This window comes from Bradyrhizobium sp. BRP20, assembly GCF_020194215.1.
GTDB lineage: Bacteria > Pseudomonadota > Alphaproteobacteria > Rhizobiales > Xanthobacteraceae > Bradyrhizobium > Bradyrhizobium yuanmingense.
The window spans coordinates 729,353-844,695 of the sequence record NZ_JADYVY010000002.1 but is presented as its reverse complement, the minus strand read 5'-3'; the positions used below and the strand labels follow the sequence as shown (position 1 = coordinate 844,695).

96 protein-coding genes, 3 tRNA genes and 1 pseudogene (2 of these 100 running past the window's edge) are annotated in these 115,343 nt (G+C 64.6%); 28 read left to right on the top strand and 72 right to left on the bottom strand.

The annotated features are described in order from the left end of the window. On the bottom strand, positions 1-335 hold the 5' portion of the coding sequence (locus I6F33_RS08710; protein WP_225141949.1) for a sigma-54 dependent transcriptional regulator. Its footprint begins 1,036 nt before the window's first position; the window shows 335 of its 1,371 coding nt (coding positions 1-335); it begins with the start codon at positions 333-335; its stop codon lies off the left edge, out of view. Positions 336-352: 17 nt separating this feature from the next. Then, on the bottom strand, positions 353-2,761 hold the full coding sequence (locus tag I6F33_RS08705) for a PAS domain-containing sensor histidine kinase (protein ID WP_225140848.1): 2,409 nt from the start codon (positions 2,759-2,761) through the stop codon (positions 353-355). A gap of 173 nt (positions 2,762-2,934) precedes the next feature. Between I6F33_RS08705 and I6F33_RS08700 the strand changes: the two genes are divergently transcribed. After that, positions 2,935-3,081: a hypothetical protein gene (locus I6F33_RS08700; RefSeq protein ID WP_167361662.1), complete on the top strand. Its 147-nt coding sequence runs from the start codon at positions 2,935-2,937 to the stop codon at positions 3,079-3,081. Positions 3,082-3,270: 189 nt separating this feature from the next. Here the strand turns inward: I6F33_RS08700 and ntrC are convergent, their stop codons facing one another. The 3 genes from ntrC to dusB are packed head-to-tail and all read right to left on the bottom strand — an operon-like array spanning position 3,271 to position 6,896. Next, positions 3,271-4,713 carry a nitrogen regulation protein NR(I) gene (gene ntrC / locus I6F33_RS08695; RefSeq protein ID WP_035999368.1) on the bottom strand — a complete coding sequence of 481 codons (1,443 nt, stop codon included), beginning with the start codon at positions 4,711-4,713 and terminating at the stop codon, positions 3,271-3,273. A 9-nt stretch (positions 4,714-4,722) separates the two neighbouring features. Then, complete coding sequence (locus I6F33_RS08690; protein WP_035999469.1) at positions 4,723-5,898, bottom strand: nitrogen regulation protein NR(II); 1,176 nt, start codon at positions 5,896-5,898, stop codon at positions 4,723-4,725. Next, positions 5,895-6,896, bottom strand: a complete 1,002-nt coding sequence (gene dusB, locus I6F33_RS08685) for a tRNA dihydrouridine synthase DusB (RefSeq protein WP_085968735.1) — start codon at positions 6,894-6,896, stop codon at positions 5,895-5,897. The genes I6F33_RS08690 and dusB overlap by 4 nt, the downstream gene beginning before the upstream one ends. 277 nt (positions 6,897-7,173) lie before the next feature. Between dusB and I6F33_RS08680 the strand changes: the two genes are divergently transcribed. Both I6F33_RS08680 and I6F33_RS08675 read left to right on the top strand, forming a co-directional pair. Next, positions 7,174-8,355 (top strand): bifunctional 2-C-methyl-D-erythritol 4-phosphate cytidylyltransferase/2-C-methyl-D-erythritol 2,4-cyclodiphosphate synthase, encoded by a 1,182-nt coding sequence (locus I6F33_RS08680; RefSeq protein ID WP_225141946.1) that lies wholly within the window; start codon positions 7,174-7,176, stop codon positions 8,353-8,355. A 3-nt stretch (positions 8,356-8,358) separates the two neighbouring features. Next, a complete protein-coding gene (locus tag I6F33_RS08675; RefSeq protein WP_035999375.1) occupies positions 8,359-8,967 on the top strand; it encodes a CinA family protein in 609 nt (202 codons plus the stop codon). Between the two features lie 6 nt (positions 8,968-8,973). Here I6F33_RS08675 and I6F33_RS08670 read toward each other — a convergent pair whose 3' ends face one another. The 3 genes from I6F33_RS08670 to lipA all read right to left on the bottom strand — a co-directional run bounded on the left by I6F33_RS08670 (position 8,974) and on the right by lipA (position 11,412). Further along, positions 8,974-9,756 (bottom strand): mechanosensitive ion channel family protein, encoded by a 783-nt coding sequence (locus tag I6F33_RS08670; RefSeq protein ID WP_050996038.1) that lies wholly within the window; start codon positions 9,754-9,756, stop codon positions 8,974-8,976. 222 nt (positions 9,757-9,978) lie between these two features. Then, the gene (locus tag I6F33_RS08665; RefSeq protein ID WP_027542754.1) at positions 9,979-10,449 is read right to left on the bottom strand and encodes a type II toxin-antitoxin system RatA family toxin; all 471 of its coding nucleotides are present in this window, start codon (positions 10,447-10,449) and stop codon (positions 9,979-9,981) included. A 6-nt stretch (positions 10,450-10,455) separates the two neighbouring features. Then, a complete protein-coding gene (gene lipA, locus I6F33_RS08660) occupies positions 10,456-11,412 on the bottom strand; it encodes a lipoyl synthase (protein WP_036028026.1) in 957 nt (318 codons plus the stop codon). 130 nt (positions 11,413-11,542) lie between these two features. Here lipA and I6F33_RS08655 point away from each other — a divergent pair, with 130 nt between their 5' ends. Beyond that, positions 11,543-12,145, top strand: a complete 603-nt coding sequence (locus tag I6F33_RS08655) for a DNA-3-methyladenine glycosylase (protein ID WP_036028025.1) — start codon at positions 11,543-11,545, stop codon at positions 12,143-12,145. Positions 12,146-12,237: 92 nt separating this feature from the next. Here I6F33_RS08655 and I6F33_RS08650 read toward each other — a convergent pair whose 3' ends face one another. The 5 genes from I6F33_RS08650 to I6F33_RS08630 all read right to left on the bottom strand — a co-directional run bounded on the left by I6F33_RS08650 (position 12,238) and on the right by I6F33_RS08630 (position 18,910). After that, positions 12,238-15,114, bottom strand: a complete 2,877-nt coding sequence (locus tag I6F33_RS08650) for a valine--tRNA ligase (RefSeq protein ID WP_225141944.1) — start codon at positions 15,112-15,114, stop codon at positions 12,238-12,240. A 151-nt stretch (positions 15,115-15,265) separates the two neighbouring features. Continuing rightward, positions 15,266-16,030 carry a PopZ family protein gene (locus tag I6F33_RS08645; RefSeq protein WP_057029343.1) on the bottom strand — a complete coding sequence of 255 codons (765 nt, stop codon included), beginning with the start codon at positions 16,028-16,030 and terminating at the stop codon, positions 15,266-15,268. A 303-nt stretch (positions 16,031-16,333) separates the two neighbouring features. After that, positions 16,334-17,719, bottom strand: a complete 1,386-nt coding sequence (locus I6F33_RS08640; RefSeq protein WP_035999388.1) for a TolC family outer membrane protein — start codon at positions 17,717-17,719, stop codon at positions 16,334-16,336. Positions 17,720-17,923: 204 nt separating this feature from the next. After that, complete coding sequence (locus tag I6F33_RS08635; protein ID WP_225141942.1) at positions 17,924-18,586, bottom strand: protein-L-isoaspartate O-methyltransferase; 663 nt, start codon at positions 18,584-18,586, stop codon at positions 17,924-17,926. A 141-nt stretch (positions 18,587-18,727) separates the two neighbouring features. Next, entirely contained in the window at positions 18,728-18,910 is a 183-nt protein-coding gene (locus I6F33_RS08630) for a hypothetical protein (protein ID WP_225141940.1), read from the bottom strand. A 458-nt stretch (positions 18,911-19,368) separates the two neighbouring features. Between I6F33_RS08630 and I6F33_RS08625 the strand changes: the two genes are divergently transcribed. The 3 genes from I6F33_RS08625 to I6F33_RS08615 are packed head-to-tail and all read left to right on the top strand — an operon-like array spanning position 19,369 to position 21,142. Then, on the top strand, positions 19,369-20,016 hold the full coding sequence (locus I6F33_RS08625; RefSeq protein ID WP_035999395.1) for a CoA transferase subunit A: 648 nt from the start codon (positions 19,369-19,371) through the stop codon (positions 20,014-20,016). Between the two features lie 4 nt (positions 20,017-20,020). Further along, positions 20,021-20,671 carry a 3-oxoacid CoA-transferase subunit B gene (locus tag I6F33_RS08620; RefSeq protein ID WP_225141939.1) on the top strand — a complete coding sequence of 217 codons (651 nt, stop codon included), beginning with the start codon at positions 20,021-20,023 and terminating at the stop codon, positions 20,669-20,671. 12 nt (positions 20,672-20,683) lie between these two features. Then, positions 20,684-21,142 (top strand): MaoC family dehydratase, encoded by a 459-nt coding sequence (locus I6F33_RS08615; RefSeq protein ID WP_225141938.1) that lies wholly within the window; start codon positions 20,684-20,686, stop codon positions 21,140-21,142. Positions 21,143-21,338: 196 nt separating this feature from the next. Here the strand turns inward: I6F33_RS08615 and I6F33_RS08610 are convergent, their stop codons facing one another. Together I6F33_RS08610 and I6F33_RS08605 are read right to left on the bottom strand one after the other, a co-directional pair. Beyond that, the gene (locus I6F33_RS08610) at positions 21,339-22,223 is read right to left on the bottom strand and encodes an alpha/beta fold hydrolase (protein WP_109143791.1); all 885 of its coding nucleotides are present in this window, start codon (positions 22,221-22,223) and stop codon (positions 21,339-21,341) included. A gap of 9 nt (positions 22,224-22,232) precedes the next feature. Further along, entirely contained in the window at positions 22,233-24,740 is a 2,508-nt protein-coding gene (locus I6F33_RS08605) for an alpha/beta hydrolase (RefSeq protein ID WP_225141936.1), read from the bottom strand. Between the two features lie 132 nt (positions 24,741-24,872). On the opposite strand from I6F33_RS08605, the gene I6F33_RS08600 reads away from it, so the two are divergent. Both I6F33_RS08600 and I6F33_RS08595 read left to right on the top strand, forming a co-directional pair. Next, the gene (locus tag I6F33_RS08600) at positions 24,873-25,799 is read left to right on the top strand and encodes an alpha/beta fold hydrolase (RefSeq protein ID WP_225112858.1); all 927 of its coding nucleotides are present in this window, start codon (positions 24,873-24,875) and stop codon (positions 25,797-25,799) included. Beyond that, on the top strand, positions 25,796-26,395 hold the full coding sequence (locus I6F33_RS08595; protein WP_225140824.1) for a hypothetical protein: 600 nt from the start codon (positions 25,796-25,798) through the stop codon (positions 26,393-26,395). The genes I6F33_RS08600 and I6F33_RS08595 overlap by 4 nt, the downstream gene beginning before the upstream one ends. 18 nt (positions 26,396-26,413) lie before the next feature. On the opposite strand, the gene fabI is transcribed toward I6F33_RS08595, so the two are convergent. The 4 genes from fabI to I6F33_RS08575 are packed head-to-tail and all read right to left on the bottom strand — an operon-like array spanning position 26,414 to position 31,639. Further along, positions 26,414-27,202, bottom strand: a complete 789-nt coding sequence (fabI, locus tag I6F33_RS08590) for an enoyl-ACP reductase FabI (protein ID WP_225112856.1) — start codon at positions 27,200-27,202, stop codon at positions 26,414-26,416. After that, entirely contained in the window at positions 27,199-28,413 is a 1,215-nt protein-coding gene (locus I6F33_RS08585) for an acetate/propionate family kinase (protein ID WP_109145805.1), read from the bottom strand. The genes fabI and I6F33_RS08585 overlap by 4 nt, the downstream gene beginning before the upstream one ends. A gap of 5 nt (positions 28,414-28,418) precedes the next feature. Continuing rightward, positions 28,419-29,381 carry a phosphate acetyltransferase gene (locus tag I6F33_RS08580; protein ID WP_225141934.1) on the bottom strand — a complete coding sequence of 321 codons (963 nt, stop codon included), beginning with the start codon at positions 29,379-29,381 and terminating at the stop codon, positions 28,419-28,421. Positions 29,382-29,410: 29 nt separating this feature from the next. Continuing rightward, entirely contained in the window at positions 29,411-31,639 is a 2,229-nt protein-coding gene (locus I6F33_RS08575; protein WP_225141933.1) for a DUF3141 domain-containing protein, read from the bottom strand. Positions 31,640-31,793: 154 nt separating this feature from the next. On the opposite strand from I6F33_RS08575, the gene I6F33_RS08570 reads away from it, so the two are divergent. Next, positions 31,794-32,312 carry a GNAT family N-acetyltransferase gene (locus I6F33_RS08570; RefSeq protein WP_225141932.1) on the top strand — a complete coding sequence of 173 codons (519 nt, stop codon included), beginning with the start codon at positions 31,794-31,796 and terminating at the stop codon, positions 32,310-32,312. A gap of 22 nt (positions 32,313-32,334) precedes the next feature. On the opposite strand, the gene I6F33_RS08565 is transcribed toward I6F33_RS08570, so the two are convergent. The 7 genes from I6F33_RS08565 to I6F33_RS08535 all read right to left on the bottom strand — a co-directional run bounded on the left by I6F33_RS08565 (position 32,335) and on the right by I6F33_RS08535 (position 40,222). After that, entirely contained in the window at positions 32,335-32,769 is a 435-nt protein-coding gene (locus I6F33_RS08565) for a hypothetical protein (protein ID WP_306469113.1), read from the bottom strand. A gap of 7 nt (positions 32,770-32,776) precedes the next feature. Further along, positions 32,777-33,694: a DUF2950 domain-containing protein gene (locus I6F33_RS08560; RefSeq protein WP_225141931.1), complete on the bottom strand. Its 918-nt coding sequence runs from the start codon at positions 33,692-33,694 to the stop codon at positions 32,777-32,779. Continuing rightward, positions 33,691-35,391: a DUF3300 domain-containing protein gene (locus tag I6F33_RS08555; protein WP_225141930.1), complete on the bottom strand. Its 1,701-nt coding sequence runs from the start codon at positions 35,389-35,391 to the stop codon at positions 33,691-33,693. The genes I6F33_RS08560 and I6F33_RS08555 overlap by 4 nt, the downstream gene beginning before the upstream one ends. A gap of 112 nt (positions 35,392-35,503) precedes the next feature. Further along, complete coding sequence (locus I6F33_RS08550) at positions 35,504-36,484, bottom strand: ABC transporter substrate-binding protein (protein ID WP_225141929.1); 981 nt, start codon at positions 36,482-36,484, stop codon at positions 35,504-35,506. 92 nt (positions 36,485-36,576) lie between these two features. Next, entirely contained in the window at positions 36,577-38,418 is a 1,842-nt protein-coding gene (locus I6F33_RS08545; RefSeq protein WP_225141928.1) for a sensor histidine kinase, read from the bottom strand. A 150-nt stretch (positions 38,419-38,568) separates the two neighbouring features. Beyond that, a complete protein-coding gene (locus tag I6F33_RS08540) occupies positions 38,569-39,804 on the bottom strand; it encodes an HlyD family secretion protein (protein ID WP_036027994.1) in 1,236 nt (411 codons plus the stop codon). After that, on the bottom strand, positions 39,797-40,222 hold the full coding sequence (locus tag I6F33_RS08535; protein WP_035999432.1) for a hypothetical protein: 426 nt from the start codon (positions 40,220-40,222) through the stop codon (positions 39,797-39,799). Before I6F33_RS08535 ends, I6F33_RS08540 begins: the two co-directional genes overlap by 8 nt. A gap of 163 nt (positions 40,223-40,385) precedes the next feature. On the opposite strand from I6F33_RS08535, the gene I6F33_RS08530 reads away from it, so the two are divergent. After that, positions 40,386-40,838, top strand: coding sequence for a hypothetical protein (locus I6F33_RS08530; protein ID WP_035999435.1), 453 nt, complete (start codon positions 40,386-40,388; stop codon positions 40,836-40,838). A gap of 17 nt (positions 40,839-40,855) precedes the next feature. Further along, a complete protein-coding gene (gene ppk2 / locus I6F33_RS08525; RefSeq protein ID WP_109143802.1) occupies positions 40,856-41,656 on the top strand; it encodes a polyphosphate kinase 2 in 801 nt (266 codons plus the stop codon). Between the two features lie 163 nt (positions 41,657-41,819). Here the strand turns inward: ppk2 and I6F33_RS08520 are convergent, their stop codons facing one another. The 4 genes from I6F33_RS08520 to I6F33_RS08505 all read right to left on the bottom strand — a co-directional run bounded on the left by I6F33_RS08520 (position 41,820) and on the right by I6F33_RS08505 (position 47,601). Then, complete coding sequence (locus I6F33_RS08520) at positions 41,820-42,260, bottom strand: hypothetical protein (RefSeq protein WP_035999439.1); 441 nt, start codon at positions 42,258-42,260, stop codon at positions 41,820-41,822. A gap of 15 nt (positions 42,261-42,275) precedes the next feature. Continuing rightward, positions 42,276-43,976, bottom strand: coding sequence for an aspartate:alanine exchanger family transporter (locus tag I6F33_RS08515; RefSeq protein WP_109143803.1), 1,701 nt, complete (start codon positions 43,974-43,976; stop codon positions 42,276-42,278). A gap of 17 nt (positions 43,977-43,993) precedes the next feature. Further along, the gene (locus tag I6F33_RS08510) at positions 43,994-46,747 is read right to left on the bottom strand and encodes a decarboxylase (RefSeq protein WP_225140808.1); all 2,754 of its coding nucleotides are present in this window, start codon (positions 46,745-46,747) and stop codon (positions 43,994-43,996) included. A gap of 173 nt (positions 46,748-46,920) precedes the next feature. Then, positions 46,921-47,601, bottom strand: coding sequence for a YoaK family protein (locus I6F33_RS08505; RefSeq protein ID WP_035999481.1), 681 nt, complete (start codon positions 47,599-47,601; stop codon positions 46,921-46,923). 132 nt (positions 47,602-47,733) lie between these two features. On the opposite strand from I6F33_RS08505, the gene I6F33_RS08500 reads away from it, so the two are divergent. From I6F33_RS08500 to I6F33_RS08490, 3 genes are read left to right on the top strand one after another with little or no spacing between them, the layout of a single operon-like run. Continuing rightward, positions 47,734-49,422 carry an aspartate:alanine exchanger family transporter gene (locus tag I6F33_RS08500; RefSeq protein WP_225141927.1) on the top strand — a complete coding sequence of 563 codons (1,689 nt, stop codon included), beginning with the start codon at positions 47,734-47,736 and terminating at the stop codon, positions 49,420-49,422. 11 nt (positions 49,423-49,433) lie between these two features. Then, a complete protein-coding gene (locus I6F33_RS08495; protein WP_225141926.1) occupies positions 49,434-50,318 on the top strand; it encodes a S9 family peptidase in 885 nt (294 codons plus the stop codon). A gap of 23 nt (positions 50,319-50,341) precedes the next feature. Continuing rightward, on the top strand, positions 50,342-50,926 hold the full coding sequence (locus I6F33_RS08490) for an invasion associated locus B family protein (protein WP_225141925.1): 585 nt from the start codon (positions 50,342-50,344) through the stop codon (positions 50,924-50,926). Positions 50,927-50,940: 14 nt separating this feature from the next. Here I6F33_RS08490 and I6F33_RS08485 read toward each other — a convergent pair whose 3' ends face one another. Together I6F33_RS08485 and I6F33_RS08480 are read right to left on the bottom strand one after the other, a co-directional pair. Then, positions 50,941-51,309 (bottom strand): response regulator transcription factor, encoded by a 369-nt coding sequence (locus I6F33_RS08485; protein WP_035999451.1) that lies wholly within the window; start codon positions 51,307-51,309, stop codon positions 50,941-50,943. 169 nt (positions 51,310-51,478) lie between these two features. Next, the gene (locus tag I6F33_RS08480) at positions 51,479-52,102 is read right to left on the bottom strand and encodes a response regulator transcription factor (RefSeq protein ID WP_057029165.1); all 624 of its coding nucleotides are present in this window, start codon (positions 52,100-52,102) and stop codon (positions 51,479-51,481) included. 305 nt (positions 52,103-52,407) lie between these two features. On the opposite strand from I6F33_RS08480, the gene I6F33_RS08475 reads away from it, so the two are divergent. Next, positions 52,408-53,091, top strand: coding sequence for a helix-turn-helix domain-containing protein (locus I6F33_RS08475; RefSeq protein WP_225141923.1), 684 nt, complete (start codon positions 52,408-52,410; stop codon positions 53,089-53,091). Between the two features lie 49 nt (positions 53,092-53,140). Here the strand turns inward: I6F33_RS08475 and I6F33_RS08470 are convergent, their stop codons facing one another. The 13 genes and pseudogenes from I6F33_RS08470 to I6F33_RS08410 form a co-directional block, all read right to left on the bottom strand. Further along, entirely contained in the window at positions 53,141-53,596 is a 456-nt protein-coding gene (locus I6F33_RS08470) for a potassium channel family protein (protein ID WP_035999460.1), read from the bottom strand. Positions 53,597-53,622: 26 nt separating this feature from the next. Next, positions 53,623-54,747 carry an AI-2E family transporter gene (locus tag I6F33_RS08465; protein ID WP_225141921.1) on the bottom strand — a complete coding sequence of 375 codons (1,125 nt, stop codon included), beginning with the start codon at positions 54,745-54,747 and terminating at the stop codon, positions 53,623-53,625. 666 nt (positions 54,748-55,413) lie between these two features. Continuing rightward, positions 55,414-55,488: transfer RNA gene (locus I6F33_RS08460), tRNA-Asn, on the bottom strand. 221 nt (positions 55,489-55,709) lie between these two features. After that, positions 55,710-55,994: a hypothetical protein gene (locus I6F33_RS08455; protein ID WP_225141919.1), complete on the bottom strand. Its 285-nt coding sequence runs from the start codon at positions 55,992-55,994 to the stop codon at positions 55,710-55,712. A gap of 207 nt (positions 55,995-56,201) precedes the next feature. After that, a complete protein-coding gene (locus I6F33_RS08450) occupies positions 56,202-57,896 on the bottom strand; it encodes a flotillin family protein (protein WP_225141917.1) in 1,695 nt (564 codons plus the stop codon). A 23-nt stretch (positions 57,897-57,919) separates the two neighbouring features. Continuing rightward, complete coding sequence (locus I6F33_RS08445; RefSeq protein WP_109143809.1) at positions 57,920-58,579, bottom strand: OB-fold-containig protein; 660 nt, start codon at positions 58,577-58,579, stop codon at positions 57,920-57,922. A gap of 10 nt (positions 58,580-58,589) precedes the next feature. Next, positions 58,590-59,753, bottom strand: a complete 1,164-nt coding sequence (locus I6F33_RS08440; protein WP_109143810.1) for a PspA/IM30 family protein — start codon at positions 59,751-59,753, stop codon at positions 58,590-58,592. Between the two features lie 395 nt (positions 59,754-60,148). Continuing rightward, positions 60,149-60,532 (bottom strand): RidA family protein, encoded by a 384-nt coding sequence (locus I6F33_RS08435; RefSeq protein WP_035999503.1) that lies wholly within the window; start codon positions 60,530-60,532, stop codon positions 60,149-60,151. A gap of 13 nt (positions 60,533-60,545) precedes the next feature. Further along, a pseudogene (locus I6F33_RS08430) lies at positions 60,546-62,656 on the bottom strand (acetamidase/formamidase family protein). A 134-nt stretch (positions 62,657-62,790) separates the two neighbouring features. Next, positions 62,791-64,032 carry an acetamidase/formamidase family protein gene (locus I6F33_RS08425; protein WP_225125446.1) on the bottom strand — a complete coding sequence of 414 codons (1,242 nt, stop codon included), beginning with the start codon at positions 64,030-64,032 and terminating at the stop codon, positions 62,791-62,793. A gap of 43 nt (positions 64,033-64,075) precedes the next feature. Beyond that, positions 64,076-65,698: an amino acid ABC transporter permease/ATP-binding protein gene (locus tag I6F33_RS08420; protein WP_225141915.1), complete on the bottom strand. Its 1,623-nt coding sequence runs from the start codon at positions 65,696-65,698 to the stop codon at positions 64,076-64,078. A gap of 186 nt (positions 65,699-65,884) precedes the next feature. Beyond that, the gene (locus tag I6F33_RS08415) at positions 65,885-66,805 is read right to left on the bottom strand and encodes an ABC transporter substrate-binding protein (protein WP_225141913.1); all 921 of its coding nucleotides are present in this window, start codon (positions 66,803-66,805) and stop codon (positions 65,885-65,887) included. Positions 66,806-67,226: 421 nt separating this feature from the next. After that, complete coding sequence (locus I6F33_RS08410) at positions 67,227-67,487, bottom strand: hypothetical protein (RefSeq protein ID WP_025036239.1); 261 nt, start codon at positions 67,485-67,487, stop codon at positions 67,227-67,229. A gap of 263 nt (positions 67,488-67,750) precedes the next feature. Here I6F33_RS08410 and I6F33_RS08405 point away from each other — a divergent pair, with 263 nt between their 5' ends. Then, positions 67,751-67,957, top strand: a complete 207-nt coding sequence (locus tag I6F33_RS08405) for a hypothetical protein (RefSeq protein WP_225112836.1) — start codon at positions 67,751-67,753, stop codon at positions 67,955-67,957. 80 nt (positions 67,958-68,037) lie between these two features. Here the strand turns inward: I6F33_RS08405 and I6F33_RS08400 are convergent, their stop codons facing one another. From I6F33_RS08400 to I6F33_RS08370, 7 genes are all read right to left on the bottom strand, one after another. Beyond that, on the bottom strand, positions 68,038-68,184 hold the full coding sequence (locus I6F33_RS08400; protein WP_167361661.1) for a hypothetical protein: 147 nt from the start codon (positions 68,182-68,184) through the stop codon (positions 68,038-68,040). Between the two features lie 175 nt (positions 68,185-68,359). Next, positions 68,360-68,433, bottom strand: a tRNA-Cys gene (locus tag I6F33_RS08395). 84 nt (positions 68,434-68,517) lie between these two features. Then, positions 68,518-69,258, bottom strand: a complete 741-nt coding sequence (locus I6F33_RS08390; protein WP_225128772.1) for a tRNA-uridine aminocarboxypropyltransferase — start codon at positions 69,256-69,258, stop codon at positions 68,518-68,520. Positions 69,259-69,295: 37 nt separating this feature from the next. Continuing rightward, positions 69,296-72,397 (bottom strand): efflux RND transporter permease subunit, encoded by a 3,102-nt coding sequence (locus tag I6F33_RS08385; protein WP_225141911.1) that lies wholly within the window; start codon positions 72,395-72,397, stop codon positions 69,296-69,298. After that, on the bottom strand, positions 72,397-75,546 hold the full coding sequence (locus tag I6F33_RS08380) for an efflux RND transporter permease subunit (protein WP_225112833.1): 3,150 nt from the start codon (positions 75,544-75,546) through the stop codon (positions 72,397-72,399). The genes I6F33_RS08385 and I6F33_RS08380 overlap by 1 nt, the downstream gene beginning before the upstream one ends. 37 nt (positions 75,547-75,583) lie before the next feature. After that, positions 75,584-76,987 (bottom strand): efflux RND transporter periplasmic adaptor subunit, encoded by a 1,404-nt coding sequence (locus I6F33_RS08375; protein WP_225141909.1) that lies wholly within the window; start codon positions 76,985-76,987, stop codon positions 75,584-75,586. Further along, positions 76,977-78,461: an efflux transporter outer membrane subunit gene (locus I6F33_RS08370; RefSeq protein WP_225140792.1), complete on the bottom strand. Its 1,485-nt coding sequence runs from the start codon at positions 78,459-78,461 to the stop codon at positions 76,977-76,979. The genes I6F33_RS08375 and I6F33_RS08370 overlap by 11 nt, the downstream gene beginning before the upstream one ends. Positions 78,462-79,100: 639 nt before the next feature. Here I6F33_RS08370 and I6F33_RS08365 point away from each other — a divergent pair. Continuing rightward, positions 79,101-80,135 carry a cysteine synthase A gene (locus I6F33_RS08365; RefSeq protein WP_035999544.1) on the top strand — a complete coding sequence of 345 codons (1,035 nt, stop codon included), beginning with the start codon at positions 79,101-79,103 and terminating at the stop codon, positions 80,133-80,135. Between the two features lie 61 nt (positions 80,136-80,196). Here I6F33_RS08365 and I6F33_RS08360 read toward each other — a convergent pair whose 3' ends face one another. The 7 genes from I6F33_RS08360 to I6F33_RS08330 form a co-directional block, all read right to left on the bottom strand. Beyond that, on the bottom strand, positions 80,197-82,434 hold the full coding sequence (locus I6F33_RS08360) for a tetratricopeptide repeat protein (protein ID WP_225141907.1): 2,238 nt from the start codon (positions 82,432-82,434) through the stop codon (positions 80,197-80,199). 118 nt (positions 82,435-82,552) lie between these two features. Then, a complete protein-coding gene (locus I6F33_RS08355) occupies positions 82,553-84,826 on the bottom strand; it encodes a tetratricopeptide repeat protein (RefSeq protein ID WP_225141905.1) in 2,274 nt (757 codons plus the stop codon). A 112-nt stretch (positions 84,827-84,938) separates the two neighbouring features. Further along, positions 84,939-87,170: a tetratricopeptide repeat protein gene (locus I6F33_RS08350; protein ID WP_225141903.1), complete on the bottom strand. Its 2,232-nt coding sequence runs from the start codon at positions 87,168-87,170 to the stop codon at positions 84,939-84,941. A 92-nt stretch (positions 87,171-87,262) separates the two neighbouring features. Continuing rightward, positions 87,263-88,000, bottom strand: coding sequence for an amino acid ABC transporter ATP-binding protein (locus tag I6F33_RS08345; protein ID WP_035999552.1), 738 nt, complete (start codon positions 87,998-88,000; stop codon positions 87,263-87,265). Between the two features lie 11 nt (positions 88,001-88,011). Continuing rightward, complete coding sequence (locus I6F33_RS08340) at positions 88,012-89,532, bottom strand: amino acid ABC transporter permease (RefSeq protein WP_225141901.1); 1,521 nt, start codon at positions 89,530-89,532, stop codon at positions 88,012-88,014. Further along, the gene (locus I6F33_RS08335) at positions 89,529-90,734 is read right to left on the bottom strand and encodes an amino acid ABC transporter permease (protein WP_036027974.1); all 1,206 of its coding nucleotides are present in this window, start codon (positions 90,732-90,734) and stop codon (positions 89,529-89,531) included. The genes I6F33_RS08340 and I6F33_RS08335 overlap by 4 nt, the downstream gene beginning before the upstream one ends. Positions 90,735-90,759: 25 nt before the next feature. Then, on the bottom strand, positions 90,760-91,776 hold the full coding sequence (locus I6F33_RS08330) for an amino acid ABC transporter substrate-binding protein (protein ID WP_035999559.1): 1,017 nt from the start codon (positions 91,774-91,776) through the stop codon (positions 90,760-90,762). Between the two features lie 397 nt (positions 91,777-92,173). Here I6F33_RS08330 and metC point away from each other — a divergent pair, with 397 nt between their 5' ends. After that, complete coding sequence (gene metC, locus I6F33_RS08325; protein ID WP_225141899.1) at positions 92,174-93,358, top strand: cystathionine beta-lyase; 1,185 nt, start codon at positions 92,174-92,176, stop codon at positions 93,356-93,358. 65 nt (positions 93,359-93,423) lie between these two features. Here the strand turns inward: metC and I6F33_RS08320 are convergent, their stop codons facing one another. The 6 genes from I6F33_RS08320 to I6F33_RS08295 form a co-directional block, all read right to left on the bottom strand. Beyond that, positions 93,424-93,762 carry a lipid-A-disaccharide synthase N-terminal domain-containing protein gene (locus I6F33_RS08320; protein ID WP_025036223.1) on the bottom strand — a complete coding sequence of 113 codons (339 nt, stop codon included), beginning with the start codon at positions 93,760-93,762 and terminating at the stop codon, positions 93,424-93,426. After that, positions 93,759-94,496: a glycosyltransferase family 2 protein gene (locus tag I6F33_RS08315; RefSeq protein WP_225141897.1), complete on the bottom strand. Its 738-nt coding sequence runs from the start codon at positions 94,494-94,496 to the stop codon at positions 93,759-93,761. The genes I6F33_RS08320 and I6F33_RS08315 overlap by 4 nt, the downstream gene beginning before the upstream one ends. A gap of 64 nt (positions 94,497-94,560) precedes the next feature. Further along, the gene (locus I6F33_RS08310; protein WP_225141895.1) at positions 94,561-95,406 is read right to left on the bottom strand and encodes a phosphatase PAP2 family protein; all 846 of its coding nucleotides are present in this window, start codon (positions 95,404-95,406) and stop codon (positions 94,561-94,563) included. Position 95,407: 1 nt separating this feature from the next. After that, on the bottom strand, positions 95,408-97,150 hold the full coding sequence (locus tag I6F33_RS08305; protein ID WP_036027969.1) for a glycosyltransferase family 39 protein: 1,743 nt from the start codon (positions 97,148-97,150) through the stop codon (positions 95,408-95,410). Positions 97,151-97,200: 50 nt separating this feature from the next. Continuing rightward, positions 97,201-99,372 (bottom strand): penicillin-binding protein 1C, encoded by a 2,172-nt coding sequence (gene pbpC, locus I6F33_RS08300; RefSeq protein WP_225141893.1) that lies wholly within the window; start codon positions 99,370-99,372, stop codon positions 97,201-97,203. Positions 99,373-99,377: 5 nt separating this feature from the next. After that, entirely contained in the window at positions 99,378-104,573 is a 5,196-nt protein-coding gene (locus I6F33_RS08295; protein WP_225141891.1) for an alpha-2-macroglobulin, read from the bottom strand. Positions 104,574-104,989: 416 nt separating this feature from the next. Here I6F33_RS08295 and I6F33_RS08290 point away from each other — a divergent pair. Together I6F33_RS08290 and I6F33_RS08285 are read left to right on the top strand one after the other, a co-directional pair. Further along, positions 104,990-105,066 (top strand) — tRNA-Arg (locus I6F33_RS08290). Between the two features lie 140 nt (positions 105,067-105,206). Beyond that, entirely contained in the window at positions 105,207-105,425 is a 219-nt protein-coding gene (locus I6F33_RS08285; protein ID WP_225112821.1) for a hypothetical protein, read from the top strand. A 21-nt stretch (positions 105,426-105,446) separates the two neighbouring features. Here I6F33_RS08285 and I6F33_RS08280 read toward each other — a convergent pair whose 3' ends face one another. Continuing rightward, positions 105,447-106,730 (bottom strand): hypothetical protein, encoded by a 1,284-nt coding sequence (locus I6F33_RS08280; RefSeq protein WP_225141889.1) that lies wholly within the window; start codon positions 106,728-106,730, stop codon positions 105,447-105,449. 114 nt (positions 106,731-106,844) lie between these two features. Here I6F33_RS08280 and I6F33_RS08275 point away from each other — a divergent pair, with 114 nt between their 5' ends. Further along, the gene (locus I6F33_RS08275) at positions 106,845-107,072 is read left to right on the top strand and encodes a DUF2171 domain-containing protein (protein WP_025036201.1); all 228 of its coding nucleotides are present in this window, start codon (positions 106,845-106,847) and stop codon (positions 107,070-107,072) included. A gap of 282 nt (positions 107,073-107,354) precedes the next feature. Here the strand turns inward: I6F33_RS08275 and I6F33_RS08270 are convergent, their stop codons facing one another. Further along, positions 107,355-107,546 (bottom strand): hypothetical protein, encoded by a 192-nt coding sequence (locus I6F33_RS08270; RefSeq protein ID WP_074447952.1) that lies wholly within the window; start codon positions 107,544-107,546, stop codon positions 107,355-107,357. 163 nt (positions 107,547-107,709) lie between these two features. On the opposite strand from I6F33_RS08270, the gene I6F33_RS08265 reads away from it, so the two are divergent. Next, positions 107,710-107,871: a hypothetical protein gene (locus tag I6F33_RS08265; protein ID WP_035999590.1), complete on the top strand. Its 162-nt coding sequence runs from the start codon at positions 107,710-107,712 to the stop codon at positions 107,869-107,871. A 283-nt stretch (positions 107,872-108,154) separates the two neighbouring features. On the opposite strand, the gene I6F33_RS08260 is transcribed toward I6F33_RS08265, so the two are convergent. From I6F33_RS08260 to I6F33_RS08250, 3 genes are all read right to left on the bottom strand, one after another. Next, on the bottom strand, positions 108,155-108,913 hold the full coding sequence (locus I6F33_RS08260; RefSeq protein ID WP_225141888.1) for a hypothetical protein: 759 nt from the start codon (positions 108,911-108,913) through the stop codon (positions 108,155-108,157). A gap of 174 nt (positions 108,914-109,087) precedes the next feature. Further along, positions 109,088-109,324 (bottom strand): DUF2273 domain-containing protein, encoded by a 237-nt coding sequence (locus I6F33_RS08255; protein WP_146207736.1) that lies wholly within the window; start codon positions 109,322-109,324, stop codon positions 109,088-109,090. Positions 109,325-109,400: 76 nt separating this feature from the next. Next, positions 109,401-109,637, bottom strand: coding sequence for a hypothetical protein (locus I6F33_RS08250; RefSeq protein ID WP_035999592.1), 237 nt, complete (start codon positions 109,635-109,637; stop codon positions 109,401-109,403). A 264-nt stretch (positions 109,638-109,901) separates the two neighbouring features. On the opposite strand from I6F33_RS08250, the gene I6F33_RS08245 reads away from it, so the two are divergent. After that, positions 109,902-110,249, top strand: coding sequence for a DUF6481 family protein (locus tag I6F33_RS08245; RefSeq protein ID WP_225141887.1), 348 nt, complete (start codon positions 109,902-109,904; stop codon positions 110,247-110,249). Between the two features lie 120 nt (positions 110,250-110,369). On the opposite strand, the gene I6F33_RS08240 is transcribed toward I6F33_RS08245, so the two are convergent. After that, on the bottom strand, positions 110,370-110,615 hold the full coding sequence (locus tag I6F33_RS08240) for a pentapeptide MXKDX repeat protein (protein WP_035999609.1): 246 nt from the start codon (positions 110,613-110,615) through the stop codon (positions 110,370-110,372). Positions 110,616-110,942: 327 nt separating this feature from the next. On the opposite strand from I6F33_RS08240, the gene dctP reads away from it, so the two are divergent. From dctP to I6F33_RS08225, 3 genes are read left to right on the top strand one after another with little or no spacing between them, the layout of a single operon-like run. Then, entirely contained in the window at positions 110,943-111,965 is a 1,023-nt protein-coding gene (dctP, locus tag I6F33_RS08235) for a TRAP transporter substrate-binding protein DctP (RefSeq protein WP_225141886.1), read from the top strand. Then, positions 111,962-112,516 carry a TRAP transporter small permease gene (locus tag I6F33_RS08230; RefSeq protein WP_057029145.1) on the top strand — a complete coding sequence of 185 codons (555 nt, stop codon included), beginning with the start codon at positions 111,962-111,964 and terminating at the stop codon, positions 112,514-112,516. Before dctP ends, I6F33_RS08230 begins: the two co-directional genes overlap by 4 nt. Next, positions 112,513-113,871 (top strand): TRAP transporter large permease, encoded by a 1,359-nt coding sequence (locus I6F33_RS08225; RefSeq protein WP_225141885.1) that lies wholly within the window; start codon positions 112,513-112,515, stop codon positions 113,869-113,871. The genes I6F33_RS08230 and I6F33_RS08225 overlap by 4 nt, the downstream gene beginning before the upstream one ends. A 103-nt stretch (positions 113,872-113,974) precedes the next feature. On the opposite strand, the gene I6F33_RS08220 is transcribed toward I6F33_RS08225, so the two are convergent. Then, complete coding sequence (locus tag I6F33_RS08220) at positions 113,975-114,658, bottom strand: GntR family transcriptional regulator (RefSeq protein WP_225141884.1); 684 nt, start codon at positions 114,656-114,658, stop codon at positions 113,975-113,977. Between the two features lie 231 nt (positions 114,659-114,889). Here I6F33_RS08220 and I6F33_RS08215 point away from each other — a divergent pair, with 231 nt between their 5' ends. Beyond that, positions 114,890-115,343, top strand: partial view of a TRAP transporter small permease gene (locus I6F33_RS08215; RefSeq protein ID WP_035999731.1) — the 5' portion only. It continues 155 nt past the right edge of the window; the window shows 454 of its 609 coding nt (coding positions 1-454); it begins with the start codon at positions 114,890-114,892; its stop codon lies beyond the right edge, outside the window.

Genomic DNA, 115,343 nt, shown 5'->3' with positions numbered 1-115,343 from the left:
AGGCGGTCGGCCTTGAACGGCTTCTCGATGAAGTCGTAGGCGCCGCGCTTGATCGCGGCGACCGCGGTCTCGATGTTGCCGTGGCCGGAGATCATCACGACGGGCAGGTCGGCATTGTCCTTCTTGACCTGCTCCAGGAGCTGCAGGCCGTCGAGCTTGGAGCCTTGCAGCCAGATGTCGAGAAACACCAGATGCGGCCGACGATTGGCAATCTCGGCGAGCGCCGTGTCGCTGTCACGCGCGGTCCTGGTGACGAACCCCTCGTCTTCGAGAATGCCTGCAACGAGATCGCGAATATCGGCTTCGTCATCGACAATCAGAATTTCACTTGCCATGGATCGCGCCTGTCTTGTCAGCTGCCTGTTGAGGCTTCGATTTTGGTTGAATCATTGGTCTTTTCAGCCGGCTCTTTGGTTCCGGCGGCCGGCTCTTTTGTTGCCTGGGTCGCGACGGATTCCGTCGCCGTTTGCGTGATGTCGGGCTTGGAGGTTATCCCATTCGCACCGTTGACCGCCGGCCCTTGCTCCGTTGTCGCGGATTTCGCGGGTTGTCCTGACACGGCAAAGCGCATGCGCATCCAGGCACCGCGCTGGCCTGGACGGAAGTCGGAGGCGTCCTTCAGCTCGATCCGCCCGCCATGGTCTTCCAGCACGCGGCCGACGATGGCAAGGCCCAGCCCGGTGCCCTTGGCGCGCGTGGTGACGTAGGGCTCGAGCAGGCGCGAGCGCGCGACCTTGGGCAGGCCGATGCCGTTGTCGATGACGTCGATCAGCACGTCGTCGCCCTCGCGCGACACCACGACGTCGATACGCCCCTTGCCGAGCTCCTCGGGCGGGACCTGCTCGATCGCCTCGGTGGCGTTCTTGACGATGTTGGTGACCGCCTGCGAGATCAGGCGCCGATCGAACTGGGCGCGCAGCGGATCCTGCCTGAACTCGGCCTCGATGTCGATTTCGGGATGGGCGACCTTCATCAGGAACACGGCCTGGCGCACCGTGTCGGCGACGTCCTCGCCTTCCATCACGGGCTTCGGCATCCGCGCAAAGCGCGAGAACTCGTCGACCATGCGCCTGATGTCGTCGACCTGGCGGACGATGGTATCGGTGCACTGGTCGAAGATCTGCTTGTCCTTGGTCTCGGTGATGTCCTTGCCGAACTTGCGGCGGATGCGCTCGGCCGAGAGCTGGATCGGCGTCAGCGGGTTCTTGATCTCATGCGCGATGCGGCGCGCCACGTCGCCCCAGGCCGAGGTACGCTGCGCCGAGACCAGCTCGGTGATGTCGTCGAGCGTGATGATATAGCTGTCGTGCGGCTGGTTCTTCTCGGCGCTGACGCGGACCGACAGGTTGCGCTCGGTGCCGTCACGGGTGATCGTGATCTGGCCCTGCACCAGGCGCTGGGTGCCTTCCCGCGCCGTCTTCATCATCTCGTCGAGCTCGGGCAGCACGTCGGAGAGCGGATGGCCGAGCGTCTCGGCTTCGGAGTGCCCGATCAGTTTCTCTGCGGAGCGGTTGAGGATGCCGACGCTGCCGGACGCGTCGACGCCGATGATGCCGGCGCTCGCGGATGACAGCACCGCCTCGATGAAGCGGCGGCGGCTGTCGATGAGGTCGCTGGCATTGACCAGCTCGTCGCGCTGGCTGCGCAATTCCTGCGTCATCTTGTTGAAGGTCTCGCCCAGCTGGGCGAGATCGCCCTCCGACTGGTGCACGGGCACCTGGACGTGCAGGTCGCCGGTCGAAACTGTATGTGCCGCGTTCATCAGCCGCCGGATCGGCGAGACCAGCGAGTTGGCGAAGTTGAGACCGATCAGCACCGAAGCCATGAGAATGGTCAGCGCGATCACCGCGAACATCAGCGCGAAGGCGACCTGGATGCCGAGCCGGCGCGATTCGATCTGGGCGTATTCGGCGACGCTGACCTCGGTCTGCTTGAGCTGATTGACGACATTCGGATCAAGCGGCCTGGCGACATAGAGAAAGGTGTCGTTGAAGGCGCGCAGGCGGATCACCGCGGCAACGAAGCTCGCATCGGGAAGGACCGCGATCTCGGGCTCGTTCTCGTTGACGTTGCTGAGAAAGTCCGGCGCGGGCGGCGAATAAGCGAGCCGCATGCCGGTGTCGGCGGATTCCAGGATGTTGGTGTTCTTGTCGATGATCATCGCGCCCGGCAGGTTGCGCGACGCGGCGCTCGCCGTCAGCATCTCGCGGAACGAGCGGCGGTCCTGGTCGTAGAGCGGCCGGGCATGGGCGATGTCGTTGGCCATGCCGAGAATGTCGCCGCGGATCAGCTGGGCATGGTCCTGCATATAGGCCCGCGCGATCGTCAGCGAGTTCTGGATCACCTCCTTGGTCGGCCCGGAGAACAGCCGGTCGAGGCCGCGCTCGATGGTGACGTTGGCGACGACGGCGACCAGCACCGCCGGCAGCACCGCCACGATCGAGAACAGGCTGACGATCTGGACGTGGAGACGCGCCGCCGCCCTGCCCCGCCGCCGCGCCAGGATCAGCTGCCAGAGTTCCCGGATAATGATCCCGACCAGCAGCAGGATCGTGGCGGCATTGATCAGATAGAATGTGCGGACCACCCCGGGCGTCGGCTCGATCGTGCTCAGACCCGTCAGGACCAGGAAGGTCAGGAAGGCCGACAACAGCGCCAGCGCTACGGCAAAGGGTGCCAGCCAGCGTCGCACCGACCAACGCCGGGGCTCTTCCGCTGGGGCCGTGTCAAAGTGTGCGGCCGAGGTATCTGCGCTGGTCATTCCGGCAATGATGCTGAAAACGGGTCCGCGGACGCGCGGATACTGATGTATTCGTACCACATTGTTGCCGAATTGCGACAATTCCGCGGCGTGTTCGCCCTGGCGGACCCGCGCAATCCACAGGCACATGCCGCCTGGGCGGAACGGATTCCCGCCGTCCCGGCTTAATCCGCATGGATAGGATCTTTCTCGCGACGATGGTTTCGGCCGTTCTGCTGCTGATCGTGGCCGCCGACCTCCTGGTCAACGGCCTCGGCCTTCAGCAGCCGCCGCTGAATGTCGCGAGCGTGGTGCCAGCCTCCGGCGGACTGGTCAGATAGGCGCAATGGCCGCGCTGCGGCCGACGACCAATTTGAATGTGCGGGCGGAACATTAGAGTCCCGTCGGGACTTGTGCTCACCGCGTCAGCCACAACGGCCAGCGCGATCCGGACAGGCTCAGCTCTGCCTTGGTAGGGGGAGCTGAGCCACCGGTCCGCGCTAGCGCGTTTGGCGTTCGTCGCAAGAAAGTCAGCCCCCGCTCCGATACACCTGGATGTCGAGATCCCGGATCTTCTTCCGCAGCGTGTTGCGGTTGAGGCCGAGCAGGTCCGCGGCGCGGATCTGGTTGCCACGGGTGGCGGCGAGCGCGGCCGTGAGCAGCGGCACCTCGATCTCCTTGAGGATACGGTGATAGAGGCCAGGCGGCGGCACGCCGTTCGGGAAGCCCTGGAAGTGCGAGGACAGATACGCCTCCACGGCGCCGCCGAGATTGTCGACCCCCTGCTGGACCGCAGCCCCCGGGCTGACCGAGGGCGGCGCGAGTTCGCCGTCGATGACGGAGGACGTGATCACGTCCTGCGGATAGAGCGCGGCGAGCCGCCGGGCGAGGTTTTCCAACTCGCGCACGTTGCCGGGCCAGCGGTGCTGCTTCAGCCGCTCCAGCGCCAGCGTGTCGAGCTTCTTCGGCGGCAGACCGTCCTTCTCGGCCAGCGTGAAGAAGTGCCGCACGAGATCCGGCAGGTCCTCGATGCGCTCGCGCAAGGGCGGCAGCCGCAGCGGGACGACGTTGAGGCGGAAGAACAGGTCTTCGCGGAACAGGCCCTGCTGGATCAGCACGCGCAGGTCCTTGTTGGACGCCGCGACGATGCGCACGTCGGTCTTGATCGGAGTGCGGCCGCCAACCGTGGTGTATTCGCCCTGCTGCAATACACGCAGCAGGCGGGTCTGCGCCTCCATCGGCATGTCGCCGATCTCGTCGAGGAACAGCGTGCCGCCCTCGGCCTGCTCGAACCGGCCGGAGGCGCGGGTGTTGGCGCCGGTAAAGGCACCGCGCTCGTGGCCGAACAATTCGGACTCAATGAGATCGCGCGGGATCGCCGCCATGTTGACCGCGACAAAGGGGCCGTTGCGGCGCTTGCCGTAATCGTGCAGCGCTCGCGCCACCAGTTCCTTGCCGGTTCCGGACTCACCCGTGATCATCACGGTGAGATCGGTCTGCATCAGGCGCGCCAGCACCCGGTAGATTTCCTGCATCGCCGGCGAGCGGCCGACCAGCGGGATCGCCTCCATCTCGGCGTCCTCGTCCGGCGACGAGGTCCGCTCCTTCGGCTCGGCGAGCGCGCGGCCGACGATGGCGATCAGTTCCTTCAGGTCGAAGGGCTTTGGCAGATATTCGTAAGCCCCGCGCTCGGAGGCGCGGATCGCCGTCATGAAGGTGTTCTGCGCGCTCATGACGATGACGGGCAGGTTCGGCCGCATCTTCTTGATCCGCGGCAACAGGTCGAAGGCGTTTTCGTCCGGCATCACCACATCGGTGATGACGAGATCGCCCTCGCCCTGGCTGACCCAGCGCCACAGCGTTGCGGCATTGCCGGTCAGCCGCACTTCGTAACCGGCGCGGGACAGTGCCTGATTGAGAACGGTGCGGATGGCGGTATCGTCATCGGCTACGAGAATGCTACCTGCGGGCATCGTTGATCCTCATTTTGCCCCCTGTGACGCAGGCGACGACTTCCCGGCAGAGCCGTCGCGACTGCTTTGATCGGCGTGTTTGACCGATGTGGAATACATCGGCATCAGCACGCGGAAGGTGGTCTTGCGCGGCTGAGATTCGCATTCGATGATGCCCCCGTGATCGCCGACGATCTTGGCGACCAGCGCAAGGCCGAGACCCGAGCCGGTCTGCTTGGTGGTCACGAAGGGATCGAACAGGTTGGGCAGAAGATCGTCGGGCACGCCGGGTCCGTTGTCCTTCACGCAGAATTCGAGCGGAAGGGATACCCGCGATTTTTGACCGGGGACTGACAGGCGCACACCGGGTCGGAACGCGGTGGTGAGCTGAATCTCGGCATCGGGCACGTCGATCAGCGCTTCGGCGGCGTTCTTCACGAGATTGAGGAACACCTGGATCAGCTGGTCTTGGTTCGCCAGCACCGGCGGCAGCGAGGGATCGTAATCCTCGACGAAGCGGATGTTGCGGGCAAAGCCCGACTGCGCCAGCCGCTTGACGTGATCGAGCACCGAATGGATGTTGACGGGGCCGCGCACCACGGGGCGCTCGTCGCCGAACACCTCCATGCGGTCGACCAGCGTCACGATGCGGTCGGCCTCGTCGCAGATCAGCCGCGTCAGCATGCGGTCCTCGGACGAGGCCTGCTGCTCGAGCAGCTGCGCTGCGCCGCGAATGCCCGAAAGCGGATTCTTGATTTCATGCGCGAGCATTGCTGCTAGCGCTATCACCGAGCGCGCTGCGCTGCGATGGGTGAGCTGCCGATCCATCTTGTCGGCGATGGTGCGCTCCTGCAGCATCACGACGATATGGCCGGGCCGCTCGGTGAGCGGCGCAACATGCAGGTCGACCTGGCGGTCGCCGCCCATGCGCGGCGTGCCGAGATCGACCTTGTATTCGTTGACCGGCGCGTTCGAAGAGCGCACCTGGTCGATCAGCGCCAGCAACGGGCTGCCGAACGGGACCAGCTCCTTTAGCGACTGCCGCTTCAGGAATTGCGTGGAGATCTCGAAGAAGGCTTCGGTGGCGATGTTGGCGGCGACGATCTTGCCGTCGGGCCCGATCATGAGCACGGGGTTGGGCAAAGCATCCAGGATTGCGTCGCTGTCGGACTGAAGCGGCCGACGATGTTCAGCGGCTGAACTCATGCAGCAGCGCTCCATGCGAAGTCGTCGAAGGCGTCTTGCAGTGCATCGTGAACGAGGCGCGGATCCTCCGAGACCAGGATCTTCTGCCGCCAGGATTTCAGCTTCTCGGCCGGCGCACGGCTCGCCTGCGCTGCGACGTCGAGCGCCCAGCCCAGATGCTTGCGGGCGTGCCTCAGTCCGATGCGCAGGCCATAGAGCGCACAAACGCCGTCATAGAGCGTGCGGACATAATGCAGCTGCGTTTGGAGCGAGGGCACGGCTTCCTCGGCCCCGCCGTTCAGACGGCGGCCGATCTGGCCCGGCAGCCAGGGCTGGCCCTGCGCGCCGCGGCCGATCATCACGGCGTCGGCGCCCGAGGCGTCCAATGCCGCCAGCGCCTTCTCGTAGGAGGTGATGTCGCCGTTGACGACGAGCGGAAGGGAGGTGGCCTCGCGCACGGCGCGGATCGCATCCCAATCGGCCTCGCCCTTGTAGAACTGGCAGCGGGTGCGGCCGTGCACGGTGACGAGCTTGATTCCAGCGGCCTCGGCACGTCGCGCCAGCTCCGGCGCGTTGCGGCTGCGGTCGTCCCAACCGAGGCGCATCTTCAGCGTCACCGGCACCTTCACCGCCGCGATCGTCGCTTCGATCAGGCTGACGGCGTGGTCGAGGTCGCGCATCAAGGCCGAGCCGGACTGGCCGCCGGTGACGTGTCGGGCGGGACAGCCCATGTTGATGTCGATGATATCGGCGCCTTCCGCTTCGGCGATCCGGGCGCCTTCGGCCATCCAATGCATCTCGCAGCCGGCGAGCTGGACCACATGCGGGCCGATGCCAGTGGCTTCGCAGCGCAACCGGGACATCCGGTGGCCATTGGCGAGCTCATCGCTCGCGGTCATTTCAGACACAACGAGACCAGCCCCAAGCTCGGCGGCCAGCCGGCGGACGGGCGAGTCAGTCACACCCGACATCGGCGCCAGGAAGACCGGGGTGGCGACTTCAATATCGCCTATTTTCAACGGCTTAGAGCCTGATACTGCCGAGCCGGTCACAGGGGTCCCGTTGACTGGGCAGGGCCTCATCGCGCCTGCCATGATCTATCTTGCGCACAATTCTTGTGCAGTCAAGCGTCATGCCTACAGTTTAGACAGTTCTGCAGATCTTTCAAGTGCAGTGCAGCAAAATGCTGTTTCCCACAATCCGGGGAAACCCCCTTTTTTTGCGGGCCTGCCGTGCTAGAGGCATGCCGGCAAATCACCCCCTGCTCTTTCATTAGCAATTGAGTATTTGAGTCCTATGGCGAAATCACAGCGCACCGCGGTCGTCCTCGTCGCAGCCGGGCGTGGACTGCGCGCCGGCGCCGGCGGGCCGAAGCAATATCGCGAGATCGGCGGCGTGCCCGTGATCCGCCGCGCCATGGAAGCCTTCAGCGGTCACACTGAGGTGTTCGCGGTGCAGCCGGTGGTGAACCTCGACGACAGCGCCATGTTCACCGCAGCGGTCGCAGGGCTCAGGCACGAGCCACCGACCAATGGCGGCGCGACGCGGCAGGCTTCGGTGCTCGCCGGCCTCGAAGCGCTGGCCAAGCACAATCCGGACATCGTGCTGATCCACGACGCCGCGCGCCCCTTCGTCTCGGAAGGCGTGATCTCGCGCGCGATCGAGGCGGCGAGCCGCACCGGCGCTGCGATCCCCACCGTTGCCGTCACCGACACCATCAAGGTCACCGGCGAAAGCGGCAACGTCGAGGCCACGCCGGAGCGCGCTTCCTTGCGGATCGCACAGACGCCGCAATCCTTTCGTTTCGACGTCATCCTCGAGGCGCATCGTCGTGCGGCAAGGGATGGACGCTCGGATTTCACCGACGATGCCGCGATTGCCGAATGGGCGGGATTGACGGTTGCAACCTTTGAAGGCGATGTTGCCAACATGAAGCTCACAACTCCCGAGGATTTCGTGCGCGAGGAAGCGCGCCTGGCCGCCCAGCTCGGCGACATCAGGACCGGCACCGGCTACGACGTGCACGCCTTCGGCGAAGGCGACCATGTCATGATCTGCGGCGTGCGCGTGCCGCACACCAAGGGTTTCCTGGCTCATTCCGACGGCGATGTCGGCCTGCATGCGCTGGTCGACGCCATTCTCGGCGCTCTCGCCGACGGCGACATCGGCTCGCACTTCCCGCCGAGCGATGCGAAGTGGAAGGGCGCCTCCTCCGACCAGTTCCTGAAATATGCCATCGAGCGCGTCGCAGCGCGCGGCGGCCGCGTCGCCAATCTCGAGGTCACGCTGATCTGCGAGCGGCCGAAGATCGGCCCGTTGCGCGACACCATGCGCGCGCGCATCGCCGAGATCTCCGGCGTCGACATCTCGCGCATCGCAGTGAAGGCGACCACCAGCGAGCGGCTCGGCTTCACCGGCCGCGAGGAAGGCATCGCGGCGACCGCGAGCGCCACCATCCGCCTTCCCTGGGGCGTCTAGGCCATGGGCGGCAGCGACGCACGCGCCCTCTCCCGCTCGCTGCTCGATCTGTGCCGGATGCGCAAGCTGACGATCGCAACGGCCGAATCCTGCACCGGCGGTCTCGTCGCGGGCGCACTGACCGACATTCCCGGCTCGTCCGATGTCATCGACCGCGGCTTCGTCACCTATTCCAACGAGGCCAAGCGCGCGATGCTTGGCGTCGAGGCGAGCACGTTGGCCAATTTCGGCGCCGTAAGCAAGGAGACCGCGACCGCAATGGCAATCGGTGCGCTTGAGCGCGCCGATGTCGATCTCGCGGTCGCCATCACCGGCATCGCCGGCCCGGGCGGCGCCACGCCCGGCAAGCCGGTCGGTCTCGTGCACTTCGCCGCCGCCGCGCGCGACGGCCGCATCATCCACCGCGAGCACCGCTTCGGCGCCATCGGCCGCAGCGCGGTGCGCGCCCGTTCCGTTGTCGAGGCTTTGCGCATGCTGATGGATCTGGCCCGCGGCCCGCAAGTCGCGGCCAAGCCGCAGCGCACCGCCGCCAGCCGCCTGCGCCCGCGTGTGACGCGCTCACCGCGCCGGCATGTGGTCAAACGCAGGCCGCCACGTCCGCCGCGGGGATAAATCGTCTCAGGCGGCCGTGGCAAGCAGCGCGCTCGCATGATCGAGCACGCACTGCTTGACCGCGCCAGCTTCAGACGGTTTCGCCTTGGCGCTAACCGTCAATTCCAGGATCGGCGCGGCGGGATTGGCGACATCGAGGACCTTGCTGACGGAGACGGCAGGTTGCGCCTGATCGTCGATGCGGGAATCCTTGCGAAGCTCCTTCAGGATGCGATCGGCCAGCGCCGGAACGGCGCCGGCGGGGACCGGAAACGTCACCTTGATCTCGCCCGTGCCAGGATAGGCGCTGTGGTTGATGATGGCCGCGCCCCAGACCTGTCCATTCGGCAAAAGGATTTGCGTGTTGTCGGGCGCGACCAGCTCGGTCATGAACAGCGACAGCGACCTCACCTTGCCCGCCTTGCCGGCGACCTCGACATCATCGCCGATGTGAAATGGCCGGAACAAGAGCAGCATCACGCCGGCGGCGAGATTGGACAGCGTGCCCTGCAAGGCAAGACCAATGGCGAGCGAGGTCGCGCCCAGCACGGCAACGAGGCTCGCCGTCTGGATGCCGAACAGCTGCAGCACGGCGATGCCGACGACCGCGAGCACGCCATAGCGCGCAAGGCTGCCTACGAACAGCGTCACCAGCGGGTCGACGCGGTGCGTAACGCTGAGGACGCGCGTGACGAAGCGTTGCATCGCGCCGGACAGATACCAGCCGACCGCGAGCAGCAGGACCGCGTAGATCGCGTTCAGGCCATACAGGACAAGCGAAGCTTTCAGCGTGTCGAAATTGATGGTCATGGCGGCTCCAACCCGGTCAGTCGGTTGAGAACGCGCCGCGATGCGAAATGATCCCGGTGGATGCTGATGGGGAACACGGAGCGATGTTGGATTGGGAGGGCACGCCCGCCGCTCCATTGTCATTGCGAGCGCAGCGAAGCAATCTAGAATCCCTCCGCGGAGACGCCCTGGATTGCTTCGCTGCGCTCGCAATGACGGTGGAGAGAGCAGTGCTGATCGCGACTACGTCGACGCCAGCTTCGGCCGGCCGTAGATCGCGTCCGCCCGTTTCTCGAACGCCGTCGAGAACCGCGCGAAGGCGGCATCGAACATCGAGCCCATCAGCATCGCCAGCATGCGGCTCTTGAATTCGTAGGCGAGGAAGAAGCCGACGTCGCAGACGCCCTCGCCCTTGGGCTCGAACGTCCAACGGTTTTCCAGATTCCTGAACGGACCTTGCAGATATTCGACCAGGATCTTCAGATTGGCGCGGTCGAGCGTCACGCGGCTGGTGAAGGATTCCTTGACCAGCTTGAACGACACCGTCATGTCGGCGACCAGCACCTCGGTGCCGTCGGGTTTCGCCATGCGCTGGCGCACCTTCAGCGCGCTGCACAGCGGCACGAATTCCGGGTAGCGCTCGACATCGGCGACCAGATCAAACATCTCGGACGCGCTGTGGTTGACACGGTGCTTGCTCGAAACTCGATGCATGGTACGTCAGCGGGCGTGAGCTGCCCGCGCAGCCTTCAGTCTCGCGAAATCCTCGCCGGCATGATGCGACGAGCGGGTGAGCGGGCTTGCCGACACCATCAGGAAGCCCTTCGTGTAGGCGATCTTTTCGTAGGACGAGAACTCGTCCGGCGGCACGTAGCGCATCACCGCGTGATGCTTGCGGGTCGGTTGCAGATATTGTCCGATGGTCAGGAAGTCGACGTCGGCCGAGCGTAGATCGTCCATCACCTGCTGCACCTCGTGGCGCTCTTCGCCGAGGCCGACCATGATGCCGGATTTGGTGAAGATGGTGGGATCGAGCTCCTTGACCCGCTGCAGCAGCCGGATCGAATGGAAGTAGCGCGCGCCGGGCCGGACCGTGAGATAACGCGACGGCACCGTCTCGAGATTGTGGTTGAAGACATCGGGCTTCGCCGCGACGACGATTTCGAGCGCCCCCTCCTTGCGCAGGAAGTCGGGCGTCAGGATCTCGATCGTGGTCGAGGGACACGCGGCCCTGATCGCGCGGATAGTCCGAGCGAAATGCTCGGCACCGCCGTCAGTGAGGTCGTCGCGGTCGACCGAGGTGATGACGACGTGGGCCAGGCCGAGCTTGGCCACGGCCTCGGCAACGTGCTGCGGCTCGGCCGCGTCCAGTGCATTGGGCAGGCCGGTCTTGACGTTGCAGAAGGCGCAGGCCCGGGTGCAGGTGTCACCCATGATCATAAAGGTCGCGTGCTTCTTGTCCCAGCACTCGCCGATGTTCGGGCAGCCCGCTTCCTCGCACACCGTGTGCAGGCCGTTGGCGCGCACGATGTTGCGGGTATCGGCATAGCCGCGGGTGTTCGGCGCGCGCACGCGGATCCAGTCCGGCTTCGGCGGCGAAGCGGAATCGGGCCGATTCACCTTTTCGGGGTGGCGCGGGCGCAGCGGGTTCGAGATGGTATCGACAATAACGACCATGGGGTGTCCGGTCTGTTCAGGTCCTACCTAGTCGGTCTGGCCTGGCATCGCAACCCGGCTCGCCCCGCTTCAGGGAACATGGCAGATATGGGCAATATCTTGCTCTGTTCTCAGGCGATTCTCACCTCGAATGGCTCCAATCTCGAACGCTTCACCACCGCGGCTCGGCAAGCCCCTGAAGCGCGCCTTCTTCGGACGCAGCGTCCATGAGGTCGCGCCCGACCTGATCGGCGCCACCATGCTCGTCGACGGCGTCGGCGGGATCATCGTCGAGGTCGAGGCCTATCACCATACCGACCCGGCGGCGCACTCCTATCGCGGGCCGACGCAGCGGAACCAGGTCATGTTTGGCCCACCTGGCTTTGCCTATGTCTACCGCTCCTACGGCATTCATTGGTGCGTCAACTTCGTCTGCGAGGAGGAAGGCTCGGCCAGCGCCGTGTTGATCCGTGCGCTGGAGCCGACGCATGGCCTGGCTGCGATGCGCCGACGCCGGCATCTGCAGGAGGTGCGTGCGCTGTGCTCGGGCCCTGGCAAGCTGACCGAGGCGCTCGGCATCACCATCGCGCACAACGCCCTGCCGCTGGACCGGCCTCCCATCGCGCTGCATGCGCGAACCGAGGATGTCGAGGTCGCAACCGGCATCCGCATCGGCATCACCAAGGCGGTCGAGCTGCCCTGGCGCTACGGCGTCAGGGGCTCGAAGTTTTTGAGCAAGCCGTTTCCGAAATAAGCCTAAAGCGCGATGAATCATCATCGCGCTTTAGGTTATTGTTTGAGCATGATCTTTCCGGAAAACCGCTGCACACTTTTCCGGATCATGCTCTAAGACGCCTGCTTCAGCCGCTCCATTGCCTCAAGCAGCTTCGCCTTGCGCGCCAGCGCCGTCTCGCGCTTTTCGCGCTCCTCCTCGACGACCTCCTCGGCCGCGTTGGCGACGAACTTCTCGTTCGCCAGCTTCGACTCGGCGCGCTTGATGTCGGCCTCGGCCTTGCCGATCTCCTTGTCGAGACGCGTGCGCTCGGCGGCGACGTCGATCACGCCCTTGAGCGGCAGCGCGGCGACCTCGCCGCGCACCAGCAGCTGGACAGCGCCGTCGGGCGCGCGGTCGGCGAAGGAGATGTCCGACAGCCGCGCCATACGCTTGATGACATCGGCCCAGCGCGGCGCGCGCTCCTTGGTTTCGGCCGAAGCGCCTGCGAGCACCAGCGGCGTCAGCGTTGCCGGCGCGATATTCATCTCGGCGCGCACCGAGCGGATCTGCGTGACGAGGTCGATGACCCAGCCGATCTCGGCCTCGGCAGCCGGATCGGTGAAGTCGGCATGATCGAAGATCGGCAGCACCCAGGCCGGCGAGACGAGCGCATCGGTCGGTCCCGTGGTCGCCGCAAGCATCGCGAGCTGCTCCGGCGTCGGCTCGACCGGCTTCAGCGGCCACGGCGCCAATGCGAGCAGGCCGTCGCGTTTTGCCGTCACCTCCCACAGCTCTTCGGTGATGAAGGGCATGAAGGGATGCAGCAGCTTCAGGATCTCGTCGCGCGCCCAGGCGACCATGGCGCGGGTCTCGTCCTTGGCGGGGCCTTCCGGACCGAGCAGCACGGGCTTGGCGAGCTCGACATACCAGTCGCAGTAGACGTTCCAGACGAAGCGATAGATGCTGCCGGCTGCATCGTTGAAGCGATAAGCTTCGATCGCCTCGGTCACCTCGCGCGTGGTGTGGGCGGTCTCATGCGCGATCCACCGGTTCAGCGTCTCCTTTGCCTTCGCCGGCTCGAAACCATCAGGCACGGCGCAGTGGTTCATCTCCGCGAACCGGCACGCGTTCCAGAGCTTGGTCGCGAAATTGCGGTAGCCTTCGACGCGGCTGGTGGCGAGCTTGATGTCGCGCCCCTGCGCCGCCATCGCGGCCAGGGTGAAGCGCAGCGCGTCGGCGCCGTATTCGTCGATCAGGTGGAGGGGATCGATGACGTTGCCCTTCGACTTCGACATCTTGGCGCCCTTCTCGTCGCGGACGAGGGCGTGGATGTAGATGGTCGAGAACGGTACTTCCTTCATGAAGTGCAGGCCCATCATCATCATGCGGGCGACCCAGAAGAAGATGATGTCGAAGCCGGTCACCAGCGCATTGGTCGGATAATAGCGCTGCACCTCGGGCGTCTCGTCGGGCCAGCCGAGCGTCGAGAACGGCCACAGCGCCGAGGAGAACCAGGTGTCGAGCACGTCCTCATCGCGCGTGATGAAGCCTTCCCGCTTGTTGCGGTCGAGCGCCATCTCGCGGCCCTGCTCGGGCGTAATGACCTCCTGCTCGACGTAATAGCCGAGCGCGTGGCTGATGGCCTCCTCCTCGGTCTCGGCGACGAACACCTTGCCGTCAGGGCCGTACCAGGCCGGGATCTGATGGCCCCACCAGAGCTGACGCGAGATGCACCAGGGCTGGATGTTCTCCATCCACTCGTAATAGGTCTTTTCCCAGTTCTTCGGCACGAACGTCGTTTCGCCCGAACGCACCGCCGCGATCGCAGGTCTCGCCAGCGTCTTGGCGTCGACGTACCACTGGTCGGTCAGGTAGGGCTCGATCACGCTGTTGGAACGATCGCCGTGCGGCACCATGTGGGTGTGCGGCTCGATCCGTTCGACGAAGCCGAACGATTCCAGCCGCTCGACGATGCGCTTGCGCGCAGCGAAGCGGTCGACCTTGTGGAATTCCTCGGCGAATTGCGCAGCGCCTTCGGGCAGGTCGCGCAGATAATCCTCGTTGTCGAGGAGATCGAGACAGCCTTCCCTGTCGAGCACGCTGATCCGGCGCAGCCCGTGGCGATTGCCGACCTCGAAATCGTTGAAGTCGTGCGCCGGCGTCACCTTCACAGCGCCCGATCCCTTTTCGGGATCGGAATACTCGTCGGCGACGATTTTGATCTTGCGGCCGACCAGCGGCAGGACGACGTTCTTGCCGATCAGCTGCTGGTAGCGATCATCCTCCGGATGCACGGCCACGCCGGTATCGCCGAGCATGGTCTCGGGTCGCGTGGTGGCGACCACGATGAAGCTCGAGGGATCCTCGGGGTTGAACGTCTTGCCCTCGATCGGATAGCGCAGATACCAGAGGTGGCCCTTCACTTCCGTCTGCTGCACTTCGAGATCGGAGATCGCGGTGAGCAGCTTGGTGTCCCAGTTCACCAGCCGCTTGTCCTTGTAGATCAGGCCCTCACGGTGCAGCTCGACGAAGACCTTGACGACGGCCTTCGATAGGCCCTCGTCCATGGTGAAGCGCTCGCGCGACCAGTCGCAGGACGCACCGAGGCGCTTGAGCTGGTTGATGATGGTGTCGCCACTCTCGGCCTTCCACTGCCAGACCCGCTCCAGAAACTTTTCGCGGCCCATCTCGCGGCGACCGGGCTGCTGGCGCTCCATCAGCTGCCGCTCGACCACCATCTGGGTGGCGATGCCGGCATGGTCGGTGCCGGGCTGCCACAGCACGTCGCGACCCCGCATGCGCTCGAACCGGCAAAGGATGTCCTGCAGCGTGTTGTTGAGGGCGTGACCCATGTGCAGCGAGCCCGTCACGTTCGGCGGCGGGATCACGATGGTGAAGGGCACGGCATCACGGCGGTCGGGCCGGCCAGCCTTGAACGCAAGGCTGTCCTCCCACACCACGGACATGCGAGTTTCGATATCGGCGGGCTGGTAATTTTTCTCGATCATGGGGCTGCTAGAAAGCCGCGCGAGGGGGCCAAGTCAACGAAAAGTCAACGAAAAGGTCAGGGAAAACGAGGCGGCAACAGCGCTTTCCAGCCCGGTCCGGCGCCCGAATATGACGCCCAAGCCGGGCTTTATGAGGGCCCTTCGGCCACCCTCAGCGGCCCCCGCGCGAGACCCGCTCGATTTCGGCCTTCACGATGCGTTCAACCAGGCCGGGCAGGTTGTCGTCGAGCCAGGACTTCAGCATCGGCCGCAGCATCTCCTTGACCAGGTCCTCCAGCGTCCGCGCATTGCTGCTGAGCACCGTATGGGCCAGGGAGTTGAAGGCGGATTCGACCGCGGAGACCGTCGATTGCGCGAGGATCGGCTGCTGCGGGGGCAGCGGCGGCGCGTCGAAGTCCACCGGCGCGTAGGACGGCGGCGGGGCGGGACGCGGCGGCTCGGCGAATTCGAGATCGTCGCGTGGCTCGACCTTGCGGAAGGTCGGCGGCGGCGGAGGTGGCGTCGGGTCCATCGCCATGTCGTCGGTCAGTTCGAGCACGTCGGGCTCAGGCTCGGGCTCTGGCTCGGGCGCGCGGACCTCCGGCGTAGGTGTGGCCGCATCGAGACCCGCCAGCAACGCGTCGATATCGTCCTGGCTGTTGGATGCGTCCGCCGCGGGCGCCGGCGCAGGTGGCGGCGCCGGCTTTGCAGCCGGCGGCGGTGCCGGCTTCTCGGCGGCGGGTTTAGGCGGAGCGACCTTGGATGGCGGAATGTCGTTCATCGCCTGCGGCTTCGGCGGCGCGGCGGGCGCAGCAGCCTTCTCGGGCTTGGCGGCCTCAGCCGGCGGGGGCTTTGCCTCGTCGTCGGCAATGATGCGCCGGATCGAGGCCAGGATCTCCTCCATCGAGGGTTCTGTGACCTTTGCAGGCTGCGTCATCTCCGACTCCACATCATCAACGCCCTCGCATGCGTTGTTTTACACCAAGCACGGCAGGATTGGCCGGTTCCGCAACGATGGGTCCGCCATTTTCGTCGCCGCAGCCCGACTTGTCCCCAGATCACGGCTCGACGCGCAGCGGTGCGCCCCTGCCCCCGGCGCCGAAGCGTTACGCACACGACATCAACGCGGGCGAATCGACCCGCATCATCTTGGCAAGGCTATGTCAGGGATTTTGACGATTGCAAGCAAAGCACCGGTCGACCTCGGCTATTGGCGAGATCGACCGGATGATTACGGGAATCAGCGGCCGTCAGGCGTGCGCACACCCGCCCAGCTGTCCCGCACCTGATGATAGTGAACGCTGGGGTCGTAGGTCGTAGTCGCAAGGCCGAGGACCTGCGGCGATAGACGCCCGACCGCCGCGAGGACGTTATACGATGCGACCACGCGATCGTGCTGCGCGGTCACCAACGCAACGCGCGCGTTCACCAGCGCCTGCTGCGCATTGAGCACGTCCAGCGTGGTGCGCTGGCCGGCCTTGGCCTCCTCGCGGACGCCGTTCAGGGCGATCTCGGACGCCGTCACCTGCGCCTGAGCCGACTGCACCTGCGCCTTGGTGGCCTGCAGCGAGCCCCACCATTGCACAATGGTCGCGCGGGTCTGGTCGCGAGTCGTTTCGAGGTTGAGCCGCTGCTGCGCCAGGTTCTCCTTGGACTGGCGGATCAGCGAATATTCACCACCGCCATTATATATCGGCACGGTGAGCTGCGCGATCGCCGATGCGGTGTACGAACGCATCTGAATCAAGGATTGTTCGTCGGCCCGCTGGGCCGTTGCCTGAACCGAAAGTGTCGGCAGCAACGCTCCTTCATTGATCTTGACCTGCAGATAATTGACGTCGATGCCGTACATGGCGGCCGTCACGTTGGGGTGCTCGATCAGGCCGAGCTCGATGGCGGAAGCCAGCGTCTGAGGCAGAAACCGATCGACAGGCGAGCCGGGCGCAAGATTCGTGGGCTCGTTGCCGATGATGCGACGGTAGTTCGCGCGGGTCGTCGTCAGATTCGCTTCAGCGGTGAGCGCCTGGGTCCTCCCGGCCGCCAGTTGCGCTTCCGATTGGGCGACGTCGGTGCGGGTCACTTCGCCGACATTGAAGCGGTCGCGGGTCTGCTTCAGTGTCTGCTCGAGGACGCGCACGTTGCTGCGCTGGACTTCGAGCGTGGCGGCATCCCGCAAATAGTCCATGTAGGTCGTCGCGGCGCTCAGCAGTACGCTCTGATCCATACCGCGCAGCGCTTCACGCGTACCAGACACCTGGCTCTCCGCCGCGCGGGTCCGGTTGGCGGTCTGGTTGCCATTGTAGAGCGTCTGTGTCGCCGTCACGCCAATGCTGCGAGGCACCCTCGTTCCGTAGACTGAGTTGGTCCCCGGGGCACTCTGCAAATCTTGATATGAATAGCCACCGGTCGCTGTCAGATTGACCCTCGGGCGATAGCCCGACAAGGCCTGAGGCACGCCCTCGTCAGTCGAGCGCACCTGGGCACGCTGTGCGTTGAGCTGCGGGTTGTTCTGATAGGCGCGCACCAGCGCGCCCTCGATCGTATCCGCCAAGGCAGGTGTCGGCCCGGCAAGCGCCAGCAGCAGGACCGAAACCGCAGCTCCGGTGAAGAGCTTCACCCCATGCATCCGTGAAATTCCGTTCGTTCTAGCGCCCTGCTCGTGCCCGCGAGCCGGGGTACCGTACCAATGGAGTCGTTGCCCCGCCGCAACATAGGACGCGGTCAAGCGCGACGGAACTACCTGGGGGTGGTTCTCAGTGGAAACTCTTCGCGTGCAGCATCCCGGCCACACTTCTGATTCAGAACGGGATTTGGGGCGGCTTTGGGGCCGTCAGAAGACAAAGGCAGCCGCCCGTTCCAGCCCGGGAAGCACCGGGGCGGCGGCGTCGAACAGGGTCCGATGACCGAATTCGCCGTGGGTACGGGTCACGATCGTGGCGCGCGGCGGCCTCGATTCGGCCGACACCCCCACCAGGCGCCCACCCTCCTTCAGCTGCCCGAGCAGCGCTTCCGGCATCACCTCGGCCGCGCCGTTGAGGAGAATCACATCATAGGGGGCAGCAGCAGGGTCCCCCTCGGTGCAGGCCGCCGCCTTGCAGGCGACATTGGCAAGCCCCTGGGCGGCGAAGCCGTCGCTGGCCTTGGCCGCCAAAGCCGAATCGCACTCGGTCGCCGTGACCTGACGCGCGAGCTTGGCGGCCAGTGCGGCGAGATAGCCGGTGGCGCAGCCCACGACCAGCACGTTGTCATCCGCGCCGATCTCGGCGGCCTGGAGCAGCTTGCCGGTCAGCGCCGGCTTGATCAGGAACCGCTTGGCGGCGCCTTCGCTGACGTCGAGGTCGAGATCGAGGTAAGCCAGCGCCTGCCGGCCGGCCGGCACGAAGGCCTCGCGCGGCACCGTGAGCATGGCATCGAGAACACGACGGTCGGTGACGTCATTGGTGCGCACCTGGCCATCGACCATTTTTTGGCGCGCGGTCGAAAAACCGGACATTTGCGGACCCTGCAATGCGGACGATGCCGCGGAGAAAAATCGCGGCATCTTTTGGAGCATGCTCGGTCAAAACGCAACATAGCGGTTGGCGATGCGCGTTTCGCCCTCCGCAACCTCTCCTGATGGAGGGCCGGGCCGGCCCTATTCGATGGCGACTGCCAGGCGGCCAATGAGGCCAGCGACCTCGTCCAGCCGCGCCGAATCCGGCGCCTCGACTGCGCGCGCGAGACAAGCGAGGCATTCATCGTCGCTGAGCTCGGGGATGCCGGCCGGCAGAATCGAGGGGGCCAAATCAGAACGGTCGACCTTGTTGATGTCTGGCATGGGAATCAGCTCCGCGAGTGTCCGGCAGATCCACGCTCGACGTAAATTGAGTCGTTTTGGCGCCGTCCGAATGGCGGGACCTCGCCGACGCGCAGGTGTTCGAGCGCGATTCCGTGCTGCACCCCGGTGCTTCGCTCTAGATTTCAGGCAAAGCACATAGCACGCAGCATTAGGATGCAAGCGCAAGCTTTTGAATTTAATAAGATTCGGCTCTCCGGACTGCATCCGGTTTTGTTACGGAAGCGTCGGTTTCTCTTGAGCCTTTTAGCGCGCCTCAGCGTCGAGGTTCCCAAATCATTCCCAAGGCCTACCATGCGTTCACGTTGGAGAAGGGCGCGCTGACGGCGCGCAATGATCCAGAGGCCCTTGACCCATATCAAGGGAGCCCGTCGCCCGCCCGCCAACATCCACACATTACCGCCCTTCAGCCCATCGTCGGGCGACCGGGAGTTTCGATCATGAAGGCTGTTTCCGTCGAAGAAGCCGTTGCGATGATCCCGGCGGGCGCCAGCGTCATGGTTGGCGGCTTCATGGGAGTTGGAACGCCGGAGCGGCTGCTCGACGAAGTCGTGCGCCAGAGGAAGACGGGTCTGACCTTGATCTCGAATGACGCGGCCACGCCCGGCAAGGGCGTCGGCAAGCTGTTCGATCAGGCACTGGTGTCGAAGCTGACGGCAACGCATATCGGTCTCAATCCGAAGGCGCAGCAGCAGATGCTGGCGAACCAGATCGCGGTCGATCTCGTGCCGCAAGGCACCTTCGTCGAACGCATCCGCGCCGGCGGGTGCGGTCTCGGCGGGGTGCTGACGCCGACCGGGGTCGGAACGCTGGTGGCCGAAGGCAAGCGCCAGATCGAAGTCGACGGCAAGCCGTTCCTGCTGGAAACGGCGCTGCGGGCGCAATTCGCATTGGTGCACGCCTTCCTCGCCGACTACCTCGGCAACCTCGCCTACGCCCTCACCTCGCGCAATTTCAACCCGGTCATGGCGATGGCGGCCGACACCGTCATCGTGACGGCGGAGCATATCGTCCCGGTCGGCGTGATCGCGCCCGATCACGTCGTCACCCCCGCGCCGCTCGTCGACTATCTCATCACCAACGGGTGACATCATGGATCCCCAGATCATCATCGCCCGGCGTGTCGCCAAGGAGCTGAGGAGCGGCAACCTCGTCAATCTCGGGATCGGCATTCCGACCCTGGTCGCCAATTATGTGCCGGCGGACCTGAAGGTGTTCTTCCAGTCCGAGAATGGACTGATCGGCACCGGGCCGATCCCCGAGCAGGGCATGGCGCATCCGACGCTCACCGATGCCGGCGGACGCCCGATCAGCGCGCTGCCGGGCGCATCCACCTTCGACAGCGCGATGTCGTTCGGCTTGATCCGCGGCGGCCACGTCGATGTCACCGTGCTCGGCGGCCTCCAGGTCGATGCGCATGGCCATCTCGCGAACTGGATGATTCCGGGCAAGATGGTCCCGGGCATGGGCGGCGCAATGGACCTCGTCACCGGCGCCAAGCGCGTGATCGTCGCCATGCAGCACGCGGCCAAGGGCAAGTCGAAGATCGTGGTGAAATGCTCGCTGCCGCTGACCTCGGCACGCCCTGTCAACCTTGTCGTGACCGACATGGCCGTGATCGGTTTTCCCGATGGCAAGGCGACGCTGCTGGAAACAGCACCCGGCATGAGCATCGGCGAGGTCATGGCCTTGACGGAGGCCGAACTCGCCATTCCCGACAATGTTCCGGAAATGAAGCTCTGAACAGGTCAACCCATGCGAATATTCAGCGACTTCAACGAGATCAAATCCGCAATCGGCACCGAGATAGGCGCCAGCGACTGGATCGAGATCACGCAGGACCGCATCAACCAGTTCGCCGAGGCGACCTGCGACGAGCAGTGGATCCATGTCGACCAGGAGCGCGCCAAGCAGGAGATGCCGGGCGGCAAGACCATCGCCCATGGCCTGCTCTCGCTTGCCCTTGCCCCGCTGTTCATCCGCTCGGTCATCGGCCTGAAGGGGCTGCGCAATACGCTGAATTACGGTGCTGACCGCATCCGATATCTCGCGCCGGTTCCGGCGGGCTCGAAGTTACGCGGCCGGGTCACGATCACGGAAGCGGAGGACGTGCCGCCGGACGGGCTGCGCGTCAACTACCATCTCGTGATCGAGATCGAGGGCGGCAAGAGGCCGGCCTGTGTCGCCGAATTGATCGCTCTGCACTATCGCTGAGTCAAAGAGTCGAAAAACAACCCCATGCACAGTAGACATGGGGCTGATTTGACGGATGTTTCCTGTTCGCCCGGAACCGGTTGCTCCGTCGGGCAAAACACTGGCAATATGTCACCATCGATCATGGGTCCCGGACTGCTCAGCGCGTCAATCGACGATGTGGTGGCCGCCGTCGACGTCGAGGCCCCGCCGGGGATCAGCTTGGCGCCGTGGATGGTGACGCGGCACGTCCTCCGAACCAGGCGCCGAAATAGCCTGCATAAAGTGCCGGCGATTCGAGGTTCATCGAATGCCCTACGCCTGGCACGATGACCAGCCGGCAATCCGGCATCGCTTCGGCCATGGCACGGAGATCGGCCGGCGCGATCCAACCGTCCCGCTCGCCCCACAACACGAGGTGCGGATGCCGGATCTCGGACATACGGCGCTCCAGCTCACGGCTCTCCTTCTCCCGCGTCAGGTTCACCGGCGTGCCGATCCAGATCCCCTCCGATACGCCGAAGGTCTGCTCAATGATCCGATCGAACAGCGTCTGGATCTCTCCCAGCCCCTCGCGAAAGCGAGGGACCATGTTCGGCCCCATGCTCTCCGGGACGAACAGCGAAGAAGCGGCTGTAGCCATCACGGACCGCGTCAGCTCCTTGCTCGACATCATGGCCCTGAATAATCCGATCTGATCGGCATCGAAGGCCATGCCGAGCGGCGTTACCGGATCGAGCGCGAACACACGGCCGAAGCGCTGCGGCTGCTCGAGCAGCATTCTGGCGGCGATGATGCCGCCGGTGGAATGTGTCGCGAGATGGCAATAGCCGATCCCGAGCGTATCGAGCGCCGCCAGCATGTCCTCGGCGTGCTGCCGCATGGAGTAGTTGGAATAGTCGGCCGACGGCTTCGGCCGGTCGCTGTCGCCACAGCCGCGCCAATCGATTGCAACCACACGGAGCCCGATCGGAAACAATGGCGCGGCGAGCTCGATCCAGTCCTTGCTGGCGAGATTTCCGTGGATGAAGACGACGGTGACGTCGCCTCCTCCCCACTCCCGCCAGCCGAGTCGGAGTTCGCCCGCCTGCACCCTTGGCATCGCCGGGCCCTACTTGTTGAGGCCAGCCGTCGGAGCCGCTCCAGGCGGTGTCGGCGCCACTGGCAAGGCAGAGACGACGGCGCCCTTGATCATGCGATCGGTTCCGAGCGGCGATGATGTGTCCACCTCCCCGTTGGTCACGAAATCCACGACATCGGCAGCGTATTCCACTGGATTGTCGGTGTGGATGAAGTGTCCGGTCTCCGGATAGATCTTGAGCATCGGCCGGTTGCCGGCATTGGTCATACGCGTCATGAACGGCGTGATGACGTCGCGGCCGAGGTCCGTCAGGCCGTTGAACGCAGGCGTCGGAATGAACGGCTCCTTGTCGCCGAACGCCAGGAAGATCGGCGCTTTGATCTGGGTGACCCGCTCATAGAGGTTCTTCGGGTCATCCTGCTGGAGCTCAGCACCGATCGTGTAGATGTCGAAGATGAAGACGTTGCACCACTGATCGAGCTCCTTCGGGTTGCCCTTGGTAAGCCCGGCGCGTTGCTCGGTATGGAAACGGGCATATTCGCTGTCGTTGAAGAAGTATCCGCTCTTCGCAGCCGATACCACGCCGGTGTCCGGATCACGTTTCTTGAAGTAGAAGAAGTCGCGGACGTTCTGCTCGCTCCGCGCCTTTTCCGCAGCGAGAATACCGGTCTGGTCCCAGACCTGCTTCCACTTGTCGAAGTCTCGGCCGAGACCGTCGGCGAACAGAGGCGCCTTCTTGTCCTTGGCAATGGTGATCTCGCGCGGATATTCCTCGAGGCCGGACGGCGCCTCCAAGGCGAGGCCCTGCACCGCATCAGGCCAGGTCAGGGCGTAGCCCACGACGAACTGGCCGCCGAGCGAGTGGCCGAGATAGTACGCCTTCTTGACTCCGAGCTGGTTGACCACGAGGTCGTAGATCACCTCGCGCATGTCCTGCATGGTGCGAGCGGGATTCTTGTCGAGATTGCCGGGCCCCGACATGCCGTAATGCGGCAGGTCCGGCACGATCACGCGCAGGCCGCTGCGCAGCGCATACTGCATGATGTTGCCGTAATGGCCGCCGAACGCGCCCTTGCCGTGGATGATGACGAGCACCTTCGGATCCTTGTCGGTGCCGGCATACTCGTCCATGTAGCCGATTTCCCAGGAGTTGCCGCTCTTGTCCTTGGCACTGCGGAATTTGACCGGATAGGGATAGGTCACGTAGGCCTTCCAGAACGACTTCTTGGGATCAATCGTCTGGGCGACGCCGGGCACGCGGTAATTCTTGTCGACGAATTTCTGGGCGCGATCGAGGGCCGCCACGTCATCCATGAAGGCGACGAACTTCGGATCGTTCTTGCGCTGGTTGATGATCGGGAACACGCCGTAGTGCGCGACGGGGCTCTCCTGTGCGATAAGATCAGCGCCGGGCACGCGATCGACAGCCTTCTGCGCCAGCTTGAAGTTGAGCCAGAGGTCGTTGGTGATGTGCATCACCAGCGTGCGAGCCTGAATGCGACCGAGATAGGGATTGACGTTATGGGTCTCGCCGACCCGATTGCGCCAGACGAGATCGACGGCGTCGTAGAGCTTGGCGCGATTAATGACGTTGAGGCCGGCCTTCTCGTTCGGCGGATCCCAATAGAAAATCTCGGGCTGTACCGCCGCCCAGTTCTGGGTCGTGCGGAAGGAAAAGTCATAACCCGTCATGCCGAGGATCGACCAGCCGAAGGCCACGCCCGGCACCGGATGCTTTTCCTTCGGGAGCTTGTAATAGTCGCCCTCGGTCGCCTGCCAGACCGGATCGCCCTGGATCGCGGCTGTCATCATCTGGAAAGTCCAGTTGCCGACCGGGTCGTCGCCATCCGATTGCGTGGTGCCGCCGATCGGCATCAGGGCGCTGACATATTCCGGATGCATCACGCCCCAGACGTAGGTCTGCGTGCCACCCATGGAGACGCCGGTCACCAGCGCGACGCGCGCGACCTTCAGCTCGTCGCGCAGCAGGCGGTAGTTCGCCTGCACCATGTCGTAGTAGCTGTATTGCGGAAACTTGATGCCTAGGCCGTCGGATGGCTTGCTCGCGCCCCAAGTGCCGAGCGGATCGACCATGATGACATAGTAACGATCCGTATCGATCGGCCGGCCCGGACCAATGATGGGTACGCCACCCGACAACGCCGCACCCTTGACCCACTGTTCGTACATGTCGGTGGAATCGCCGGAATAATAGGAGTTGATCACGATGGCATTGGTGATCTCGCCCGCCGCGTTGCGCCTTGCGTTGCCGACGGCGATGTAAGCCGTGCGCAGCTTGCCGGCCCCGAGCGATTCCAGCGTGACGCCGCCCTCGCCGCCGTTCTCCCATTTGGAAGGGTCGGTCAGGTCGTACTTGCCGCCCAGGCGGAAGTTGGCGATCTCGTAGGTCTTCTTCAGCCCGTCATGCTGCACCTGCGACGAACGGCGCGTGAAAGGCTGTGCGGTTGCGATCGCCGTTCCGAGCAGCAGCACGATCAGGCTCAACAGGCAACGATTCAACGCATCTCGTCCGGCCATGATGCGATCCTCCCTGGAAGATTTTCCTGAAACGCTAGGCAGGGCGGCCGGGGAAGGTTTGATCTAGCTCAATGGAATCCGCTCGGAGGAATCGAGGATCGCGGGCATCAAAAGACCGGCGGTACCCTCGCGATGCCCTTCCTCAGCCACGGCTCATATCGGATCCGCTATGAGCTCGACGGGCCGGCGGGCGCACCGGCCTATGTTCTCGTGAACGGGCTGACGCAATATTCCGAGCTGTGGAGCGCCTATCGCGAGGCCTTGTCGGCGCGAGGCTTTCGCGTTGCGACCTTCGATCTTCTCGGCCAGGGCGCCTCCGACAAGCCGAGGCTCTTCATCAGCCAGGACGATCAAGTCGCTGCACTGCGCCTCCTCATCGACGAACTCGGGGACGGTCCGATCTTTCTGAGCGGGATCAGCTTTGGCGGCCTGATCGCGCTGCGATATGCGATCGAGCATGGCAAGCGGCTGGCCGGGCTGGTGCCGATGAGCTGCTTTGCGGAGCTGTCGCCGCAACTCTTGCTGCTTGGCAATGCGCTGCGGACCGGCCTGATCCTCGGTGGCACGAGTTACCTCCAGGATCTCCTGTTGCCCATGAACCTCTCGGACCAATGGCTGAAGCCACTGCTGGACAAGCTCGAGAGCGTGAAGCGGCAAGGTTGGCTGGTCAACGACGTCTACGCGCTGCAAAACCTGATGGAATCTTTCCTCGACTTCCAGCCGCTCACGCCGCGCCTGTCCGCGATCGCCGTTCCGACCATGATTCTCAACGGCGAGTTCGATTTCCTGACGCCGCGGGCTCTCCACGAAACATTGCGTGTCGAGATTCAGAACAGCTCATTGGTGATCATCCCCAGGGCCTATCACGCCTTCACGCTGGAGAAAGGGGCACTGACCGCCGATCTGCTGGCGCGCTTTGCCGAAGACGTGCTGGCCGGCCGCTGGCAGGGCAATCAAGCGGTCTGGGTGGCGCCGGACCAGCCCGGCGGCGAGCTCACGCCGTTTCCTGCCGGCTACGATCATCTGCGTGCCATCCCGGTCAAGCGAGCGCTGCCATGAGCGGCTTCCTCGGTCCCGTCGCGCCGGACGGTCGCATTCCACCGAACCAGCAGACGAAGGTCGCAGCATTCCTGATTTCGGCGCACGGCGCCCTGGCTCGGCAATTCGCTTTCATGCTGCCCGCGAGGCTCGACGCGGCATGGCAGACCGAATTGAATGCTCAATTTTATCGCGAGACCGAGATCGTCTCGCTGCTGCTGCGCGCCACGTCCTGGGTGCTGGATCCTTCCCTGGGTTACATGCTCGCCTCCTGGGAGTCCGCCTGGCTGCCTGCACCGGTCGAAGGGATCGCAGACCCTCGCCTTGCCCAAATGATTCACCTCGCAGCGCTTGCCCACGCCGTGCATGCCGGCATACGGCCGGCTGCGATCCTACCGATCGAGGCCAATGCGCAGGATCCTTTTGTTATGGCGCTACGCCGGATCGAATTTGAGAGTGGCCGGCTGTTGCAGGCCCAGATTCTGTTTCTGAAGAGCACAGACCTTGCGCCGCATCGCGACGCGGTCAGTGCGGCGCTCGCGCAGCGTCACGCCGACGTCCGCAAGCTCTGGCGCGAATTACTCGAGTGCATCGGCATCGGCGTACCGCCGGCATGACAACGCGCGATTGCGCGCTCAATCGATGATGTGATAGCCGCCGTCGATATAGAGCACGCCACCGGTGATCAGCTTGGCGCCGTCGAGCGCCAGGAACGCGGTGGCGTTGCCGACATCGTCGATGCTGACGAGGCAGCGCGAGGGCGCCTTGGATTGCGCCTTGTCCATTAGCTCGTCGAACTCCGGAATGCCCGAGGCCGCGCGGGTGGCGAGCGGCCCTGGCGAGATCGCGTGCACGCGGATGCCCTTCGGACCGAGCTCGGCAGCGGCATAGCGGACCGCGGCTTCGAGCGCCGCCTTGGCAACGCCCATGATGTTATAGTTCTCCACCACCATCTGGCTGCCGTAATAGGTCATGGTGAACATCGTGCCGCCGTTCTTCATCAGGGGTTCGGCTAAATGTGCCATCCGCAGGAACGACCAGCAGGAGACGTCCATGGTCTTCAGAAAGCCGTCGCGGCCGACGTCGACGACGCGGCCGTGCAATGCTTCCTTCGGCGAAAAGGCGATGGAATGAAGCAGGAAATCGAGCTGCCCCCACTCCGACTTGATCCGCTCGAATACCGCTTCAGTCTGGCCTTCGACCATGACGTCGAGCGGCAGGAAGATCGGCGCTTCGAGGGCCTGCGCCAACGGCTCGACGTGCTTCTTGGCGCGGTCGTTCAGATAGGTGACGGCGAGATCGGCTCCGAGCGCGCGAAACGCCCTGGCGCAGCCCCAGGCGATCGATTGGTCGTTGGCGATGCCGACGACGAGGCCCTTCTTCCCCTTTAGTGCGACCTTGCTGTCCGGAAATACTGGAATCATGACACCCTCTCTTGTCTGGGGTTGGGCGATTGGCCGTTCATCAACAGCGTCAGCGTGTGCTGCGCAATCATGAGCTCCTCGTCCGTCGGGACGACGTAGACCGGAACGAGACTCGTCTTTGCCGATATCAGCCGCGAATGGCGCGTGTTCTCGGCTGGGTCGAGTGCCACGCCAAGCCAGCCGAGCTGCTCCGCCACACGCGCGCGGATGCCGCTCGAGTTCTCGCCGATGCCGGCGGTGAAGACGAAGGCATCGATCCCCTGCAACGCCGCCGCCAGCATTCCGGCGTTGAGGCCGATGCGATAGACGAAATAGTCCACCGCCAGCTTCGCTTGCGGATCCGTGCTCGCCTCCAGCTCGCGCATGTCGTTGCTGAGCCCGGAAAGCCCCTTCAATCCGCAATCGCGATAGAGAAAATCCTGCACCTTCGACGGCGTCATCCCCTTCTCGGACAATAGGTACAGCACGACGCCCGGATCGAGCTGGCCCGGGCGCGTGCCCATCGGCAGCCCATCGAGCGCGGTGAATCCCATCGTGCTCTCGACGCTCAGCCCATTCTTCATCGCGCACATCGACGCGCCACTGCCGAGATGGGCGACAATCACCCGGCGCTTTGCGACCTCTGGCGCAATCTGGGGCAAGGTCCTGGAGATGTACTCATAGGAGAGCCCGTGAAAGCCGTAGCGTCGCACACCTTCGGCGTGAAGCTGGTAGGGGATGGCGTAATGATCGGCCAGCGGACCGTGCGTGCGGTGAAACGCGGTGTCGAAGCACGCGACCTGGGGTATCGTCGGGAAATTGGCCAGGATCGAGCGGATCGGCGCGAGATTGTGCGGCTGATGCAGCGGCGCTAACGTGACGAAGCGTTCTAGCCGTGCCACCACGCCATGATCGACGAGAATTGGCCGCTCATGATCCGGCCCGCCATGGACGACGCGATGCCCGACCGCCAATGGATGGATGCGCGCCTCGTTCCGCAGCCATTCCCCCGCGACTTGCATCGCCGCCGGCACGTCCGGAATGGCCTCGATCGGATAGGCCCGGTCCGCCATGGGATCATTGCCTGCCCTGCTCGCCCGCAAGCGCGGACGGCTGCCGATGCCGTCCACCTGCCCCTTGATCAGGCGGCGCAGAACGCCCTCACCCTCGACCGCAAAGACCTGGAACTTGACGCTCGATGAGCCGGCGTTGACGACGAGGATGCTGTCCATGGCGGTCACACCGCGACTGTCGGCGCCTTCTGGCGCCGCGCGTGAGCATAAAGTGCAGCAACCGCGCAGGACGCCATCCGCGCTCTTGGGCTGTCCGCACGCGAGGTCAGGACGACGGGGACGCGCGCGCCGAGCACAATGCCGGCGCCGTCGGCCTTGGCGAAATAGGCGAGGTTCTTGGCCAGCATGTTGCCCGCTTCGAGGTCGGGCACGACCAGGATCTGAGCACGGCCGGCCACCTCGGACTTGATGCCCTTGATCCGCGCGGATTCGAGGTCGATCGCGTTGTCGAACGCCAGCGGCCCGTCGATCACGCCGCCCGTGATCTGGCCGCGATCCGCCATTTTGCAGAGCGCCGCGGCCTCGATCGTGGATGGAATCTTCGATGTGACGGTTTCGACCGCGGAAAGGATGGCCACCCGCGGCGACTTGCCGAAGCCCGCCTGATTGTAGAGATCGATCGCGTTCTGAATGATGTCCCGCTTGGCGTCCAGATCGGGGAAGATGTTGATTGCGGCGTCAGTGACGAAGATCGTCTCGGCGTAGGCCGGCACATCCATGACGAAAACGTGGCTGATGCGCCGATCGGTGCGCAATCCCCCGACTTTGGCCGTGACGGCTCGCATCAGCTCGTCGGTGTGAAGGCTGCCCTTCATGAGCAGTTCGCCGCGCGCGGCATGGATCAATTCGACACCCCTCGCCGCGGCTTCGTCGCTGTGCGCGGCATCCACGATCTCATAACCCGAGATGTCCAGGCCGAACGTGCCAGCCGTATCCCGGATCTTCCGCTCCGGTCCGACCAGGAGCGGCCGGATGATGCCGGCAGACGCGCTGTCGACGGCGCCGCGCAAGGATGTCTCATCGCAGGGATGCACCACGACGGTCGGCGTCGGCGGGATTGCCCTGGCCGCCGCGATCAGGCGATCATACTTGCTGGGAGACTGCGTGGCCGTCGCATCTGCTGACATGATGTCGCTCCCGATCCTTGCAACTCGCGTTACGACGCCTTCGCCTTGGGATCGAAAGGGGCAACGTTCGACGCCCTTTCGGCACCTTCCGCGGTGTCGAGGCCAAACAGGCCGGCGATCTGCCGCAGCCGGTTGGCGCGCTCGCCGGTGACATCCGCACTGGCCGACAGCACCTGCTCGATCGCCTCGAATGCTGCGCGGCGAACGTTCATGTCGTCAGGCAGCAATTTCGGGATTGCAGCGAGCGCCCCTTCCCGGTCGAGCAGCAGCATGAAGAACTGCTCGCGTACCAGCATCTTGAACTCGGCAAGAGACATGCGTGCGCCGCCATGATCCCGGCGGACCCGGCGCAGAGCCACGATGCTGCGTTCGTCCACCATCCCCCGTGCCGAGCCGACATAGAGCAAAGCGCGCAACGCCGCTTCACGGAGGCCGCCCTCACCGATCCGCGACTTCAGCTCGGCAATGCGCTTCTCGAGCATGGTGCGATGCTCGGCGGACATCTCACGCCGACGCGACGGCGTGGACGTCGGATCGATCCCGACCGCCGCCTGGAGCGCCGGGGATCCGTAGACGCTGAGGAACATCGCTTCGCTGAGCGCCTCCTGTGAATCGCGCCAGCTGTCGAGGGCGTGAACGACCTGCTTCGAGATCTGCTCCTGGAACGCCAGGAACGGATTGTCCGCAGCGACCGGCTTGCGCTTCTCGGCGGCCTTCTCGGCCAATGATTTCACCGTCGCCATGAAAGGATTCTGGCTGCTGAACAGCTCGTATTGCAGCCGCAGCGGATGCATGTTGTGAGCCCATTCGGCCATCTGTGGCGTCACCATGCGCTTGAGCCATGGCTGGACGAATTTTCGATAGGCCGCCAGGTTGATTTCCGAGATTCGTTTGGCGGTGGCAAAGCGTCGCTCGTCCTCAGGCGAATTGCCGCCCATGGCGCGGATGTCGTCGAGCGTCCGCGCTTCGCAGCGCATCACCCACTGGCCGACGACCAGATCCGAACTTGCGGTTTCCTCATCCTTCGCCTCGAACGTCGCTTCATAGAGTCCGGGCGGCAGAACGTCGATGAGGTCGATGTTGCTGGAAAATTCCGCGTGCTCCTTCTTGGCGACGCCGCCGGAGACGAAGATGCCGAGATGGCCGATGTTCTGGTGCACGGTGTAGACGATGGTCTGGCCATAGGCCCTGATCTCGTCGACATCGGCATAGCAATCGAGGATCCAATGCAGCGCCTGCTGCGGCGGCGTGATGTTGTCGCCCTCCGAGCAGAACACCACGATCGGGGATCTGATGTTGCGAAGGTCGACCTTCCGGCCATCGGACATTTCGATGTTGCCGGCCGCGAGGTTGTTGCCGACGAACAGCTCATCGACGATGAATTGGATCTCCTCGGCGTTCAGGTTGACGTGGCCGCCCCACCAACGCTCGAACTCGAGGTAACGATCCGCCTCGGTGTCGACCTTGGAATAGACGTTGTATTGCTTGGTCCAGAGCGTATTCGACGGGTTCTGGTTCTCGAAGTTCTGCACCAGCCAAGCACCATCGAACTTGCCGGCGCCGAGATCGGAGGTCAGGGCCGTCAACCAGCTTCCGCCCAACAGCCCGCCCGAGTAGCGCATCGGATATTTTCCATGCACGCCGGCCCAATAGGCCAGCGGCGCGCCGGCGATGATCAGCGGGCCGAATAGCTCGGGACGTAGCGAGGCCAGGATCATGACGGCCCATCCGGCCTGACAATTGCCGATCACGCAGGGCTTGCCGTCGGCATCCGGGTGAAGGCTCATGACCTTTTCGATGAAGATGGCTTCGGCACGCGCGATGCGCTCGATGGTCTGACCGGGCATCGGGTCCGGCAGGAATCCGATGAAGTAGCAGGGATGGCCTGCTTTCATCGCCACCCCGATCTCGCTGTCGGCCTTGAAGCCGCCGATGCCGGGGCCGTGGCCCGCACGCGGATCGACCACGACGAACGGCCGCCGGTTCATGTCGATCTCGACGTTGGCGGGCGGAACGATGCGCACCAGCGCGTAATTGACGGGTTCGGCGAGCTGGCGCCCGTCGATGATCAACTCCGCCGCATATTGCAGAACATGCGGGGCGGTTTGCGCGAGGTGCTCCCTGTACTGGTCCCCGCGCCGGCGCATGATATCCAGGAACAGGATACTGCGCTGTCCCGCATCGACGAGGTATTCGACTGCCGAGGCGACCAGCCCCGACATGGGACCGCCCGGAATTTGCATCTTGTGCATGGACATGTTCTCGACCTCTCCGTCGCCTCGGCCAATTGACGGCTTGCAGCGAGGACGAACGTTGATCTAGGTCAAGATGATCTGCACGCTTCGGAGGCGTCTATCCTGCATTATAGGGCATGAGACCCGGCCGGCCGGTTTTGAAAGAGCGACATCGGCAATGTCCCAAGCTGCAACTTACAGCGTGCAAACCGTGCTGAAGGACAGCACCCCGATCCAGGTCCGCGCGCTTCGCGCCAGCGACGAGGCGGACATGCTCGCCGCCGTCGCGCGTACCGGACCGCAGTCGCTGCAGAACCGGTTCTTCGTTTTGAAACGGCATTTCTCGGAGAAGGAGCGTGCCTTCTTCATGGACGTGGATTTCAGCAATCACGTTGCGCTGGCCGCTCTCGCCGAGGAACAGGGTCGATACGCCATTATCGGCGGCGGCCGGTACGTCATCGTCGAGCCCGGTCGGGCCGAGATGGCCTTCGTCGTGGTGGATGCCTGGCAAGGTCGCGGGGTGGGCTCCTTATTGCTGAGGCACCTGACAGAGATCGCGCGCGAACAAGGCGTAAGAGAGCTCATCGCGGAAGTTCTGTCCGACAACGGGGCCATGCGAAGCGTGTTTGCGAAGGCGGGCTTCAAGCCTGCGCGGAGCGACGATCCGAGAACGGTGCGGCTGTCGCTCACGCTTTGATCCCGCGCGCCCGGACTGAGCCTTACCTCAAAGCAATCGTGATCCGACTGATGTTGGCCGCCAGCTCGAGCCCCGCCTTCGGGCCTTGCAGCACCATCGTGACGCCCTTTTCGTTGCGGAGGTGCACACCGTTGGCACCGCCGACCAGCGCAAAGCCGCCGCCGACGGAGCTGTAGTTGCCGGCAAAATCTCTGACCTCCCTAATGCCGGATGCCCAGCCGTCGAGGCGACCGACACTTGCACCGACCGTGATGCCCAAGCTCACGCCGCTGACGCTGAAGGGATAGGTCTTGCCCCGGTACGTCAACACGCCGCTGCCGGCGCCACCGCCGGCCAGGAGGCCCGCCTTGACGATCTTCACTCTGACCTGACCGGTGGCCTGCGCGAAGGACGGCGCCGCCGGCAGGGTCAGCCCGAGCGCGAGCAGGAGCAGCGCGACCAGGCGAAATGCGCGCATGCGCGGCTCAGGGTTTTGCGGCATCGACTTTCTTCCAGGTTTCATCGGGATTGAACAACGTGGTGCGCTGGGCGATGAACTCGGTGCGCTTGCCGAGATCCTTCTGGTAGACGACGCCGTCATGATTGACCAGGAAGGTCATGACGCCCGAATTGCCGTATTCCGCGGGCCAGGCGATCAGGGCGAAGCCGCCGATCATCTTGCCCTTGACGACGTAGTTGAGCGCACCGCCGCGCGCATCCCGCCCCTGCGCTTTGAGAATCCGGAAGTAATAGCCGTGATAGGGCGTCGGCCCGACATCACCGCCGCGATAGCCCTCCTTCGTTGCTTCGGCCGCGAGCGCGCCGAGCGGGCTCGGGTCGCTGTCGTCGCGCCAGAACAGGCCGTCCTTCTTGCCGGGCGAGGAGGAGATGCGCTGCGCGTAGACGCCGACGCCCTCGCCGCGGTCCTTTTCCGCATATTCGTTTTGCGCGTCGACGAAGGCGAGCGCGGTCTGGATCGCGTCGAGCTCGTTGCGGCCGATGCGACGGCGCAGCACCTCAATGCGTCCCTCGTCGGTGTCGAACGCCCAACCCGTCCTGGTGTTGACCAGCGGAATCGGAAACGGGAAATCGTCCGGCCCGAGCATCAAGGTGGCGGTCTTGTTGCCCTCCGCCTTGATGCCGTGCTTGGCGTCGTACATCGCGGTGAAGCGCGCCCGAATGTCGTTGTCGGCAACCTCGTCGCCGGACGACACGATGTCCTCCGCATTCCTGCCGAGCACTTTCAAGATGTCTTTCGGGCCGCTCTTGACCGCGGCGGCAAGCGCAGACGCGGCCTCTTCCGGTGTCTTGTAGGATTCCTGCGCGACAGAGGGGGATCCGAGCAGCGCGAGCGCGACCACGCCGGGCAGCAGCGCACGGCCAAACGATTTCAGACCGGTCATGGCATCACCTCCGCAGGAATCTTCGCGCCGCCGGCGAGCCAGTCGCGATAGGTGCGGAACGTCAGCCCGAGTTTTTCGTAATGGACGCGCAGATAGCCGTCGCTGCCGCGGGTCACGGCAGCGGGCATCGCCTGCTCGACCTCCTGCGCCATCACGCCGACATAGGCCTTGTCGCTGCCAACGTAGCTGAAGCGATAATAGCCGAGGCCGTTCGAGAGATGACCGAGCAGGACGACATCATGCTTCAGCGCTGCGTCGGAACGCCGACCACCGCCGCCGCCGCCACGGAAGCCGCCTCCTCCACCGCCGCCACGCATCGCCATTCCGCCACCGCCGCCGCGGCCGGCAAAGCTTGCTCCGCCGCCGCCACCGCGCGGCATGCTCGCCATGCTGGCACGGCCGCGCGCGGATGCCGCGGCAGCCGAGCGGCCGGAGGAGACGTTCATGGCCCCGCCACGATTGCCGCCGCCACGATTGGCCGAACCGCCGCCGGCGCGGTTCGCAGCCTTGGCGCGATCGCCGCCGCCCTTGGTCGCGCCCTTGGCACGATCACCGGCACCGGCACGATCGCCGCCGCCAGGCCGGTCGCGTGTCCCTGCGCTGGGGCGATCGCCCGCGCCCGGACGGTCGCCACGATTGCCGGCGCGATCACCTGCGCGATCCCCTGCGCGATCTCCTGCGCGATCTCCTGGACCGCCGCGATCACCCGCACGATCTCCCGCCCGGTCCCCGGCACCCTGGTCGGGGCGCAGCACCTGGTTGCCGTCGCGGCCGCGGAAATCCATCCGGTCCGACACGCCGGCCTTCAGTTTGTTGTTGCCGAAGCGCTGCTGAACATTGCTGTTGTTGTAGCGCACACCGCCGCGATGCGCCGGATTGTGCTGCCAGCCATTGCCGATATTCGTGGTGCGATGGTTGACATAGACGTTACGGTTGCCCCAGTTGCAGCCGCCGCCCCAGTAATTGCCCCAGCGTCCGATCGCCCAGGCCGTGCCGAACGCGATGCCAGCCGCGACCACGCCGGCGCCGATATAAGACGGGTAGCCCCAATAATAGGGCGGATACTCCGCATAGGGCCAGCTGCCGTAGACCGTCGCCGGGTCGTAATACGGCACGTACATCGCCGCGGGATCGGCCTGCTGGATCACGACGACCTGCTTGCCTTCCTGAGACTGGACGCTGACCTTCTGCTGCTTGGTGGTGACGAGCTTCTTGTTGTCATAGGCCTTGGTGCGCAGACGCTGGATCGCGTCCATCACGTCGGGCTGCTGGGCGAGGAAGGCATCGCCCAGCTTCTTGGTCCAGTCGAGCTGCTCGCTCATCATCGCGAGGACATCGGCGGTGCTGGCCAGCGCCTTGACGCTGTCGTCCCAGCCCTGCTTTTCCACTTCCGTCTTCAGCGCATCGCCCTTCAGGCTCTCGCGCTCCTTCAGCCAGCGGTCGGCCTGCACCACCTCCAGCGGATAGGTCGAGGCGGCCAGTACATTGGCGAGCAACTCGTCCGGATAAAGCGCGATCGGCGCGACGAGGGCCTCGAGTTGCTCGGGCTTCAGGAGCTCGGCCGTCGGCGCAGGCGGACTGGCAGGCTGCGCCTGCGGCGCCGGGGCTGCAGGCGTCGTTGGGGTCTGCGCCATTGCGGCGACCGAAGTTGCCATCAACAGCGCCAGCGCCATCAGGGTCTTGCCGCAACGAAACATCACATCCTCCCTGGGACTTCGAGTGCGGGAGGATCAAGCCGGGGCGCAAGCATTTGTTGATCGAGATCAACGAAACGGGTCATCGCGGCTGCTGCAGCGCAAGATCGAATAATCATTCGATCAGCTCGGCATCCAGCAGAAGCCGGTTCGGCACCGTCAGGCCGAGGGCCCTGGCCGTCTTCATGTTGATGACGAGCTCGAACCTGGTGGCAAATTGCACCGGAAGAGTGCTGATATCGGCACCGCGCAGGAGACGGTCGACATAGCCGGCGCCATCACGAAATTGCTGGGTCAGATCTGCACCATACGACATCAGCCCGCCATTCGACGCGTAGAAACGGACTGCGAAGATGGCGGGCACGCGCCGCTGCACCAGCAATGCAATGGCCATCGCGCTGTGGGATCCGAAGAAGCCGCCATCCGGCAGCACGACGAGGCCGCCGCCTGTGCGCGCCGCCGTCTCGATCGCTCCCGCCATCTCCGGACCGCTGCGAACGCTCGCACCGGCGATCTTGAGGCCGAGACGGCTTTCCATCTGGTGCGCCGCTTGAACATAGAACGGTCCGTAGGGTGCCGATTCCGGATTGAACAGCAGGGCCGCATGGCTCATTCCCGGCACCATGTCCTTCAAAAGGCCGAGCCACTTCCCGCTCATCGAATGCTCATAGAGCGAAAAGCCGGTCAGATTTCCGGCCGGCCTGGCCAGATTGGCGACAAGCCCCGTCCCTACCGGATCGGAAAGCCCCACGAAGACGATCGGAATTCGTTGCGTTGCATCGCGCAGCGCCCGTGTTGATCCCGTACTGGTCGAGAGCAGCACGTCCGGCGCCGCGGCGACGAGCTCGAGCGCCTCCAACTTCTGGCGCGCCCGATCGGGGCCCGGCCAGCGCACCTCCAGGCGGTAGTTCTGGTTGGCGACCCAGCCTCGATCGGTGAGACCCTGCTGAAAGGCTTCCACGCGCATTTGCGCGCCGGGATCACCAGCGACATTGCCCGTCAGCACGCCGACGGCGGGCATTCGGTCCTGGGCTTTCGCCACGACCGGCAACGCAGCGGCAGCACCAACCAGCGTCATGAAGTCACGACGTCTCATACGCCTCGCGCTCGCCTGTCGTCCCCGTCATGCCGCCGAGAGAGAACGGCTTCAGCGCCCTGATGCTTGATCAAGATCAAGATACCGCCCGTTCAGCGAGCGGTCGGAAGCCGGATCGTGAACAGCGCGCCCCCCGCGAGCTGGTTCGCAGCAGCGATTGTGCCGTGATGGGCCTCGACGATGGTCTTGGCGATTGCAAGGCCCATGCCCATGCCTTGCGGTTTGGTCGTGAAGAACGGATCGAAGACGTTTCCGAGGTCGGAGGCGGCGATTCCAGGCCCGGTATCGGCGATCCTGATTTCAGCCTGATGGCCAGCACGCAGGGTCGCGACGCTGACCTCCCGCTTTCCGGTGTCGGCGTCGGAGATCGCATCGAAAGCGTTGATGATCAGATTGAGAATGACCTGCTGAAGCTGGACCGGATCGCCCTTGACGTGAAGATCGGTCATAACAGGCACATAGCTCAACGTGATCCGGCGCCCCTGAGCCAGGGCCTTCACGAGATCGATTGCTTCGCGCACCGTATCGTTGAGCTCGATGTGCTTGACCTCGAACGGGGTCTTCTTCAGAACGCTGCGCAACCTGCGGATCACCTCGCTCGCCCGTTGGTCGTCCCTTCTGATGTCGGCGAGGATCTGCTGAATCTCGGCCAGATCGGGCTGGGCAGCCCTCAGCATGAGCTCTGCCGTTTCCGCATTGGTCAGAATCGATCCGAGTGGCTGGTTCAGTTCATGCGCGATGGAGGTGGTCAGCTCGCCAACGGCCGAGTAGCGGTTGACGTGGGCGAGTTCCGCCAGCCGCTGACGCGATTCGACTTCGGCAAACCGCCGGCGGCGACGCTCGTGCAGGAGCCCGGAGATGAGTCCGGCCTGGACCAGGAACACGGCCAAGATCATCAGCATCTGCCAATGATAGCGTTGCCAGATACTCGGTTCGCGGAAAAGGACTTCGCTGCCGGGAGGCAAGCGACTCTCGCTGATTCCCCAGCGATGAAGCTGTCGCCAGTCAAATTTCGCAGCCGCGAATCTGACCGCAGCAGGCCTGACCTCGGCCGGTTTTTCTCCCCCGAGAAGTCGTACGGCGACGGATGCCGTCAAGCGGCTGATCTCCTCGACCGAGTACATGGGTCCGCCCACGATCTCTCGTCCAAAAAAGCCGTCATCGTAGGAGAAAATCGGAGCGTTCGCCACCTTGTGGAGCGCCTGCAGGGCTCGATCACCTTCGTAGGCCATGCCCGTGGCATCGATATTCATGAGATGCCAGAAGATTGCTGAGTCTGGCGGAAGCGCAGCACAGACCTGCAGGATGGCATCGAACGACATTCCATCGTGCCAGATGAACTCGACTTTGCCCGCAAAGAGGTCAGCATCCTTCTGGATTTCTCTCCGCCACACCGTTTCGTTCGGCGAGGCACCGTTCACCACGACAATTCTCTTCGTTGCAGGAAGCACTTGGAGAATGGTGTCGAAGGATCGAGGGAAATCATGCGCAACGGCAACGACGCTATCTTCGGGCGAGAGATTGGCGGAATCCACCCGGCGCTGTTCAACCGCCGTCAACACCATTGGCACACGCGGAAAAAGATTTGACCGGTTTCGCTGCACAAAGTTCGCGGCAGGAGCGCCGATCGAGACGATTAGATCAGGCGGATGCCGTGCGTTCAGCGCCTTGAGATAAGAGACGAAGGCTGCCTGATGATCCTCATCGCCGAACCGGGCGGCGACGAGGGAGTGATCCTGGATGTCCAGATGCCATGGCGAAAGCCGGTCCAATTGCTCCCGGATGGACTTTGCATATTGGCCCCAGGGCCTGAAATCGCGGCCAAAGGAATGCAGGATGACAACTCGCTTGGCCTGCTGAGCGCTTGCAGCCGAGGGCTCGAGCAAGCACGAAGCCAGCGTTAGCAAAGCAAGAATCCAGACGCCCACGCGCATGCGTCCACGTCCCGGGAAGCCGGCTCGACGCCCCCACTCCTCCTGCGCGATCATCGTCACAGCATCGGTATAGAACCATGTTCCGGGACTTCAGGCAAAGCTGAATGGCCTTTCGGCTCTAACACCGGGTCATCGCCCTTCTCTCACCGCTCAATGCCCGCCGCTCAGCACGAGCGTCTGGATCGGCAGCAACAGCGCCTGGATCCGCAGCAGCAGCGCGTGCACGAGGCCGACGCCGTCGACGACGTGCAGCGCGATCTTCCGGCTGGTCGAGGTGTCCTTGGCCGAAATCTCCTCGTGATTGCTGGTGTAGGCGTTGACGATGCAGCTCGAGCCCGGCGTGACACCGTCGAGACCGCCCTTGTAGAGCGGCTCCAGGAAAACCAGGATCGTGCCGGGACGGACGGCATTCTGCGGGTCGATGAGCTGCTCTCCGGTGCGAAACTGCCCGGCCGCGATGTAGTCCTGCACCGTCGTGATCACCATGGGGATGATGACCCAGGGTTTGGATATGCAGGTCGCTTCCGCCACCATGCCGGTCTTCATGACCTGCGCCTCGATCTGGCCGAAACCGGCCTGGAGCGCCTTGCGGCCCGCGCCCTCCGGAACGAGAACACCGGCCGGACGCATCAGCTGGTTGACGACATCGCCGGGGCGAACCAGGAACTGCTCGACGCGCCCGTCGACGCCGGCGCGTACGAAAGTCTTGTCGAGATCGACCTGCGCCTGGTCGAGCGCGGCTTCGGCGCTGGCCTTCTGGGCCGGCAGCAGAGCCGAGACCTGCAAGGACACTGACTGCTTCGCCGCCGTCGCGGCGTCGATGCCGGACTGTCGCTGATCGACCAGCACCTGGAGCTTGTCGATGTCACGCTGTGGAACGATGCCGGGATTGCGGCGCTGGAGCTCGGTCTTGACCTCGAGCTCGTCTTTGGCCTGCTGGTAGTTGGCCCTCGCTTCGCCGAGCTGCGCCTCGGCCTTGACCACGTCGGCCTGCGCCGTCTGCATGGCGGCATCGACTTCTGCCACCTTCCGCTTGGCGGTCTCGACCGCAGCCTTTTGCTTCGAGCTATCGAGCGTGAACAGCACATCGCCCTGTTTGACGGGCGCGGTGAAGCCGACTTTGACCTCGGCAACACGGCCCGAGCCTTCGGGCAGAATTGGCACGGTGCGGAAGTACAGCGTCGCCGACGATGTCGCCGGATGGAAGTAGAAGATCATGGTGATGAGCGACACCGTCAGCATCAGGCAGGCGGTGATGCCCCAGCGCAGCTCGTACCAGACCGAGAAGAAGGTGATTTCCTTCCCGAAGCGCTTGCCCTGGGCGTAGCGGCGGTACAGGTAGTCCGGAAGGATCGTGACGAGGGAGCAGATCAGCAGCTCAAGCATGACTGCGCTCCTTCTCCTTGGCGGGTCCCGGCTTGTCCGCGGGGGGCGGTGCGACGGCCGCCTCAGCCTGGACTTCCTCCGCATCGGAGGCCGGCGTCGCGTCGGCGATCTTCTCGACGGACCCGGCAATGCTGCGCAGCGGCGTGCCGAAATCCGGAAGATCGATCATTGCGAGGAGCAGTCCGGCGATCCAGAAGATGTGCATGTGCGTGAACAGCGAGATCAGGCCGAGCACGGCGACTAACTCGAACTGCAGTTTATGCGTTTTGTGCGCCATCCGCTCGGGCAGGCTGTGCAGTTTCCAGTAGAGCGTGCCGACCCAGAGCACGGCCCCGATCAGGAATACGCCCATCACCACCATCAGCGTATCGGTCCCGCTCCCCGGTGCGAGGTAGAACGGCAGATGATGCGGTGCCATCGGATGAAGCTGCTCGCTCAAACGTCTCTCCCGGTCAAAACGTCCATGGGCGGCACTGTGTTCGGGTATGTTCGCGTTTGTTTGATTTGAGTCAAGGGAACACGTCAGGGCCAACCTAGCGTCAGCCGCATGCTGATTGGACAACCATCAGGAGCCGCCCGCCATGCCCGGCCTAGACGATCTCATCCCCAGCGCAGCCCAGATTCGTAAGGAAGCCGCCCTCAAGGAAGCCGAAAAGGCGGAGGAATATGTGCGCCTTGCCGCCGCGGCCGAGGCGGAGAAGCGCGCCTTGATCGAGCGCTTGAGCAAGCCCTCGGGCAAGACCGAGGAGGAGAAGATCAAGCTCGCCTCGACCGTGATCCAGCGCGCGGTGCGCAACGGCCTCACGGAAGTGCTGGTCTATCGCTTCCCCAACTCGCTCTGCACGGACAAGGGCCGCGCCATCAATCAGATGGAGAAGGGCTGGGAGAACACCCTGACCGGAATTCCCAAGGAGATCTTCCAGCTCTGGACCGATTACCTGAAACCGCGCGGCTATCGCATCGCCTATCAGATCATCGATTTTCCGGGCGGCGTGCCCGGCGACATCGGCGTGACCATTTCCTGGGACGATTAGCAACAGGTGGGATCGGCATGGCGAAGGACGGCCCTGCGGAGCGGATGAAGCGGAAGGATTACGAGAAGGAGCTTGAGAAGCTCCAGGTCGAGCTGTGCCATCTCCAAGACTATGTGCGGGAAAACAAGCTCCGGGTCATCGTCCTGTTCGAGGGTCGGGACGCCGCCGGCAAGGGCGGCACGATCAAGGCGATCACCGAGAAGGTCAGCCCGCGCGTGTTCCGGGTCGTCGCCCTGCCCGCGCCGTCCGACCGCGAGAAGACACAATTGTTCTTCCAGCGCTACATGGAGCGATTTCCGGCCGGCGGCGAGATCGTGATCTTCGACCGGAGCTGGTACAACCGCGCCGGTGTCGAGTACGTCATGGGCTTCTGCACCCCCGCCGAGCACGAGCGTTTCCTCAACCTGTGCCCGCAGATGGAGAAATACGTCATCGACGGCGGCATCATCCTGATCAAGATCTGGCTCGAGGTCGGCATGGACGAGCAGGAGCGCCGTTTCAAGGCCCGCATCGACGACCCGGTCCGACAGTGGAAGCTCAGTCCGATGGACCTGGAATCCTTCCGTCGCTGGTACGATTATTCGCGCGCGCGCGACCTGATGCTGAAGAAGACCAGCACGAAGGATGCGCCCTGGAACATCGTCCGCTCTGACGACAAACGAAGGGCGCGGCTCAACTGCATCGCGCACCTTCTCGGCGCCATCCCCTTCAAGCGCATCAAGAAGGACAAGATCAAACTGCCGAAGCGCTCCGACAAGGGACGCTACAACGACCAGGCCAGCCTCAAGAAAATGAGTTTCGTCGCGCAGCGCTATTGAGCAGCGTCAGGCCGCTAAAGCGCGATGCGATTGGAATTAATCGTCATCGCGCTTTAGGTTGTTGTTTGAGCATGTTCTATTCGGAAAACCGCTACACACTTTTCCGGATCATGCCCTAGGGGCCCGACGCTGCCGTCGATCGCTCAATGGCCATACGACCCCTTCAACTCGATTTCAGGCGGATCGTGACGCCACCGACTGCAGCCGATACTTCCGCGCCGACCCGCGGGCCGCTGAGCTGGAGGATCACGCCATTGCTGTTTTGCAACTGAACGGCGCCGGCACCTGCGGCGATTGCCCCACCCGCTCCTCCCACGGCATAAGAGCCTTCGATCGACGCCGGCCCCTTTAGATTGAGCGCGCGGCCGACGAACTTCGTGGTCGACGCTCCGATGGTGAGGCCCACGCTCATGCCAGACACCGTGAATGGGTATTTCTTGCCCCGGTAGACCAGAACGCCCTCACCGCCACCGGCGCCGACGATGAAGCCACCCTTGGTGAAGACGACCGCGACCTGGCCGGTGTCGGCACGCGCGGACGTGCTAAAGCCGGCAACAGCGGCGAGCGAAGCGACCAGGACGGCGCCGAAGGACAGTTTTCTCATGACGTTTTCTTCCCCTTATTGAGCCAGGATCATCGCGAAGTAGCCGAAGATGGTGAGAAGGATGCCCGAGACGGCATAGCCGACCGGGAATCCGATCCAGGGCACGGAGCTCTGGATCTCGACCGCGGCCTCGCGGCACGGGCCGGAATGCGAGCGCGCGCCGGCAACGCCGCCCATCAGAACCGCCGGATTGATCTTGAAGACGTGGTATCCGATCGCCCACACAATGAACGGCGGGATCGTGCACGCGATGAAGCCGACGATGAAGATCTTGAGCGCGACCGCGCCGGTGAGCTGAGCCAACAGGCCGGCGCCGGCATTGACCCCGACGATCGCGACGAACACAACAAGGCCGAGATCCTCAAGCACGTTTCGCGCCGCGTTCGGCGTATTGCCGAAGAAGCGCAGCCGCGACACGACCGAGGACACGATCACGCCGGACAGCAACAGCCCGCCGGCATTGCCGAGACCGACCTTGGCACCGAAGGCGGGGAATTCGATCATGCCGATGAGGAAGCCGATGATCATGCCGACCGACAGGGTCAGCAAGTCGGTCGAGGTGTTGGCGCGCGCGATGCGGCCCCACATCTCGCCGAGCTCGTTGACCGCCGACTTCAGGCCGACCACCGAGACGATGTCCATGCGCTCCAGCTTGGTCTTGAGACCGGCCGGGATCTGCACCCCGCCCCGCTCGACCTTGGTCACCTGCAGCTGGCCGGCGATGGCCGTGTCGCGGAAGGACTCGAAGGTCCGCCCGACGACGTCCTTGTTGAAGACGACGATTTCCGCCTGGTCCATGGGTATACCGAGCGTCTTGGCATCGGCGACCTCCGGACCAATCAGGCCCATCTTCTCAGTCAGATGCTCGGTCGATCCGCCCAGCGCGACGATATCGCCCTTCTGCAGCACGAGCTCGGGATCAGCCCCCTGCGGCTCACCATTGCGCCCGACATTGACGATACGGTACTCGGGATTGACCGTGCGGAATTTGGCGATGCTCATCCCGATCGTCGCAGGATTCTCCAGCCGGTAGGCCCGCAGACCGAACTGACGGTAGCCGGTCAGGGCGCCGCCTTCGAGATCTTTGACGCCGAACTCCTGCTCATACTTCTTGGCGGCGGCCTTGGCATCGACGCCCCACCAGCGCGGCAGGTATTTGCAGATCAGGATGATGCCGACGGTGCCCCAAATGTAGGTAATACCGTAGGACAAAGCGATCATGCCGGAGGCATCCTCGGGCTTCATCCCGGCAGGCAGTTTCACGACTCCCGACGTGACGGCCTGCTCGGCCGAGCCGATCGCCGCCGACATGGTCTGCGATCCCGCCAGCATTCCGCCAGCCGCACCGGGCGGCAATGCGAAGAGCTTCGCCCCAAGCACGACGAGGGTCAGGCCGATCACACTCGACACCACCGCGAGGAACAAGAATTTGATCCCGTCGCCCCGCAGGCTGTTGACGAAGGACGGACCTACGCGCAGGCCGACGCCGTACATGAAGAGATAGTAGAACAGGCTCTTGGCGAAGTTGTTCAACTCCAGCTTCACGCCATAGCTGGATGCCCAGACCGAGATGCCCGCGCCGACCACGATGGCACCGGCGACCATGCCGAGGCCATAACCCTTGATGCTGGCTCGGCCGATATAGACGGCGAGACCGACCACGAAGAACAGCAGCAGATACGGGTACTGCTGCAAGAACTGGAAAAATGCCTGCATGTTCGTCCCCTCCCGACCTATGACGCGGCCTTGAGCTTCGGCTGGGCGCTGGGCTTTGGCCTGCCGAGCTTGGCCAAGGCTTCCGTCCGTACGAGTTTCAGCCCTTCCTTGGCGTCGTAGCCGTGGATCTCCTTCACATCGAGCTTGCGCATGAAGTCGATCGTCTCCTGGGTGATGACCTGGCCGGGCACCATGATCGGGAAGCCCGGCGGATACGGGATCACGAAGTTGGCCGAGACGAGCTCGGGCCCGGCCTTCAGCCGCCGGTCGATCTCGGGATCGTTGAGGCGGATGTGCTCGCAGCCGGCGACGTCATAGGCCGCGTAGAAGCCGCTGCGGATGTCGCCCTCGTTGGTCTTGGTGCCAGCATCGCCGCGGAAGCTCGGGTGGAAATGCGAGAAGTTCGGCAGATCGGGCACGTCCTTCATGAGGCTCGTCACCCGTGCCTCGAAGGTCTTTCGCGCATTGGCACCGCCCTGGGCCAGGCCGCGGTCGATCTCGCCCGCGATCTCGGCGAGCACGCGAACGAGATGCGCGACGTCGCTGCGAGTGTTGTTGATGTTGGATTGGACCAGCACCGAGTTGCGGGAGGTCTTGTTGACCTGGATGTTGTACTCGTTGGCGAGAATGCCCTTGAACTGCGTGCCGTCATAGCCGGCCGTGCCGCATACCAGCGTCATGCGGGTCGGGTCGAGGCAGAACTCGTCCTCGTCCAGGCTCTTCAGCGTGTTCGCCCAGTTGACGCCGGGGGCGAGGAAGTCGGTGAAGCCGCTCTGGCGGTACTGCGCCGGCACCATGGCGTCGGCACCGAGGATGCGGAAATATTTCGAGATCAGCGGGTTGTTGTTGACCGCCTGGCGGATCGCGAACGCGATCTCGATCGCATTGGCGACGAGGCCATAGCCCTCCAGCTCCATCTGCCGCCGTGAGATGTCAAGGCTCGCGATCAGCTGCTGGTTCGGGCTTGTCGAGGCGTGGGTGAACACCGCTTCCTTGAACTGCTGCTCCACGGTGTGGAATTCGACGTCCTTGACCGAGAGCATCGAGCCCTGGCGGATCGCCGACATCGACTTGTGGGTCGAGTTGGTCTGGTAGACGCGCAGCCGGATCTGTCGGGGGTCCGGGATCAGCCGGGTCTTGAGCAGCACCTCGTCGGACGGGTTCTTGCCGAGCTCGGCCTGCTGCTTCTCATAGGCCGCGACCGACTTGGGATCGCGCATCCATGCCTCGATCTCGTTGGCCGCGCCAAGTCCGGTGCGGCGGCGCAGGAATGGCGAGAAACGCGCGAAGCCGAACCAGGCTTCATCCCACAGGAAGATCAGATCGGGCTTGATGGCGAGGCATTCCTCCATCACCCGCCGTGTGTTGTAGATATGGCCGTCGAACGTGCAGTTGGTGAGGTCGACCATCTTGACGCGGTCGAGCCGGCCATCGGCCTTGGCGCCCAGCAGCGCCTGCTTGATGGTCTTCAGCGGCACCGCGCCGTACATCGAATATTCCGTCATCGGGAAGGCTTCGACGTAGAGCGGCTGCGCACCGGCCAGCACCATGCCGTAGTGATGCGACTTGTGGCAATTGCGGTCGACAATCGCGATGTCGCCGGGCGCGAGCAGCGCCTGCACCGCCATCTTGTTGGACGTCGATGTGCCGTTGGTAACAAAGAAGACGCGGTCGGCGCCGAGCGCCCTCGCCGCCTTCTCCTGCGCCTTCTTGATGTTGCCGGTCGGCTCCAGCATGCTGTCGAGACCGCCGGTGGTGGCGCTGCTCTCGGCCAGGAACAGGTTCGGGCCGTAGAACTCGCCCATGTCCCGGATCCAGTCGGACTTGAAGATCGACTTGCCGCGGGCGATCGGCAGCGCGTGGAAGGTGCCGATCGGACGCTGGGCGTATTTCTTGAGATTGTCGAAGAACGGCGTGTCGTAGCGATCTTGGATGCCTTCGAGGATCGATAGGTGGAGTTCCAGCAGCTCTTCAACGGAATAGAAGATGCGACGGACCACATCCGCCTCGGGATTGCCGGCGAGCTCCTCCACGTCGCGGTTCGAGATCATGTAAAGGTCGAGCTCGGGCCTGACGCGCTTGATGATCTGGGCGAGCCGCAGCGCCGAAGCGTCGGTTTCGTCGTTGAGACCGGCCGAGGCCATGATCGAGCGCAACACCGGTGCATCGTGCCGCGAACGCAGGCCAAAGCCCTCGTTGATGATGACGGCTCCGATGTTCGGATTGAGCATCGTCGCACAGAAAGCGTCCTCCAGGCTGCCGACGATCACAGGTTCATAGATGAACGCGTCGACCGGGCGCCGCAGCTTGCGCCATTCCGCGGCCAGCGCCGGCCATTGGCTGGAAGATACGCCGGTGACGATCAGGGTTTCGAAATACGGCCTGCGCGCGCTGTGCGCGCCAAAGGCCGGCGGCGCCAGCTCGGGCGCATCGCCGTTGCCGTCGTCCTTGGGGCTCCAGTCACCGGCATGTTGGCGGAAGGATCGCGTCGCCAGTGCCTGGGCAATTCTCGTCGCAAGGGCGAACGATGATGCACCGTCGCCGGCGACTGCTGCTTCCCGCAGCGCCGCCATGAGGTGCGGACCGGGATAGCCGTGAAATTCTTCGATGATCGAAAGATCGGCCAACGCCGCGTCATAGGCTGTGCGATTGCCGACGCGCGCCCAGGTCTTTGCTGCTTCCACAAGGTCGCGCCAGTCGTCTGCCCGCGCGCCCGGGCCGGAAAAGAACTGGTCGATACGCTTCTGTGCGGGCTTGGCGTCTTTGGACATCTCTCTCTCCCGATCCTCTAAAGGTGATGCGGATCGTGGGTGCGGCGCGGCTCGCTCCATTGATCCAAGTCAACGGTCGCGTGCATTCTGCGGGCCGACGCCGTGCCGTTCGCAGCGCAACACGAAAAGATCAGGCCGTTCGTTGTGCGACGCTCACCTGATCATTGGCGCGCTCATCTCCCCTCCTGCGAACGTAGCGCTTCGCAGCGCAGCAGCACGATCAACAGCGCGACGACCGGCAGGCCCAGCGCGAGATCGGGGACGCTCTTGGTTGCAAAGGCTCCGGCGGCGGCACCGAAGCCGAACACGACGCACAACGCGATGAAAATGCCCGAGCGGCGCAGCGTTCCGAGTGGTGCGCCGCCTGCTGCGACTGCGAAGACGTTCTCGATGGCCTGACGCATGTTGCTGGTGATCATCACCGTGCTGCACACTGTGCCTTCGACCTTGACGAACATTGCGGCCTGCATCGCTGCCACGGCGGAAATACCGAGCGTTCCAGCCAAATCGGGCAACCTATTGTGCAAGATGCCGATCGCTATCAACAGCAGGATCTCGATCAACGTACTGACCGCGCTGGCCCGCTCGCCCGTTGCGCGGCGCAGCCAGGCTGCGAGCACGATGCCGACCGCGAACGCCAGGATTGGCGGCACGAAGTGCAGCGCCTTCGCCCAGTTGCCCGCCATCGCGTGAATCCACAGGAAGATCAGGTTGGCGGTCTGGGCATTCGCCAACACGCCGTGGATGATCCAGGTATAGGCGTCGATATAGCCGCCGACAAAGGCGAGCAGCAGGACGATCTCGACTGTCTCGTCGCGGCGGATCGCACCGGTTGTGACGTTCAGGGTACTCATGACGGCAATATGGGCTGTCGCGAAAATTCCATCGCGTCATAGCCGCCGCCACGTCGCCGCGAAGGCTTGATCTGGATCAAGCAACATCCGGCCGCCGCCAATCAAATCGCTCCAAAGCGCCGGGGGAATGCCATGGAAACCGTCAGGTGGATCATCGCCACCGCACCGGAAATTTTCCTGCTGCTCGCGATCGCGATCGGCACCATCCTCGGCCGCATCAGGATTCGCGGCTTCTCGATCGGAACCACCGCCTGCATCCTGATCGTCGCCGTGCTGATCGGACAACTCGGGAGCTTCACGTTCCCGCCGATCCTCCGGGCGATCCTGTTCAGCCTGTTCGTCTTTACGATCGGTTACCGTTCTGGACCGGAATTCTTCGCCTCGCTGAGCGTGCGGACCTTGGCACAGGTCGGGCTGGCGTTGGTGATCGGCGCCACGGGGCTCGCGCTCGTGCTCATCTTCGCGCGTGTCTTCACGTTGGATACGGGGACAGCGGCAGGACTGACGGCAGGGGCGCTGACGCAATCCTCGGTGATCGGCACCGCATCCGGCGCGCTGGCGCAGCTCGGCCTGCCGAGCGACGTGCTGAAGCAGCAGGAAGCCAACATCGCGGCGGGCTATGCGGTGACCTACGTGCTCGGCTACATCCTGACGCTCCTGTTCGTGCCATTCGTCGCGCCGCGGCTGATGCGGATCGATCTGAAGGCGGAGGCGAAAAAGCTCGAGGCGGAGCTCGCGGGCGGTACGCCGCCAAAGACGGAAAACCTGTCATATCGCAAATTCCAGGCCCGCGCCTATCGCGTCTCGGCCGGCGCAGGTCGTACCATCGGTGCTATCGAGGCGGAGATCGGCGGCCGCACGGTCGTAGAGCGGATCGTGCGCAGCGGGGCCGACATCAAGCCGCAGCAGGATACCGTGCTCGAGGCCGGCGACGACATCGTCATCGCCGGTCCGACTGCTGCGATCGTCGCGGCCAAGCCGATCCTCGGGGCCGAGATCGACGCGGGGGAACTGCTGCGCAACCTGCCCGGCAATGTGATCGAAGTGCTCGTTGAAAACCGCCAGCTGCACGGCCGCTCACTGCGCGAAATCGTTGACCGGCTCGGCGACAATGCACGCGGTGTATTCCTGCGTGCGCTGACGCGCATGGGGCGGGAAGTGCCGCTCGGTCCCGATACGCGCGTCTATCTCGGCGACGTCATGACGCTGGTCGGCAGCACCGGCAATATCGCGCGGGCAACGGCGCCAGTGGGACACGCTCTGAATACGAGCGACCGCACGGACATCGCCTTTCTCGCTGCGGGCATCGCAGTGGGTCTTCTGGCCGGCCTTGCCAGCTTCAAAATCGGCACTGTCGCATTGACACTCGGTGGCGGCGGCGGCGCGCTGATCGCCGGGCTCGTCTGCGGTTGGTTGCGTTCGCGCAGGCCGGGCATCGGCGCAATGCCGCCCGCGGCGCAGCAGACCCTGAGCGACATCGGCCTCGGCGGCTTCATCGCGGCGATCGGACTCGGCAACGGCCTTGCCGCCTGGTCGGCGATCCAGGCGCACGGTCTGTTGCTGGTCGGCATGGGCATCGTCGTCACGCTGGTCCCGATGACGGTGGGAACGCTGGTTGCCTATTATCTGCTGCGCATGAATCCGGTCGTGACCTGCGGTGCGCTCGCCGGCGCCATGACGGTCGATGCCGCCGTCACCGGCGCCTGCGACGTTGCCGAGAGCCAGACGCCGGTGCTCGGCGTCGCCGTCCCCTACGCGGTCGGCAATGTCGTCCTCACGGTGCTCGGCCCGATCGTCGTGGCCGCAACCTATTCAGGTTGAGGGAGGCCCGGATGCGACGCGGACCTGCATTGCTCCATTTTTTCGCGATCACCTTGCTCAGCCTTTTCGTGGCCGCATCGCCCACGCACGCCGCGGACGAGGTCCGCATCCAGGAGGAAATCTGGGCGCTGCCCCTGCCGCTGCCGATGTTCGCCTATCTGGTGCGCCCGGTCGGCGACGGTCCGTTCCCGCTCGTCATCATGAATCACGGTGTCTCGCTCGACGCGACCCAGCGCAGCCTTTTCCCTCTGGTCGAATTTCGCGACGCCGCCAAATGGTTTGCGAGGCGCGGCTATCTCGTGGCGGCCCCGGTGGGCAGCGGTTATGGCGCGCAGGCAATCGACATCCCCGAACGCGGAATGTTCGGCCCGTTCTTCTCGAAAATCGGGAAGTGCGCCAATCCCAATTTCCGTGATGCCGGCCTCGCGGTCGCCCAGGTCGATCTCTGGATCATTGACTATCTGGCCGCCGAGAAGCGGATCATCCCGAAGGACGTGATCGTGGTCGGCCAGTCCGCCGGCGGCTGGGCCTCGATCGCCCTTTCGAGCGTGAACCCGCCACAGGTGAAGGCCATCATCGTCTTTGCCGGAGGCCGCGGCGGACGCGTCGACGGCAAGCCGAACAACAATTGCGCGCCCGACCGACTGGTCGAGGCCACCGCCGATTTCGGCCGTACATCGCGCGTGCCGATGCTGTGGATCTACACCGGGAATGACACGTATTTCGGTCCCGACCTATCGAAGCGCATGCACGCTGCCTTCATCGGCGCCGGCGGCCGGGCCGAATATCACCTGATGCCCCCGTTCGGCAACGAGGGACATTTCCTCCTCGGTTCGCCGGACGCGGTTCCGCTCTGGTCGCCGTTGGTGGCGAAGTTTCTCGACGCGCAGAACTGAATCCGGATCTCGGAGTTGCAGCGATGGCCCGTGCTTTTGATCGTCTCTCTGGTCTCCTGATGGTTGCAGCCGCCGGAGTCGCGACGGTCTTGGCTGTCGCTTCGCTCAAGGCGGCGCAAGCGGAAAAGTCCTCCGAGGTCGCAACACGCGGCCAGCGCGACGCCAGCGACATCAGCTATGGCAGCTGGCAAAAATTGTGCTTCAAGGCCGGCGGCGCGCCGTCCCTCTGTCGAACCTCGATCACTGGCCGGTTCGCGACCGGGCAAACAGCCGTGCGCATTGATCTGATCGAGCGGGAGGACGCGCCCACCGCCCGCCTGCAACTTTTCGTGCCGGTCGGAATGTACCTGCAGCAAGCACCGAAACTGGCCGTCGACCATGGCGCCGCGTTCCGCATTCCTTATACCTGGTGTCTCACCAATTTATGCGTCGCGGCGGACGTCGTGACGCCAAAAATCATCTCGGAGATGGAAAACGGTCAAACGCTTCTGCTCGAACTCGTCGACTCCAATCTTCTTGCCGTGACGACTTCGATTCCGCTCGCGCAATTCGGTTCCGCCCATAAGGGGGCGCCGACCAGGATACTCGAGCAATATGTCGAAGAATGACGGCCGTCGTGGAGCTACAAGACGCGGGCGCGCTGGACGGATTCGATCAAAGACTGCGCCGCAAACGGCTTGATGAGATAGGCGATGCAGCCCGAGGCAATCGCGGCCGAGCGGTTTGCCGGGCTGTCATTGCCGGTGACATAGATCACCGGTGCCGCGATGCCCTTCTCGGCCAGGCTTCGCCGCACCTCGATGCCGGACCTTGCACCCAGATTGATGTCGAGGATGATGCAGATCGCGGTGTGGAACCTGTCATGATCGAGCAAGGCCCCTCCCGTGTCGAACAGGGTTGTGGCGAAGCCGTATCCTCGCAGCAGCCTGTCCATGCTGGTACGCATGGACGGATCGTCATCGACAACGAAGACGGACTCGCGCAGGAGCAAAGCGATGGCCTTTCCGGAACACGACAGTGGGATATCGGATACGACAGCTCCGCGCTCTCGCGTGTGCGTATGTGCATTATTGCACATAGCGCGTCGCGCACTGTCAACACGCCTTGGCATTGTCCTTTGGGACAGGCACGTCGAGGGATCCTCGCTCTTTCCGGAGCCGTCAGCGTTCGTCCGGATCGAGCATTCCGAGACGCTCTGCGATCGAAACGAGCTCCGCCAGCGAGCGAACCTGCATCTTCTCCATCACTTGATGGCGGTGCGCCTTCACGGTGCGCTCGGTGGTGCCCAGCTCATGCGCGATCTGCTTGTTGATCCGGCCGCGCACGATCAGATCGAACACCTGTCGCTCGCGCTGGGTCAGCGTGGCGAAATGGCCACGAAACGCATCCAGCCTGCTGGCCTGAGCCCGCGCAGTCCGCTGACTGGCCAGCGCACGCTCGATCGCATCGAGCAACTGCTCGGAGGATATCGGTTTGGTCAGGAAGTCTTCCGCACCTGCCTTGATCGCGCGCACGGTCGTCGGCGTGTCGGCATGACCGGTCAGGAAGACGATGGGCAGCATCGACCCCGCCGCAGCCAACCGCGCCTGCAGGTCGGGACCGCTCAGGCCCGGAATCCGCACGTCGAGCAGGATACATCCCGCCTGCCCGTCATCCGGCGCCGAGTCCAGGAGCTCCAGCGCCGAGGCGTAGGTCGCGACCTCGTATCCCGCGAGCTTTAGCCGGCGCTCGATCGCGGTCCGAAACGACTCGTCGTCGTCAACAACGTGAACAAGGCCTGGCAACTTCCTACCTCTCGCCCAACTTGATCAGGACGCTCGACGTCCTTGTCGTTCTTCAAAGCGATTTTCTCGTTTGAAGGTCGGAATATCTGCTTCGCAATATGTCGCATCTTCCCTGCGGCGAGGGATTCTCATCCAGCGCAGCAATCACCAGTGCTGTCCTTTGGTACAATGAACCTTGGGACAATGGATAACAATACTTCGCTGGCCGAAAATCAACTTCGGCGGGAGTGGGATAGCGCGGCGCATTTCCGGCAAAGTATTTCGTCTGACAGACCAATTCGGCGGAAAAGCTGAGGAGTTGGCCTATGTTCGTTCGCATCACGACGGATTCCAAGCTGCGTCCCAATACCCTCCGCGACCTCGGCATGGCATCTCATTCAAATGCCCTGGTCAATTTAAGCGAATTTTCCTACCGAAAAGGCTCCGAGATCTACGGCGAGAAGGAGCCGGCCGAGTATGTCTACCAGGTCAAATCCGGCGCGGTGCGTAGCTACAAGCTGCTGTCGGACGGGCGCAGGCAGATCGGCGCATTTCACCTCGTCGGCGACATCTTCGGGCTCGAGAACGGCAGCGAGCACCGCTTCACGACGGAAGCCATCGTCGACACCACGGTGCGGCTGATCAAACGCCAAAGCCTGGAAATCGTGGCAGAGAGCGATGCCATGGTAGCCAGAAACCTGCTCAGCATGACCACGAATAACCTCCAGCATGCGGAAGACCACATGCTGCTGCTCGGTCGCAAGACCTCCCTGGAGCGTGTCGCCGCGTTCCTGCTCGAAATGGACAAGCGCCTGACGGCTGCAGACGTTATGGCGCTTCCGATGTCGCGACGCGATATCGCCGACTATCTCGGCCTGACGCTGGAGACCGTCTCGCGGGCTTTGTCGCGGCTGCATGAACTCGGCGTGCTCGGCTTCATCGGCAACACCCAGCGCCAGATCGTGCTCCTCGACCGGCACCAGCTCGCAGGCCTCGATCTGCAGCCGTGAACCGGCGAAATGCCGGTTCGCGATCCGCGATGGTCGCGATCGCCGCGGCTCAGGTGCCCGGCAGGTCCGCGCCGGGTTTTTCCGTGAGCCCGAGATGGTCGAGCGTCCTGAGCAAAACCTCGAACAGGATGGCGGCGGACCAGCCGAACAGAAGAACGCCGTTCATGGCGGTCAGCGGGCCAATCAGCCGCCATTCGGGCACCGGCGTGATGTCGCCGTAGCCGAGCGTGGTGTAGTTGACGAACGCGAAGTAGAGCATGTCCGCGTCGGCGGTCGCCGCGTGCACGATATGATAGGTCGCCGCCCACATCAGAATTTCGATCATGTGGGCGATCTTCAACACGACGGCGATCGTGATCATGACGCTCATGAGGTGCAATCGCGGCCGCTTGGTATGGCGCGGGACGGCACTGCGGGCCACCGTGACGGCGACCACCGTCACGAGCGCGTGGATTCCGATATTGATCACGCTGACGAGCGTGCCGACAAGGAATTGGAGCATCATCGGGGTGAAACACACCTCATTTTAGCCTAGGCCAAGCGTGCCTCGATGGTTTCCTTTGCGACAACGGTTTCCTGATCGACCCGCGCTGACGCAGCGCGGTCGATTCCTGTCCATGCGGTCGCGAGCTCCCAGGCCACCGACAGGATGATCGGCCCAATGAACAGTCCGATGATTCCATGCGCGAGCGTACCACCAATGACCCCGATCAGGATGACCAGCGTCGGCGTCGTCAGGCCCCGCCCCATGAGGAGCGGCTTCAGCACGTTGTCGAGCAGACCGACGACGACCAGATAGACAGTCAAGAGCAGGGCGACGGTCACGTCCTTGTCCACCCATATCCAGACCAGCACGGGGAAAAGAACGGGGCCGGCGCCGATTTGGACAATCGACAGCAAGAGCACGACGACCGCGAGCAGTCCCGCGCTTGGGATCTCTGCGAGCTTGAAGCCGATGCCCGCCAGCAAGGCTTGAAGGATAGCGACGCCGATAATGCCCTGCGCGACGGCGCGTATGGTTGCGCCGGCGAGCTCGAGAAAGTGCTCGCTCCGGCCGGGCACGACGCGCAACAGGAAGCCGCGCAGCGCGGCGACGAGCTGCGCGCCGTGCGGGAGCAGAAAGCCCGCGACGATCACCGACAGCAGGAATTGGAGCATGCCAATTCCGGTGTCACCGGCAAACGACAGCATCACTCCGGCGAGCGGTTTCAAGTACGGCGCCACCTCGCGCAGCGCCGCACGGATGTTCGTGTAGGCCTCGTTCCAGATCGCGTAGAGCTGAGGACCGATCAACGGCCAGCTCCTGATCTGCTCCGGTGCGGCCTGGAGCGCGAGATCGCCACTGCCGATCTGGGCCGCAAGGTCCCGGATTCCTTCGACTGCACTGAGGCCGAGCCACGCGGCGGGACCGATGACGATGCCCAGCGTGATCAGGGTGAGAACGGCTGAGGCTGTCCGGGGACGGCCACCGAGGCGTTGGGCGAGCCAGGCGAAGACGGGATGAAATGCCACCGCCAACACGGCGCTCCAGCTCAGGATCGGCACGAAAGGCCGGATCACCAGGAAAGTCCAGAAGATCAGCAGCCCGAGCAAGCCCAGCCGGATCACGACCTGGACAATGTCCTCCGAGGACAGGAGCTGGCGAAGCGTTTTCAAGGGTCGTTGCCTCCAAGCCGACGGACCGCTGCTGAAAAGCTAGCGGGGCGGCCCGCCGAGGAGGCTTGATTCAGATCAAGCCAGGCGATCGGTCACCTAGCGAGATCGGCAACAGGCGCGCAGCCAGTTGCGTCTCGGCGCAGATTGCGCGGTCCACCGCCCGCGAGTGAGAATGCCCCGGTGCTGGACCTGAGCCAGCAGTCGTGAAGTTGACGCCGACGAACGGATTGATCTCGACATAGCTCCGACCGACGGCAAAGCCCATGATCTCGATTGCTGTGCCCGTCTGGAGGCTAATGGCGGGTACGGCCGAGCTATATCGGCCGCTCCGCCCGGCGGCCTGTTCTTTCTGGTCACGACCAAGAGGGCCAGGCTCTGGAGGTATCGGCCGGCTTTCATTCCTTCGATTCGGACTTGGCGCTCAGGACGACCCGATCAGAGAGTGCCTTTTGGAACTTTATTCCAACGCCGTCGCCGGAATTTGGGGGGATCCCGAGGGGCAATTTGGGGGTACAAGGCCCCTACCCCCTCCATATCCCCAGCCGCTCCGGACCACGGCGGAAGTGGCAGAACAGAACGAGACGTTGAAACCCCTGATTTTTCAGTGGCTTACTCCTAGGACTTGCTTAGTTCTGGAGTGTTTCGAGAGGCTTGGCAACAGCCTGATGGCTCCCCGGGCTGGATTCGAACCAGCGACCATCCGATTAACAGTCGGATGCTCTACCGCTGAGCTACCGAGGAAAAGGGCGAACCGTTCGTTCGCGCGCGGCTGCGTATAACAAAGCCGCTTGCGCTTGCAAAGGACGAATTCGTCATCATCCGCAACGCGCTCGGAGGGACCTGGAATGGCCGCTCCTCCGGCCGGGACCGGGCGAGGATTATTCCGCCAGGAACGAGGTGGTCTTGGTGCCGGGGTCGTAGCGCAAGCGGAGCGCGGTGAGCTTGCAGAGATTGACGTTCTTTCACAGCACCGACTCGTCATAGTTCTTCCAGTCGACCCGGATGTTCCAGACGCAGCCTTCATCGTCGTCGTCGAACTCGACATAAGTGCTGGCCTGGTTCTGCAACACCTTGTCGAGCTCGTTCTCCCATTCGTCCAGCCCGTCATCCGGCGCGTTGAAGCCCAGGAACTTGATGGCATAGCCGGTCTCGTTGACGACGGTGACGTTGCGGGCATCGGCCGCAAGCGACGGTGCGGCGGCGATCGAAAGGGCGATCGCGATCAATCCGGACAGAAAATGCTTCATTGTGAAATTCTCCGATCGAAACAGGTCTCGGCGCCCGATGTCGATCGACGCAGGCGCCGTGGCAAACAAAACGTTGCCTCAAGACTCGTCCGGAGCGAGATCGACCGATTCAAGACACGATCGATCCGCGCTCCGGAACGTTCGCGCGACGCGAGACGCGCCCCGCCTGTTTATCGATTCGAATTCTCCGCAGCAATGAACCGGCATTCATAGTTCGGCGGCGTTTGTTTTCTCCGGCAGCGGCGCCGGCACGGCCGCGCCGTTGCTCTTTCCGGTCACGGCGCCGACCAGCGCCTTGACCGGATCGTCGCCAGGCGCAAAGCCGCTCTGGCGCAGGATCTCGTCGATCATCGGACGCAGCGCGTGAACCTTGAGCAGCTCGCCGGCCAAACCTTCGCCGAAGCCGACATTGCCTCCGCTCGCACCGTTGCCGCCGAACGCGCCGCCGGTGTGCAGGATGCGGACATCCTTGAGATTCGCGATCGGCTTCACCATCTCCGCCAGCGCGGACGGCATGGTCTCGATCCGCTTCTTGGCGATCTCGAAATCGATGACGTTGTTGCCGAGCTTGTTCTGCGCCTCGTTCTTCATGGTGATGACGGCGGCTTCCGCCTCGCCGATGTTGCGGACGCCGACCGCCTTGATCTTGTTGGATTCGGCTTCCGCGGTGGCCAGCGTCTTGACGGCTTCGGCGCGATCGAGCGAGGCCTTCTTCTCGGCCTCGGCCGCGACGATCAGCTCGGTCGATTTGCGTTCGGCCTCGGTGCGTGCGGCCAGCACCTGGGTCAGGCGGGCACGATCGGCGACCTCGATGGCGCGCGCGGTGACGACCTTTTCCTCCGCGGAGACGGCCAGCGCCTCGGCGGTCTTGGCTTCGGCGACGGCTTCCGACGTCTCCTTGCTCTTCGCCGCGATCTGGATCTCGTTCTCCTGCGTCGCGATCTGGATCTCGCGCTGGGCGTCGGTCTTGCGCTTGTTGATCGCCAGCTCCGACTCGATCACCGCGGTTTCCTTGACTTGCTTGGCACCCGCCTCCTTCTCGGCAACCGCACGATCGGTGTCGATGCGAGCGTTCTCCTCGGTCAGACGCGCCGTCTGCGTCGCGGTCGCGACCTCGGCGCGGGTGCTCGCGGTCTTGTTGGCGATGTCGCGCTCCTGCGACAGCTCGGCTTCCTTCTTGGTCCGCTCGATCCCAAGGGTCTGCTGCCGCGCCTCGAGGTCCTTTTGCGCGATCGCGACCTCGTTATCGCGCACGATGGCGTTGCGATCGCGGCGGCGGGTTTCGGTGACCGTCTTGAGCTGGGTCAGACCCTCGGCGTCGAAGAAGTTCTCCGGGTTGAAGAATTTGACGTCGGTCTGGTCGAGCTTGGTCAGCGACACCGATTCCAGCTCGAGACCGTTCGACTTCACGTCAGACTCGACCGTGGACTGCACGTGCTTGACGAAGTCCGAGCGCTTCTCCTGGAGCTCCAGGATACTCATGGTCGCGGCGACCGAGCGCAGGCCGTCGACGAATTTCGCCTCGACCTGGTTGCGCAGCGCCTCGGCGTCATTGGTCAATGCGCCGAGCGTCTGGCTCGCGAGCGCGATGCTCTCCTCGTCGGGACGGACGCGGACGTAGAACTCGGCAACGATGTCGACGCGCAGGCGGTCCTTGGTGATGAGGGATTCCCGCTCCTTGCGCTCGACGGTGAGGCGCAACGTCTTCAGATTGACGCTGGCATAGGAGTGGAAGATCGGCAGGATCATGGCGCCGCCGTCGAGCACGACCTTCTTGCCGCCGAGCCCGGTGCGCACGAAGGCCTCGTCGCGGGTGGCGCGCTTGTAGAGGATGGTGAAGACGATCCCCAGGACGACGATCAGCGCGACGCCGATCACGGCCGGGACTGCGATGTCGAACATGGCTTTCTCCGCTGTGGGACTTGCTAATTGCTTAGAGTGGGGTTGGACGGCTTGAGTTCATCGTCGGCCTTCACCGCGACGAAGCGCGTGCCGTCGCGGTCGACCAGGAGGACCATGGTTCCCTGCGGCAAAGGTCCCGATGACGGCGCCGCGACCGCCGAGACGAAATGGCGGTTGCCGTGGATGTCGGCGACGCTGACGCGGCCGGGCGGCCCCTGGTCGAGCGGGCCAACGACGACCTCCCCGATGCGGCCGACCAGATCGCCGAGGCCGACGACGTAGCTTTCGTCCTTGGGAATGACCCGCGCGATGGTCCTGCTGGCGGCGCGCACAAGCGGAACCGACACCACGACGGCCCCGACCGAGGCGACCGTCGCCGGTAAGGGACCCGCAACCATTCGCGCGAGGTCCTGGATCAGGAATCCGGTGATGGAGAAGGCGCCGAGCAGCAGCAGCAGGAAGATCAACAGCGGCACGCCGCCGACATTGATCCAGGAGATGGCGTTGAGCACGCCGTTGTCGCTGGGGTGAGCAAAATCGATGTTGGTGCCCAGCATCTCGCTCAAGGAGGCCCCGATCAGCATCGAGATCACCTCGACCGAGCCGACGATGACGATCATGGCCGCCGCAATCGCGAACGGCCTGACCTCAGGCGCCATGACGTGTTCGAGCAGAGCGCTCATGACACCGCACTCAGCCGCCCGACTTCAACCGGGCCAGCCTCGCTGCAATTTCCTTGTCGCGATGGAGCGTGCTCAGCTCGTCGATGTCGCTCGAATAAGGAATTCCCGGCGGCACGCCGGTGGCCCGTGCCACTGCCCTGCCCGCCCGCAGCGCCTTCGCGGCAGCGGAGGTGCCGCCGGATTTCCGCGACGACGTCGATGTCTGTGGGCTGGCCTGTGCCTCGCTCTTTTCGAGATCGGCGCGGCGCTGCTCGGCATCCTGGAGCGCCGACAGCACCGCGCGGAGCGATGTGACGCATTGCTCGATCTTCTCGTTGTTCTCGTCGATTGCGCGAGAGAGCACCTCGAACTGCGCCTCCAGGTCCATTTGCCGCGCGATGCCGGCGCGGGCGAGATCATCGCGCCCGTCTGCGATCGCGGCCTCGATCTTGGCGGTCAGATCGGTCATCGCCCGCTCGATCTCGCTGCGGCGCGCGTTGAGGCGATATTCCTCGGCCCGGGCAGCGGCGAGCGCATCGCGCGCTTCGGTCTCGGCGCGCTCGATCTCGCGGATGGCCTGTCCGACCACCTTCAGCTTGTTCTTGCCCTCCGCCTGCTCGATCGCATCGTACGCGATCCCGGCAATCAGGCGCCCGACTCGGGACAGGAAATTGTCGGGAGCGGCAGCGATGGTATCCATGGCGTTCTCCTCCTCTGGCAGGCTGTTCGGCGTGACGCCGTAGTGAACTTCGAAACCGTCGTCGGTGCGGATGAGGCGCGCCGGCACGCTCTGTCCCCAGCCCTCGGCATAGCCGGCGTAGTCGAAGGGCACGCTGAAGCGCCCTTGCACGGTCGCAATCGAAATGGTGGCGGGCCCCTTAATCTTCGCTAGCTTGTCGTCGAGCGGCAGGCGGCGCCCTTGCGCGGCGCGATACTCCGCGCGGTCGCGCAGCCCCAACGTCACCAGCCGCGAAGGCAGCGCCGTCTGTTTGCGGATCGGCTCATAGGCATGGGCATGGAGCAGGACCACATTGGAACCCACATTGTGGATCCGCGCCACCTCGTCGAGGATTTCCATCATGCGGTCATAGGCCTGGAATGTCGCCTCGATGGCGGCCTTGGCGGCCGGGTCAGGGGCAAGCCGGTAACGCAGTGCGGACGGCGCGTTTCGAGGCGATTGGCTCATGGAAAGCACTAAAGCACCATTTTGGTGCTTTTGAAAGGGAAGCCTCGATCACGTTCTGCTGATCCATATGCACTCTGTCGGTTAGTCGCGACGACGAGGGCCTGCGTTCAAGGCGGCCGATCATCCCTAGCTCACGGCAGATCAAGACTTCCTGCTCGCAAAGGTTGCAATTTGAGATGAAATGCGGGGAGCGTTCGGTAGGCCGTCACTCTCTCGGCACGTCGTTGCGAGGAGCTCTTGCGACGAAGCAATCCAGACTGCTTCCGAGGAGGCCGTCTGGGTTGCTTCGCTGCGCTCGCAGTGACGGAGTCTGACGCGACACCTCTGTTCATCGACTCTCATTTCAGAACGCGGCGGCGGTTACGGATATCGCTTCGCTCAATCTAGGCCACGCGCCTAGACCGTCACGGCCGCCGGCACACCAGATCGATCTCGATCAGCGCATCATAGGCCAGGCCGGTGACGCCGACGCAGGTGCGGGCCGGCAGGCGATCCGGCGGAAAGTACGTCCGATAGGTCTCGTTCATCGCCGCATAGTCTTCCCTAAAGCGCGTGAGATAGATCCGCGTCATCACGACGTGCTCGAGGCCGAGGTCGAGGCCCGCAAGGACCACCTTCAAATTCTCCATCACGGCCTTCGTCTGCGCGACGATGCCCTCGGGCAGCACGCCCGGCGTCTGCGGCGTATCGGGCATCTGGCCGGTCACGAAGACGAAGCCGTCGGTCTCCACCGCGTGGCTGAAGGGCGCGACCGGCTTCGGTCCGCCGCTGATCATGTGGAATTTCACTTGGATGTCCTGGTTAAGATGCGTCCTGAAAGAGGCGCTTGCTGAGAATGGCGTGCACGCCCCAATTGCCGTCGACGACCTGTGTTACACCGAAATCGACCGCCGCCGACATCAGCGCGATCGCCTCGTCCTCGCTGAGGCCTTTGACGTTCATCAGAAAGCGCCGCATCTTGCGGAAAGCGTCTTTCATGGCGAGATCGAGCGAGGATTTTGCGTAGACCTCGCTCTGCCCCTGCGCGCCGAATTCCGCGAGATAGTTGGGGTGGCTGAAGCCGGTCAGCACCCAGTCGCTCTCGGTTTCGATCAGGGGATAGGAGAGATCGGCGAAGGGACGGCCGGCAAGTTCGGCTTTCTTGTGCAGGATCACCTCGAAGGTGCCGGTCATCGAGCATTCGATCGCGGTGCCGCTGAGCTCGCCGTCGCCCTGCGCTGCATGGGGATCGCCGACCGACAGCAGCGCGCCGGGGACCGAGACGGGGAGATAGACGGTTGCCCCCTTCCCCAGCCGCCAATTGTCGAGATTGCCGCCGAAGTAGGACGGCGGCACGGAATCGACGAAATCGAGCTCGCGCGGCGCCAGCGCGATGACGCCGAAATGCGGCCGCAGAGGAATCTTGATGCAGTCGAGCACGGCGTGCCGGCGCTTGATCGTACCAGGTGCGACGGGAACGCCGGGATAGTCGTAAGTGGCGTGCACCACGCCGAAGGGATCGGTCTGCGGCTCCCAGCGATAGGAATAGAGCGCGCGGGCGTGCGGCATCTCGGCCTCTTCGAAGATCTCATAGATGGTGACGGCTTCGCGCGGCTTGGGACCGCCGAGAAACTCGTTGTAGTGATAGCCCCACCACGCTGCGACAGAGGAGCCGAACACACGGCCCGCATGGCTCGGATTGCGGCTCGCCCGCGGCACGATGTCGAGGATGCGCACCTCCAGTACATCGCCGGGCTGGGCGTCCTTCACCGCGACAGGCCCGGTGCAGATGTGCACGCCAAACCCCTCGCCGGCACCGCGGCCGAACACGCTGGCATCCATCGGGCCGGCGCCGCGGCGGTCGACGTTCTTCTTGCTCCGTGTCCAGCCGAATACGCTTTCTGCGGCGCCATCGCCTGATATCATCAACTCGGGATCGTCGGAGGCGTGCTGCGTCAGCGTCTCGATGGTGATGGTATCGCCCGACGCGATCTCGATCTGCGGCGGCAGCGAGCGGCTGAAATAGCCCCAATGAACGCGGCTGGCCTCGACCGGGAGATGGTGATGACGGCGTTCGGTGGTGGTCGGCTCCCCGGCGCCGGCACAGGCGACGCTGCTGCGGGCCTCCACACTCTGATGCGCGCGCAATTGCGCCAGCGCCTCCTGCGGCCAGCCGCGTTGGCCGGCGACGCCATGTTGCACGGTCGCCCGCTCGGCCTCCTGCTGTCGGAACTCGCGCGGCGGCAGGCCGAAGCGATGGCGGAAGGCGCGGCTGAAATGCGCGGAGTCGCCAAAGCCATAGGCGTAGGCGATCTCCGAGATCGAGCGATGCGCCTCTGACGGACTGGACAGATCCGCCCAGGCGCGCTGGAGACGACGCTCGCGAACATAGTGGGTGAAATTGTCGCCAACCGTCTCGAACAGCTTTTGCAAATAACGTTCGGAAATGCCCTCGGCTTGCGCGACACGCGCGGGCACCAGATCGGGATCGTCGAGGCGACGCTCGATGGTCTGGCAGATCCGGTGCAGCAGCGCGGCCTGCGTCGCGCTCGCCCCGGCGTCGGACGTCGATGCCGCCAGTTGATGCGCGAGCGTCAGGAGAAGATCGACGAGCGACTGCGCAAGCAGATTCCATGACCGACGGGAACGATGCGGTGTCCGCCGACGGTTTTCAACACCATGCCATCCTCGACCGGCATCAGCGCGATCGGCAGGTCTTCGTTCGCTCGTGCCAGCGGACCGACGCTCTGCGCGCCCGCGGCCATGCGCGTCAGCGCAACGCCGGCGGTCTGGCGATGGGAGGCGGTAGCATGCCCGTCAAAGAAGGAATGGCCGCCTGCCGGCTGCAGGCCGACCGCCGCAAGCACGTCCCGCCAGGCTTCGGGCCGGTCGTCTTGCGCGTAGGACTCGCTCGTGAACGGGCGAAAGCTCATCGGATCGACCCAGATTGCAGTCGATCGAAGCAACCTCTGTGCCAGACGCACGCGGTCATCCGTCGCCGCGACGGGCCGCAAATGGTCTCCGCTTGTCACCTGCTCATCCCGAAAACCGGCTGCGTCTCAATGCATTAGTCGCACCGAAACATGTTCTTTCTGATCGTGCCGTGGACGCCCCAATTGGCATCGACCACCTGGGTGACGCCGAAATCGGCGCCGACCGACATCAGCGAGATCGCCTCGTCCTCGCTGAGGCCATGCACCGTCATCAGAAACCGGCGGAGTTTTCTGAACGCATCGCGCATCGCACGGTCGAGACTGGAGTGATTGGCAATCTCGGTTTGCGCATCAGCGCCGAGCGCGGCCAGATAATTCGGATAGGTGAAGCCGTAGAACGACCAGGCAAGGTCGGTCTCGAGCATGGGATGGTCGAGGCCTTCGAGGCTGGTGCCGCCGAGGTCGGCCTTCTTGTGCAGGATGAATTCGAAATCGCCGGTCAGCGAGGTCTCGATTGCGGTGCCGCCGAGCTCGCTATCGCCTTGCGCGGCATGGGGATCGCCGACCGAGAAATAGGCGCCGGGGACCGCGACCGGATAGAACATCCGCGCGCCCTTGCCGATGCGCCAGTCGTCGATATTGCCGCCGGTATAGCTCGGCGGGATCGAGCTGACGAAATCGGCTTCCGATGGCGCAAGGCCCATGGTGCCGAAATGCAGCCGCGCCGGCACCTTCACACTGGGAAGGATGTTCTCGCGCTTCCTGATGGTGGCATGGTCCACGCGCACGCCCGGATAGTCGATGGTCGGGTGCACGATGCCGTCGGGGTCGGTTTGCGGCGTCCAGACGTAATTGTAGACGGCCTTCGCATAGGGCTCGCCGGAGGTGTCGAGCTCGAAGATGGTGACGACCTCGCGCGGCTTCGGCTCCTCGATCAGGTCGTGATAGTGGAAGCCCCAGTTCGCCGCGACATTGGAGCCGAAGCAGCGGCCGGCATGACAGGCACTGCAGCTCGGCCGCGGCCTGATATCGAGGATGCGCACCTCCAGAATGTCGCCGGGCTCGGCGCCTTCGATCGCGACGGGGCCGGTGAGCAAGTGCACGCCGATCCCCTCGCCCGCGCCGCGGATGAACGGGCCTTTCGTCGGGCCCGAGCCGCGGCGCGCCACCGCCTTGTGCTCGCGCGTCCACTGGAACACGCTTTCGGCACCGGGGTCGCCCTGAATCATGCGCTCGTAATCGTCGTTGGCGTGATGGGTCAGCGTCTCGATCGTGGCCCGGTCTCCCGAGCGCAGCGTCAGGGCCGGCGTGACCGTTTTGGAGAAATAGCCCCAATGGACGGTCTTCGGCGAAACCGGCAGCGTGACATGCTTCATGGCGTGACCTCTTCGGGGATCTTGCACAGGGTGGAGAGAGGGCTCATCGCACCGTCTCCGGAGCCTTGTCGGCCTCCATCACGCTGAGGAAACGCGCCGTCAGCGGATTGCGTGGATTGGAGAGCACCTCGTGCGCCGGCCCCTCCTCGACGATGGTGCCACCGCTCAGGAAAGCGACACGGTCCGCGACCTCATCGGCAAAGCGGATCTGGTGCGTCGAGATGATCATGGTGAGGCCGTCGTCAATCGCGAGGCGGCGGATCACCTCCAGCACTTCATTGACGAGCTCCGGATCCAACGCCGAGGTCGGCTCGTCCAGCAGCAGCACGCTCGGATTGGGCGCCAGCGCGCGGGCGATGGCAACGCGCTGCTGCTGGCCGCCGGAGAGATGTCGCGGCAGCGCATCGGCACGGTGTGAGAGACCAACGCGGTCAAGCAGCTCGGCGGCGCGGCGGTCGGCGTCGATCCGGGTCATGCCGTGGACCCAGCGCAAGGGCCCGGCGATGTTCTCCTTCGCTGAGAGGTGAGCAAACAGGTTGAATTGCTGGAACACCATGCCGACGCCGACACTGGCCCGCTCGTTGGCGATGGCGCGCGGCGACAATGGCTTGCCATTCTCGCCGAAGCCGAGCCGCCGGCCGCCGACGCGCACTGTGCCGGCGTCCCAGTTCTCCAGATGGTTGATGCAGCGAAGCAGCGTGCTCTTGCCGGAGCCGCTGGGACCGAGCAACGCCACCACCTCGCCCACACGCACGGTCAAGTCGAGGCCGTTGAGCACCTTTTGCCCGCCGTAGCTCTTGGTGAGGTCCTTGGTCTCGACCGCGATATTGTTGCGCGCGATCGTCGCCGCGCGACGGGCGCGCTCCTCACGGGTCAAGGCCAGCGGCGGCGTATCGCCGGGCGCTGGCTGTGCAGGCTCCGGATCAGCGGCGGTCACGGCGGCAAGCTCGAACTTGGTGCCGAGGTCGACGCGGCGCCACGGCAGATAATCGGCGAGCTTGCGTTCGCGGCGTGTGGTTCGGTCGAGGTCGAGCCACCATTCGACGAGGAGCTGGATGACACTGATGGCCGTGGTCAGAACGAGATAGAGCAGCCCCGAGGCAAAGAAGATCGAAAAGAAGTCGAAGGTCGAAGATGCCAGCTGGGTCGAGCGCAAGGTCAGCTCCTGCACCGCGATAACAGACGCGAGCGAGGAGTTCTTCAACGCGCTCACCGCCTCATTGCCGAAGGCCGGAATCATCGTGCGGATCGCCTGTGGGGCGATGACCCTGCGCATCAGCACCGACGGCGTCATGCCGAGCGCCTGCCCCGCCGTCACCTGGCCGCGGTCGACGCCGAGCACGCCGGCGCGCAGCATCTCCGCAATGAACGGCGCCTCGTTGCAGGCGAGCGCAAGGCCTGCCGCCAGCACGGCCGGCAGCTTGATGCCCATATGCGGCAGCGCGTCGTAGGCGAAAACCATCTGGAGGATCAGCGGCGTGCCGCGGAAGATCACGGTATAGGCCCGGGCGATCGCCGCCAGCAGCCAGAAGCGCGACAGCTGCATGCCGGCGAGGATCAATCCGAGGATCAACCCGCCGCCGAGCCCGAGGGCGGTCACCTCGAGGGTGAGCTCGATGCCCGCGAGCAGATACGGCATGCTCAGGTAATGAAGGAACAGCGACATCAGTCGACAGTCATGAGAACGGGATCGGGTTTGGTCGAAGACGGGCGCCTCGAGGACAGGCCACCTCTCGAAGCGAAGCTTCGGCTACGTCGCATCGTTCGATGCGATCCGGATGAGAGGTTACGCCCTCTCACCCGGCGCTTCGCGCCGACCTCTCCCCGTCGGGGAGAAGTCGACCGCGCTCAGTCAGTCAGCCGTGAGAATTTCCGGCTCGATGAAGTTGTTCACATCGAGCCCATGCTTCTTCAGGAGCGCCATGTGCGTGCCCGCCTTCTGCACCTCGATCAGGGCAGCGAGCACGGCGTCACGAAATTTCGGCTTGCCCTTGGGAACAGCGATGCCGACCGAGTATGGGATCGTCACAGCGACCGCCTTCTCCAGCTTGTCCGGATAGGCTTTTACGGCGCTGTCGACGGTGTTGACGTCGTTGATGTAGGTGTCGGCGCGGCCGGCCAGAATCGCCTGAATGCAGTTGGCGTTGTTGTCGTAGAGCTGGATGGTCGGCTCCGGCTTGCCGGCCTTCTTGCACTCCGGGATCAGCGCCTGGATCAGGGGCACCTCGACATAGCCGGTATTTTCGGCAGCAGCGGCGCCGCACAGCGACAGGTTGATGCCGTTGATGCCCTTCGGGTTGCCCTTGGCGACCAGCACGCCATCGAACACCTTCGAGTAGGTGATGAAGTCGGCCGCCTTGGCGCGCTCCTTGGTGGCGTAGATGTCGGAGATCACGATGTCGGCCTGACCGGCGGCGAGCGTGGTCAGGAGCGCCGCGAACGTCACCGCCTTGTAGGTCAGCTTGAAGCCGAGACATTCGCCGATGGCTTCACCGAGATCGATGTCGAAGCCGATATACTTGCTGGGATCCTTGGGATCGATCGTCTCATAGCCCGGCGTGTGCGGGTTGATGGCATTGACGAGCGTCTTGCCCTTCCAGTCCGGATACTTTTCCTGAAGCGCGGCGCAGGCAGCGGGCGCTGCGGCCTCCGCGCTCAGCGGTGAGGCAACGACGAGACCGAAAGCAATGGCGGCGCCGAGCATGAGCTTGTACCGCGGCAATGATGCGCGCGCCATTCCCCGCCGCGCCTGGGGCCAAATCGACTTCTCCATCTCGCCAGTTCCTCCGAAATGTCATGGCGTCTGCCATGCTCCAGTGATCGGGGAGGAAGCGTGCGGGAGTGGGCGGTGAAAAGCTTGTCCGCGGGCGTACAAAAATTTGGACGGAGCGCGCCCGACATTTGGGCAAACGGTTGCCCAAAAACTGTCCGCGGACCGCGACGCAGGTGAGGGATTCCGAATTCGGGGGATTACGAAATGCTCTCGGCCGCAGCAGCGATCTGCCGGCCCGCTGAATCATTCGGTGAGCTCATTTGACGCAGATATGACGATTGGCGACCAAGATGCGATGAAGGTACGAAGCATCCACGTCCAGCATCCGCAGCAAATCCACAGCATATCCACAGGGTGCCTGTGACGGATTCGCGAGCCCCTGCGAGGGACTTGCTGCGCACAAGCCCACAAGCCGGGCCGTTCAGCCGCCCGCCTGGTCGAACACGGATCGGCAGGCCTCGCTGAGGCTCGCGCGGTTGCGGCGCAGGCAGGCCGTGATGGCGCGGACGTTGGGGATCTCGCCGGCGCAGAGCCGGTAGACGTCGGGGGTACAGGCCCGCCGCTGCTCCGCAGTTCCCTGTGCATGGGCCGCGGAGGCAAATAGCGTCAGGAATAGCCCGACCGTAGAGGCGCCCCGCGCCCGGCTCTTCACGCCCGCAAACCGCAAGAACCTCGCCTTCATGACCAGTCTCCCGCTCTGCCCTGCCCGCTCCGGCCTGCATTGGCCGGCATGGGACAAAGGGGTTACGAGAAATAAACCGCCGGGAACGTGATCTCCTTCACACCCGCTGCGCGGCGGCGGCACATAGGGTTGCCGCGGGGATTTTCAGGAATCGCTAACCATTCGGGTCCCGATCGCCGCATCGTTAAAATGCGAACGATCGGATCAATCCGGAAACAAACCGGCTTTGCGACATTGCGCCGTCCGCATTCTGCGAGGGTGTGATGAGCGAAGCCGAATTCAATTTGCTGCTGGATGCTGTCCGGGACGCCATGGTCTTTGAGGATTTCGCGCCCGTGCCGGTGGAGGACTACGTGCCCCGCTCGTGGAGCTTCGACGCGACGCCCAAGGCAGCCAACAAGGCTGCCAATGACAACGAGGGCGCCTGGCCCCTCCTGCCCTTTCCCGACGGCTGGTACGCGGCCTGCTGAGGCCGACTTGAAGTGAACCGATGCGTCCGCCTTGCGGGCGGTTCGGCATGACCGAGCGCCGGGGACCGGCGCAGCCTCGATCAAGTCTTGACGCGCTCCTCGCCCTGCTGCGGCGCCCGGTCGGGTGCAGCCGGCGGGAAGATGCTGTCATAGATCGCGCGCGCCTCGGCAATGAGGCGGGCCCGCTCCAGCTCGGATTTCGGGACAAATCGAACGACGTCGCCCACGTGCTCTCCAGCTCCAGGGTTTGGATGCGTCTCTTCGCAGATGCGAAGTCTATGCCAGAGGACCTGAATCGCACCTTTCCGCCAAGCCCCGGGCAAACCCGGTGGCTGGCGGGTACGTGCGGCTCGGCGGAACCGCGCATAGGCCAAAATTTTGCGGAAAATCAGAGGCTTGTGATGGAGGCCACGACCAGAATTGAACTGGTGTACACGGTTTTGCAGACCGTTGCGTAACCACTCCGCCACGTGGCCCCGTAAGGGCGGACCAATATAGGGGATCAATGGCTTAGGCAACCCCACGGCCCGCTTGTAGCACAGCGAAATGTCCAGCCGAAATCAGGCGCGCTTGCCGCGCCTGAAGTCGCGCCGGCGGCCCTTGGGCGCGGGCTTGGGTGCCAGTTCCGGCATCTCGGCCTGGACCTCGCGGTAGCGAGCCAGCATCCGTTCGAAACTGGCATGAAGCGTCTCGGCGAGATCAGGGCGCCGCTCGAGGCCGGCGAGGATCGTCGCGGCGGCTTCGATGGTCGAGAGGCCGTCGCGGCGCGGCTCCTTGCGCAAGCGCCCGTAGCGAGAGGGACGTGCCGGATTGAGGATCACGCGCTGGCATTTCAGCATCCAGGGATTGCGCCACCACAGCGCCTTGGCCTGGCTCCAGGTGCCGTCGAGCAGCACCACACCTTCGAGCTTGCCGAGGATCGCGCGCTGGTTCTCCGCGACCTCGCCCTTGCGGTTGAGTGCGACGATCTCACCTTCGGCATCGAGATCGGCCGCGCGTGCCGAGCCGAGATAGAGCACCGCCCAGTGCGAAGCATTCTCGACCGGCCGTCCCAGCGCCTTGGACAGGCTCGGCCAGGACAGGCCGACCCGCACCGTGGCATCGGCAAAATGCCTGGCCAGCAGCCGCGCCGTGCCGAGTGCCCTGTCCTGCTCCTGCGGATGCTGCAGGATCAGGAGCGAGAGCCGGTTCTCGATCGGCGTGACGCTGTCGCAAATGCACAGCGGCATCGGCTTCTGGCAATGCGGGCATTCGGGGATCGGCTCGGCCAGCGCGGCGGCAGTCTTGGGCGGATTGGACATGGTCGCCGCTATACGCTTCGCGCGGCGCTGCAACAACCTATTCCGCCGGTGCCGCCAGCGGACGCGGCTCGGATCGCCGCCGCAGGCGGTCGATCAGCAGGTAGATCACGGGCGTCGTGTACAGCGTCAGGATCTGCGAGACGAACAGGCCGCCGATGATGGTGATGCCGAGCGGCCGGCGCAGCTCCGTGCCGGGGCCGGTCGCAATCACCAGCGGAATGCCGGCGAACAGCGCCGCCATGGTCGTCATCAGGATCGGGCGGAAGCGCGCCTGGCAGGCCTCGAAGATCGCCTCGGCCGAGGACAGCCCGCGCTGGCGCTCGGCATCGAGCGCGAAGTCGACCATCATGATGCCGTTCTTCTTGACGATGCCGATCAAGAGGATGATGCCGACGAAGGCGATCACCGTCAGCGGCGTGTTGCTGAGCTGCAAGGCCAGCAGCGCACCTAAGCCGGCCGAGGGCAGCGTCGAGATGATCGTGAGCGGATGGGCGAGGCTCTCGTAGAGCACCCCGAGCACGATATACATCGCGACCAGAGCGCCGAGGATCAGGAGCGGCTGGCGACCGCTGGTCCTGGCGAAATCGCCGGCATTGCCGTCGAAGCTGCCGCGAATGCCTTCGGGCATGTGCAACTCGTCGACCGCGCGCTGGATGTTCTGGGTCGCCGCCTGAAGCGGCACGTCCGGCATCAGGTTGAAGGACACCGTGGTCGATGGGAACGACTGCGAATGATAGACGGCGAGCGCAGCGAGCCCGCGCGTCGCGCGCACCACGGCCGACAGCGGCACCTGCGCATCTCCCGCGCCGGCGACGTAGATGCGATCGAGATTGGAGGGGTCGACCTGGAACTTCGGGTCGATCTCCAGCACGGTCATGTACTGGTTCCGCTGGGTGTAGATGATCGAGATCTGCCGCTGTGCGAAAGCGTTGTTCAGCGCGTTGTCGATGTCCTGGACCTTGACGCCGAGCGCGGACGCCTTCTGGCGGTCGATGGCGAGCGTCAGCTGCAGCCCGCCAGGATCGCGATCGCTGGAGATGTCGGTGATGCCCTCCACGCTCTCCAGGCGCTTGGCCACGATCGGCGCCCATTTCTGCAACAGGCCGAGATCGGTGCTGGTGAGCGTATATTGGTAGTCGGAATCGCTCTGACGCCCGCCGGCCCGCACGTCCTGGGCAGCGAACATGAAGAGGCGGATGCCGGGCACGGGATATAGTGCGCGCCTGAGCCGTTCGATCACGACCTCAGTCGACACGTGGCCACGTTCCTCCGGCGGCTTCAGGCTGATGAACATGGTGCCGCGGTTCGAGGTCGCCGGACCCGGGCCCCCGCTGCCGACCGTCGAGCCGATGCCGGCCACGGCGGGATCCTTCATCACGATCTCGGCGAGCCGCTGCTGCAGGCCGAGCATCGACTGGAACGAGGTGTCCGCCGAGGCGCGCGTCGCGCCGATGATGAAGCCGGAATCGTCCGTGGGGAAGTAGCCTTTGGGGACCTTGATGTAGAGCGTCACCGTGAGCGCGATGGTGGCGAAGAACACCAGCAGCGTCAGCAGCGGGAATTCCAGCACGGTGCGCAGGGTGCGGGCGTAGAACACGATGGTGCGCGACAGCGCGCCTTCGATGATGCGGTCGAACAGCGTTGCCGTGCCGGAGGTGGCCTGCCTGATGTAATGGGCGCAGATCATCGGCGTGACCGTCAGCGACACCAGCGTCGAGACCAGGATGGCGAAGGTCAGCGTCAGCGAGAATTCGCGCAGGAGCCGACCGACGACGCCGTCCATGAAGATCAGCGGGGTGAAGGCCGCGATCAGCGACAGGCTGATCGAGACCACAGTGAAGCCGATCTGCTTGGCGCCCTCCTGCGCCGCCCGGAGCGGCCGCATGCCTTGCTCGAGGTTGCGGAACATGTTCTCGATCATGACGATGGCGTCGTCGACGACGAAGCCGACGGAGATGGCGAGCGCCATCAGCGACAGGTTGTCGATGGAGAAGCCCGCGACCCACATGCCGGCGCAAGTGCCGGCGAGTGCCAGCGGCACCGAGATGCCGGCCGCGATGGTCGGCGTCAGCCGCCGCAGGAACACGAACACGACGACCATCACCAGGACGGACGTTGCCAGCAGCGTCCATTGCATGTCCAGCACGCTGGCGCGGATCGTGCCGGTCCGATCGACCAGGGTGGAGATCTCTACACCGGCCGGAATCCACTGCTTCAGCTCGGGGATCAGCGCCTTGACCCGGTCGACGGTGTCGATGACGTTGGCATCGCCCTGCTTGGTGATCTGGATCAGAACCGCCGGCTGCCTGTTGAACCAGGCTATCGAGCGGACGTTGCGGACGGAATCCTCGATGTCGGCGACATCCGACAGCCGCACCAAATTATTGCCCGAGCTCTTGATGACGATGTCGCGGAACTCCTTCGCCGTGCGCATCTGCTTGTTCAGCGACAGCGTCTCGCTCTGGCGCTCGCCTTCGAAGATGCCGACGGGGCCGAGCGCGTTGGCGGCGATGATCGCGGTTCGCACGTCGTCAGTGGCGATTCCAGCATTGGACAGCGCAACCGGGTTGAGCTGCACGCGCACGGCCGGCTGGTCGGCGCCGGAGATCGACACGTTGCCGACGCCCGGCACCTGCGAGATGCGTTGCGCCAACACGCTATCCGCGACGTCGTAGATCGCCGACGGAGAGATCGTCTTGGAGGTCAACGCCAGCACGAAGATGGGTGCACCGGCCGTGTTTGCCTTGCGGAAACGCGGCAGCGTCGGCAAGTCGCTCGGCAGGTCGACCATCGCGGCGTTGATGGCCGCCTGCACGTCGCGCGCGGCCTTGTCGATGTTGCGGCCGATGTCGAACTGAAGCTGGATGCTGGTCGTGCCGAGGCTCGAGGTCGAGGTGATCTGGTTGATGCCGGCGATCTCTCCTAACCGCCGCTCAAGTGGCGACGCCACCGTCGCCGCCATCACGGACGGATCGGCGCCGGGCCGGCTGGCGGAGACGAAGATGGCGGGAAAGTCGACGTTCGGGACCGAGGCGACCGGCAGGAACCGGTAGGCGACGACACCCAGCAGGAACAGCCCGATCGACAGCAGCGTGGTCGCGACCGGACGGCGGATGAACGGCTCCGAGATCGATGCCATCACTGCATCCCCTCGGTCGCGCCGGCGACCGGCGGGCCGCCGGATCCAGCCGGCGGCAGTGCCTGCTCGAACCGGCGGTTGATGCGGTCGAGCGCCAGGTAGATCACGGGCGTCGTGTAAAGTGTCAGGAGCTGGCTGAGCAGCAGGCCGCCGATGATGGAGATGCCGAGCGGAAAGCGCAGCTCGGCGCCGGTGCCGCTTTCGATCGCGAGCGGCAGCGCCCCGAACAGCGCCGCCAGCGTCGTCATCATGATCGGACGGAAGCGCAACAGACAGGCCTGCACGATGGCTTCACTGGGCGACATGCCCCGCCCGCGCTCGGCCTCGAGCGCAAAGTCGATCATCATGATCGCGTTCTTCTTGACGATGCCCATCAAGAGGATGATGCCAATCAGGCCGATCACCGAGAGGTCCTGTCCGCACAGCATCAGCGCCAGGATGGCGCCGACGCCGGCCGAGGGCAACGTCGACAGGATCGTGATCGGATGGATATAGCTCTCGTAGAGCACCCCTAACACGATGTAGATCGTGATGACGGCGGCGAGCAGCAGCCAGGGCTGGCCGGCGAGTGCCTTGGCGAATTCGGCGGCGTCGCCGGCATAGACGCCGACGATACTGCCCGGCATGCCGATGCGGGTCTCGATCACCTTTACGGCTTCGACGGCATCGCCGAGCGCCGCGCCCGGCGCCAGGTTGAAGCTGAGCGACACCGACGGGAATTGCGCCTGATGCGAGATCGCGAGCGGCGCCGTGGTCCGCTTCAGCGTCGCCACGGCCGACAGCGGCACCTGGGCATTGGGCGCGCCCGCGGTGGCGCTCGCGGCACCCGGCAGATAGAGCTTCGACAGGATCGAGGGATCGCGCTGATACATCGGCAGCGCCTCCAGCACCACCCGATACTGGTTGGCCTGACCGTAGATGGTCGAGATCTGCCGCTGCGCGAAGGCGTCGTTCAGCGTGTCGGTGATTGCTTGCAGGCTCACGCCGAGCTGGCCGGCGCGCGTACGGTCGACATCGAGCTGCGCCCGCAGGCCGCCCTCCTGCGCCTCGGAGGAGACGTCCCGGAACAAGGGATCGCGCCGCATCTCCGCAACCAGCTTGCGCGCCCATTCCGAGACCAGCGTCGCATCGGTGCCGGTCAGCGTGTACTGGTATTGCGAGCGGCTCGACTGGGTCGAGATCTGCACGTCCTGCACCGGCTGGAAATAGACGGTCATGCCGGGGATGCCGGAGACCCGCTCCTTCAACCGGGTCACGACCACGCTGACATCGTCGCGGCGCTCGCCGCGCGGCCGCAAGCTCATGACGAGGCGGCCGACATTGGTGGTCGGGTTGACGGAGCCCGCACCGATCACCGAGACCACGCCGACCACATCAGGGTCGGCTCGGATGGCCTCGGCCGCCTCGGCCTGCCGCCTCTTCATCTCCGCAAACGACACGTCCGGCCCCGCCTCCGTCACCGCGGTGATCGAGGCGGTGTCCTGCAGCGGCAGGAAGCCCTTGGGCGCGACGACATAGAGCACCAGGGTCGCGATCAGCGTAACGAAGGTCACGACCAGCGTGGCGCGCTGGCGCTCCAGCACCCACAACAGCGATCCGTGATAGGCGTCGACCGTGCGGTCGATGAAGCGGCTGATCGCGGCCAGTCCCGGCACGGCCAGCTCCTCGTGCGCGTGCTTGAGCAGCCGCGAGCACATCATCGGCGTCAGCGTCAGCGAGACCACCGCCGAGGTCACGACCGCAATCGTCAAGGTCAGCGCGAATTCGCGGAACATGCGCCCGACCAGGCCCGACATGAACAGGAGCGGGATGAAGACCGCAATCAGCGACACCGTCAGCGAGATCACGGTGAAGCCGATCTCGCTGGCGCCCTTGCGCGAGGCCTCCATCGCGCCGTCGCCATTTTCCATGTGGCGCACGATGTTCTCGATCATCACGATGGCATCGTCGACGACGAATCCGGTGCCGATCGTGAGCGCCATCAGCGACAGATTGTCGAGGCTGAAGCCGGCAAAATACATGATGCCGAAGCTCGTGATCAGCGACAGCGGCAGCGCGACGCCGGCGATCACGGTCGCGCGCAACGAACGCAGGAACAGCAGCACCACCAGCGTCACCAGCACGACGGCAAGGACCAGAGTGAATTGTACGTCGCGCACCGAGGCGCGGATGGTGACGGTGCGATCGGAGACGATGGTGAGATTCACGCCGGCCGGGATCGCGCGCTGCAGTTTCGGGATCTCGGCGCGGATCTGGCTGACGACGTCGATGACGTTGGCGCCGGGCTGGCGCTGGATGTCGAGGATGACCGCCGGCGTGCCCTGGTACCAGCCGCCAGTGCGGTCGTTCTCGAGGCCGTCGACGATCTGGGCGACGTCGGCAATGGTCACCGGCGAACCGTTGCGATAGGCGATGATGACGGGCTTGTAGGCTTCGGCCGCCGCGATCTGGTCGTTGGCGGCGATGATGTAGGATTGCTGCGCTCCGTCGAGCGAGCCTTTCGGCCCCGAGACATTGGCATTGGCGATCGCGGTGCGCAGATCTTCCATCGCGATGCCGTAGGCTGCAAGGCGCGCCAGATCGGCCTGGATGCGCACGGCCGGCTTCAGCCCGCCCAGCACGGACACGCGCCCGACGCCGGAGATCTGGCTCAAACGTTGCGCCAGAATGGTGTCGGCGATGTCGCTCATCACCCGCAGCGAGATCGTGTCCGAGCGCAGCGCCAGCGTCATCACCGGCGCATCCGCCGGGTTCACCTTGGCGTAGGTCGGCGGGTAAGGCAGCGTCCTCGGCAGCACGCCCGCGGCGGCATTGATCGCGGCCTGCACGTCCTGCGTCGCCCCGTCTATGTCGCGGTTGAGCTCGAACTGCAGCGAGATCTGGCTGACGCCGAACGAGCTCGTCGAGTTCATCGCCGAGAGCGACGGGATCTGCCCGAGCTGCCGCTCCAGCGGCGCGGTGATCAGCGAGGCGATCACGTCCGGACTCGCGCCCGGCAGCTGCGTCGTCACCTGCACGGTCGGGAAATCGACCTGCGGCAGCGCCGAGACCGGGAGTGCGAAATAGCCGAGCAGCCCGCCGATCAGAAGCGCGATGCCGAGCAGCGAGGTCGCGATCGGCCGGCGGATGAAGGGTTCGGAGACACCCATGGGTTATGCCTGCCGCTTCAAGCGGCTGTTGTCGGGATCATGGCTGCTTGGCTCCACTTTCCGATGCCCCCGGCCCCGGCGCCGGTCCCGTCTGCCCCTTCTGGTCGCCTTCGCTGCTCTTGCGCTTGGCGCGCAACTCGCCGTCCTTGGCTTGGCTGTCCTTCTGCCCGTCCTTCTGGCCTTCGTTGGCACCATCCTTCTTCTGGGCGTCCGGTGCGCGCGAGCGCTTGCGTGGGGCAAGATCGGCCGACGGAGTCTGGTCATCGCGGCCGACGATCACCTTGGAGCCGTCGGACAGATTTGCGAAGCCCGTGGTGACCACCCTCTCGCTCGCCGACAGGCCGCTGGCGATCACGGCGTCATGCTCGTTCTGCTGGGTCACCGTCACGGGCTTGGCCGAGACAATGTTGTCCGCGCCGATGACGTAGCTGAAAGTGCCGATCGGGCCACGCTGCACCGCAGAGGTCGGCACCACCAGCGCCTGCGTCAAGGTCTCGACCTTGAGGCGGACATTGACGAACTGGCCCGGCCAGAGCTGGTAATTGGCATTGGGGAATTCGGCCTTGAGCTTGAGCGTGCCGGTGGTCTGGTCGACCTGGTTGTCGATGCCGGTGAGCTTGCCGGTATCGATCACCGTGATGCCGTCATTGCCGAACACGTCGACCGCGAGCGGCCCCTTCGCTGCCGCCGCGTTGACGCGCATGATCTGCTGTTGCGGCAGGCTGAACCACACCGCGATCGGCTGCAATTGCGTGATCACCACGAGGCCCGTGGTGTCGGAGGCATGGATGATGTTGCCCTGGTCGACCAGGCGCAGGCCGACGCGGCCCGAGATCGGCGCCACGATCTTGGTGTAGCTCAGCGTCGCCGCCGCGTTGTCGATCGCAGCCTGGTCGGCCTTGACCAGCGCCTCGGTCTGCGCGACCAACGCACGCTGGGTGTCGGCCTGCTGCTTGGAGCCGGCGTTGGAGGCCGCGAGCTGCTCGTAGCGCGCGAGGTCGATGCGTTGGTTGGCGAGCTGGGCCTGATCCTGCGCCTTCTTGGCAACCGCCTGGTCGTACTGAGCCTGATAGATCGCCGGATCGATTTCGCCGAGCACGTCGCCCTTCTTGACGTCCTGGCCTTCCGTGAAGTTGACCGCGATCAGCTTGCCGTCGACCTGCGAGCGCACGGTTACGGTGTTGAGCGCGCGGATCGCGCCGACGCCGTCGAGATAAACCGGCACGTCCTGGATGCGCGGGCTCGCCGCCAGCACCGGCACCGGTAGATCGGGGCGCTGATTGCGGTTGTTCGCCTGCTGCTGCTGCATTGCAATCCAGCCGACGTAACCAAGGCCGCCAAGGATCGCGAGCGTGATCAGGGTCATGACGAAGCTGCGGCCGCGCGATCGCTTCGCTGTCCCCTCTCGCGCGCCTTGCTTGGTGTCCGGCTTAAAGAGCATTGACCGGTTTCTCCATTCGCGGCTCCCAGCCTCCGCCGAGCGCCTGGTACAGGCTGACGATGGCCAGAAGCCGTGCGAGTTGGGCCTGCCACAACGCGTCTTCCGCCTGGAACAGGGTCAGTTGGGTGTTGAGCACTGTGACGATGTCGGCGGTGCCGGCACGCAATTGCTGCTCGGAAAGATCGAAGGCGCGACGCGAGGCGGCGACGACGTCGCGCTGCAATTGCAGCCTGATCGTGGTCTGCTTGATCGAGAACAGGGCGTTGTCGACGTCGGCAAAGGCCTGGACGATGGTCTTGCGATAGGTTTGCAGCAGCTCGTCCTGCCGCGCCTTGGCCAACTCGAAATTGCCGAGGATCCTGCCGCCGTCGAAGATCGGCTGTGTCGCGCTGCCGACGAGCTGGAAGAAGGCCGCATGCGGCTGGAAAAGCGAGACCAGCGCCGAGCTCTGGTAGCCGCCATTGCCGGTGAGCTGGATGGTCGGAAAGAACTGTGCGCGGGCATTGCCGATGTTGGCGGTGGCCGAGGCGAGCTGCGCCTCCTGTCGGCGGATGTCCGGCCGCTGCGTCAGGAGCTCCGAAGGCAGGCCGGGCGTCACGCGCGGGATCGCGATCCGGTCCAGAGAGCCGCCGTGCACGCGCACGCTCTCCGGCGGTCGCGACACCAGCACGGCGAGCGCGTTGACGTTCTGGTCCAGCGTCTGGCGCAACGGCGGCACCAGCGCCTTCTGGTTCGCCAGCACGCTCTCCTGCTGGGCGACGTCGAGATCGGTGCCGGTGCCGGCCCTGCGGCGCTCCCTGACCGCATCGAGGATGCGCTGCGCGCTCGCGATGTTGCGCTGTGAGGTCCTGATGCGGTCCTGCGAGGCCAGCACCTGGAAATAGGCGTTGGCGACGGCGGCGAGCGTGGTCAGCGCGACCGTGTCGCGATCGAAACGGTTGGCGTTCGCCGTCTCCTCTGCCGATTGCAGCGCGTCGCGGTTCTGGCCCCAGAAATCGAGCTGATAGCTCGCGCTCAGCGAGGCCGAATAATTGACGACCTCGCGCCCGCCGATGGACAGCCCCGAAGCGCTCGAGCCGGATGTGCGTGAATAGGATTCCGATCCGGCTGTCGAGACACTCGGCAGCAGCGCCGCGCCGGCCTGTCGCGCCTGCGCGTCAGCCTGAACAATGCGCGCCACGGCTGCGGCAATGTCGAGATTGACGGTCTGCGCCTCCTCCATCAGTTGCGTCAGCTCCGCGGAGCGGAAGCCGCGCCACCAATCGAGCGACGGCGGCGCATCGCCCTTGCCGGCATATTTGTAGTGCGCGGGAACGTCGAGCGCGGGATCGGGAAGATCCTGGGTCAGCACGCAAGCCCCCGAAGCCGCGGCGAGGCACAGCACCGCAGTCCATCGCGCCGCGCGCAGCGTTCGGAGTGCAGAACCGCGAGACCGCCGCGAGGCGACCACTGGAACTTGCTGTGTCACATCCACCCCCCGCCGGGCAGATCAAGCCGCCGCAACGCTGCCGGATTAACCGATTCGCGGCAGGGTGGTCGGGAGGCTTTGGACGACGCGCTCACAGTGATGATGCTTTCTGCGGAACCTGAGCTTCATACTAGCCGGGCGCGGAACGGCGGGACAGTGCCGCAATTGCGAGATGCCCGTGCCAACGAGGCGGGAGCGAACTGACAAGAATGCGAAAAGCGGCTGTCTCGCAGAGACTTTCTTCATTGCGAAACATTGGGAAAACGTAAGCAAGCTTACCAAGATTTCATGTGATATCGCGGCCACACCCGTTGCTGCAGGGTTCGCTTCGCCTCTCCCGCTGCGGCGGCTGAGGTTCTTACCACCGAGGGACAACCGCATTTCTAGATAATCCCCGCGAACAGGACACGCGCCCTGTCGCGACCCGTTTCGCCCGTGGCAAGAATTGATCGCAACAACGTTGATCGGGAGCGCAATCGTTTCGTACACGGGCCGGGGTTGGGCCATTTCCTACTGCAGGCATATCACTGTTTCCGCGGGCGTTTCGGTCGGGTTCGCCGCAGCGCAAAAGCCTTCCCCTTTGGCCTCCCAAGCACTAGGTTCGGGCCAAAGCCGATCAACCCCTTGGTAGTGATTTTCCCCGACATGACCATTCGCAACGACGTTGTCGAAGCCATCGGCAACACCCCCCTGATCAAGCTCAAGCAGGCTTCGGAATTGACCGGCTGCACCATCCTGGGCAAGGCCGAGTTCATGAATCCCGGTCAGTCGGTGAAGGACCGCGCCGGGAAATGGATGATCCTGGAGGCCGAGAAGCGCGGCGAGCTGAAGCCCGGCGGGCTGGTGGTGGAAGCGACCGCCGGCAATACCGGTATCGGTCTTGCCGTGGTTGCGAGCGCGCGCGGCTACCGCACCCTGATCGTGATCCCGGAGACGCAGAGCCAGGAGAAGAAGGATTTCCTGAAGCTTTGCGGTGCCGAGCTGATCGAGGTGCCGGCCCTTCCCTACGCCAACCCCAACAACTACCAGCATGTCGGCCGGCGGCTCGCCGACGAGCTGCGCAAGACCGAGCCCAATGGCGTGCTGTTCGCCGACCAATGGAACAACCTGGACAACGCCAAGGCACATTACGAATCCACGGGGCCTGAGATCTGGGAGCAGACCGGCGGCAAGGTCGACGGCTTCGTCTGCTCGGTCGGCAGCGGCGGCACGCTGGCCGGCGTCAGCCGCTATTTGAAGGAGAAGAACAAGAACATCCGCATCGCCTGCGCCGATCCGCATGGCGCCGGCATGTACGAATATTTCAGGACCGGCGATCCCAAGGCGACGCCGGGCGGCTCGATCACGGAGGGCATCGGCCTCAACCGCGCCACTGCGATCGTCGAAACTGCCAAGGTCGACGATGCCTATCTCATTCCCGACACCGACGCCGTCAGTGCGATCTACGAGCTGCTCCAGCACGAAGGTCTGTGCCTCGGCGGCTCGACGGGCATCAATGTCGTCGGCGCGATGCGGCTTGCGAAGCAGCTCGGGCCCGGCAAGACGATCGTCACCGTGCTGTGCGATTCCGGCAGCCGCTATCTGTCGAAGCTGTTCAATGCCGACTTCATGCGCGCCAAGAACCTGCCGGTGCCGGAATGGCTGGAGAAGCGCAGCAACATCAAGCCGCCCTTCGTCTGATCGTCACGCGCATCCTCGGGCCGAAGGCGCAGATCCACAAAATCTGCGCGGTTCGGCCGGCTTAAGCGACCTCCCCGCTTTCCGAGGCCGCGGCACAATAGTCGCGCCAGAACTTGCGGTAACCCTCCTCGACCCTGCGCGTGTAGGTTTCGACATTACCCGCGGCCGAAGCCGCGATCCGGGCCGGCAATTCCGCGCGCAGCTTTGCCAGATGCGCGGGCTGGGCAGCGAATTTGCACGCGATAGCGGCGTAGCCCGCGTCATCATCGGCCACCCAGTCGTCGAGACCGACGGCGGCCACGATGGAGCCGCCGGCGCGCGAGGATGCGCCGTGGCCGAGCTTGGCGACGACCGGAACGCCCGCATAGAGGGATTCCCAGGTGCTGACGCCGCCGTTCTGCGGAAACGGATCGAGCGAAATATCGACCAGCGCGAAGGCTCGCAGATGATCGGCGCGCTCGGACGAGCCGAGGCAGGTGATCCTCTCCTCGGCAATCCCGTGGGCGACAAAGCGCGCGAGAAGGCCGTCGCGCACCAGGGGATCGTCGAGCAGCGTATGCTTGATGATGATCTTCGATCCGGCCACCTCCCGCATCACGTTCGACCACACGCGAATGGCCTCGTCCGAGATCTTGTTGACGCGGTTGAACACGCCGAAGGTGACGTAGCCGTTGCGGAGCATGGGAAGCTCCGAAGGCGGCACATCGAGGATGGGATCGATCGTGATCAGGCACGGCAGGTCATAGACCTTTTCGGCCAGCAGATGCCGCGCCGATTGCGGAATGAAGACCGGGTCCGCGAGCACGTAGTCCATCGTCCGAAGGCCGGTACCGGTCGCGTGCCCGAAGCCCGTGACCTGGATGGGAGCCGGCTTGCGGGCGAAGACCTGAAGCCTGTTGCCCGACGAGTGCCCGGACACGTCGATCAGGATATCGACCTTGTCGGCCTCGATACGATCGGCCAGTTCGTCGTCGAACATCTGCCAGGCATCGACCCAGCCGTCTGCCGCCGACTTGAATTCGGCTGTGATCGCATCTCGTGTCGGCGAGCACGAATAGCAGACGACCTCGAAGCTGGCATGATCGTGATGGCGCAGCACCGGCAGCAAGCCGAACGCCGCCGAATGATACCAGAATTCGGCGGAAACATAGCCGATCACGATCCGCCTGTCGGGATCGAGCTGCCGGGGGGCGAGCTTCCTCTGCGGCACGCGGGCACCGATCGCTTCGCCCCAGGACCGTCGCGTCGCCTGCTGGATCGTGAAATCGGCGTCGGGGAGAAAGTCCAGATAGTAGATCTTCCGCGCCATCAAGTCTGGATCCGGCGAGATCGCCAACGCGGCGTCGAGATGTTCGATTGCGGACGCGATTTCTCCCTGATTTGCAAAACAGGAGCTCAGCAACGCCAATGCGATCGTGGAACGTGGATTCTGCTCGAGCAAGGTCGTGCAGGCCAGGATCGCCTGTGCGGTGTTTCCCAGGCTGAGCGAGACCTCCGCCTTGCCCCGCAAGGCCATCTCGAACCGGGGTGAAAGCGCAAGTGCCGCATCGAAGTCCGCGGCCGCCTGTTCCAGCCGCGACAGGGACGAATTGAGGCGTCCGCGCTGCGCCAGGATCTTCGCTGAATCGGGCTTGATCGCGAACGCCGCTGCGAACGCAGCCTCCGCCTCATCGTAGCGCTTGAGCTCGATGCTGACCACGCCTTTGCCGATGAGCGATTCGACGTGGCGCGGCTGAAACAGCAGCGCGCGATCAAAGCTCTCCCTGGCGCGGTCAAACCGGAACAGCGCCAGCTGCGCCACGCCACGATTGCAAAGCGCGTCGGCGTAGTCGGGCTTCAGCTTGATGGCGCGATCGTAGACCTCGATGGCCTGTTCAGGCAGGTTCATCTGCAGCAAGGTGTTGCCGAGGCCGGCCAGGGCCGGCGTAAAATTCGGCTTCAGCGCGATCGCTTTCTCCTGACAGACGCGGGCCGCTTCAAATTTCTGAAGCACGAAGTAGAGGGCCGCGAGATTGCTTAGCGCCTCGTGCGAGCGCGGATCGATCGCAATCGCGCGCTCGAGCAGCTGTTGCGCCTCGTCGAGGCGCCCGCCCTGCTGCACGCTGAGGCCGAGCACGTGCGTGGCGTCGAAATGATCCGGAACGGCTTGCAGGATCTGGCGGCAGAGCGCCTCGCTCTCCGCATATCTGCCTTGACCATAGGCGCTCGCCGCGGCGGAGATGACGGCGTCGGCCTGCTTCTTCAATTTCTTCTGCAATCGCGCATTCTGGAATGCGCGCGCGCCGACGCTGCTCTGCAAGGTGTCTCTCCGGAAGATGGCCCAAGGCCGAGTCTAACTGATTCGCGCACCGACCCGGCCGGGCTGCCGGACCAGAAATCCGTCCGGGATATCCCGGGGGTCGCCTGCAGGATGCGGCTCAGGAGCCGCCAGGTGCGTCCGCCCCGCTGACCGCAGCGTCGCCGTGCTCGGCGGCAGCGGCACAATAGTCGCGCCAGAACTTTCGGTAACCCGCCTCGAGCTCACGCGTGTAGATCTCGACATTGCCGGCGGGCGAGGCTGCGATCTGGGCCGGTAAGCCCGCGCGCAACTTCGCCAGATATTCGGGCTGCGAGGCAAACTTGCGGGCGATCTCGACATAGCCGTCGTCATCCTCCGCGACCCAGTCGCCGAGGCCGACGGCCGCCACGATGGAGGCGCCAGCACGCGAGGAGGCTCCAATGCCGAGCTTGGCCACGACCGGAACGCCCTTGTAGAGGGATTCCCAGGTGCTGATGCCGCCGTTCTGCGGGAACGTGTCGAGGGAAATATCGATCTTGTCGAAGGCCATCAGATGGTCGTCACGCGAGGTGGTGCCGAGGCAAGTGATGTCCTCCTCCGCAATACCCTGTGCGATGAAGCGTGCGACCAAGCTATCGCGCAGCAGGGCATCGTCGAGCAAACCATGCTTGAGGATGATCTTCGATCCCGGCACTTCCCGCATGATGCGCGACCACACGCGGATCGCATCATCCGAGATCTTGTAGATGCGGTTGAACACACCAAAGGTGACGTAGCCGTTGCGGAGCATCGGTAGCTCGGAGGGCTTTAGATTGGTGACCGGCTCCATCGTGATCAGGCACGGCAGATCGTGGATCTTCTCGGGAAACAGATGCCGGGCCGATGGCGGAATGAAAATGGGATCGGCGAGCACGTAATCCATGGTCGGCATGCCCGTACCCGTCGCGTGTCCGAAGCCGGTGGCCTGGATCGGAGCCGGCTTCCGCGCGAAGCATTGCAGCCTGTTGCCGGTCGTGTGGCCGGAAACGTCGATCAGAATGTCGACATTGTCGGCCTGAATACGATCGGCGAGCTCGTCGTCCGACATCTGCCAAGCGTCGACCCAGACATCCGCCAGCGCCTTGAACTTGGCGGTGTACTCGTCCGCCCCCGGCCAGGCGTAATAGCAGACGATCTTGAACTTGGCGTGATCATGATGGCGCAACACGGGCAGCAAGGTGAGTCCCGCCGAGTGTTGTCGGAATTCGGCCGCGACATATCCGACCACAATCTGCTTGTCCGGATCCAGCGGCCGCTTCGGCAGCGTCCTTTGCGGAATCCTCGAGCCGATTGCATCCCACCAGGACTTTCGCACCGCCTGCTGGACCGCGAAATCCGCCTCCGCAAGGTAGTCCAGCAAGAAGATCTTGCCTCTGATCGCGTCTCCATAGTCCGGTCGGAGCGCCAGCGCGCGATCGAGATATTCAATCGCGGATTCCATATCTCCCTGGTTCGAATAAGCGAAGCCCAGAAGCGCCAACCCCATCTCCGAGCGAGGATTTCGCTCGATCAAGGTCGTTGCGGCCGCCATCGCCTGCGCGGTCCTTCCCATGACGAGGCAGACCTGCGCCTTGCCCCGAAGGGCCAGCTCGAGCTTGGGCGAAATCGCAAGCGCCGCATCGAAATCCGCCAGCGCCTCCTGCAGGTGCTGCAGCTCGTAACTGAGCCGTCCGCGCTGGGCCAGAATTCGTGGCGCGCCTGGCTTGATTGCGAGGGCCTGAGCGAACTTGGCTGCGGCCTCCTCGTGGTGCCGCAGCTCCATGCTGACCATGCCGCTGCCGACGATGGCCTCGGCGTGACGCGGCTGAAACAGCAGGGCGCGATCGAAGCTCTCCTTGGCACGCATGATCTGCCCAAGCACGATCTCGACCATGCCGCGATTGCAGAGCGCATCGGCATAATCCGGTTTAATCTTGATGGCGCGCTCGTGCATCTCGAGCGCCTGTTCGTACAGCCCCATATGCATCAGCGTGTTGCCGAGGTTGGTCAGCGCCACCGCGAAATTCGGCTTGAGCGCGATCGCCCTCTCCTGGCAGCGCCGCGCCTCTTCGTAATTGCCGAGGTCGAAATGCACGGTCGCGAGGTTGTTGTGGGCATCGTGCAGGCGCGGATCGAGCGCGATCACGCGCTCGAGCAGCTCCCTCGCCTCTTCCAGGCGCCGGCCGTCATGGGCGCACATGCCGAGCAGGTGAATGGCGTCGACATGATCCGGAAGGGCTTTCAGGATCTCGCGGCATAGCGCCTCTGTCTCGGCGTATCGGCCCTGGCCATAGGCGTTCGCCGCAGCGGCAAGGACGGCGTCGGCCTGCTTCATCAACTTCTTCTGCAATCGCGCATTCTGGAACGCGCGCGCGCCGCCGCCGCTCTTCTGCAAGGTGTATCTCCGGAGGATGCCCTCAGCAGAGTCTAACTGATTCGCGAGCTTGGCCTGCCGGTCACCGGAGTCCTATCGCCTCCGGGATTTCCCGGGGCCCAGCGCAATCGTCCTACGCCACCTCCGAGGCGGCGGCACAATGATCGCGCCAGAACCGGCGATAGGCCGCTTCGACCTCGCGCGTGTAAAATTCGACGTCGCCGGCCGGCGAGGCTGCGATCCGAGCCGGGAGATCCGCCCGCAGCTTTACCAGGTAGGCCGGCTGCGCCGCATAGTTGCACGCGATGGCGGCATAGCCCGCGTCATCCTCGGCGACCCAGTCCTCCAGGCCGACGGCGGCAACGATGGAGCCGCCGGCGCGCGACGAAGCGCCGCGGCCGAGCTTGGCGACCACGGGAACGCCGGCATAGAGGGACTCCCAGGTGCTGATGCCGCCGTTCTGCGGGAAGGTGTCGAGGGACATGTCGACCATCGCAAAGGCCCGCAGATGCTCGGGGCGCGAGGTCGAGCCCATGCAGATGACATTCTCTTCGGCGACCCCTTCTGCCGCGAACCGCGCGACCAGTCGATCGCGCAGCAATGGATCGTCAAGCAGCCCGTTCTTGACGATGATCTTCGATCCCCTCACCGCATGCATGACGTTCGACCACACCCGGATGGCTTCGTCCGAAATCTTGAAGATGCGGTTGAACACCCCGAAAGTGACGTAGCCGTTGCGGAGCATGGGTGGCTCTGAAGGCGGAATGTCCAGGATCGGATCGATCGTGATCAGGCACGGCAGGTCGTGCACCTTCTCGGCCAGGAGATGGCGCGCCGATTGCGGGATGAAGATCGGGTCCGCGAGCACGTAGTCCATGGTTTGAAGGCCTGTCCCCGTGGCGTGCCCGAAGCCTGTGACCTGAATCGGCGCCGGCTTGCGGGCAAAGACATGAAGCCTGCTGCCGGTCGTGTGCCCGGAGACATCGATCAGAATATCGATGCCATCGGCCTGGATGCGGTCGGCCAGCTCGTCATCGGACAATTGTGCGGCATCGACGAAGACATCCGCGAGAGGCTTGAAGCTCTCCGTCATCTCGTCCTGCACCGGCCAGCAGGAATAGCAGACGACCTTGAACTGGGCGTGATCATGATTGCGCAGCACCGGCAACAGAGAGTATGCCGCCGAGTGGTTCCTGAATTCGGATGCGACGTATCCGATCACGATCCGCCGGTCAGGATCGAGTGGCCGCGGCGCCAGCGTCCTTTGCTGCAGCTTCGCGCCGATCGCGTCCCACCAGTATTTCCGCGCGGCCTGCTGGGCGGCGAAATCGGCCTCCGGCAGGTAGTCCAGCACGAAGATCTTGTATCCGATCGCCTCCGGAAAATCCGGCGCGATCTCGAGCGCGGCGTCGAGGTGCGCGAGCGCGGTCGCGATGTCTCCCTGGTTCACATGGCACGCCGCCAAAAGTGCCAACCCCATCTCGGATTGCGGATTGACCTCGAGCAGCGTCTTGACGCCTGCCATCGCCCGCGCCGTGTTTCCCGCGAGAATGTCGATCTGCGCCCGCCAGCACAGCGCGAGCTCGAGCCGTGGCGATTGCGCCAGCGCCGCGTCGAGGTCCGCGGCCGCCTGCTCCAGCCGGGCTAAACTCAAATTGAGCCTTCCACGCTGCAACAGAATCCGCGGCGAACCCGGCTTGATCGCGAGCGCGGCGTCGAAGGCGGCACCCGCCTGCGCGAAGTGCCGGAGCTCGAGGCTGACCATCCCCCTGCCCGCGATCGCCTCGGCGTGAGATGGCTGAAACGCCAGGGCGCGCTCGAAGCTCGCCTTGGCGCGTTCCAACTGGCCCGTCATCAATTCCGCCATGCCGCGGTTGCAAAACGCATCGGCATAATCCGGCTTCAGCCTGATCGCCCGCTCGTGCAGCCCGATCGCCTCGTTGCCGAGCCCGATGTGCAGCAGCGTATTGCCGAGATTGGTCAGGGTGATTGGACAATTCGGCTTGAGCGCGATGGCCTTCTCCTGGCAGGCGCGGGCGCCAGCGAATTTCTCCAGCGCGAAATAGACTGCCCCGAGATTGCCGTGCGCATCGGGCGAACTCGGATCGAGCGCAATCGCACGCTCGAGCAGGAATTCCGCCTCATCGAGCCGCCCGCCATCGAACGCGCGCAGGCCGAGCAGGTGCGTGGCATGAAAATGATCCGGCACCTCCTTCAAGATCTCGCGGCAGAGCATCTCGGCCTCATCGGGCCTGCCCTGCCCGAGTGCCTCGATCGCGAAGGCCATGACGCTGTCCGCCTGCTTCTTCAGCTTCTTTTCCAGTCGCGCATTCTGGTATGCGCGCACGCCAGCACTGCTCTGCAAGGTCTCTCTCCGGAGATGGTCCGAAAAGAGGCAAGCCGATTCGGATGGTGCCAGGCTTGCGGTCAGACCGGCGAGGCCACGGGTCGCCGGACTCAGCGCAGAATCTGGCTCAGGAACAGCTTGGTGCGGGCGTGCTGCGGGGCGGCGAAGAACTCGTTCGGAGTGTTGGCCTCGATGATCTGCCCGGCGTCCATGAACACGACGCGGTTGGCGACCTCGCGGGCAAAGCCCATCTCGTGAGTGACGACCAGCATGGTCATGCCTTCCTCGGCGAGGTCGACCATGGTGTCGAGCACCTCCTTGACCATCTCGGGGTCGAGCGCCGAGGTCGGCTCGTCGAACAGCATCACCTTCGGGTTCATGGTCAGGGCTCGCGCGATCGCGACGCGCTGCTGCTGGCCGCCGGACATCTGACCCGGAAACTTGTTGGCCTGGTGCGGGATCTTGACGCGCTCGAGGAACTTCATCGCCGTCACCTCGGCGTCCTTCTTGGGGATGTTGCGGACCCAGATCGGCGCCAGCGTGCAATTGTCGAGCACGGTCAGATGCGGGAACAGGTTGAAGCTTTGGAACACCATGCCGACTTCACGGCGGACCGCGTCGACGTGCTTGAGGTTCGGCCCGAGCTCGATGCCGTCGACGACGATCTCGCCTTCCTGGAATTCCTCCAGCGCATTGATGCAGCGGATCAGCGTGGACTTGCCCGAGCCCGAGGGGCCGCAGATCACGATGCGTTCGCCCTTCTGCACCGCGAGATCGACGTCACGCAGGACGTGGAATTCGCCGTACCATTTGTTCAGGCCGGAAATCTTGACGATGGGCTCGGACATGGTGGCCTCGATCAGTTGCGGCGGTGGGCGTTGAGGCGGTGCTCGACGAACAAGGAATAGCGCGACATGCCAAAGCAGAACAGGAAGTAGATGATCCCAGCGAAGGCGAAGCCGGTGAACGCCGTCGACGGCGTCGACCATTTCGGATCCGCGAACGAGGCGCGCAGCGAGCCGAGCAGATCGAACAGCGCCACGATCGAGACCAGCGAGGTGTCCTTGAACAGCGAGATGAAGCTGTTGACGAGGTTCGGAATGACGTGCCGCAGCCCCTGCGGCAGCACGATCAGCGAGGTCGTCTTCCACCAGGACAGTCCGAGGGCGGCGGCCGCCTCGCTCTGCCCGCGCGGGATGGCCGCGAGCCCGCCGCGGACGTTCTCGGCCTGATAGGCGCCGGTGAACAGCGCGATGCCGATCAGCGCACGCACCAAGCCGTCGACGGTGAAATTGCCGGGAAGGAACAGCGGCAGCATGTAGGTTGCGAAGAACAGCACGGTGATCAGCGGCACGCCGCGCCAGAACTCGATGAAGGCGATCGAGAAGATTCGGATCAAGGGAATGGTCGAGCGGCGGCCGAGCGCGAGCGCGATGCCGATCGGCAGCGAGGTGACGATGCCGGTGACGGACACCACCAGCGTCACCAGGAGGCCGCCCCACAGATTCGTCGTCACGATCGGCAATCCGCCGTGGTCGAGATCCATCAGCCTGATGACGATGGCGATGGCAATGAAGGTGGCGATGCTCGAGGCCAGAGCCCGCCCGCCGGTGCGAACACCACCGCCGAGAACGAAGGCGATCAGGCAGACGATCGCGCCCGTGACGGCGAAATCTGCCCAGACCGGCTGGCCCGTGCCCTGGATATAATCGCGCAGCCAGCTGAGCGGAAAGATCAGCCAATGGATCACCGTGCCGAGCAGCACGATGAGGCTCCCGAGCACCCACAGCAGCGGACCGACCGCGGAGGTCCTGCTCGAGGTGAGCAGCGCCTGTCCGGCACCGACGATGCTCTCGTCGAACAATTGCAGCAGGCCGGCCGTCCAGCTCAGCCCGAAGCCCTTGATGCCTCCGCCGTGCAGCAGGAAGAACGCCACCACCGGAAAGGCGACGAAGAACAGGCCGGCATTCAGGCTCTTCGCCGGCAGCCGCGGAATGAGCAGCGGCAACAGTAGGACCACTGCAAGCAACAGCGTCAAGTTCACCCGCCAACGCTCGGCCTCGGGATAGAAGCCGTAGATCAGTTGCGGGAGCTTCGCCTGGATGTAGGGCCAGCAGGCGCCGACCGCAAAGCCGGCGTTCTCGGCGAGGCACGCGGTGCGGTCCTTACCGCTCCAGACCGCATCGACCAACAGGAACTTGACGGAGGGAACGATGGTGAACCAGAGCAGCAAGGCGCCGACGATCGTCAGCAGGATGTTGGTCGGCGAGTTGAACAGGCGCGTGCGCATCAGGCCGATGAAGCCCGTGGTCTTCACCGGCGCCGGACGCTCGGCGAGCAGGTCCTGGCGGACGAAGCTGGACGAGATGACATCGCTCATGCGCCGAGGCTCCGGCTGACGCGCCACCCGTAGACGCTCATGATCGCGCTGGTGAGGAGCGAGATCAGGAGATAGACGCCCATCGTCATGGCGATGATCTCGATCGCCTGCCCGGTCTGGCTCAGCGACGTGCCGGCAAACACCGAAACTAGGTCAGGATAGCCGATCGCGACCGCCAGCGACGAGTTCTTGGTGAGATTGAGGTACTGGTTGGTCAGCGGCGGCACGATGACGCGCATGGCCTGCGGCACGACGATGAGGCGGAGCGTGGCGCCGCGGCTGAGGCCGAGCGAAGATCCCGCCTCCATCTGCCCCTTGTGAACGGACAGGATGCCAGCGCGCACGATCTCGGCGATGAAGGCGGCGGTATAGGTCGCCAGCGCCACCGTCAGCGCCACGAATTCCGGGATGATGCGTGAGCCGCCGGCGAAGTTGAACCCCCTCAGCTGCGGCAGCTCGAAGGTGAAAGGCAGACCGAAGACCAGCATCGTGGCCAGCGGAAGCCCGAACAGCAGGGCCAGCACGGAAGGCCAGATGCGGATCACCTGCCCGCGCTGAAACAGCGCTCGCCTTGCGTAGACGCGCAGCGCCAGTGAGGCGACGATGCCGAGCGCCAGCACCGCGAGGAACGGCGCGAGACCGCTCTGACCGATCGGGCTGGGAATGACGAGGCCCCGATTGCTGATGAAGGCAATGCCGAACAGGGAAATGCTCTGCCGCGGATTGGGCAAGGCCGCGAGCACCGCCAGATACCAGAACAGGATCTGGAACAGCAGCGGCAGGTTGCGGATGACCTCGACATAGATCTCGCCGACCCGCGACAGCAGCCAATTGGGCGACAGCCGGCACAGCGCGACGATGAAGCCGATCACCGTGGCGAAGACGATGCCCACCACGGAGACCACGAGCGTGTTCAACAGCCCGACCACGAACACGCGCAGGAACGTGTCCGAGCCGGTATAGGAGATCAGGGTCTGATTGACGTCGAAGCCGGCATTGTTCCTGAGGAAGCCGAAGCCGGCGGCGATATGCTGGTTCTCGAGATTGGCCCGCGCATTGGAGACGATCTCGTAGCCGATCCAGCCCAGGATCGCCGCGAAGGCAAACTGGACGGCAACGCCGTTCCAGCCTGCCTTGCCGCCCAGAATGCGCCGTATCTTCAGCGCGATCTGGGGCGGCGGTTTTCGAGCCTCGGTGCTCATGCCGCTGCCGGCCGATCAGGGCTGATCAGCGGATCGGCGGCGCGTACTGAAGACCGCCCTTGTTCCAGAGATTGTTGACACCGCGATTGATGCCGAGCGGCGAACCGGCGCCGACGGTGCGATCGAACACCTCACCGTAATTGCCGACGGTCTTGACGATCCGCACCACCCAATCCTTGGTTAGGCCGAGCTGTTCGCCGAAATTGCCGTCGCTGCCGAGCACGCGCTTCAGCTCGGGATTTTCCAGCTTCGCCTTCTCGTCGATGTTCTTCGAGGTCACGCCGAGCTCTTCGGCGGTGAGCATCGCGAACAGCGTCCATTTCACGATGTCGAACCACTGGTCGTCGCCGTGCCGCACCATCGGACCGAGCGGCTCCTTCGAGATGATCTCGGGCAGCACCATGTGGTCGTTGGGGCTGGCGAGCTTGAGGCGGTTGGCGTACAGGCCCGACTGGTCGGTGGTGAAGACGTCGCAGCGGCCGGCCTCATAGGCCTTGACGGTCTCGTCGTTGGTGGCGAACGCGATCACCTCGTACTTCATGTTGTTGGCCTTGAAGTAGTCGGCGAGATTCTGCTCAGTGGTGGTGCCGGTCTGCACGCAGACCGATGCACTGTTGAGCTCGAGCGCCGAATTCACCTTGAGCGACTTCTTCACCATGAAGCCCTGCCCGTCGTAATAGGTCACGCCGGTGAAATTGGCGCCGAGCGAGGTGTCGCGCGAGATGGTCCAGGTGGTGTTGCGCGAGAGCACGTCGACCTCGCCGGATTGCAGCGCGGTGAAGCGGTCCTTGGCGGACAGCGGCACGAACTTGACCTTGGTCGGATCGTTGAAGATGGCGCCGGCAATGGCGCGGCAGACGTCGACGTCGATGCCGGTCCAGTTGCCCTTGTCGTCGGGCGAGGAGAAGCCCGGCAGGCCCTGGCTGACGCCGCAGGACAGCATGCCCCGATCCTTGACGGTCTTGAGCGTTTGCGCATCGGCGGCTTGGGCGGTGAGGCCGGCGGCGAGAGCAAGGGAGAGAGCCAGGGTTACGCGTTTCATGGGCTTTGGGCCTTTCAAGGTCGTCTCAAGGTCAGGAATGTTGTCTTAGGATCGTCTCTGCCAAGCCAGGTCCTTCAAGAATCCGGCCTTGCAAGAGTCATGCTGGAAAACCTTGCCGAACACTCGCCGATCTCGGGAGGCCATACCTTCATCCCCGCCGCCGGCGCCCGCCATCTCTTGGCTGTGACGCGACGTCCGGTCAGGCAATGGATCGAAGGTCGCGGCAGGCCCCTCAACATGCGGCGACTGAATAGCACCTGCGCATCACAGAACGACTGGCGTTCCGGGTCAAGGGGTTGACGGGACTCTTCTGTGTTCTGTTATTAACGACCGCGGCCTTTCGGTCGGCCCAGGGGCGCGATGCGTCCGGTGGAAACGCGGTTTTGAAAGCAGGCGCATGGATTCTTCGTCCCCCCAAGAGCAGCACGCCGAGACCCGGCTGGTCACCTCCGGCCGCGACACCAAGGCGCAGAGGGGGTTCGTCAATCCGCCGGTCTTCCACGGCTCGACCGTGCTCTATCCGACCGCAGAGGACCTGCACGCCCATCGCGGCGAGTTCACCTATGGCCGTCACGGTTCCCCGACCACCAAGGCGTTCCAGGAGACGCTGATGGCGCTGGAGGGTCCGCAATGCGCCGGCGTCGGTATCGTGCCGTCGGGGCTGTCGGCGATTTCCACCACCCTGCTCTCGGTACTGAAGGCCGGCGACCACATCCTGGTTGTCGACAACATCTATCGACCCTCGCGCAATTTCTGCAACGGCATGCTGACCCGCTACGGCGTCGAGACCACCTATTTCGATCCGATGATCGGCGCCGGCATCGACAAGCTGTTCAAGCCCAACACCCGGGCCGTTCTGGTGGAGGCGCCGGGCTCGCAATCGTTCGAGATGCCCGACATCCGCGCCATCGTCGAAGTCGCACATGGGCGCGGCGCGCTCGTCATCGACGACAACACCTGGGCGACGCCGCTCTATCACCGCTCGCTGGACCAGGGCGTCGACATCAGCATGCAGGCCGCGACGAAATATATCGGCGGCCATTCCGACATCATGTTCGGCACCATCTCGGCCAATGCCAAGGCCTGGCCGATGATTGCCGAAGGCATCCGCTTGCTCGGCGTCTGTGCCGGCCCCGACGACGTCTTCCTGGCGCTGCGCGGCCTCCGCACGCTGTCGGTGCGGCTGGCGCAACATCATCGCTCCGGGCTCGAGATGGCGCGCTGGCTGGCGGCAAGGCCTGAGGTTGCGCGCGTGCTGCATCCCGGGCTGGAGACCGATCCCGGTCATGCGATCTGGAAGCGCGACTTCACCGGCGCCTCCGGCCTGTTCAGCATCGTGCTGAAGCCGGCGCCGCAGAAGGCGGTCGACACCATGCTCAATACGCTGAAGCTGTTCGGCATGGGCTTTTCCTGGGGCGGGTTCGAGAGCCTTGCAATTCCCTTCGATTGCGATGCCTATCGCACCGCGACCAAATGGGAGCCCGGCGGCCCGACGCTGCGTCTCCACATCGGGCTCGAGAGCACCGACGACCTCAAGGCCGATCTCGACCGCGGCTTCGCTGCCCTCAAAGCGGCCATGTGAGCATCAGGATTGGGCATCTCGCCTAGCAACGTGCCAGGCTTCAACAAGCGGAGCCGAACGCTGGATCAGCGGTCCAGCGTCTTCGAGGCGGTGCCGCGGTTCTTCCAGATCAGCATGATGTTTCTGATATAGATGATGGTCGCGAGCGACTGTCCGAGGATGATGACGGGCTCGCGCTTCACGACGCCATAGACCAGCGTCATCAGCCCGCCGCCCATCGAGCAGAACCAGAACGCCATCGGCACCACGCTGTTGCCGGCGCGCTCGCTCGCGATCCACTGCACCAGGAAGCGCGCCGTGAAGAACAGCTGCGCGACCAGGCCGAATGCCAGCCAGAAGTCGAACTTGGCGACGAAGACGTCATAGAGATAATTGCTCAGCGCCTGACCGTATTGAATGATCATGCGTCCACCTCGGTCACTTCTGGCGTCGGCTTCTTGCGGCGGATCAGCCACCAAACGCCGGCGAGATCCATGATGCCGATCCACAGCCGGTCGAAGAAACCATAGTTGGACACGCCCGAATGGCGCGGCCGGTCGATCACATCGACATAGGCGATGTCGTAGCCTTCGCGGCGGACCAAGGCGGGGAGAAAGCGATGCAGCCCGTCAAAATAAGGCAACATCAGGAAGACGTCGCGGCGGAACGCCTTCAGCCCGCAGCCGGTGTCGCGCGTGCCGTCCTTCAGTATGGCGTTGCGAACGCCGTTGGCGATGCGCGACTGGAATTTCTTGAAGCCGGTGTCCTTGCGCCCGATCCGCTGGCCGGCCGCGAGACCGACGCGCCCTGCCCCCTTCTCGACTGCAGCGATCAGGTCGGGCAGGAAGGCCGGATTGTTCTGGCCGTCGCCATCGAGCGTCGCCACGATCTCCCCGCGCGCCGCGCGCACGCCGCTGCGCACGGCCGCCGACTGGCCGCCCGATCTTGCATGGCGAAGCTGACGCAGATTGCTCCGCTGCTTCATGATGGCGCCAAGCCGCTCGCCGGTGGCGTCGGTCGAGCCGTCGTTGACGTAGATGATCTCATAGGGCCAGCGGCCATCGAGTGCCGCGCCGATCTCCGCGATCAGCGGCGCGATGTTGTCGGCTTCGTTGCGCACGGGAACAACGATGGACACCGAAGGCTGGGACGTCGACAAATCGAGGCTCGTGGTTGGAATTGACCTGACCAGGGGAACCGGCGGTCCCGGCAGGCAGCCGCTTTTATGGGGCGGATGCCCGGTGGGCAACCCTTTTGAGGCGGTCGGAAAACGTCCCTGAAAGCGGCACGATGGTGCCGTCGGCGCGGATGGCAAATCCGAGCTTTCGGGCCGCGAACCAGTAATGAACGGCCATGGCGCCCACCGTTCCGACCAGAGCGCCGGCGACCACGTCGCTCGGATGATGCGCCAGCAACACCAGGCGCGTCAGCACGATCACGATTGCGTAAGTGAACATGAAGACGCGCAGACGCGGCCACAGTGCCGAGACGGCAAACGCCAGGGCGAACGCGGCCACGGCGTGGCCTGACGGCAGGCTGGCATAAGCCCCTGTCCCCTCGAACGGGACGAAGTTGAACGGATTGGCCTTGCCCCCGACGAACGGACGTCCCCGCCCGATGACATATTTCAGGATTTCGGCGACGAAGGCTGACACGGCAACCGACAGAAACAGGAATTGCAGCCGCGTGCCGAAGCCGAGCAGCAGCGCACGGCGGCTCCCACGCAGCCCGGCCGCGACGAGCGCCAGCACCACCAGCGCAGCACCCAGCACCGAGAGGATATACTCGTCCTTGCCGAAATCGGTGAGGATGCGGATCGGCCACAGGCTCGGCGTGCCGCGCGGCGGCATCAGCAGGATCTCGGTCTGATCGAACGCGACCATCAGCACGATGACGAGCGCTGCACCCGCCGCGGCAAGCCACAGCGAATGCCGCGCCAGCTTCCGGGCGGCCTCGGCGCGGCGCGAATGCGAGGGCGACCGCACGAGCTGCGCCAGCGCGCGCCAGGACACCGCTAGCAATTGCGCGGGATAGCCGGCATGCGGTGCAATGTCGGTCGGAGCCCGCATCCTATTCGGTACCTTCCGAGCGGAAGATCGAGATCGAGATCGCGCGCCCTTGCGAGAAATTATAGCCGTCGATGCGCGCGCCGACCTTGTAGCGCAGCCCGATCGCCTCGGCGCGCTGCACGAAGCTGCGCTCCGAGCGCTGCTCGATCAGCGCGAAGCGGCAGCTGCCCTGCCGCAGGAAATCCGCCGCGCCGGAGCCGTCGGTGAGCAAGGTCCGGGTGCCCGCCAGGAAGACGAGGCTCGGCTCGTGATAACCGGCCGCAGCCGCCTTCGGTCCGACACAGGTGACGTTGCGGAGCGCGCGCGCGATCTCGATGCTGGGAAACAGCGGCGTCAGCGACGGCAGCACGATACCGTAAATCGTCACGGCGAGCATCAGGCCTGCGACCAGGGCGTTGAGAAACGAGCGCTCGGCGCGATTGGTATCGAACAGCCACCAGGCGAACAGGCCGAAGATCAGCGCGGCCGCGATGAACGGCCAGGCCACGAAAGCGGGCTGCCGCGTCAGTATCACCGAGCCGACCACCGCAATGATGGAGGCGGCTGCGGGGATCGCGAACCACCAGGCCGAGCCGCGCATCAGCCAGGAGCGCGACAGCACGCGCCGCTCCACCGCGCCGGCGGTGAGGATCGCGATCGCGGGATACAGCGGCAGCACGTAATGCGGCAGCTTGGTCAGCACCGCCTCGAACACGATCCAGGACGGGATCAGCCAGGCCAGCAGGAACTGCGCGCCGGGCTCGCGGCGGGCCCGCCACACCGCAGGCGCCGCCATCGCCGCCAGCGGCGCACCCGGCCAGAACGTGATCCAGAACAGCGCCAGGTAAAGTCCGGGCGGTGCGCCGTGGGATTCCTGGGCGCCAAGCTTGCTCAGCATGTCGCCGCCGACGGAGGTGGTGAAGAAGGTCTCGCCCGCGCGCCAGAAGATCGCGACGAACCAGGGCAGCACCAGCACCAGCATCCACATCAGGCCCCAGACAGGCCGCAGCTTCCACAGCCAGGAGGCGTCGCGGTCCTGGATCGCGAGCGCGACGATGGTCAGGCCTGCGAACATCAGGATCAGCGGCCCCTTGATCAGGATGCCCGCAGCAAGCGCGGTCCAGAAGATCGCGGGCCAGCTCCAGGGCGGATGCGTCTCGTCCTCGGCGCGCTGCCAGGACAGATAGGCCCGCGCCATCGCGCCCATCGCGGCAACCACGCAGAGCAGCAGCACGGCGTCGGTCTTGGCCAGGCGCGCCTCGACGCCGAGCAGCACCGAGGCGCACATCATCAGCGCCGCCAGCACCGCGGCACGCCGCGTGACGAAGCCGAGCGCGGCCCAATACGTCATCAGCACGGCGCCGATCGCGCCCATCAGTGACGGCAGCCGGTAGACCCAGATGCGCAATTCGGCCTTCGGCAGCTTGAGCATCGAGGCGGCTTCGACGGTCGCCGATTGCAACCAGTAGATGCCGACCGGCTTCTTGTAGCGGACGTCCTCCTGAAAGCGGATGTCGACATAATCACCGCTCTCGACCATCTGCTTGGTGGCCTGGGCAAACCGTGCCTCGTCGCGGTCGATCGGCGGGATGGTGAAGAAGCCCGGCAGGAACAGCAGCAGCGCACACAGCACCAGGAAGCCGACCGCGCGCGGGTGGCTGGCAGTGACGATGTCGAGCATGCGCACGAGCCCGCTGCCCGGATTTGTGGGCGATTTCGACTCGCGGGGGGCACCAAAACGGGGGCTGGGGTAGGTCTCGGCCATTGGTTCCGCTTACGCTGAAACCGCCATGGCCACAACCGCTTAAGGCAGGGTCATTGAATTCGAATGACAACTGTGTCCGCGGCGCCCGTGGCGTCGATCACGGTGAGCCGTGCAAAGCCCGGGCCGGGCGGATCTATCAGCCGCTGACGGCGGCCGTCGATCTCGCCGAGCGCGGTGCCGTTAACCATGACGGTCATGGGCAGCACGCCGCCGGCGACCTTGACTGGCATCGCCGCGCTCTCCCGGCCACCCGATCGATCGACGTCGATCCGCGAGCCGTTCAGCGGGAACTGGATGTGCAGCGGCTGCTCGCCCCCGCTTCGCACCAGGTCGCCGACCGGCCGGAACCGCTTCAAGGGCAGCGGCAGCTTCGCGTTGCTTGCGACCAGGGTTCCCTTGGGCGGCTTCGGCAAGGCGGCCAGCGTCTTGCCGCTGCGGGCGAAGGCATCGAACAGGATGGGCGCGGCGGCGACGCGTCCAATCAGGCCGGGAACCGGCGCTCCGTCCGGACGGCCAACCCAGACGCCGATGGTCATGCGACCGTCGAAGCCGACCGACCAGGCGTCGCGATAGCCGTAGGAGGTGCCGGTCTTGAAGGCGATGCGGTTGTGTGCGGCGTTCTCCGGCGGGGGCGTGCCAAGCAGGACGTTGCCGACCTGCCAGGCTGCGACCTGATCCAGCAGCCGCAGCGGCTCCCGATCGTCCCTGGCCGTGACGATCTCGCGCAGCGGCTTGGTGGTCCCGAGGCGGGCAAAGCCGGCATAGAGCTGGGCCAGATCCTGCAGCGTCACGCCGACGCCGCCGAGCCCCATGGCGAGGCCGGGCGCTTCGTCCTTGGGCAGGACGAGGTTGCCGCCGGCCTGCCTCAGCCGCGAGGTCAGCCGGCTCGAGCCGACGCGGTCGAGCAGCACGATGGCCGGCACGTTCAGCGACAGTTGCAGAGCCTTCCTCACCGGAACCGTGCCCTGGAAAGTCATGTCGAAATTTTCCGGCGCATAGGAGCCGAAGCGGACCGGGCGGTCGTCGATCAAGCTGTCGGGATGGACAAAGCCGTCCTCGAAGGCGAGCCCGTAGATGAAGGGCTTGAGCGTCGAGCCGGGCGAGCGGATGGCGCGGGTCATGTCGACCTGCCCCGCCCGGCTCTCGTCGAAATAATCGGCCGAGCCGACGCGGGCGAGCACGTCGCCGCTCTCATTGTCGACCACGACGATTCCGACCGAGATGTTCGGACCCAGCGCAATTGCGCGGTCGCGCGCCAGCGGCTCCAGCACCTTCTGCAAGGTCGCATCGAGCGTCAGCTTGATGATCGGCGCGTCCTTGACCGTCGACTGCGCGGCGTCGGAGGCATGCGGCGCCAGGATCGGCATCGGCCTGCGCAGTTTCGGCACCGGCATCGCTTTGGCCTGATTGGCCTCCTCAGTGCTGACCACGTGCTCCGCGACCATGCGGTCGAGCACGCGGTCGCGCGCCTTGCGCGCAGCCTCCGGAAACCGGTCGAGCCGGCGTGTCTCCGGCGATTGCGGCAGCGCGACCAGCAACGCGGCCTCCGCCAGCGACAGCCGCTTCGGCTCCTTGCCGAGATAGGAGATCGACGCCGCGCGGATGCCTTCGAGATTGCCGCCATAGGGCGCCAGCGCCAGATAGAGATCGAGGATCTGCTCCTTGCTCATGCTGCGCTCGATCTCGATGGCACGCACGATCTGCCGCAATTTTGCGTAAAGCGAGCGCTGCCGCCGCGGCTCCATCAGACGGGCCAGCTGCATCGTGATGGTCGAGCCGCCCGAGACGATGTGGCCGCGCGTTCCGAGCTGCAAGGCGGCGCGTCCCAGGGCGAGCGGATCGATGCCGCCATGGGCGTAGAAGCGCTGGTCCTCATAGGCGAACAGCAGTTTCAGGTAGGTCGGATCGACGTTGGTCCTGGCATCGACCGGCAACCGCCAGCGCCCATCCGCCATCGCATAGGCGCGCAGCAGTTTGCCGTTGCGATCGACGATGGTGGTTGAGACCTGGCGGGCTTCGTCGAGCGGGAGCGGGCCGAGCGCGTAGACCCAGCCAACGAAGCCGATGATGGCGAGGATAAAGGTGAGCGCGGCTGCGGAGAGAAGGCGAAAGGCGATCCGCCCCCTCCGCCCGTCATGGCCGGGCTTGACCCGGCCATCCACGCCAACACCCACCGCCGGCGCGGCCGTGGATGCCCGTGTATGTGGCTCAGCCTCGCTCATCTCACTCACTTCGCCGCCCGCACCTCGACACTGCCCGTGCCGGTCCGGCCATAGCGCGAGGGATTGTACATGTCCTCGACATAGGCCTGCGGCAGCACGTATTTGCCGGGCGAGACCGCGCGCACGACATAGCCGAGCGTGAAGACCGACTTGGAATCCGAGGCCCGGTCGACGGCCGCGGTGAAGCGGTCGTCGCGGAATTCGGTATGTTCCGGCTCCTCGCCGTCCTCGATCCAGTCCAGCGTGCCGCTGTCGCCGGACGACACCAGGTTCGGATTGTCGATCTCCAGGCCCGCCGGCAGATAGTCGGACACCATGATGTGGCCGTACTCGGGCTTGGCTTCGGTGATCTTCAGCACCACCGCAAAGCGCTGATTCTGCTTGACCTTGCTGATGTCGGCGGGCTTGCCGTCGAGCGTGTAGTAGCTGCGCTCGATCTTGAAGCCGTTGGACGCCGCCGGCTCCGGCGTGACCGGCGAGCCCGACACCGAGACGACCGCCTGCACCGGCGCATCGCCGGTGTTGGTGATCTTCAGCGGCTTGCCACCCAGCGTGTCCGCCTTGTAGCTGCGGTACAAGGCGGTCTTGACCGGCTGGCCATCGACCTCGATCGAGAGGTTCTCCCTGGCGAGCGCACGCGCCGCCAGCACCAGCCACGCATTCTCCTGCGTGGAGGTGTAGGGCGTCAGCCCGCGGGCGGTCTCGACCCGGGACACCGCCTGCGTCAGCGTCGCCCTCGGCGCGTTGCCTTCACTGGCGAGAGACACCAATGCTGCGGCGTCGCGCAGCTGCGAGCCGTAGTCGGTGCGGCCGAATTCCAGCGCGGGCTTGGGCGCGAGGCTGTCGAGCGCCGCGCCATAGACCCGCTCGGCGCGGTTGCGGTCGCCGACCAGGGCGAGCGCCGCCGCAAGCTGCGATTTCGCGATCGGGGTCGCGAGGTTGGCAAGCTTGGTATCGGCGAGATAGCGGAGGTCGCCGATCGGAGCTGCGCCATTGCGGGCGAGCACATAAAGGCCGTAGGCGAGATCGCGGCCGCCGTCCTTCTCCGGCTCGTTGGCATTGACGACGGAGTTGCGGATACGGTCCAGCGCGTTCTTGAACAGCACGTCCGGCACCGCAAAGCCCTTCTCGCGGGCGCGGGTGAGGAAGTCCGTCACGTAGGCATCGAGCCAGGCATCGTCGCCGCCGGCCAGCCACAGGCCGAACGAGCCGTTCGAGCCCTGGCGCGCCAGCAGCCGCTCGATGGCGTCGCGGATGCGCTGGTCGACCTCGGTGTCCATGGCAAGATGCGCGCCGGCCGCGAGCTCGTTGACATAGAGCAGCGGCATCGCCCGGCTCGTGATCTGCTCCGAGCAGCCATGGGGATAGCGGTCGAGCGCTTTCAGGATCGTTGCCGCATCGAGCGCGGTCGACAGGCTGGCCGAGACCGAGACAGCGCCGGTGCCCGGCACGAGATCGGAGAGCAGGTCCGAGGTCAGCGTCAGGCTCTCGCCCTTCGCCAGCGTCCGGATCGAGCGCCGCGCCAGCACCTGCGTCGCCGGCTTGACGTCGAACGCATAGTGACGCACCAGCGAAAGGCCATTCGGCCCCTTAATGTCGACGTCGAGCGTCGCCTGCCCCGCCGCGGTCGCATCGAGCGCGAGCGAGAACGCATTGCGCTGCTTGGCCGCGAGCTTCACCGTGGTGGCGGGATTGCCGATCATCTTCACCGGGCCGCCCGCCTTCACGTTGATGACGTAGTCGCCGGCCTGCCCCTCGACATTGTCGATCTCGAGGTTGACCGAGCCGCGGTCGCCGTTGAGCAGGAAGCGCGGCAGCGTCGTCGTCAGCACCACGGGATCGCGGATCACGACGTCGGTGTTGGCGCGGCCGAGCTTGGTCGCGGTCCACGCCACCGCCATCACGCGCGCGGTGCCGGCGAATTCCGGAACATCGAAGCTCACTTCGGCCGAGCCGTCGGCGGCGACCGTGACGATGCCGGAATAGAGCGCGAGCGGCTTCTGCGTAGGCGGCGAGCCCTGTAGCTCGCCACCGGCGTCGCCGCCGGACTTGATCTGGCCGCGCGTGCCCGACATGCCGTCGATCAGCTGCCCGTAGAGGTCGCGAATCTCGGCGCTGAGGCGACGCTGGCCGAGATAATAATCGTCCGGCGCCGGCGGCTTGTAATTGGTGAGATTGAGGATGCCGACGTCGACCGCGGCGATGACGACCTTGGCGTCCTCGCCCGGATTGAGCCCATCGAGCTTGACGGGGATCTTCAGCGTCGAATTCGGCCGGATCAGCGAAGGCGGCGACAGCTTGACCTGCAAGGTGCGAGCCTGCTTGTCGATGCCGAACCATTTCAGCCCGATCGCACGGCCCGGCATGCGCTGGGCGGCGGCATCGAGCGGACGGCGCAGCGTCGCCACCACATAGGCGCCGGTACCCCAATCCTTGCCGATCGGGAGCTTGACCTGCGCGGTGCCTTCCTTGACGTCGATGGTCTGCGTCGTCAGCAGCCGCTCGCCGAGCACGTTGATGGTGAGCTTGCCGGCGCTGCGGACGTTGACGGACACCGTCATGGTGTCGCCGGAGGAATATTGCGGCTTGTCGATCGAGGTCTCCAGCAGGTCCGGCGTGTCGGCGCTGCCGTCCGAGTACCAGCCGACGTCGAACTGCACCGAGGTCACCGGGCCGTCGGCCTCGTTCGACTTGACGTCGAGCCGGTAGCGGCCGGGCTCCGGCGTGAGCGAGAGCCGCGTCGGCTTGTCGACCGTAACAGTGACGTCGCCGTCGGCGACGCGCGAGGTCGACTTGACCGGCTCGTACTCCCAGTAATTGTTCTGGCGGTACCACTGGTAGCGCGATTCGATCTTCAGGAGCTCGTAGCGCAGGCCGTCGCGGCGCAGCTTCTCGCCCTCCGGCGAGACGAACACGACGTCGAACTCGGCCTTGTCACCCTCGGTGACGTTCTTGTCGCCGAACAGCGGCTTGATGCCGATCTGCGCCGTTGCCGGCGCGACCGGCAGCACGATCTTGCGCTCGACGGCGCGGCCGCCGGTCTCGACCATGCGGACGAAGATCTGTGCCTCCTGCGGGCGCGTCGAGGCCGGCTGCTTGTCCAGCGTCACCGGGAAGGTCGCGACGCCATTGGCGTCGGCCTCCGGCAGGTTCTCCAGCGGCGTGCGCTCGTTCGAGGTGGTCTCTTCGTCGTCGACGCCGAACTTGTAGCCGGCAAAGCCGGGCCGCTCGGCCGCCGGCGCGATCAGCATGTCGCCTTCGAGCTGCAGGCCCGAAGCAGGTGCGCCATAGAGGAAATGACCGTCGGCCTTAAGCTCCACTGGAGCGTTAGCTTTGATCAGCTTGTCCTTGGCGGACAAGTCGAATTCGATCCGATCGGGGACGTAATCCTCGACCATGAAGGTGGTCTCGCCGACCGAAGCTCCCTTCGGATCGGTGAAGGCGCGCACCCGCCAGGTGCCGGTCGGTACGGCCGAGTTGAGCGGCACGGACAGCGTGCGGCCGCCGGCGCCCTGATCGGCCAGCACGGCACGGCGATATTCGACGCCGTCGGGGCGCTCGACCACCAGTGTCATCGGCCCACCGGTGACGGCATTGCCCTGCCCGTCGCGGAGCAGCGCGGTGAGGAACACGGTCTCGCTGGAACGGTAGACGCCACGCTCCGCATAGACGAAGGCATCGGCGCCGGCGGGCACCGCGCGCCCCGAAACGCCTCGGTCGGACAGGTCGAAGGCCGACGTCTTCAAGCTCAGGAAGGCATAATCGGCCTTCTCGCCGGTCACCGTGAGCATCGCCGGCGACAATCCGCCCTCGCCGCGCGCAAGGCCGGCCTCGAACAGCACGTGACCGGCATCGTCGGTCTTGCGCGTCGCCAGGATCTCGTTGTTGCGCGCGACCAGCCGCACCTCGGCCTTGCCGACCGGATCGGTCGACGCCAGCGAGTTGACGAAAACATGGATGCCGTCATTGCCGGAATAAGCGGCGATGCCGAGGTCGGAGACGATGAACCATTGCGTGGCGAGCTGGTAGTCCTCGTCCGAGGCCCTCGCCGCGGCCGTCATGACGTAGACACCGGGCTGGAGCTCGCCGAGCGCCTGGTCGACCGGGAACGCCGTGGTGACGTCCTGGTTCAGCGTCGTCGCAGTCGCAAGCTCGCCGGTCCAGACCTTGACGCCGCGCTCGTCGCCGAGCTCGCTGAGCTGGTACTTCGACAGCGTCCTCTGGAAATCGCTGTCGACCACCGTGTTGATCAGGTTGCGGTCGCCGATCCGGAAGACATTGATGCTAACCGCAGGCGTGTTGACACTGACGACGGGAATGCCGCGCTGGCCGGTCCGCGGCAGCACATAGGCACGGCTGGTGAAGCGCACGAACGGCTTGCGGTCGCGCACATAGATGTTGAACTCGGCCGATTTCGGCAGCCCCTCCTTCACGGACGACGGCAAGCCGGCGCGCAGGTTGATGTTGTAGCGCTCGCCGTGCTTCAGCCCGTCGACGCAGAGCTGCTTGCCTTCGGCCGACAGCGCCGGCTTGTCCTGGCCTGCAAGCGCCAGGAACGGCGCGAAGTCGGTGCGCTTGGCGAGTTCCTCGGAGAACTGGAAGCAGGCGCGCGGGCTCGCCGAGTCCGAGTCGACGGTATAGTCGAGCAGGCGGAAGCCGTGCTCGTCGCGCATCTTCTCATATTGGCCGCGGACCTCGGCGACCTCGCGCATGTCGAGCGACAGCCGCAGCGCATCCAGTGCCGGCCGCCACAGCTTGCGGTCGGCCAGCGCCTTGCCGAGCACGGCGAGCGCGTCGGCCTCCTCGCCCGGATTGCCGGCGCGCATGTAAGCGATATAGGCCGCCGTCGAGGCGCGCTCCAGCAGGAAGGTCTGCTCGCTCGAGCTCTTCGGCGAGATCTGGAAGATGACCTTGGCGAGCCGCAGCCAATTGCCGGCATCCTCGGGCGTGGTCGCGGCGATCTGGCCGAGCACCGAAAGGCCGGTGCGGTAATCATTGCGCCGGAAGGCGGCGTCGGCGTCCGTCTTCAGCGTCGCATTGGTCTTGGCGACCGGCCCCGCCTCGCTCTTGATCTGGGCCTCCAGCTTGATCGCGGAATCGGCGAGGTCGTCGCGTTTGAACGCCTTGTCGGCGGCCTGCGCGGTGACAAGGCCGAGCGCTAGCGCGGCGCAGATTGTGACGGCGCGAACGAGACCGATCATTGAAGACTCCCGGAAAGCGCGGACGAACGCCGCGGCGGCAAATGAAATGCGCGGAAAGGTGACGGACTCAAGGCGATGGAACCAGAAGGTGCAAAGCGTCGCTTTCGCCATGACAGAGGTAAGCCCAGAGGAGGCCAAGATATCGCCACGCACGCCGTCCTGATGGCGCAGCACTACCTGACCAGTCGACCGGCGGCCGTGCCCCGGAAGCTGTTCAGCGTTCCCGGCGATGTGATCCATCGTCCAGTCCGCTGCCGCTCAACCCGGCACCCTGACACCCCACCGTTCCGCTTTGTCGCCGCACTGAGGAAAACGGTTCGGTTCAGACTTGGCGAAACACCAGTTTTTTCATATTGGCATGCTACATGAACGGCCAGCCGCCCAATCCGGGCGGCTCAAGACGGCCGGCTCAAGACGGTCCCGTAGCTCAACTGGATAGAGTAGCGGATTTCTACTCCGCGGGTTGCAGGTTCGAGTCCTGCCGGGATCGCCAGCTCGTTGCCTCGCCGCCGCTCTTCACGAACGCGTGGGTAACCATATGCCGGCCTTTGAACGGCGCCGATCAGCCCTATCTAAGCGCCGGGTGAGACGCGCCCGATAGGTTTGGGAATGCAGCAATCCGAATTGACGAGAATGGCGATCGCATCTGCGGTCGCGGTCGTTGCGATCTCGTATTTGGCGGTCGACGCGGGCTTGGTGAGCACCAATGCGGTCACGAGGCCCATCAAGGTGGTCCAGGCCTCGATCCTTGGCGCCGCAACGGGACAACGTCAGCCTGCATTTGCAGTTGAGGACTGGGCGCGCCGCGGTCACGACAAGCCGCGACTCGAATATTGCCTGGCGGTCGACTGATCGACGCGCCCGCCCTCCGGTCTATCCACAGCCTGCCCGCTGATGACCCCGCCACCACCGCGCAATGGCCGCGGTGAGATCGTCCCACACCTCCGTCGGCAGGTCCGGCACCGCCACCCGGACGCTGTACTGGTCCGTCGTCGCGTCGTGAAACCACTCGGTCGCGGCGAAATCGAAGCCGAAGCTGCCGGCGTGGCGGATGGGAAAGCCCGCGCGGCGCAATTCGCAGCTCATGTCCTCGGCAGCCTGCCGTGCTGCCGCCTCGTCGAGCGCGCGCCTTCCGCGAAGAGTCACGTAGAGGCCGTGAGCGAAGCGAAGCTGAGCCGAGAGCGCCGGGATCTCGGCGGCAAAGCATCGCGCCGAGCTGCGGCCGTTGCGCAAGATCGCCGCCACGCGCCGCTTCGTCAGCGCCCAATACGCCGCGCTGCCCGCGAAGGGCGGGAAGTGGGCCGGCAATGCCGCGCCGCCGAGCAGCCGCACTGCGTTGCGCGTTTCGAACGCGAGACGTGACCATTCAGCGTCCCCTGCCCGCGGTGGACGCTCATGCCCGCGCACGAAGACGGCCGAGCCGAGGCGGCCATATTCCGCTCCGAGCGAATCGAGCTTGTTGTGGCTTCGCACCAGCACCAGCGCAATTCCGTGTCGCCTGGCCCACCCCACGACGCGCCTGATGCGGCCCGACCTGCCGGCGAAGCACGTCGTATCGAAAATCAGGAGATCGAGGCCCGAGCCGTCACAGCGCAGCACCGCCTCGATGGCGCCGGCGACGGAGCAGGAATCCAGCAGCAGGATCCGCGGCGAGCTCACCCGTGCAAGCGCATCGCCGAGCGGCAGCGGCAAGGGTTCGATCCGCAAATGCGGCATGAAGTTTCGGATCAGCTCCAGCGTCTCGCCATAGCAGCCAGGCAGCACCAGGATATCCGCCTTCGCGACGATCCGCGCGGAGGCGAGCAGCACCGCGGAGATCGCCGCCATCCCCGAGGCAGTGTAGATCGCCGTGCTCGTCCAGCCGCCGTCGAGCTCGTAGAACGACGGACCGCGTACCGTGAGATCGGCCCGCTGGTAGTCGTAACTGAACTCGAACGGCCCGCTGGCGGGATCGGCCGTGTGCGACCAGGCGGTCTCGGTCGCCTTCCACTCGTGTAATTCATGCTCCGCCCTGAGCGCGGCAGTGATCTGGAATTTGGACCTGACGACGTCATCGACGGAACGCGGCGACGCCAAATCGAGCGGGTTTCTCAGGCCGTCGTTCAACAGCCTGAGTTCCCAGTGCTTGCGTTCCAGATAGGCCCGAACGGTCTCCATCGCGCTTCTTGACAGATCCAATCAGGCGTCAACGTCCGGAAATCCCAACGGGTCCAACGTGCCTGCTGCAACGAACCGGCGCCTTCGCAGTTGAAGCCATGCAAGGAGGACAGCATGGCTGACATCAGAGAGCACATGAAGATCATCGGCAAGGACGGCGCACATGTCGGCACCGTCGATCGTCTCGAGGGCAACCGCATCAAGCTGACGCGCAAGGACAGCCCGGAAGGTCACAAGGACCACCATCACTACATCGACACGAAATATGTCGGCGCCGTCGAAGGCGACGTGGTCAAGCTGTCGGTGAATGCCGACGCCGTCCCGAAGACCGAAGCTGCGTAAAACACTGAGCCCCTGCGGGGGCTTTTTGTTTGTTCACGGTCCGACTCCGCTTCGTTCGCGAGTACGAATCGCGACTGCAATTCGATTGCGCGGAGCATTCGTTAACGATGACTTTCTGCGGAAGGTCGCTGCAATGCGATCGGATTTCAGCGCTGCGGATTGACCGGGAACGAATGCGCGACCCGCGCGTTGGATGACCGAACTGAGTGGTGCCGACCCGCCAGCCCCGGTCGGCTTTGAAGGACCCCGTGCTTGTCCCCCGAGCACGGGGTTTTTCTCATCTCAGCGCTCTCGGGCCAAAGGCCTGCGCCCGGCTGGATGCGAGGGGCCGGCTTGCTCATCGTGCAGATCGCGGGCGAGTTCGTGCCATGCCAGGGCCAGCTGGATCAGCCGTTGCCTGTCGGCACCCTCGGCCTCCGCGGCGCGCTTCATAGCGGCCTCGGCCTCATGTTGCGGATCGTACTCGGTGTACATGCGCAGACTCTAGCCGGCCATCTGGACGAGTGCGTGGCAATTTCGTCCGTATGATTGCGGGGTAACGACCAGCCTTCCTGCACCGGTCTGTGAACCACGTCACAGCCTGTCCGCGACATCTCCGCTAAACTACGTGTCCAGGCTTCATGGGTGATGTCCGGTCATGACACGCAAAGCAGCAACCGAAGTCATCGTCCCGAGGCAGCGACATCGCGCGGACCTGCTCGGCATCGCCTATCTCGGCACCATCGGCGTCGTCATGGTGGCCTGGATCGCGGGCCTGGTCTGGGCCTCGATCGCATTCTTCGATTGGCTCGTGTCCTGACCGACCAAGGCATTGGCCTGCCAGCTGATCGCCGTTTTAGAGCAGGTAGGGCAACGCCTGCGAGAGTTTAATTCCGCCGCAAACGATCATGGCCCAGAGCGCCACGCTGATCTGGATGGCATCCAGCATGCACCACATCCCCCGCGAATCATCCCGTCATTTTTCTTTGAAATTGACGTGAGGGGGCGACGAGCACCAGAGCCAATTCATAGCAACCGCCGGCGTGCAAATGGATGAGGCGGGCCGAAGCCCGCCTCCAATGGTCCGATCCTGCCTGCAAAACTCAATAGCAGGCGCGGGGATCGGCCTGCACATATTGGCCGTTCGGATAGCGGTAGTAGCAGGTGCCCTGCGCCCAGTAATAGCCGGGCTGGGACGCCGCGGTCGCGCCAGCAATCGCGCCCGTCGCGCCGCCAAGAACCGCGCCTGCGGCGGCCCCGGTTGCATTGCCCGAGATCAGTCCGCCCAGCAGGCCACCGACGAGCGCGCCGCCGAGCGCGCTGGCGCCGGGATCGGCCGGCGGTGGCGGCGGAGGTGGCGGCGCATAGGCCACCGGAGGCCGGGCGTAGACCACCGGCACGTCGTCGATATAGTCCTCTGAAATGTAGGCGGGCGGGCCGGCCATACGCTGCGGATAATAATACCAGACGCCGCCAACGTCCCACCACCAGCCGGATCGGCCATGGCGGACGTCATGGCGCCAGCGTCCACCCTCCCAGGCAAGGTTGCCGCGATAGGTGTGCCCACCCCAATCACGTGTGGGAGCAGGACCGCGCGCGACGTGGCGTCCCGGCGGCGGGCCCCCGGCGTTGTGACCCGCATGGGGCTGACCGCCGGGCTGCGCAGGCCGGGTCGCTTGCTGCGGCGGAGGGCCCTTGCGCATGGGCGGATTGGCCTGTGGCGGCGCGCCTGCTGCCGGCCCGGCCGGCGGTTGGACGACCTCTTGCCGGGACCTGGCCTCTTGCGCCTGCGCCGACAGCGCGAGCAGCGACGTGGCCGAAACCAAGGGAATGAAGATCTTCAGATGTTTGGACGCACTCATGCGTGCTCGCCCCCTGCTCTCTCATGGCCGTGAATCCCGGGCGCGATCGACGAATCGCCGCGCGCTGGGCTGATGCCGGCCGAAATCACTGCCCTGCTTGATCGGCTAAGTCCCGTTACAAATGATTAAGATCAGGGCATTTTTTCGGCCCCATAGCCATGCTGTGGAGCGCGCCTAGCGAGCCGGCTCGATCACATTGCAATTGCTTCGCCCGGACATCAGACAATCCTGCATCTTGCTGGCTGCCGTCAGATCCCGGGCAAGCCACCAGCCGATGCCGAGGATCACGACCGCGATGATCAATCCTGCCAGCGCGCCGCGGCGGTCGCCGCCGGACGGAGGCTTGGGCTGACGGTTCGGTCGAGGATGGGGCTCCTCGCCCGGTTCGGATCTGGACTCTGGCTTCGACATGGCCGCCTGGTCACGCTGGCGCGCTGGCTTTACCACCTCTGCGGCGTCGCGTCACATCCGGATCGTCCGGCCCAATTCAGCCCCGGGTCTGCTGGATTGCATCCTTGCGCAAGGTTTCGACCGCCGGAATTGCCTCCTGAACGCGCGGTGCGCAGCTCGTGAGCACGAATGCGGTCTGGGTGCATTCCCAATCCGCTCCCAGCACGGCACTTTCGATGGGCTGCGGACGAGCCAGCAGCAGCGCGGCGCCGGCCACGCCTGCCAGGGCGACGGCAATCGCGAGCGCCTTCAGGCTTGGTCTTGAGATTGTCATGCCCGTGCTCCGTCTCGTACGGGGCGGACGCTAGGCGTCGCCCATGTGCTCCCTTATGAGGGACATCACAATTCGGCAGTTTTTTCGGGCTACGAGAGATCGTCGGGGGGCGATTTTTCGTTGACCTGATCGGCTGCGATTATGGGTGGCTTCGCGACGCGCGCCGATGTACACGCTTCTGCGTCGCGTGGCGCCTGCTATGCCCAGCCGACTTACCAACAGGCACCGATGTAGGATCGAAAGCGAGGAAGACAAGGCTCGTCGATGAGTGGATTCAGGGAACCCGGCTTTGCAGACCGGCAAAAGGCGGCGCAGGACGCCCGCAAAAATCTTTTGAACAAGTTCAAGTCGCAGCCGGGGCCCGATGATCCCGCGGTGGCGGCGAAGCGCGCCGAGCGTGAGGCCCTCGCGGCCAAGCGCGCCGAGGTAAAGGCCGCGCGCGAGGCCGAAAAGGCCGAACAGAAGCGCCTTGAGGAAGAGGCCAAGGCAGCCGAAGCTGCGCGGATCGCGCGGGAAGCCGAGGAAGCCGCCGAGAAGCAGGCCGCGCTCGAGGCCGAGCAGAAGGCCAAACGCGATGCGCGCTACGCCGCCCGCAAGGCTAAGCGCAAGTAAAACGCGCTGGTCACGTTCAATTGAACTTGAACTGAGCCATCATTCCGGCGGCCTCAAATGCCGCCGGAATTCGAGAGGACGCGGCCCGCCCAAGGGGCGTTGCGCGATGACGACCCGGGATCAGTTCTTCTTCATCATCCCGTCGTCCTTTTTCATGCCGTCCTTCGACATGTGATCCTTCTTCATGCCGTCGTCCTTGGACATGTGGTCCTTCTTCATCATGCCGTCCTTGGACATCGTGTCCTTTTTCATCATGCCATCGTCCTTGCCCATCTTGTCCTGAGCAAAGGCGGCCGGCGCAAACGCGAGGCCTAGCGAGAGAGCGGCAGCCGAGACGCCGAGCACGATGCGGGTGCGAATGGTCATGGTTCATCTTCCTTCGTGATTTGTTTGTCAGCGACGGACGCCGCTATCCTGTCTCGACGGATAGCCGTGTGGCGTTGTTACGCTGACCATCGATAAATTTCTGCGGCCAGCCGCCCTCGTTGATTGGCGAGCCCGCATGGATCGGATGTGCTGCAGCGCAGCACAACCGGCACTTGCCGCGGCACTCTGTCTCGAACTATCAGATGAAAGACCATCGGATGGAGACCGGCTTGGATTGGCCCCGCGGTCGCGAAGAACCCAGTTCAAATCACCTCTGCCAAAAACACTCCGAGAAACGCCCAAAGAAACGCCCAAGGGGATTACATCATGTTCACGCGCCGCCATCTGCTCGCGACCGCCGTCGTGGCACCTGCCATTCTCCGCTTCGGCACCGGCACCGCGCAGGCCGCGACCACGCTGAAGATCTCGCATCAGTTCCCAGGCGGCACTATCGACAAGGGCGATTTCCGCGACCGGCTGTGCCGCATGTTCGCCGCCGAAGTGAGTAAGCGCAGCAATGGCGACATTGCCGCCGAGATCTATCCGAACTCCTCGCTGATCAAGACCAACGCGCAGTTCTCCGCCATGCGCAAGGGCGCGCTCGATATCAGCCTCTATCCGATGCCCTATGCCGGCGGCGAAGTGCCGGAGACCAATATCGGCCTAATGCCGGGCCTCGTGACCAACTACGACCAGGGTCTGCGCTGGAAGAAGGAGCCCGTCGGCAAGGCGCTGACCGACTTCCTGGCCGACAAGGGCATCATCCTGCTCACCTGGGTCTGGCAGGCCGGCGGCGTTGCTAGCCGTTCCAAGCCGATCGTCGCCCCGGAGGACGCCAAGGGCCTCAAGGTGCGCGGCGGCTCGCGCGAGATGGACATGGTGCTGCAGACCGCCGGCGCCTCGGTGTTGTCGGTCCCGTCGAACGAGATCTACGCGGCGATGCAGACCGGCGCCTGCGATGCCGGCATCACCTCCTCGACGAGCCTGATCTCGTTCCGCCTGGAAGAGGTCGCGAAGTCGCTGACCTCGGGCGCGGGCGCCTCCTATTGGTTCATGCTCGAGCCGCTGATGATGTCGAAGGCGATCTTCGACAAGCTGCCGAAGAACCATCAGGACATCCTGCTCGCGGTCGGCACCGAGCTCGAAGCCTTCGGCCGCAAGGGCGCGCAGGATGACGACGTCGAGGTCGCCAAGGTCTATGAGAAGGCCGGGGCCAAGGTCTCGGCGCTCGACGCCGCCACCGTCGGAAAATGGCGCGACATCGCCCGCGACACCGCGTGGAAGGACTACAGCGCCAAGACCGCGACCGCCGCAAACCTGCTCAAGCTCGCCATCGACGTCGCAGCATGAGCCACGGTCCGCTTCCGGATCGTGACGACCGGACGAGCGTTGCCGCGGGGACCGGCCCTGCGGCAGCGATCGATCGCGGTCTCGCCGTCCTCAACAGCATCATCGTCGTGTTCGCCGCGATCGCACTGGTCGCGGCCTGCGCAATCCTGAGCTACAGCGTGCTCAGTCGCGCCTTATACAAGGCGGCCAATTACTGGCAGGACGAGGCCGCCGTATTCCTCCTGGTCGGCGCGACCTTCATGACGGCGGCCTATGTGCAGCAGAACCGCGGTCATATCGGCATCGAGGCCTTCGTCGGCCTGCTCTCGCCATTCGCGAACCGGGTCCGGCTCTGGCTGGTCGATGCCGCCACGTTCCTGTTCTGCGCCTTCTTCACCTGGAAGTCGTGGACACTGGCGCACGAAGCCTATGTCGACGGCCAGGTCTCGAACTCGATGTGGTCGCCGCCGCTCGCCATTCCCTACACGCTGATGGCGCTGGGGATGAGCCTGCTCTGCATCCAGATCCTCGTGCAGCTTGCGCTGCCTTTCGCCGGAGCCAAGCGGCCATGAGCGTTTTCGGTATCGGCGTCGCCTACGGCATCGTGACGCTGCTCGTGATGTTCTCGGGCATGCCCATTGCGTTCGCGCTCGGCGCGGTCGCGGTGGTGTTCATGGCCATCTTCATGCCCTCGGCCTCGCTCGATACGGTGACGCAGAACGTCTACGAGGAGATGGCCTCGATCACGCTGTTGTCGATCCCGCTCTTCATCCTGAAGGGCGCGGCGATCGGCAAGTCCCGCGCCGGCCAGGATCTCTATCTGGCGCTGCATGCCTGGCTGCACCGCGTGCCCGGCGGCCTCGGCGTCGCCAACGTGTTCGCCTGCGCGCTGTTCGCGGCGATGGCGGGCTCGAGCCCAGCGACCTGCTCGGCCATCGGCTCGGCCGGTATCCCCGAGATGCGCAAGCGCGGCTATTCCGGCGGCTTTGCCGCTGGCATCATCGCCGCCGGCGGTACGCTCGGAATTCTGTTGCCGCCCTCCATCACGATGATCCTGTTCGCGGTCGCCGCCGAAAAGTCGCTGGGACGGCTGTTCCTCGCCGGCATCGGGCCGGGCCTGCTGCTGGTCACGCTGTTCGGCATCTATGCCGTCATCCGCTTCCGCCAGGAATATGCGGCGGCCGAAGCGGTTTACAAGAACGGCGGGCCGGAGGCTGCGATCCTGACCCGCGACGAGTACACGCTCGCCGAACGCTTCAGCGTGCTGCCGCGCGTGATCCCCTTCGTGCTGCTGCTCACCGGCGTCATGGTCGCGCTCTATGGCGGCTATGCCACGCCGTCGGAGACCGCCGGCCTCGGCGGCCTCCTGGCGCTGGCGCTGATCGCTGCGATCTACAGCGTGTGGCGGCCGAGCGACCTCGCGCCGATCATGAAGTCGACGATCCGGGAATCGACCATGCTGATGATGATCATCGGCATGTCGCTGCTCTATTCCTACGTGATGAGCTATCTGCACATCTCGCAATCGGTCGCCGAATCCATCGTCGCGATGCACCTGCCGCGCTGGGAGCTGCTGTTCGCGATCCTCGTCATGGTCGTGGTGCTCGGCTTCTTCCTGCCGCCGGTCTCGATCATCCTGATGACGGCACCGATCATCCTGCCGCCGCTCCGCGCCGCCAATTTCGACATCATCTGGTTCGGCGTCGTCATGACCATCGTGATGGAGATGGGGCTGATTCATCCGCCGGTCGGCCTCAACATCTTCGTCATCCGCAACGTCGCGCCCGATATTCCCCTGCGCGAGGTGATCTGGGGTACGCTGCCCTTCGTGCTCTTGATGATGCTTGCAGTGCTGCTGCTGTGCCTGGTGCCGGGGATTTCGACCTGGCTGCCGGACCTCGTGATGGGGCCGGACGGGAGCAGGTAGAAGCGATCGCCGGCCTGTAGGGTGGATTAGCCGAAGGCGTAATCCACGTCTTCTGTCGCAGCGGAGACGAACAGCGGTGGGTTACGCCTTCGGCTAACCCACCCTACGATTTCTCCTTCCGCCGCGACTTCGGCGCGTTCGCCACCACCTGCAGCAGGTCTTTGCGCACGGCCTCGATGTGCCGCTCCAGGAAGCGGCAGGCCTCCTCTACTTTCTGCGCACGACAGAGCGCGATCAGATGGGCGTGCTCCTTCTCGGCAATGCCCATCGACTTGGTGTTGGAGAGTTGTAGCCGCGTGTAGCGGTCGCTGGTCTGCAGCAGCGACAGCACGATCGCGCGCGTGCGCGGCTGCGGGGCGTGGACGTAGAGCGCCATGTGGAAGTCGGCATTGAGCTGGCCCCATTCACTGATGTTGCGCGCCTTGATCGCCTTCTCGAAGCTCCGGTGGATGTCGTCGAGCCCGTCGAAATCCTGCGCGGTGAAGCGCGGCGCCGACTGCGCCAGCAGTCGCGGCTCCAGGATACGGCGGAGGTCGAACACGTCGTTGATCTCGTCCAACGACAGCTCCGAGACGATGGCGCCCTTCTGCGGCACGATGCGCACCAAGCCTTCCGCCTCGAGCTGGAACAGCGCCTCGCGCACCGGGATGCGGCTGACGCCATAGGCTTCGCCCAGCGCGTCCTGGCGCAGCTGCGATCCGGCCGGATAGGAGCCGTCGAGGATTGCCTGGCGGAGCTGGTCGACGATCGCAGCCGACAGGGTGCGATGCTTCAGAGGCTGTTTCATCTGATCGTCCGTTGTCCTTCCCGACTCGTGCGGCCGACGCGGTCCCTGTCTTGCATGTCGAGTTGTCCGGCAAAAGCCGGGGCGCCACAAGCATAATGCCCAGCAAACGCGCGCCCTGCCGCCGAAATGACCGCAAACTCCGTTTGACTCCCAAAATGTATAAATTATACATTTGGCGATCGCACGACAAATCTTCAGGGGGTTGGGGCCTCTTTCATGATCGAGCAGACCATGCCGGCCACGCGCGCACTCAGCCTCCGACGCATGATCGTCCGGATGTCGAGTGCCCTGCTGGCCTGCGAGCGGCTCGCGCTGATGGGCCTGATGTACCTGCTCACCGGCCTGATCCTGGTGAACGTCGTCACCCGCTACTCGCATTTCCCGATCTACTGGATCGATGAATCCGCCGTTTATTGCGTGGTCTGGCTGACCTTCATCGGGGCATCCGCGATGACGCGGCTGAGGCTCGATTTCGCCGTGACCATGCTGACGGAGCGACTTTCCGGTCAGCACCAGAAATTTGCAAAAGTGATCTCGACCGGCCTCGTCGTGGTGTTCGGCGTCGCCCTGATCGTCACCTGCGTGCTCTGGATGGACCCGGTGGGCCTCGCCCGCGCCGGCTTCGACGGGCGTAAGCTCGCCGCCGAGACCTTCAACTTCCTCTACACCGAGCGCACGCAGACGC

What these genes read in the sequence shown, in the direction of transcription:
- I6F33_RS08705 (WP_225140848.1), bottom strand. Translation starts at nt 2,761, where the DNA reads ATGACCAGCGCAGATACCTCGGCCGCACACTTTGACACGGCCCCAGCG.
- I6F33_RS08700 (WP_167361662.1), top strand. Translation starts at nt 2,935, where the DNA reads ATGGATAGGATCTTTCTCGCGACGATGGTTTCGGCCGTTCTGCTGCTG.
- ntrC (WP_035999368.1), bottom strand. Translation starts at nt 4,713, where the DNA reads ATGCCCGCAGGTAGCATTCTCGTAGCCGATGACGATACCGCCATCCGC.
- I6F33_RS08690 (WP_035999469.1), bottom strand. Translation starts at nt 5,898, where the DNA reads ATGAGTTCAGCCGCTGAACATCGTCGGCCGCTTCAGTCCGACAGCGAC.
- I6F33_RS08680 (WP_225141946.1), top strand. Translation starts at nt 7,174, where the DNA reads ATGGCGAAATCACAGCGCACCGCGGTCGTCCTCGTCGCAGCCGGGCGT.
- I6F33_RS08675 (WP_035999375.1), top strand. Translation starts at nt 8,359, where the DNA reads ATGGGCGGCAGCGACGCACGCGCCCTCTCCCGCTCGCTGCTCGATCTG.
- I6F33_RS08670 (WP_050996038.1), bottom strand. Translation starts at nt 9,756, where the DNA reads ATGACCATCAATTTCGACACGCTGAAAGCTTCGCTTGTCCTGTATGGC.
- I6F33_RS08665 (WP_027542754.1), bottom strand. Translation starts at nt 10,449, where the DNA reads ATGCATCGAGTTTCGAGCAAGCACCGTGTCAACCACAGCGCGTCCGAG.
- lipA (WP_036028026.1), bottom strand. Translation starts at nt 11,412, where the DNA reads ATGGTCGTTATTGTCGATACCATCTCGAACCCGCTGCGCCCGCGCCAC.
- I6F33_RS08655 (WP_036028025.1), top strand. Translation starts at nt 11,543, where the DNA reads ATGGCTCCAATCTCGAACGCTTCACCACCGCGGCTCGGCAAGCCCCTG.
- I6F33_RS08650 (WP_225141944.1), bottom strand. Translation starts at nt 15,114, where the DNA reads ATGATCGAGAAAAATTACCAGCCCGCCGATATCGAAACTCGCATGTCC.
- I6F33_RS08645 (WP_057029343.1), bottom strand. Translation starts at nt 16,030, where the DNA reads ATGACGCAGCCTGCAAAGGTCACAGAACCCTCGATGGAGGAGATCCTG.
- I6F33_RS08640 (WP_035999388.1), bottom strand. Translation starts at nt 17,719, where the DNA reads ATGCATGGGGTGAAGCTCTTCACCGGAGCTGCGGTTTCGGTCCTGCTG.
- I6F33_RS08635 (WP_225141942.1), bottom strand. Translation starts at nt 18,586, where the DNA reads ATGTCCGGTTTTTCGACCGCGCGCCAAAAAATGGTCGATGGCCAGGTG.
- I6F33_RS08630 (WP_225141940.1), bottom strand. Translation starts at nt 18,910, where the DNA reads ATGCCAGACATCAACAAGGTCGACCGTTCTGATTTGGCCCCCTCGATT.
- I6F33_RS08625 (WP_035999395.1), top strand. Translation starts at nt 19,369, where the DNA reads ATGAAGGCTGTTTCCGTCGAAGAAGCCGTTGCGATGATCCCGGCGGGC.
- I6F33_RS08620 (WP_225141939.1), top strand. Translation starts at nt 20,021, where the DNA reads ATGGATCCCCAGATCATCATCGCCCGGCGTGTCGCCAAGGAGCTGAGG.
- I6F33_RS08615 (WP_225141938.1), top strand. Translation starts at nt 20,684, where the DNA reads ATGCGAATATTCAGCGACTTCAACGAGATCAAATCCGCAATCGGCACC.
- I6F33_RS08610 (WP_109143791.1), bottom strand. Translation starts at nt 22,223, where the DNA reads ATGCCAAGGGTGCAGGCGGGCGAACTCCGACTCGGCTGGCGGGAGTGG.
- I6F33_RS08605 (WP_225141936.1), bottom strand. Translation starts at nt 24,740, where the DNA reads ATGGCCGGACGAGATGCGTTGAATCGTTGCCTGTTGAGCCTGATCGTG.
- I6F33_RS08600 (WP_225112858.1), top strand. Translation starts at nt 24,873, where the DNA reads ATGCCCTTCCTCAGCCACGGCTCATATCGGATCCGCTATGAGCTCGAC.
- I6F33_RS08595 (WP_225140824.1), top strand. Translation starts at nt 25,796, where the DNA reads ATGAGCGGCTTCCTCGGTCCCGTCGCGCCGGACGGTCGCATTCCACCG.
- fabI (WP_225112856.1), bottom strand. Translation starts at nt 27,202, where the DNA reads ATGATTCCAGTATTTCCGGACAGCAAGGTCGCACTAAAGGGGAAGAAG.
- I6F33_RS08585 (WP_109145805.1), bottom strand. Translation starts at nt 28,413, where the DNA reads ATGGACAGCATCCTCGTCGTCAACGCCGGCTCATCGAGCGTCAAGTTC.
- I6F33_RS08580 (WP_225141934.1), bottom strand. Translation starts at nt 29,381, where the DNA reads ATGTCAGCAGATGCGACGGCCACGCAGTCTCCCAGCAAGTATGATCGC.
- I6F33_RS08575 (WP_225141933.1), bottom strand. Translation starts at nt 31,639, where the DNA reads ATGTCCATGCACAAGATGCAAATTCCGGGCGGTCCCATGTCGGGGCTG.
- I6F33_RS08570 (WP_225141932.1), top strand. Translation starts at nt 31,794, where the DNA reads ATGTCCCAAGCTGCAACTTACAGCGTGCAAACCGTGCTGAAGGACAGC.
- I6F33_RS08565 (WP_306469113.1), bottom strand. Translation starts at nt 32,769, where the DNA reads ATGCGCGCATTTCGCCTGGTCGCGCTGCTCCTGCTCGCGCTCGGGCTG.
- I6F33_RS08560 (WP_225141931.1), bottom strand. Translation starts at nt 33,694, where the DNA reads ATGACCGGTCTGAAATCGTTTGGCCGTGCGCTGCTGCCCGGCGTGGTC.
- I6F33_RS08555 (WP_225141930.1), bottom strand. Translation starts at nt 35,391, where the DNA reads ATGTTTCGTTGCGGCAAGACCCTGATGGCGCTGGCGCTGTTGATGGCA.
- I6F33_RS08550 (WP_225141929.1), bottom strand. Translation starts at nt 36,484, where the DNA reads ATGAGACGTCGTGACTTCATGACGCTGGTTGGTGCTGCCGCTGCGTTG.
- I6F33_RS08545 (WP_225141928.1), bottom strand. Translation starts at nt 38,418, where the DNA reads ATGCGCGTGGGCGTCTGGATTCTTGCTTTGCTAACGCTGGCTTCGTGC.
- I6F33_RS08540 (WP_036027994.1), bottom strand. Translation starts at nt 39,804, where the DNA reads ATGCTTGAGCTGCTGATCTGCTCCCTCGTCACGATCCTTCCGGACTAC.
- I6F33_RS08535 (WP_035999432.1), bottom strand. Translation starts at nt 40,222, where the DNA reads ATGGCACCGCATCATCTGCCGTTCTACCTCGCACCGGGGAGCGGGACC.
- I6F33_RS08530 (WP_035999435.1), top strand. Translation starts at nt 40,386, where the DNA reads ATGCCCGGCCTAGACGATCTCATCCCCAGCGCAGCCCAGATTCGTAAG.
- ppk2 (WP_109143802.1), top strand. Translation starts at nt 40,856, where the DNA reads ATGGCGAAGGACGGCCCTGCGGAGCGGATGAAGCGGAAGGATTACGAG.
- I6F33_RS08520 (WP_035999439.1), bottom strand. Translation starts at nt 42,260, where the DNA reads ATGAGAAAACTGTCCTTCGGCGCCGTCCTGGTCGCTTCGCTCGCCGCT.
- I6F33_RS08515 (WP_109143803.1), bottom strand. Translation starts at nt 43,976, where the DNA reads ATGCAGGCATTTTTCCAGTTCTTGCAGCAGTACCCGTATCTGCTGCTG.
- I6F33_RS08510 (WP_225140808.1), bottom strand. Translation starts at nt 46,747, where the DNA reads ATGTCCAAAGACGCCAAGCCCGCACAGAAGCGTATCGACCAGTTCTTT.
- I6F33_RS08505 (WP_035999481.1), bottom strand. Translation starts at nt 47,601, where the DNA reads ATGAGTACCCTGAACGTCACAACCGGTGCGATCCGCCGCGACGAGACA.
- I6F33_RS08500 (WP_225141927.1), top strand. Translation starts at nt 47,734, where the DNA reads ATGGAAACCGTCAGGTGGATCATCGCCACCGCACCGGAAATTTTCCTG.
- I6F33_RS08495 (WP_225141926.1), top strand. Translation starts at nt 49,434, where the DNA reads ATGCGACGCGGACCTGCATTGCTCCATTTTTTCGCGATCACCTTGCTC.
- I6F33_RS08490 (WP_225141925.1), top strand. Translation starts at nt 50,342, where the DNA reads ATGGCCCGTGCTTTTGATCGTCTCTCTGGTCTCCTGATGGTTGCAGCC.
- I6F33_RS08475 (WP_225141923.1), top strand. Translation starts at nt 52,408, where the DNA reads ATGTTCGTTCGCATCACGACGGATTCCAAGCTGCGTCCCAATACCCTC.
- I6F33_RS08470 (WP_035999460.1), bottom strand. Translation starts at nt 53,596, where the DNA reads ATGATGCTCCAATTCCTTGTCGGCACGCTCGTCAGCGTGATCAATATC.
- I6F33_RS08455 (WP_225141919.1), bottom strand. Translation starts at nt 55,994, where the DNA reads ATGAAGCATTTTCTGTCCGGATTGATCGCGATCGCCCTTTCGATCGCC.
- I6F33_RS08450 (WP_225141917.1), bottom strand. Translation starts at nt 57,896, where the DNA reads ATGTTCGACATCGCAGTCCCGGCCGTGATCGGCGTCGCGCTGATCGTC.
- I6F33_RS08445 (WP_109143809.1), bottom strand. Translation starts at nt 58,579, where the DNA reads ATGAGCGCTCTGCTCGAACACGTCATGGCGCCTGAGGTCAGGCCGTTC.
- I6F33_RS08425 (WP_225125446.1), bottom strand. Translation starts at nt 64,032, where the DNA reads ATGAAGCATGTCACGCTGCCGGTTTCGCCGAAGACCGTCCATTGGGGC.
- I6F33_RS08420 (WP_225141915.1), bottom strand. Translation starts at nt 65,698, where the DNA reads ATGTCGCTGTTCCTTCATTACCTGAGCATGCCGTATCTGCTCGCGGGC.
- I6F33_RS08415 (WP_225141913.1), bottom strand. Translation starts at nt 66,805, where the DNA reads ATGGAGAAGTCGATTTGGCCCCAGGCGCGGCGGGGAATGGCGCGCGCA.
- I6F33_RS08410 (WP_025036239.1), bottom strand. Translation starts at nt 67,487, where the DNA reads ATGAAGGCGAGGTTCTTGCGGTTTGCGGGCGTGAAGAGCCGGGCGCGG.
- I6F33_RS08405 (WP_225112836.1), top strand. Translation starts at nt 67,751, where the DNA reads ATGAGCGAAGCCGAATTCAATTTGCTGCTGGATGCTGTCCGGGACGCC.
- I6F33_RS08390 (WP_225128772.1), bottom strand. Translation starts at nt 69,258, where the DNA reads ATGTCCAATCCGCCCAAGACTGCCGCCGCGCTGGCCGAGCCGATCCCC.
- I6F33_RS08385 (WP_225141911.1), bottom strand. Translation starts at nt 72,397, where the DNA reads ATGGCATCGATCTCGGAGCCGTTCATCCGCCGTCCGGTCGCGACCACG.
- I6F33_RS08380 (WP_225112833.1), bottom strand. Translation starts at nt 75,546, where the DNA reads ATGGGTGTCTCCGAACCCTTCATCCGCCGGCCGATCGCGACCTCGCTG.
- I6F33_RS08375 (WP_225141909.1), bottom strand. Translation starts at nt 76,987, where the DNA reads ATGCTCTTTAAGCCGGACACCAAGCAAGGCGCGCGAGAGGGGACAGCG.
- I6F33_RS08365 (WP_035999544.1), top strand. Translation starts at nt 79,101, where the DNA reads ATGACCATTCGCAACGACGTTGTCGAAGCCATCGGCAACACCCCCCTG.
- I6F33_RS08345 (WP_035999552.1), bottom strand. Translation starts at nt 88,000, where the DNA reads ATGTCCGAGCCCATCGTCAAGATTTCCGGCCTGAACAAATGGTACGGC.
- I6F33_RS08340 (WP_225141901.1), bottom strand. Translation starts at nt 89,532, where the DNA reads ATGAGCGATGTCATCTCGTCCAGCTTCGTCCGCCAGGACCTGCTCGCC.
- I6F33_RS08335 (WP_036027974.1), bottom strand. Translation starts at nt 90,734, where the DNA reads ATGAGCACCGAGGCTCGAAAACCGCCGCCCCAGATCGCGCTGAAGATA.
- I6F33_RS08330 (WP_035999559.1), bottom strand. Translation starts at nt 91,776, where the DNA reads ATGAAACGCGTAACCCTGGCTCTCTCCCTTGCTCTCGCCGCCGGCCTC.
- metC (WP_225141899.1), top strand. Translation starts at nt 92,174, where the DNA reads ATGGATTCTTCGTCCCCCCAAGAGCAGCACGCCGAGACCCGGCTGGTC.
- I6F33_RS08320 (WP_025036223.1), bottom strand. Translation starts at nt 93,762, where the DNA reads ATGATCATTCAATACGGTCAGGCGCTGAGCAATTATCTCTATGACGTC.
- I6F33_RS08310 (WP_225141895.1), bottom strand. Translation starts at nt 95,406, where the DNA reads ATGCGGGCTCCGACCGACATTGCACCGCATGCCGGCTATCCCGCGCAA.
- I6F33_RS08305 (WP_036027969.1), bottom strand. Translation starts at nt 97,150, where the DNA reads ATGGCCGAGACCTACCCCAGCCCCCGTTTTGGTGCCCCCCGCGAGTCG.
- pbpC (WP_225141893.1), bottom strand. Translation starts at nt 99,372, where the DNA reads ATGAGCGAGGCTGAGCCACATACACGGGCATCCACGGCCGCGCCGGCG.
- I6F33_RS08295 (WP_225141891.1), bottom strand. Translation starts at nt 104,573, where the DNA reads ATGATCGGTCTCGTTCGCGCCGTCACAATCTGCGCCGCGCTAGCGCTC.
- I6F33_RS08285 (WP_225112821.1), top strand. Translation starts at nt 105,207, where the DNA reads ATGGCGATCGCATCTGCGGTCGCGGTCGTTGCGATCTCGTATTTGGCG.
- I6F33_RS08280 (WP_225141889.1), bottom strand. Translation starts at nt 106,730, where the DNA reads ATGGAGACCGTTCGGGCCTATCTGGAACGCAAGCACTGGGAACTCAGG.
- I6F33_RS08275 (WP_025036201.1), top strand. Translation starts at nt 106,845, where the DNA reads ATGGCTGACATCAGAGAGCACATGAAGATCATCGGCAAGGACGGCGCA.
- I6F33_RS08270 (WP_074447952.1), bottom strand. Translation starts at nt 107,546, where the DNA reads ATGTACACCGAGTACGATCCGCAACATGAGGCCGAGGCCGCTATGAAG.
- I6F33_RS08265 (WP_035999590.1), top strand. Translation starts at nt 107,710, where the DNA reads ATGACACGCAAAGCAGCAACCGAAGTCATCGTCCCGAGGCAGCGACAT.
- I6F33_RS08260 (WP_225141888.1), bottom strand. Translation starts at nt 108,913, where the DNA reads ATGAGTGCGTCCAAACATCTGAAGATCTTCATTCCCTTGGTTTCGGCC.
- I6F33_RS08255 (WP_146207736.1), bottom strand. Translation starts at nt 109,324, where the DNA reads ATGTCGAAGCCAGAGTCCAGATCCGAACCGGGCGAGGAGCCCCATCCT.
- I6F33_RS08250 (WP_035999592.1), bottom strand. Translation starts at nt 109,637, where the DNA reads ATGACAATCTCAAGACCAAGCCTGAAGGCGCTCGCGATTGCCGTCGCC.
- I6F33_RS08245 (WP_225141887.1), top strand. Translation starts at nt 109,902, where the DNA reads ATGAGTGGATTCAGGGAACCCGGCTTTGCAGACCGGCAAAAGGCGGCG.
- I6F33_RS08240 (WP_035999609.1), bottom strand. Translation starts at nt 110,615, where the DNA reads ATGACCATTCGCACCCGCATCGTGCTCGGCGTCTCGGCTGCCGCTCTC.
- dctP (WP_225141886.1), top strand. Translation starts at nt 110,943, where the DNA reads ATGTTCACGCGCCGCCATCTGCTCGCGACCGCCGTCGTGGCACCTGCC.
- I6F33_RS08230 (WP_057029145.1), top strand. Translation starts at nt 111,962, where the DNA reads ATGAGCCACGGTCCGCTTCCGGATCGTGACGACCGGACGAGCGTTGCC.
- I6F33_RS08225 (WP_225141885.1), top strand. Translation starts at nt 112,513, where the DNA reads ATGAGCGTTTTCGGTATCGGCGTCGCCTACGGCATCGTGACGCTGCTC.
- I6F33_RS08220 (WP_225141884.1), bottom strand. Translation starts at nt 114,658, where the DNA reads ATGAAACAGCCTCTGAAGCATCGCACCCTGTCGGCTGCGATCGTCGAC.